The sequence below is a fragment of the Actinomycetospora lutea genome, assembly GCF_028737205.1.
GTDB classification, from domain to species: Bacteria; Actinomycetota; Actinomycetes; order Mycobacteriales; family Pseudonocardiaceae; genus Actinomycetospora; species Actinomycetospora lutea.
In genome coordinates this window covers 111,042-204,048 of record NZ_JAQZAL010000009.1, presented here as the reverse complement: position 1 = coordinate 204,048, position 93,007 = coordinate 111,042, and the positions used below count along the sequence as shown (strand labels likewise).

96 protein-coding genes and 3 pseudogenes (1 of these 99 running past the window's edge) are annotated in these 93,007 nt (G+C 74.4%); 45 read left to right on the top strand and 54 right to left on the bottom strand.

What is annotated here, in order from left to right; genetic code table 11:
• Positions 1–87 precede the first annotated feature (87 nt).
• Positions 88–1,038 carry a helix-turn-helix transcriptional regulator gene (locus PHK61_RS12540; RefSeq protein ID WP_274281308.1) on the bottom strand — a complete coding sequence of 317 codons (951 nt, stop codon included), beginning with the start codon at positions 1,036–1,038 and terminating at the stop codon, positions 88–90.
• A 150-nt stretch (positions 1,039–1,188) separates the two neighbouring features.
• Between PHK61_RS12540 and PHK61_RS12535 the strand changes: the two genes are divergently transcribed.
• The 5 genes from PHK61_RS12535 to PHK61_RS12515 all read left to right on the top strand — a co-directional run bounded on the left by PHK61_RS12535 (position 1,189) and on the right by PHK61_RS12515 (position 4,850).
• The gene (locus tag PHK61_RS12535) at positions 1,189–1,521 is read left to right on the top strand and encodes a DMT family transporter (protein WP_274281307.1); all 333 of its coding nucleotides are present in this window, start codon (positions 1,189–1,191) and stop codon (positions 1,519–1,521) included.
• Positions 1,518–2,087: a TetR/AcrR family transcriptional regulator gene (locus PHK61_RS12530; protein ID WP_274281306.1), complete on the top strand. Its 570-nt coding sequence runs from the start codon at positions 1,518–1,520 to the stop codon at positions 2,085–2,087. The genes PHK61_RS12535 and PHK61_RS12530 overlap by 4 nt, the downstream gene beginning before the upstream one ends.
• 94 nt (positions 2,088–2,181) lie before the next feature.
• Complete coding sequence (locus PHK61_RS12525) at positions 2,182–2,382, top strand: hypothetical protein (protein WP_274281305.1); 201 nt, start codon at positions 2,182–2,184, stop codon at positions 2,380–2,382.
• A gap of 130 nt (positions 2,383–2,512) precedes the next feature.
• Entirely contained in the window at positions 2,513–3,322 is an 810-nt protein-coding gene (locus PHK61_RS12520) for a hypothetical protein (protein ID WP_274281304.1), read from the top strand.
• A gap of 10 nt (positions 3,323–3,332) precedes the next feature.
• Positions 3,333–4,850 carry a CoA-acylating methylmalonate-semialdehyde dehydrogenase gene (locus PHK61_RS12515; RefSeq protein ID WP_420791387.1) on the top strand — a complete coding sequence of 506 codons (1,518 nt, stop codon included), beginning with the start codon at positions 3,333–3,335 and terminating at the stop codon, positions 4,848–4,850.
• Positions 4,851–4,856: 6 nt separating this feature from the next.
• On the opposite strand, the gene PHK61_RS12510 is transcribed toward PHK61_RS12515, so the two are convergent.
• From PHK61_RS12510 to PHK61_RS12490, 5 genes are read right to left on the bottom strand one after another with little or no spacing between them, the layout of a single operon-like run.
• Entirely contained in the window at positions 4,857–5,201 is a 345-nt protein-coding gene (locus PHK61_RS12510) for a hypothetical protein (RefSeq protein ID WP_274281303.1), read from the bottom strand.
• A 40-nt stretch (positions 5,202–5,241) separates the two neighbouring features.
• Positions 5,242–5,916 carry an MBL fold metallo-hydrolase gene (locus PHK61_RS12505; protein ID WP_274281302.1) on the bottom strand — a complete coding sequence of 225 codons (675 nt, stop codon included), beginning with the start codon at positions 5,914–5,916 and terminating at the stop codon, positions 5,242–5,244.
• A gap of 13 nt (positions 5,917–5,929) precedes the next feature.
• The gene (locus PHK61_RS12500) at positions 5,930–6,577 is read right to left on the bottom strand and encodes a Dph6-related ATP pyrophosphatase (RefSeq protein WP_274281301.1); all 648 of its coding nucleotides are present in this window, start codon (positions 6,575–6,577) and stop codon (positions 5,930–5,932) included.
• Positions 6,578–6,579: 2 nt separating this feature from the next.
• Positions 6,580–8,118, bottom strand: a complete 1,539-nt coding sequence (locus PHK61_RS12495) for a class I adenylate-forming enzyme family protein (RefSeq protein ID WP_274281300.1) — start codon at positions 8,116–8,118, stop codon at positions 6,580–6,582.
• A 5-nt stretch (positions 8,119–8,123) separates the two neighbouring features.
• Complete coding sequence (locus tag PHK61_RS12490; RefSeq protein WP_274281299.1) at positions 8,124–8,774, bottom strand: nitroreductase family protein; 651 nt, start codon at positions 8,772–8,774, stop codon at positions 8,124–8,126.
• Positions 8,775–8,911: 137 nt separating this feature from the next.
• Between PHK61_RS12490 and PHK61_RS12485 the strand changes: the two genes are divergently transcribed.
• Together PHK61_RS12485 and PHK61_RS12480 are read left to right on the top strand one after the other, a co-directional pair.
• Positions 8,912–10,783, top strand: coding sequence for a flavin-containing monooxygenase (locus PHK61_RS12485; RefSeq protein ID WP_274281298.1), 1,872 nt, complete (start codon positions 8,912–8,914; stop codon positions 10,781–10,783).
• A gap of 5 nt (positions 10,784–10,788) precedes the next feature.
• Entirely contained in the window at positions 10,789–11,385 is a 597-nt protein-coding gene (locus PHK61_RS12480; RefSeq protein WP_274281297.1) for a TetR/AcrR family transcriptional regulator, read from the top strand.
• A 4-nt stretch (positions 11,386–11,389) separates the two neighbouring features.
• On the opposite strand, the gene PHK61_RS12475 is transcribed toward PHK61_RS12480, so the two are convergent.
• The 8 genes from PHK61_RS12475 to PHK61_RS12440 all read right to left on the bottom strand — a co-directional run bounded on the left by PHK61_RS12475 (position 11,390) and on the right by PHK61_RS12440 (position 15,906).
• Positions 11,390–11,533, bottom strand: a complete 144-nt coding sequence (locus PHK61_RS12475; RefSeq protein ID WP_274281296.1) for a hypothetical protein — start codon at positions 11,531–11,533, stop codon at positions 11,390–11,392.
• Between the two features lie 18 nt (positions 11,534–11,551).
• Positions 11,552–12,001, bottom strand: a complete 450-nt coding sequence (locus PHK61_RS12470; RefSeq protein WP_274281295.1) for a hypothetical protein — start codon at positions 11,999–12,001, stop codon at positions 11,552–11,554.
• Positions 12,002–12,100: 99 nt separating this feature from the next.
• Positions 12,101–12,565 carry a DUF1707 SHOCT-like domain-containing protein gene (locus PHK61_RS12465; RefSeq protein ID WP_274281294.1) on the bottom strand — a complete coding sequence of 155 codons (465 nt, stop codon included), beginning with the start codon at positions 12,563–12,565 and terminating at the stop codon, positions 12,101–12,103.
• Between the two features lie 152 nt (positions 12,566–12,717).
• Entirely contained in the window at positions 12,718–13,536 is an 819-nt protein-coding gene (locus tag PHK61_RS12460) for an MOSC domain-containing protein (protein ID WP_274281293.1), read from the bottom strand.
• 69 nt (positions 13,537–13,605) lie between these two features.
• On the bottom strand, positions 13,606–14,337 hold the full coding sequence (locus PHK61_RS12455; protein ID WP_274281292.1) for a hypothetical protein: 732 nt from the start codon (positions 14,335–14,337) through the stop codon (positions 13,606–13,608).
• 127 nt (positions 14,338–14,464) lie between these two features.
• Positions 14,465–14,989: an SRPBCC domain-containing protein gene (locus PHK61_RS12450; RefSeq protein WP_274281291.1), complete on the bottom strand. Its 525-nt coding sequence runs from the start codon at positions 14,987–14,989 to the stop codon at positions 14,465–14,467.
• A complete protein-coding gene (locus PHK61_RS12445; RefSeq protein ID WP_274281290.1) occupies positions 14,967–15,353 on the bottom strand; it encodes an ArsR/SmtB family transcription factor in 387 nt (128 codons plus the stop codon). The genes PHK61_RS12450 and PHK61_RS12445 overlap by 23 nt, the downstream gene beginning before the upstream one ends.
• A gap of 37 nt (positions 15,354–15,390) precedes the next feature.
• On the bottom strand, positions 15,391–15,906 hold the full coding sequence (locus PHK61_RS12440) for an isochorismatase family protein (protein WP_274281289.1): 516 nt from the start codon (positions 15,904–15,906) through the stop codon (positions 15,391–15,393).
• A gap of 77 nt (positions 15,907–15,983) precedes the next feature.
• Between PHK61_RS12440 and PHK61_RS12435 the strand changes: the two genes are divergently transcribed.
• The 5 genes from PHK61_RS12435 to PHK61_RS12415 all read left to right on the top strand — a co-directional run bounded on the left by PHK61_RS12435 (position 15,984) and on the right by PHK61_RS12415 (position 20,930).
• On the top strand, positions 15,984–17,225 hold the full coding sequence (locus PHK61_RS12435) for an acyl-CoA dehydrogenase family protein (protein ID WP_274281288.1): 1,242 nt from the start codon (positions 15,984–15,986) through the stop codon (positions 17,223–17,225).
• A complete protein-coding gene (locus PHK61_RS12430) occupies positions 17,222–17,755 on the top strand; it encodes a nucleotidyl transferase family protein (RefSeq protein WP_274281287.1) in 534 nt (177 codons plus the stop codon). The genes PHK61_RS12435 and PHK61_RS12430 overlap by 4 nt, the downstream gene beginning before the upstream one ends.
• Positions 17,752–19,131: a BPG-independent phosphoglycerate mutase family protein gene (locus PHK61_RS12425; RefSeq protein WP_274281286.1), complete on the top strand. Its 1,380-nt coding sequence runs from the start codon at positions 17,752–17,754 to the stop codon at positions 19,129–19,131. Before PHK61_RS12430 ends, PHK61_RS12425 begins: the two co-directional genes overlap by 4 nt.
• A 149-nt stretch (positions 19,132–19,280) precedes the next feature.
• Entirely contained in the window at positions 19,281–19,724 is a 444-nt protein-coding gene (locus PHK61_RS12420; protein WP_274281285.1) for a CBS domain-containing protein, read from the top strand.
• Between the two features lie 39 nt (positions 19,725–19,763).
• A complete protein-coding gene (locus PHK61_RS12415; protein ID WP_274281284.1) occupies positions 19,764–20,930 on the top strand; it encodes an acyl-CoA dehydrogenase family protein in 1,167 nt (388 codons plus the stop codon).
• Positions 20,931–20,942: 12 nt separating this feature from the next.
• On the opposite strand, the pseudogene PHK61_RS12410 reads toward PHK61_RS12415, so the two are convergent.
• A pseudogene (locus PHK61_RS12410) lies at positions 20,943–21,607 on the bottom strand (enoyl-CoA hydratase-related protein).
• Between the two features lie 238 nt (positions 21,608–21,845).
• On the opposite strand from PHK61_RS12410, the gene PHK61_RS12405 reads away from it, so the two are divergent.
• Entirely contained in the window at positions 21,846–22,034 is a 189-nt protein-coding gene (locus PHK61_RS12405; RefSeq protein WP_274281283.1) for a helix-turn-helix domain-containing protein, read from the top strand.
• Positions 22,035–22,115: 81 nt separating this feature from the next.
• On the opposite strand, the gene PHK61_RS32030 is transcribed toward PHK61_RS12405, so the two are convergent.
• The 5 genes and pseudogenes from PHK61_RS32030 to PHK61_RS12385 all read right to left on the bottom strand — a co-directional run bounded on the left by PHK61_RS32030 (position 22,116) and on the right by PHK61_RS12385 (position 28,113).
• Positions 22,116–22,541, bottom strand: a complete 426-nt coding sequence (locus tag PHK61_RS32030) for an STAS domain-containing protein (protein ID WP_420791388.1) — start codon at positions 22,539–22,541, stop codon at positions 22,116–22,118.
• A gap of 19 nt (positions 22,542–22,560) precedes the next feature.
• Positions 22,561–24,063 (bottom strand): annotated as a pseudogene (locus PHK61_RS12400) (ATP-binding SpoIIE family protein phosphatase); the annotation flags it as partial.
• Positions 24,064–24,154: 91 nt separating this feature from the next.
• Positions 24,155–25,042: an MBL fold metallo-hydrolase gene (locus PHK61_RS12395; RefSeq protein WP_274281281.1), complete on the bottom strand. Its 888-nt coding sequence runs from the start codon at positions 25,040–25,042 to the stop codon at positions 24,155–24,157.
• Complete coding sequence (gene helR, locus PHK61_RS12390; protein WP_274281280.1) at positions 25,039–27,234, bottom strand: RNA polymerase recycling motor ATPase HelR; 2,196 nt, start codon at positions 27,232–27,234, stop codon at positions 25,039–25,041. Before helR ends, PHK61_RS12395 begins: the two co-directional genes overlap by 4 nt.
• A 228-nt stretch (positions 27,235–27,462) precedes the next feature.
• Positions 27,463–28,113, bottom strand: coding sequence for a GPP34 family phosphoprotein (locus PHK61_RS12385; protein ID WP_274281279.1), 651 nt, complete (start codon positions 28,111–28,113; stop codon positions 27,463–27,465).
• 68 nt (positions 28,114–28,181) lie between these two features.
• Between PHK61_RS12385 and PHK61_RS12380 the strand changes: the two are divergent.
• Positions 28,182–30,397: pseudogene (locus PHK61_RS12380) on the top strand (S9 family peptidase); the annotation flags it as partial.
• Positions 30,398–30,679: 282 nt separating this feature from the next.
• Here the strand turns inward: PHK61_RS12380 and PHK61_RS12375 are convergent.
• Positions 30,680–30,973: an indolepyruvate ferredoxin oxidoreductase subunit alpha gene (locus PHK61_RS12375; protein ID WP_337993956.1), complete on the bottom strand. Its 294-nt coding sequence runs from the start codon at positions 30,971–30,973 to the stop codon at positions 30,680–30,682.
• A gap of 101 nt (positions 30,974–31,074) precedes the next feature.
• Positions 31,075–31,521 (bottom strand): MarR family winged helix-turn-helix transcriptional regulator, encoded by a 447-nt coding sequence (locus PHK61_RS12370; RefSeq protein WP_274281278.1) that lies wholly within the window; start codon positions 31,519–31,521, stop codon positions 31,075–31,077.
• A 46-nt stretch (positions 31,522–31,567) separates the two neighbouring features.
• Here PHK61_RS12370 and PHK61_RS12365 point away from each other — a divergent pair, with 46 nt between their 5' ends.
• Positions 31,568–32,038 (top strand): cupin domain-containing protein, encoded by a 471-nt coding sequence (locus PHK61_RS12365; protein WP_274281277.1) that lies wholly within the window; start codon positions 31,568–31,570, stop codon positions 32,036–32,038.
• A 14-nt stretch (positions 32,039–32,052) separates the two neighbouring features.
• Here the strand turns inward: PHK61_RS12365 and PHK61_RS12360 are convergent, their stop codons facing one another.
• Positions 32,053–32,472 carry a cupin domain-containing protein gene (locus PHK61_RS12360; RefSeq protein WP_274281276.1) on the bottom strand — a complete coding sequence of 140 codons (420 nt, stop codon included), beginning with the start codon at positions 32,470–32,472 and terminating at the stop codon, positions 32,053–32,055.
• A gap of 175 nt (positions 32,473–32,647) precedes the next feature.
• Between PHK61_RS12360 and PHK61_RS12355 the strand changes: the two genes are divergently transcribed.
• The 3 genes from PHK61_RS12355 (at position 32,648) to PHK61_RS12345 (ending at position 36,332) form a co-directional block, all read left to right on the top strand.
• Entirely contained in the window at positions 32,648–33,823 is a 1,176-nt protein-coding gene (locus tag PHK61_RS12355) for a M24 family metallopeptidase (protein ID WP_274281275.1), read from the top strand.
• A 74-nt stretch (positions 33,824–33,897) separates the two neighbouring features.
• Positions 33,898–35,427: a S10 family peptidase gene (locus tag PHK61_RS12350; protein ID WP_274281274.1), complete on the top strand. Its 1,530-nt coding sequence runs from the start codon at positions 33,898–33,900 to the stop codon at positions 35,425–35,427.
• Between the two features lie 2 nt (positions 35,428–35,429).
• Entirely contained in the window at positions 35,430–36,332 is a 903-nt protein-coding gene (locus tag PHK61_RS12345; protein ID WP_337993955.1) for a DUF5996 family protein, read from the top strand.
• 4 nt (positions 36,333–36,336) lie between these two features.
• On the opposite strand, the gene PHK61_RS12340 is transcribed toward PHK61_RS12345, so the two are convergent.
• Positions 36,337–36,819, bottom strand: coding sequence for a VOC family protein (locus PHK61_RS12340; protein WP_274281272.1), 483 nt, complete (start codon positions 36,817–36,819; stop codon positions 36,337–36,339).
• A 49-nt stretch (positions 36,820–36,868) separates the two neighbouring features.
• On the opposite strand from PHK61_RS12340, the gene PHK61_RS12335 reads away from it, so the two are divergent.
• Positions 36,869–37,333, top strand: a complete 465-nt coding sequence (locus tag PHK61_RS12335) for a MarR family winged helix-turn-helix transcriptional regulator (protein ID WP_274281271.1) — start codon at positions 36,869–36,871, stop codon at positions 37,331–37,333.
• A gap of 289 nt (positions 37,334–37,622) precedes the next feature.
• Positions 37,623–39,116 (top strand): HNH endonuclease signature motif containing protein, encoded by a 1,494-nt coding sequence (locus PHK61_RS12330; RefSeq protein ID WP_274281270.1) that lies wholly within the window; start codon positions 37,623–37,625, stop codon positions 39,114–39,116.
• Here the strand turns inward: PHK61_RS12330 and PHK61_RS12325 are convergent, their stop codons facing one another.
• The 4 genes from PHK61_RS12325 to PHK61_RS12310 all read right to left on the bottom strand — a co-directional run bounded on the left by PHK61_RS12325 (position 39,117) and on the right by PHK61_RS12310 (position 43,549).
• Positions 39,117–39,605, bottom strand: a complete 489-nt coding sequence (locus tag PHK61_RS12325; RefSeq protein WP_274281269.1) for an SRPBCC family protein — start codon at positions 39,603–39,605, stop codon at positions 39,117–39,119.
• Positions 39,606–39,739: 134 nt separating this feature from the next.
• Entirely contained in the window at positions 39,740–40,801 is a 1,062-nt protein-coding gene (locus tag PHK61_RS12320) for an alcohol dehydrogenase catalytic domain-containing protein (protein WP_274281268.1), read from the bottom strand.
• A gap of 13 nt (positions 40,802–40,814) precedes the next feature.
• A complete protein-coding gene (locus PHK61_RS12315; protein ID WP_274281267.1) occupies positions 40,815–41,867 on the bottom strand; it encodes an alpha/beta fold hydrolase in 1,053 nt (350 codons plus the stop codon).
• Positions 41,867–43,549, bottom strand: coding sequence for a flavin-containing monooxygenase (locus PHK61_RS12310; protein WP_274281266.1), 1,683 nt, complete (start codon positions 43,547–43,549; stop codon positions 41,867–41,869). Before PHK61_RS12310 ends, PHK61_RS12315 begins: the two co-directional genes overlap by 1 nt.
• Positions 43,550–43,821: 272 nt before the next feature.
• On the opposite strand from PHK61_RS12310, the gene PHK61_RS12305 reads away from it, so the two are divergent.
• Positions 43,822–44,706: a helix-turn-helix transcriptional regulator gene (locus PHK61_RS12305; RefSeq protein WP_274281265.1), complete on the top strand. Its 885-nt coding sequence runs from the start codon at positions 43,822–43,824 to the stop codon at positions 44,704–44,706.
• Here the strand turns inward: PHK61_RS12305 and PHK61_RS12300 are convergent.
• Complete coding sequence (locus PHK61_RS12300; RefSeq protein ID WP_274281264.1) at positions 44,703–45,695, bottom strand: substrate-binding domain-containing protein; 993 nt, start codon at positions 45,693–45,695, stop codon at positions 44,703–44,705. The two genes, PHK61_RS12305 and PHK61_RS12300, sit on opposite strands and share 4 nt — an antisense overlap.
• A gap of 8 nt (positions 45,696–45,703) precedes the next feature.
• Complete coding sequence (locus PHK61_RS12295; protein WP_274281263.1) at positions 45,704–47,371, bottom strand: thiamine pyrophosphate-binding protein; 1,668 nt, start codon at positions 47,369–47,371, stop codon at positions 45,704–45,706.
• A gap of 66 nt (positions 47,372–47,437) precedes the next feature.
• Here PHK61_RS12295 and PHK61_RS12290 point away from each other — a divergent pair, with 66 nt between their 5' ends.
• The 7 genes from PHK61_RS12290 to phtC all read left to right on the top strand — a co-directional run bounded on the left by PHK61_RS12290 (position 47,438) and on the right by phtC (position 53,387).
• Complete coding sequence (locus PHK61_RS12290) at positions 47,438–48,802, top strand: SLC13 family permease (RefSeq protein ID WP_274281262.1); 1,365 nt, start codon at positions 47,438–47,440, stop codon at positions 48,800–48,802.
• Positions 48,803–48,840: 38 nt separating this feature from the next.
• Positions 48,841–49,626, top strand: a complete 786-nt coding sequence (locus PHK61_RS12285; protein ID WP_274281261.1) for an IclR family transcriptional regulator — start codon at positions 48,841–48,843, stop codon at positions 49,624–49,626.
• An 85-nt stretch (positions 49,627–49,711) separates the two neighbouring features.
• Positions 49,712–51,109, top strand: a complete 1,398-nt coding sequence (locus PHK61_RS12280) for a Rieske 2Fe-2S domain-containing protein (RefSeq protein WP_274281260.1) — start codon at positions 49,712–49,714, stop codon at positions 51,107–51,109.
• On the top strand, positions 51,106–51,672 hold the full coding sequence (locus PHK61_RS12275) for a 3-phenylpropionate/cinnamic acid dioxygenase subunit beta (RefSeq protein ID WP_274281259.1): 567 nt from the start codon (positions 51,106–51,108) through the stop codon (positions 51,670–51,672). Before PHK61_RS12280 ends, PHK61_RS12275 begins: the two co-directional genes overlap by 4 nt.
• On the top strand, positions 51,669–51,896 hold the full coding sequence (locus PHK61_RS12270; RefSeq protein ID WP_274281258.1) for a dihydrodiol dehydrogenase: 228 nt from the start codon (positions 51,669–51,671) through the stop codon (positions 51,894–51,896). The genes PHK61_RS12275 and PHK61_RS12270 overlap by 4 nt, the downstream gene beginning before the upstream one ends.
• Positions 51,889–52,668 carry a 3-(cis-5,6-dihydroxycyclohexa-1,3-dien-1-yl)propanoate dehydrogenase gene (gene hcaB, locus PHK61_RS12265; RefSeq protein WP_274281257.1) on the top strand — a complete coding sequence of 260 codons (780 nt, stop codon included), beginning with the start codon at positions 51,889–51,891 and terminating at the stop codon, positions 52,666–52,668. The genes PHK61_RS12270 and hcaB overlap by 8 nt, the downstream gene beginning before the upstream one ends.
• Positions 52,665–53,387 (top strand): 3,4-dihydroxyphthalate decarboxylase, encoded by a 723-nt coding sequence (gene phtC / locus PHK61_RS12260; protein ID WP_274281256.1) that lies wholly within the window; start codon positions 52,665–52,667, stop codon positions 53,385–53,387. The genes hcaB and phtC overlap by 4 nt, the downstream gene beginning before the upstream one ends.
• Here phtC and PHK61_RS12255 read toward each other — a convergent pair.
• Positions 53,354–54,118, bottom strand: coding sequence for a GntR family transcriptional regulator (locus tag PHK61_RS12255; RefSeq protein ID WP_274281255.1), 765 nt, complete (start codon positions 54,116–54,118; stop codon positions 53,354–53,356). The genes phtC and PHK61_RS12255 overlap by 34 nt on opposite strands.
• Before the next feature lie 92 nt (positions 54,119–54,210).
• Between PHK61_RS12255 and PHK61_RS12250 the strand changes: the two genes are divergently transcribed.
• The 6 genes from PHK61_RS12250 to PHK61_RS12225 are packed head-to-tail and all read left to right on the top strand — an operon-like array spanning position 54,211 to position 60,278.
• Complete coding sequence (locus PHK61_RS12250; protein WP_274281254.1) at positions 54,211–55,467, top strand: acyl-CoA dehydrogenase family protein; 1,257 nt, start codon at positions 54,211–54,213, stop codon at positions 55,465–55,467.
• 17 nt (positions 55,468–55,484) lie between these two features.
• Positions 55,485–56,372, top strand: a complete 888-nt coding sequence (locus PHK61_RS12245; protein WP_274281253.1) for a fumarylacetoacetate hydrolase family protein — start codon at positions 55,485–55,487, stop codon at positions 56,370–56,372.
• Complete coding sequence (locus tag PHK61_RS12240) at positions 56,369–57,385, top strand: alpha/beta fold hydrolase (protein WP_274281252.1); 1,017 nt, start codon at positions 56,369–56,371, stop codon at positions 57,383–57,385. Before PHK61_RS12245 ends, PHK61_RS12240 begins: the two co-directional genes overlap by 4 nt.
• Positions 57,382–57,987 carry a VOC family protein gene (locus PHK61_RS12235; RefSeq protein ID WP_274281251.1) on the top strand — a complete coding sequence of 202 codons (606 nt, stop codon included), beginning with the start codon at positions 57,382–57,384 and terminating at the stop codon, positions 57,985–57,987. The genes PHK61_RS12240 and PHK61_RS12235 overlap by 4 nt, the downstream gene beginning before the upstream one ends.
• Positions 57,988–57,991: 4 nt before the next feature.
• On the top strand, positions 57,992–59,527 hold the full coding sequence (locus PHK61_RS12230; RefSeq protein WP_274281250.1) for an FAD-dependent monooxygenase: 1,536 nt from the start codon (positions 57,992–57,994) through the stop codon (positions 59,525–59,527).
• 40 nt (positions 59,528–59,567) lie between these two features.
• Entirely contained in the window at positions 59,568–60,278 is a 711-nt protein-coding gene (locus PHK61_RS12225) for a dienelactone hydrolase family protein (RefSeq protein ID WP_274281249.1), read from the top strand.
• 32 nt (positions 60,279–60,310) lie between these two features.
• Here PHK61_RS12225 and PHK61_RS12220 read toward each other — a convergent pair whose 3' ends face one another.
• Positions 60,311–60,862, bottom strand: coding sequence for a Clp protease N-terminal domain-containing protein (locus tag PHK61_RS12220; RefSeq protein ID WP_274281248.1), 552 nt, complete (start codon positions 60,860–60,862; stop codon positions 60,311–60,313).
• 57 nt (positions 60,863–60,919) lie between these two features.
• Positions 60,920–62,026, bottom strand: coding sequence for a hypothetical protein (locus tag PHK61_RS12215; RefSeq protein WP_274281247.1), 1,107 nt, complete (start codon positions 62,024–62,026; stop codon positions 60,920–60,922).
• 173 nt (positions 62,027–62,199) lie between these two features.
• On the opposite strand from PHK61_RS12215, the gene PHK61_RS12210 reads away from it, so the two are divergent.
• Positions 62,200–63,033, top strand: a complete 834-nt coding sequence (locus PHK61_RS12210) for an SAM-dependent methyltransferase (RefSeq protein ID WP_274281246.1) — start codon at positions 62,200–62,202, stop codon at positions 63,031–63,033.
• A gap of 24 nt (positions 63,034–63,057) precedes the next feature.
• Here PHK61_RS12210 and PHK61_RS12205 read toward each other — a convergent pair whose 3' ends face one another.
• The 5 genes from PHK61_RS12205 to PHK61_RS12185 form a co-directional block, all read right to left on the bottom strand.
• Entirely contained in the window at positions 63,058–63,801 is a 744-nt protein-coding gene (locus PHK61_RS12205; protein ID WP_274281245.1) for a GAF and ANTAR domain-containing protein, read from the bottom strand.
• Between the two features lie 107 nt (positions 63,802–63,908).
• On the bottom strand, positions 63,909–64,679 hold the full coding sequence (locus tag PHK61_RS12200; RefSeq protein WP_274281244.1) for an ANTAR domain-containing protein: 771 nt from the start codon (positions 64,677–64,679) through the stop codon (positions 63,909–63,911).
• A gap of 203 nt (positions 64,680–64,882) precedes the next feature.
• Entirely contained in the window at positions 64,883–65,206 is a 324-nt protein-coding gene (locus tag PHK61_RS12195) for a putative quinol monooxygenase (protein WP_274281243.1), read from the bottom strand.
• A gap of 90 nt (positions 65,207–65,296) precedes the next feature.
• Positions 65,297–66,073: a class I SAM-dependent methyltransferase gene (locus PHK61_RS12190; RefSeq protein WP_274281242.1), complete on the bottom strand. Its 777-nt coding sequence runs from the start codon at positions 66,071–66,073 to the stop codon at positions 65,297–65,299.
• On the bottom strand, positions 66,070–67,137 hold the full coding sequence (locus tag PHK61_RS12185) for a methylenetetrahydrofolate reductase C-terminal domain-containing protein (protein ID WP_274281241.1): 1,068 nt from the start codon (positions 67,135–67,137) through the stop codon (positions 66,070–66,072). The genes PHK61_RS12190 and PHK61_RS12185 overlap by 4 nt, the downstream gene beginning before the upstream one ends.
• A 138-nt stretch (positions 67,138–67,275) precedes the next feature.
• On the opposite strand from PHK61_RS12185, the gene PHK61_RS12180 reads away from it, so the two are divergent.
• Genes PHK61_RS12180 through PHK61_RS12170 form a run of 3 tightly spaced genes read left to right on the top strand, consistent with a single transcriptional unit; the run spans position 67,276 to position 69,726 of the window.
• Positions 67,276–68,088 carry a sulfite exporter TauE/SafE family protein gene (locus tag PHK61_RS12180; protein WP_274281240.1) on the top strand — a complete coding sequence of 271 codons (813 nt, stop codon included), beginning with the start codon at positions 67,276–67,278 and terminating at the stop codon, positions 68,086–68,088.
• Positions 68,089–68,098: 10 nt separating this feature from the next.
• Complete coding sequence (locus PHK61_RS12175) at positions 68,099–68,863, top strand: SGNH/GDSL hydrolase family protein (RefSeq protein ID WP_274281239.1); 765 nt, start codon at positions 68,099–68,101, stop codon at positions 68,861–68,863.
• Positions 68,860–69,726, top strand: a complete 867-nt coding sequence (locus tag PHK61_RS12170) for a formylglycine-generating enzyme family protein (protein ID WP_274281238.1) — start codon at positions 68,860–68,862, stop codon at positions 69,724–69,726. Before PHK61_RS12175 ends, PHK61_RS12170 begins: the two co-directional genes overlap by 4 nt.
• 1 nt (position 69,727) lies before the next feature.
• Here the strand turns inward: PHK61_RS12170 and PHK61_RS12165 are convergent, their stop codons facing one another.
• Positions 69,728–72,082: an arylsulfatase gene (locus PHK61_RS12165; protein WP_274281314.1), complete on the bottom strand. Its 2,355-nt coding sequence runs from the start codon at positions 72,080–72,082 to the stop codon at positions 69,728–69,730.
• A 78-nt stretch (positions 72,083–72,160) separates the two neighbouring features.
• Between PHK61_RS12165 and PHK61_RS12160 the strand changes: the two genes are divergently transcribed.
• Both PHK61_RS12160 and PHK61_RS12155 read left to right on the top strand, forming a co-directional pair.
• Entirely contained in the window at positions 72,161–73,084 is a 924-nt protein-coding gene (locus PHK61_RS12160; protein WP_274281237.1) for a LysR family transcriptional regulator, read from the top strand.
• A gap of 291 nt (positions 73,085–73,375) precedes the next feature.
• Positions 73,376–74,659, top strand: a complete 1,284-nt coding sequence (locus PHK61_RS12155; protein WP_274281236.1) for an alpha-amylase family glycosyl hydrolase — start codon at positions 73,376–73,378, stop codon at positions 74,657–74,659.
• On the opposite strand, the gene PHK61_RS12150 is transcribed toward PHK61_RS12155, so the two are convergent.
• From PHK61_RS12150 to PHK61_RS12130, 5 genes are all read right to left on the bottom strand, one after another.
• Positions 74,649–75,617: a zinc-binding dehydrogenase gene (locus PHK61_RS12150; RefSeq protein ID WP_274281235.1), complete on the bottom strand. Its 969-nt coding sequence runs from the start codon at positions 75,615–75,617 to the stop codon at positions 74,649–74,651. The genes PHK61_RS12155 and PHK61_RS12150 overlap by 11 nt on opposite strands.
• Before the next feature lie 52 nt (positions 75,618–75,669).
• Positions 75,670–76,941 carry an MFS transporter gene (locus PHK61_RS12145; protein ID WP_274281234.1) on the bottom strand — a complete coding sequence of 424 codons (1,272 nt, stop codon included), beginning with the start codon at positions 76,939–76,941 and terminating at the stop codon, positions 75,670–75,672.
• A 59-nt stretch (positions 76,942–77,000) separates the two neighbouring features.
• Positions 77,001–77,666 carry a hypothetical protein gene (locus PHK61_RS12140; RefSeq protein ID WP_274281233.1) on the bottom strand — a complete coding sequence of 222 codons (666 nt, stop codon included), beginning with the start codon at positions 77,664–77,666 and terminating at the stop codon, positions 77,001–77,003.
• 101 nt (positions 77,667–77,767) lie between these two features.
• Positions 77,768–78,226 (bottom strand): GNAT family N-acetyltransferase, encoded by a 459-nt coding sequence (locus PHK61_RS12135; protein WP_274281232.1) that lies wholly within the window; start codon positions 78,224–78,226, stop codon positions 77,768–77,770.
• Between the two features lie 7 nt (positions 78,227–78,233).
• Positions 78,234–79,406: a uroporphyrinogen decarboxylase/cobalamine-independent methonine synthase family protein gene (locus PHK61_RS12130; protein ID WP_274281231.1), complete on the bottom strand. Its 1,173-nt coding sequence runs from the start codon at positions 79,404–79,406 to the stop codon at positions 78,234–78,236.
• Positions 79,407–79,540: 134 nt separating this feature from the next.
• Between PHK61_RS12130 and PHK61_RS12125 the strand changes: the two genes are divergently transcribed.
• Positions 79,541–79,813 carry a hypothetical protein gene (locus PHK61_RS12125; protein WP_274281230.1) on the top strand — a complete coding sequence of 91 codons (273 nt, stop codon included), beginning with the start codon at positions 79,541–79,543 and terminating at the stop codon, positions 79,811–79,813.
• 12 nt (positions 79,814–79,825) lie between these two features.
• Here PHK61_RS12125 and PHK61_RS12120 read toward each other — a convergent pair whose 3' ends face one another.
• From PHK61_RS12120 to PHK61_RS12110, 3 genes are all read right to left on the bottom strand, one after another.
• Positions 79,826–79,978 carry a CsbD family protein gene (locus tag PHK61_RS12120; protein WP_274281229.1) on the bottom strand — a complete coding sequence of 51 codons (153 nt, stop codon included), beginning with the start codon at positions 79,976–79,978 and terminating at the stop codon, positions 79,826–79,828.
• Positions 79,979–80,068: 90 nt separating this feature from the next.
• The gene (locus PHK61_RS12115; protein WP_274281228.1) at positions 80,069–80,935 is read right to left on the bottom strand and encodes an MBL fold metallo-hydrolase; all 867 of its coding nucleotides are present in this window, start codon (positions 80,933–80,935) and stop codon (positions 80,069–80,071) included.
• A gap of 132 nt (positions 80,936–81,067) precedes the next feature.
• A complete protein-coding gene (locus tag PHK61_RS12110) occupies positions 81,068–81,898 on the bottom strand; it encodes a bile acid:sodium symporter family protein (RefSeq protein WP_274281313.1) in 831 nt (276 codons plus the stop codon).
• 231 nt (positions 81,899–82,129) lie between these two features.
• Here PHK61_RS12110 and PHK61_RS12105 point away from each other — a divergent pair, with 231 nt between their 5' ends.
• Positions 82,130–82,969 carry a helix-turn-helix transcriptional regulator gene (locus PHK61_RS12105; protein WP_274281227.1) on the top strand — a complete coding sequence of 280 codons (840 nt, stop codon included), beginning with the start codon at positions 82,130–82,132 and terminating at the stop codon, positions 82,967–82,969.
• Positions 82,970–83,004: 35 nt separating this feature from the next.
• Entirely contained in the window at positions 83,005–84,051 is a 1,047-nt protein-coding gene (locus PHK61_RS12100; protein WP_274281226.1) for a DUF2332 domain-containing protein, read from the top strand.
• 54 nt (positions 84,052–84,105) lie between these two features.
• Here the strand turns inward: PHK61_RS12100 and PHK61_RS12095 are convergent, their stop codons facing one another.
• Together PHK61_RS12095 and PHK61_RS12090 are read right to left on the bottom strand one after the other, a co-directional pair.
• Positions 84,106–85,434 carry a glycosyltransferase family 4 protein gene (locus PHK61_RS12095; RefSeq protein ID WP_274281225.1) on the bottom strand — a complete coding sequence of 443 codons (1,329 nt, stop codon included), beginning with the start codon at positions 85,432–85,434 and terminating at the stop codon, positions 84,106–84,108.
• A gap of 112 nt (positions 85,435–85,546) precedes the next feature.
• Entirely contained in the window at positions 85,547–86,878 is a 1,332-nt protein-coding gene (locus PHK61_RS12090; RefSeq protein ID WP_420791386.1) for an MFS transporter, read from the bottom strand.
• Positions 86,879–87,091: 213 nt separating this feature from the next.
• On the opposite strand from PHK61_RS12090, the gene PHK61_RS12085 reads away from it, so the two are divergent.
• Complete coding sequence (locus PHK61_RS12085; protein ID WP_274281223.1) at positions 87,092–88,690, top strand: AMP-binding protein; 1,599 nt, start codon at positions 87,092–87,094, stop codon at positions 88,688–88,690.
• 32 nt (positions 88,691–88,722) lie between these two features.
• Here PHK61_RS12085 and PHK61_RS12080 read toward each other — a convergent pair whose 3' ends face one another.
• The 4 genes from PHK61_RS12080 to PHK61_RS12065 form a co-directional block, all read right to left on the bottom strand.
• Positions 88,723–89,184: a hypothetical protein gene (locus tag PHK61_RS12080; RefSeq protein WP_274281222.1), complete on the bottom strand. Its 462-nt coding sequence runs from the start codon at positions 89,182–89,184 to the stop codon at positions 88,723–88,725.
• Positions 89,185–89,226: 42 nt separating this feature from the next.
• Positions 89,227–90,420 (bottom strand): MFS transporter, encoded by a 1,194-nt coding sequence (locus tag PHK61_RS12075; protein WP_274281221.1) that lies wholly within the window; start codon positions 90,418–90,420, stop codon positions 89,227–89,229.
• An 81-nt stretch (positions 90,421–90,501) separates the two neighbouring features.
• Complete coding sequence (locus PHK61_RS12070) at positions 90,502–90,684, bottom strand: DUF7455 domain-containing protein (RefSeq protein ID WP_274281220.1); 183 nt, start codon at positions 90,682–90,684, stop codon at positions 90,502–90,504.
• A gap of 126 nt (positions 90,685–90,810) precedes the next feature.
• Positions 90,811–91,452, bottom strand: coding sequence for a ribonuclease H family protein (locus PHK61_RS12065; protein ID WP_274281312.1), 642 nt, complete (start codon positions 91,450–91,452; stop codon positions 90,811–90,813).
• Positions 91,453–91,593: 141 nt separating this feature from the next.
• Here PHK61_RS12065 and PHK61_RS12060 point away from each other — a divergent pair, with 141 nt between their 5' ends.
• Positions 91,594–92,580 (top strand): DUF389 domain-containing protein, encoded by a 987-nt coding sequence (locus PHK61_RS12060; protein ID WP_274281219.1) that lies wholly within the window; start codon positions 91,594–91,596, stop codon positions 92,578–92,580.
• A 19-nt stretch (positions 92,581–92,599) separates the two neighbouring features.
• Here PHK61_RS12060 and PHK61_RS12055 read toward each other — a convergent pair whose 3' ends face one another.
• A protein-coding gene (locus PHK61_RS12055; RefSeq protein ID WP_274281218.1) for a D-2-hydroxyacid dehydrogenase crosses the window boundary here: on the bottom strand, positions 92,600–93,007 show its 3' portion. It continues 558 nt past the right edge of the window; 408 of the gene's 966 nt are visible here — the last part of the coding sequence; its start codon lies beyond the right edge, outside the window — the gene reads right to left on this strand; the stop codon is at positions 92,600–92,602.

The following is a 93,007-nucleotide window of genomic DNA, read 5'->3' as shown; positions in this document are numbered from 1 at the left end:
GGCGTTCGGCACTGTGACGGTGCGGGCGGGGCGGGATGTTCCCCGGGGAGCAGGGGAATCTCTCCGCGAGCCGGCGACTACGCGGCGTCAGAGCCGCAGCGTCGCGCTCGGCGAGCGCCCGTAGTGCTCGCGGTAGATCACCGAGAAGCGGCCCGGGTGCCCGAAGCCCCAGCGCGCGGCGATCGCCTCGACGCGGTCGCCGCGCGTGGGGTCGCCGGCGAGCAGGTCGCGGTGGGCGCTCTCGAGGCGCACGCGGCGCAGGTACTCCAGCGGCGTGGTGTCGCGGTGGCGGCGGAACGCCAGCTGCAGCGACCGCGCGCCGATCCGGGCCGCGTCGGCGATCTCGGTCAGCCCGATGTCCTCGTGGGCGTGGGAGTCCATGAACTCCACCGCGCGGCGCACGGTCGCGGGCTCTGCCTGGCCGCCCTCGCGCGCGGTCGGGTCCGTCAGCAGCTCGAGGGCGGTGTTCGGGAACGTGGTGACCAGGGTCGTCGCGAGGTGCCGCAGGGTGTTGGCCCGGACCAGCGGCGCGTCCATCAGGACGTCCGAGGTCAGGATGTCGTCGTGCACGTGGGTGCACAGCCGGCACCAGTGGGCGGCGAGCGCGAGCGACACGGGCGCCGCCGAGGTGAACGCGACCGCCTCGGGCTCGAGCCCCGAGAGCTCGGCGGCGACCCGGACGACCTCGTCGTGGTCGAGCACCGCGGTCTGCACGGTGACGTCCTGCCAGCCCGTGCCGTACTCCGACCAGGTCGGGGTGAGCTTGAGCGTCCCGCCGACCACGCCCGAGCCGTCGTCGACGTGGTGGGGCCCGCCCGCGAGGCTCTGCACGACCACGAACGCGGCCGGGGGGTCGCAGTGCGCGCGCACGGGCCCGGAGTGGCGCAGCCGCCCGACCCCGAACAGGTCGGTCGCCGCCACCTCGGTCCAGAACGTGAACCCCGCCGGATCGACCCGCTGGGGCCGGAAGGCCGTGTACGTGTCCCGCAGGTACTGGTTCGCGGCCTCGGGGTCGTCGCTCGCCCACTGGTACCGCATGACCGGCTCCGGTCGGCTCCCGCCCGCCATTCTCACGCTCCCTATCCGATCGTGCGCGATCGATTATGTACGACCGGTCTCGATCGGGCGACGGTGACGTGTCCTGACGTAGAATCCTGGGCAGATGACCTGTTTTTCGGAAGGGCGGCCATGGCCTACGTGCTCCTCGCGCTGGCGATCGCGACCGAGGTGGTCGCGACCGTCTCGCTGAAGCTCTCCGAGGGCTTCACGCGGCTGGTGCCGTCGATCGTCGTGGTGGTCGGCTACCTCGCGGCGTTCGGGCTGCTCTCGCAGGCGCTGGCCCGCGGCCTCGGCATCAGCGTCGCCTACGGCATCTGGGCGGCCGCGGGCGTCGCGCTCGCCGCGATGGCGGGGGCGACGTTCCTCGGCGAGTCGCTGACGTGGGTGCAGGTCGGCGGCATCGCCCTGGTCATCGCCGGCGTGCTCGCCCTCGAGCTCGGCGCGCACAGCACGCCGGCATGAGCGGCCCGGGCGCCGCGGGGTCCGACGGGTCCGACGGGCGCCGCCGCAAGGGCGAGGAGCGCCGCCGGCTGCTGCGCGAGGCCACGATGCGCGTCATCGGCCGGGGCGGGGTGGCCGCGGTGACCCAGCGGGCCGTCGCCGCCGAGGCGGGGATGACGCCGAGCCTCGTCAGCTACCACTTCCCCACCGTCGACGGGCTGCTCTCGGCGACGCTCGCCGCGGTCAACGACGACTGGGTCGCCGCCCTGGCGCGCTGCGCCGGGCACGACGACCCCCTGCCGGCCCTCGCCGGGCTCGTCGCCGCCGGCGCGATCGACCCGACGCGCACCGTCGACGCCGAGTACGAGCTGTTCCTGCAGGCGGGCCGGCGCCCTGCGCTGCGCGACGAGTGGGTCCGCTGGACACGGGCGCTCGACGCCGTGCTCGCGCCCGTCGTCGCCGACCCCCGGCGCCGCGCGGCGGTGGCCGCCGCCGTCGACGGGCTCTTCCTGCGCTGCTGGTGCGACCCCGCCCCGTGGAGCGCCGCCGACGTCGAGGCGGTCCTGCGCGCGCTCGTGCCGGGCTGAAGATCTGCGGGTCTGGTGCGCCCCCGGGGCGCCCGCTACGGTCGGTGGTCACCGGTGGCCCGTCCGGGCGAGCCCGAACACCGCGGATGCGACGATGAAGAAGCTCGCCGAGCTCCTGGTCTGTTTCCTGCACCCCGTGGCCGTGGTGCTCGTGTGGCTCAACCTCGTGGTGCGCCCGGAGCTCAGCGGGACGGCGAAGATCGTGTGGGCGGTGCTGGCCCTGGTGCCGGTCGTGCCCTTCGTCTACGTGCTCACCGGTGGCGAGCTGTGGGAGGGCAAGAAGTCCACGGTGTGAGCGTCGCTCTCCGGATCACCCGGAGGTGTGGCGGGGGTGGGCCGGATCTCCTACGGTCGGGACGACCGCGGTCGAGAAGACTGCCGCGACGCCCCTCGATCGCCGATGACCTGTCCGTGCAGGAGCGTGCATGCTCGAGCGTTGCGGAACGCTGTCGGGCGCCCACCTCGCCGACGCCCTCGGGTTTCCGCCGCCGGACGACGCCGCCTGGGCCCGCGTCGTCGACGGCGGCGTCGAGAGCGTCGAGCTGAAGGTCCTGCTCACCCCGCAGCCCGGGTCGACGGTCCACCTGGCCGGGCGGCACGGGCGTGTCCGGACCCGCCGCCTGCACCTGGTCGACACGCCCGACCTCGGGCTCGCCCACCTCGGCGTGCACGTGCGCCTGCGCGACCGGGGCCGCGACCGCTGGGACCTGACGGTGCGCGTCCGCGGCGAGGACCCCGTGCCGGGCGGCATGCCGCCCGCCGGGTCGCGCATCGAGCTCGACATGCTGCCGGGCCTCGTCCACCGCAGCACCGAGGTGCGCACGGCGCTGGAGGGCGAGCGCGCGCTCGACGTCCGTGACGGCCGCGTGCCCGTGCAGAAGATCCTCACCGCGGACCAGGAGGAGCTGCTCCGGGGCGCGGCGGGCGAGCTCGCGAGCGACGAACTGGGCGTCTTCGGCCCGCTCGTGATCGAGCGCGCCTCCGTGCCGCGCCCGCGCTGCGGGATCGCCCACGCCCGCCACGAGCGCTTCCGGTTCCCCGGCGGCCGCGTGCTGGAGGAGTTCTCCGCGCGCTGCGCGCCCGCCGACGCGCGGCGCACCGCCGAGGCCGTGGCGGTCTTCCTCGCCGCGCACGGGCTCGCGCCGGCGCCGCCGCACCGCACGAAGACCACCATGTGGACCGAGCAGCTGCGCCGGGCCCGGCTGCGGTGGGCCGGGACGTCCCCGGGCGCCTAGCCTCCTGGGCGTGACGGGGATACTCCAGCACTGGGCCGGCGGCGCGGCCCTGAAGTCGACCACCGAGCGCTTCGGCGAGGTGACCGACCCGGCGACCGGGCAGGTCACCCGCCGGGTCGTGCTCGCGACCGAGGCGGACGTCGACGCCGTCGTGGGGGCGGCCCGCGAGGCGTTCCCCGGCTGGCGGGACACCTCGCTGGCCCGGCGCACCCAGATTCTCTTCGCGTTCCGTGAGCTGCTCAACGCCCGCGCGGAGGAGCTCGCGGAGATCATCACCGCCGAGCACGGCAAGGTGCTGTCCGACGCGGCCGGCGAGGTCGCCCGCGGGCAGGAGGTCGTGGAGTTCGCCTGCGGCATCTCGCACCTGCTCAAGGGTTCGGCCACCGAGAACGCCTCGACGGGCATCGACGTGTCCTCGATCCGCCAGCCCCTCGGGGTCGTCGGGATCATCAGCCCGTTCAACTTCCCGGCCATGGTGCCGATGTGGTTCTTCCCGATCGCGATCGCGGCAGGCAACACCGTGGTGCTCAAGCCCTCGGAGAAGGTCCCCTCGGCCGCGCAGTGGCTCGCCGAGCTGTGGCGCGAGGCCGGGCTGCCCGACGGGGTGTTCAACGTGCTGCACGGCGACAGGATCGCCGTGGACGGGCTGCTCACCCACCCCGAGGTCCGGAGCATCAGCTTCGTGGGCTCGACGCCGATCGCGCGGTACGTCTACGAGACCGGCACCGCGCACGGCAAGCGCGTGCAGGCCCTGGGCGGCGCGAAGAACCACGCCGTGGTGCTGCCCGACGCCGACCTCGACATGGCCGCCGACCAGGCGATCAACGCCGGGTTCGGGTCGGCGGGCGAGCGGTGCATGGCGATCTCGGCGGTCGTGGCGGTGGGGTCGGCCGGCGACCCGCTGGTGGAGAAGATCCGCGAGCGGGCCGAGGGCCTGCGCACCGGCGACGGGCGGCGTGGGGCGGACATGGGCCCGCTGGTCTCCCGCGCCGCCCAGGAACGCGTGTCGTCCTACGTCGACGCCGGCGCGGCCGCCGGGGCCACGCTGGTGGTGGACGGCCGCGGGGTGACCCCCGACGCCGATGGCGAGGGCTTCTTCGTCGGGCCGACGCTGTTCGACCACGTCACCACCGACATGTCGATCTACACCGACGAGATCTTCGGGCCGGTGCTCTCGGTGATCCGTGTGGACACCTACGAGCAGGCCGTGGCGCTGATCAACGCCAACCCCTACGGCAACGGCACCGCGATCTTCACCAACGACGGCGGCGCCGCGCGGCGCTTCCAGTACGAGGTGGAGGTCGGGATGATCGGCATCAACGTGCCGGTGCCCGTGCCCACCGCGTACTACAGCTTCGGCGGCTGGGGGAGCTCGCTGTTCGGCGACACCCATGCCCACGGCACCGAGGGCGTGCACTTCTTCACCCGCGGCAAGGTGGTCACCTCCCGGTGGATCGACCCCGCTCGACGCGGCCCGTCCGGCGTCGCCGGCGGCGAGCTCGACCTCGGGTTCCCCCGCAACGTCTGAGGGCGATCAGCGCGCCGCCGGGTGCCACCGCCGGACCGCTTCGTAGACCAGCACGCCGCCCGCCGCGACCGGGAGGTCGACCACGCCGAGCACCAGCAGCGCCGCCCCGCCGAGGTAGACCGGGGTGCGGTGGGGGAGCACGCGACGCACCACACCCGCGGCGTCCGACGCGACCGCCACGACGGAGTCGGTGACCCCGCGGGCGGGGACCGGCGGCGTGGGGCGCGCGACGCGCTCCGGCGGGCCGGTCGGGGGCACGCTCCCGTTGTCCTTGATCGGGGTGTCCGGGGCCGTCAGCGCGGTCGCGACCGGGTCCTCCCGGGGCTTCTTGTCCTTCTGGTCCTTCGCCATCGATCGACGCTACGCCGAACGAGGGCGACGGACAGCGGTCTCACGGCCCGACCGCCCGGGCCCATCGGTCCGCCGAGGCCACCGGCCGGCCGTGCAGGGCGACGACGAGGTCCGGGCGCAGGGCGGCCAGGCGGCGCCGGGACGCGACCGCGGCGCCGGGGTCGTCGTGCAGGCCCCGGGGCAGCGGGAGCCACCGCGGCGAGCGCGGGTCGCCCGACACGTTCACCGGGCCGTCGCCGACGATGAGCACCCGGTCCTCCGCCCGCCACAGGGCGAGGGTGCCGGGGCTGTGCCCGGGCACGCTGAGCACCGTGAACCCGGCGACGCGGTCGCCCTCGGCGAGGCGCCGGTCCACCCGCCGGCGCTCGCGGGCCAGCGGGGCGAGCACCGCGCGGCCGAGTCGCCCGGAGTGCGTGTCGAGCCGCCCGTCCTCGAACCGGCCCGCGTCGGCAGCGCCCATCGCCAGCGGCGCGCCGGTCTGCCGGCACAGCCAGGCGGACGCGCCGACGTGGTCGCCGTGCGCGTGGGTCACGGCGTGCTCGGCGACGTGGCGGCCCCGCAGCAGGACCGCGAGACGCCGCGCGGACCAGGGGAACCCCGCGTCGACGACGACGTCGCCGTCGGGGCCCTCGAGCAGCACGGTGTTCAGGAGCGCGGCGGGGGCGAGGGCGCCGAGGTGCACGCCGTCGGCGACCTCGGTGAAGCGGGCGGCCATGCACGGGAGCGTGTCAGAAGGTCGCCACGACGAACCCGTCGCGCTCGGCCGTGCCGGTGACCGGCGCGTCCACCGGGTGCGCGAACCCCGGCCCGTCGGTGACGAGCGTGTGGAACTCGCCGTTCTCCCCGCACGGGTCGACGCCCGCGGGGAGGTCGGCCAGCAGCGCGGCGTCCCACGCCCGGCCGACGAGCGAGGCGGAGACCCGGGAGGGGTCGACGCATACGACCGTCGCCCGCACCCCGGCGCCGAGCATCTCCCGCGCGAGCCGGTCCGTGGGCCGCTCCCACAGCGGGAAGCGCGCGGCGATCCCGGTGCCGGCCAGCACCTGCTCGCGGTAGGCCCGGATGTCGGCGAGGAACAGGTCGCCGTAGAGGACCTCGGTCGCCCCCAGGCGCCTCCACGCGGCGCGCACCCGCTCCTCGTACACGTCGTTCGGGCACGGCGAGGGCAGCGCCGCGGTCTCGAGCGGCAGGCCGAGCGCGGCGGCCTGGGCGTGCACGAGCGCGGCCGGGACGTGGCTCGCCACCACGAGCCCCTCGCCGTCGACCGTCGTGTGCAGCCCGGCCACCGGCACCGTCTCGCGGGCCACGGCCAGCGCGAACGCCCCGTCCTTGCCGCCCGACCAGCTCATCCAGGTCTGCCCCGCCGGCTCGGTCACGGTCAGGCCGGCGCCGCGTCCCGCAGCCGGCGCTTGAGGACCTTGCCCTGCGGGTCGACGGGGAGCTCGTCGACGAGGTGCACGGCCTTGGGCACCTTGTAGGTCGCCAGCACGGCCCTGCAGTGGGCCACCAGCTCGTCGCCGGTCAGCGCGTGGCCCGGCCGGACGACGACGAACACGGTCACGGCCTCCGACCAGTACGGGTCGGGCATGCCCACCACGGCGGCGCGCTCGACGGCCGGGTGGCCGTGGACGACGCGCTCGACCTCCTGCGACGACACGTTCATCCCGCCCGACTTGATCATGTCCTTGACGCGGTCGTGGAAGAACAGGTTGCCCTCGGCGTCGACGCGGACCATGTCGCCGGTGCGGACCCAGCCGCCCCGGAAGACCTGGTCCGTGCGCTCCGGGTCGTCGAGGTAGCCGAGCATCGCCGACGGCGTGCGGCAGATCAGCTCGCCGATCTCGGCGTCGCGGTCGTCGGCGTCCACGACGCGGATCTCGAGGTGGGTGACGGGCTTGCCGATCCACGTCGGGTCGCCGCCGGGGACGTCGTCGAGCGTGCGGAAGAAGCCGACCGTGCCGAGCTGCGACAGCTCCGACTGGCCCCAGTAGGTGCCCCACAGCACGTCGGGCGCGGCCGCGGACCAGGCGTCGACTACGTGCGGCGGGATCTGCCCGCCGTAGGTCATGCACCGCCGGACCTGCCCGACCGTCTCGGGCCCGAACGCACCCTGCGCGGCGAGGGCGATGTAGAAGGTCGGGGTCTGGGCGATCACCGTGACCCGCTCGCGGCCGATCACCTGCACCGCGGTGGCCGGATCGGCGGTCGCGGGCAGGACGAGCGTGGCGCCCATCAGCGTCAGGCTGGTCATCGACCCGAGCCCGGCGATGGTGTGGAACGGCATGACGAACAGCCAGGTGTCCGCCGGCCCGGTCTGCAGGCCCCACCCCCAGGCGGGCGCGGTGGACGCGAGGTAGTTGCGGTGGGGGATGAGCACGCCCTTGGGCGCGGCCTCGGTGCCCGAGGTGTAGACGATGAGGGCGACGTCGTTCTCGTCGAGCTCGACCTCCGGCTCGTCGGCGCGCTGCCCGGCCAGCAGCGCGTCGACCTCCGGGCCGTAGTGGAGCCGCGCGGCGCCCTCGGGGAGGACCGCGGCGAAGGCGTCGTCGACGAGCACGAGCCCGGCGCGGCTGTGGTCGAGCTGGTGGGCGACCTCCGCCTCGCGGTAGAGCGGGTTGATCCCCGTGAACGCGGCGCCGATCTTCAGGGCGCCGTAGTAGGCGGCGACCACGTCGACGCTGTTGCGCGCCATCGACGCGATCCGCCCGCCCCGACCGATGCCGCGCGCGGCGAACAGTGCCGCGAAGCGGTTGGCCCGCTCGTCGAGCGCGCCGTAGGTCGTCTCGGTGCGCGTGCCGTCTCCCGTGTAGGCGATGAACGCGACCTTGTGCGGCTGGGTGCGGGCGTGGCGGCGCAGCTGGTCGCCGATCGTGGCCCGGCCGAGCAGGGTCCGGTGGTGCGGGGCGAGGTCGGCCACGGGGCTCAGACCCCGGCGCCGGCGAAGTAGGGCGAGCCGTAGGTCTCGCCCGAGACGATGTCCTCGACCGGGGACCGCGTGAGCTTGCGCGGGAAGCCCTTGGCCGGGTAGCCGATCGCGACGTGCGCGGCGGTGAGCACGCCGTCGGGGAGCTCCAGCAGCTCGCGGACCTGCGGCTCGTGGTGGCACAGCAGGGTCGTCACCGCGGAGCCGACGCCCTGGTCGCGCAGCGCCAGGCAGAAGTTCTGGACCGTCGGGTAGATCGACGCCCCGCCGACGACGGAGAACCGGTCGAGCTCCAGGTCGGTCGGGTGCAGCCCGTCGATCTCGGCGCACACGACGACGATGGCCGGGGCCTGCGCCAGGTGCTCGGCGAAGTGGTCGGCGTCCTGCACGGTCTTCGGCAGCGCGCCGACGTTGACCGTGCCGTCGCCGATCGCGCCGAGGTAGGACTTCCACAGCGGCAGGTAGAGGTCGGCGAGGGCCTGCTTGCGGGCGGGGTCGCGCACGACGACCCAGCGCACCGGCTGGCGGTTGCCGCCCTGCGGACCGAAGCGTGCGGCGTCGAACGCCCGGTACAGCACGTCGTCCGGGACCGCGTCGTCCGTGAAGTACCGGCAGGTCCCCACCGTGCGCATCGCGTCGGTCAGCTCCATCGCCGCCACCTGCCTATCGATCGTTAGGTTTCTCGTCGGCGATCGTGGTGTGGGCCACTCGGGCTGTCAAGACGCGCCGTGATGGACGAGCGACAGGGTGGATCGTTAACCTAACCGCGGACAGGGAAGGGGATCGCATGTCGCTCGCCCGCGCGCTCGAGCACGCCAACCTGCCCGCGCTCGTGCCGGTGCTGGTGCAGCTCACCGGCGACCGGCGCTGGTTCGACGAGCCCTACCGACCCACCCGCAGCCGCGGCATGGAGAACAACGACGGCGGCGGCTTCCCCGACGAGGTCGCGGCCGAGATCCGGCAGGCCGTGCTCGACGCCGTCCTCGCTCACGAGGCGGGCGCCCCGGTCGCGATCCCGGCCCCGACCGGCGAGCTGCTCACCGAGCTGCTGACCCTCGCCAACGGCGAGCCGACGCCGCCGGAGTACGCCGACATGCTCGCCGAGGATCTCGGCTTCGTCCCGCAGCCGGCGCCGAGCGTGCCCGCCGGCGCCGACATCGACGTCGTGGTGATCGGCGCCGGGGTCTCCGGGATGCTCGCCGCGATCAAGCTGCGCGAGGCCGGCGTCGAGCACGTCGTGCTGGAGAAGAACACCGAGGTCGGCGGCGGCTGGTGGGAGAACACCTACCCGGGCGCCGGCGTCGACACCCCCAGCCACCTGTACTCGTTCTCGTTCGCCCCCCGCGACTGGAGCACCCACTTCGGCAAGCGCGACGAGGTCGAGCAGTACCTGCGCGAGGTCGCCGACGCCCACGACGTGCGCCGGGCGATCCGCTTCGGCACCGAGGTCGTCGCGGCCGAGTACGACGAGGGCGCCGCCGTGTGGCGCGTGCGCACGGCCGACGGCGAGGTCGTCACCGCGCGCGTCCTCATCAGCGCGACCGGGGCGCTCAACCGGCCCAGGATGCCCGCGATCCCGGGCCTCGAGAGCTTCGAGGGGCGCCTGTTCCACACCGCGCAGTGGCCCGAGGATCTCGACCTCGCCGGGCAGCGCGTGGCCGTCGTCGGCGCCGGGGCCAGCGCGATGCAGGTCGTGCCGGCCATCGCCGGCACCCCGGAGCGCGTCACCGTCTACCAGCGCTCGCCGCAGTGGATCGCCCCCAACGACGTCTACTTCGCGCCCATCGACGCCGCCGTGCACCACCTCATGGGACGGGTGCCGTTCTACCGCGCGTGGTACCGCGCGCGGCTGGCCTGGAACTTCAACGACCGGGTGCACCCGACGCTGCAGGTCGACCCGGAGTGGGAGCACCCGGCGCGCTCGGTGAACGCGGTGAACGACGCGCACCGCCGCGTGTTCACCCGCTACCTCTCCGCGGAGCTCGACGGGCGCCCCGACCTGGTCGCGAAGGCGCTGCCCGACTACCCGCCCTTCGGCAAGCGGATGCTGCTCGACAACGGGTGGTACCGCGCGCTGCGCCGCGACGACGTCGAGCTGGTCGCCGAGGGCGTCGCCGCGGTCACCCCCACCGGACTGCGCGGCGACGGCGGCACCGAGACCCCCGCCGACGTGATCGTCATGGCCACCGGCTTCCACACCCACCGCTACCTGTGGCCGATCGACATCCGCGGTCGCGACGGCGCGGGCCTCGCCGACGTGTGGGGTCCGGAGGACGCGCGCGCCCACCTCGGGATCACCGTGCCGGGCTTCCCGAACCTGTTCATCACCTGCGGGCCGGGCACCGTGCTCGGCCACGGCGGCAGCTACATCACGATCGCCGAGTGCCAGGTGCGCTACATCGTCGACCTGCTCGCGGCGATGGCCCGCGAGGACCTGCGGGCGGTGGAGGTGCGCCCCGAGGTCGAGCGCGAGTACACCCGCCGCCACGACGAGGCGCACGCCCGGATGCTCTGGACCCACCCCGGGATGACCAACTGGTACCGCAACGCCGCCGGGCGGGTCGTCTCGACGATGCCCTGGCGCATCGTCGACTACTGGCGCATGACCCACGAGGCGGACCTCGCCGACTACCTCGTCGAACCCCGCACGGAGCACTGAGCCGGGTGGAGGAACGGGTCGCGCGCCGCAAGAGCAGCGCGGAGCGGCGCACCGAGATCGTCAGCGCCGCGGCCGCGATCTTCGCGTCGCGCGGCTACGCGGCCGTGGGCATGCGCGACATCGCCGACGCCGTCGGCATCCGGGGCGCCAGCCTCTACCACCACTTCTCCTCCAAGGAGGAGATCCTCTACGCGATCTGCCTGACCGTCACCCAGGAGCCCGTCGAGCAGAACCTGCCGCTGCTCGACGCCCCCGGCACGCCGACCGAGCGCCTCACGACGCTCATCGGCGCCCACATCCGCCACCTGCTCCACCGGCGCGTCGAGTACGTCGTCGGGCAGCACGAGCGGCCCGCGCTCACCGGCGAGCACCGCGCCGACATCGACCAGTACCTGCACTACTACAACCGCCGGGTGCGCGACGTCCTGGTCGCGGGCATGCGCAGCGGCGAGTTCCGCGAGCTGGACCCGGGCCTCGCCGCCCTCGGCATCCTCGACATGCTCAACGGCGTCAGCGGCTGGATCCGCGGTGAAGCCGACGACGACGCGGACGACGTCGTCGCGAGCCACACCGCCCTGGTCCTCGGGGGCCTGCGCGCCTGACGGGTCAGGTCGGCGACGCCTCCTCCTCGTCGTAGGGCTCCGGGTCCTCATTCCGCCGGGCGACGGCCTCGTCGACGACGCCGGCGGCCTCCTCGACGTCGCGCTCGTCCTCCTGGTGGCCGGTGTCCGGCGTCTGCGGTCCTGTCATGCCCGCGGGCTACCCGTGTCAGCGCCGGCGCAGCACCAGCGCCGTCGTGATCAGCAGGACGACGGTGCCGATCGACTCCACGACGAGCGTCGTCGTCGCCAGCTCGTACTCGAGGCTCGACTCGATGCCGAACAGGCCGACGGTGAGGGCGAGGACGAGCGCGGCCAGGGTGCCGGCCAGGAACAGCAGCCCGAGCACCGTCGAGATCGCGAGCAGCTGCCCCCGGGTGACGACCACGGCGATCGCCAGCACCAGCCCGCCGAGCGCGTTGAGCAGGAACAGGTTGCCCAGCACCCCGCCGGTGCCGCCCCACACCACCAGGTAGAGGTGGATGCCGCCCATCGCCAGCAGCGCGACGGCGCTGAGCACCTGCCAGATCATCGTCGAGCGGCGGCGCTCGCCGCCGCGCGCGATCCGGACCGTCGGCGACTCGCCCTGACCGAGCGGGCCGCCCGCCGCGTGTGCCATGACCGCCACCCCGTCCCTGCCGTGCGTGTCCGAGCAGCGATGGTCCTCCTGTCACGGCGGTCAGGTCGAGAGCCGGGGACCCGTCGACCCCCTATTTCGTCACTTCTCGTCCCGCTCGTCACTCCCGTTGCGCCGGGAGCTCGCGAACAGCGCGCCGCCGAGGGGGATGAGCAGGAAGAACACCCAGGCGTTCGGGATCGGCACCGTGAAGAACAGGACCAGCGCGATGATCGGCAGCGCGCCGCTGATCGCCGGCCCGTACCGCGCCAGCGCGCCGGGCTCGCGACGGGTGGCGGGCGCGCGGTCGGGAGCCGCCGGCGCGGGCGTCTCGCCGGGCAGCGGCGGGTGGGGCCGGGGGAGGTCGGCGAAGAGCGGCACGAGGTCGTCGACGGTCCGGGCCTCGGCGGCGCGGGCGCTGCGCTCGCCGTACTCCTCGGCGTCGAGGCGGCCGGCCTCGAGGTGCGCGTCGAGGGCCTTCATCGCCGCGTCCCGGTCGGCGGTGCCGATGCGGGGTGCGGGCTGGTCGGGAGGCCGCCCGGGCTGCGGGGGGACCGGCTCGCTCATGGCGGTGAGCATGCCACCGACGGCGGGAGTGGATCCCTACCCGAACGACCCGTGCCGCCCGGTGTCGCGGTCGACCGCGTTGCGCTTGGCGGGGCGGTCCAGCCCGACGATCGTGACCGCGCCGCGGCGCTCGAGGACGACGCTGTCGCAGGTCATCCGGCGAGGGTGACCGTGTCGCCGACCCGCAGCGTGCCGCCGCTCGTCACCTGCGCGTACGCACCGGCGCACGGGAGCACGCCGAAGCCGGGGACCTCGACGCGGTTGGCGCGCATCGGCTCGCGGACCGCGTGCGGGGCGCGCGGCAGCGTGCCGTGCTCGAGGGTGGGGACCGAGCACCGCGGCGTCGGGAGCGACACCTCGAGGGTCACCGTCGTCCCGTCGGCGGCGGTGAGCGTCAGCTCGCGTCCCATCCAGGTGTTCTCCACCCAGGGCGGGGTGCCCTCCGGGGTCTCGATCACGACGTTCGGGCGGTACCGCCGGTACTCGGTGCCGATCGCGTCCAGCGTCGCAGTGGTGATCAGGTGCACCGGCGAGTGGTCGACGAACGACCCGCCCGTGGTGCCCTGGGCGATCTCGAGGGTGGGCGCGGCGACCTCGGCCTCGACGCCCTGGTCCAGCACGTCCTCGGGGTCGGGGCGCTCGACCTCCGCGCCCGCGGGCCGCTGGGGCGCGACCCGCACCGGGCGGCCGAGCTCGTCGGCGAGCGCGCCCGCCACCCACGGGTCGAGCGCGTCCCGGGTCCAGCCCGCGGGGGACGTGATCCGGATCTGCCCGTCCTCGGTCACCGCCGCGTACCGCAGCAGCTCGCGCCACCGCCGGGGGTGCTTGGCGGTGGCCACCGTGCCCGTCTCGTCGTCGAGGAGCGCCAGCGCCCGGTCGCCCTCGAGCCCGCCGGCGTCCACCCGGGAGCCCTCGAGGGGCTCGCCGAGCATGGACTTCACCGGGTACCGCCACAGCGCGGTGATCTGCATTCGCCGTCCCTGGTCGAGCGCCTCCCCGTACCCCGCGACCGTATCGGGCCGCGGGGCGTCGGGGGTTCGTCAGCCGCGCTGCGAGATGCCCGTCATGCACCACTGCCCGTCGGTCACGCCGAGCACGAGGTCGGCGGGCAGGTTCTGGGTCTGGCCCTGCGCGCTGAGCACGAGGTCGACGGGCGCGCGCGCCTGCGTGTCGAGCTCGAGCTGCGGCGGGCCCGCCGGCGCGGCCTGCTGGACCAGCGACAGCGCATCCGGCGGGAACGGGTTGGTCGGCGCCCCCTGCTGGTTGCGGCAGGACACGGCGTCGAGCTGCACCGGGTCCTTCGCGGCCAGTGCCGAGGTCGCCTGCTCGGCCACGCGGTCCGGCGAGCCGGGGTTGATCACCCACCCCGGCGCCAGGAACGCGGTCACCGCGAGCGCGACCACGGCGAGCGCGGCCACGGCCGTGGCGGCGAGGAGTGCCCGGGGACGGGCCGGGGCCTCGTCGTCCCGGTCGTCCCGGTCGTCCCGGTCGTCCCGGTCGTCCCGGTCGTCCTCGTCGTCGGTGTCGAGCGTGTCGTCGGTGCCGCCCGCGGCCACCGGCTCGGCGGTCGTCTCCCCGGAGGCCTCGGACGCCTCGGACGCCTCGGACGCCTCGGACGTCTCGGACGTCCCGGAAGCCTCGGGCGTCCCGTGGGCCTGCCCGTCCGCGTCGGTGCCCGTGTCGCGGACCGCCTCGGCCGACGGGTCGGTGCCCGCGTCCTGCTCGTCCGCGCGCTCGTCGGTCAGGGTCTCGCTGCGGCCGGTGTCGGCCATCGTCAGTCCTCTCGGCCGCTCCCGTGACCCACGCCGGGGACTCCGAGGGGCGCCGTGTCGGGTGCCGTGTCGCCCCGCACGGTGCCTCATCGCCGTGGTGCCGCCGGCACCCGGGGACCGGCGCCGATCAGGCGATGTCCGGCGCGTCCGCCTCCGCCGCCGCCGTGAGACGGCCGAGGATCTCCTCCCAGCCCCGGACGAACGCGCCGCCGGCGTAGCCGCCGGGGCGGGCGCAGTCCTCGCCGAGCTGGGCGTCGGACAGGGCCTCCCAGCCGCGGTGCTCCACGGCGACGCGGGTGAGCGCCGGGCCGAGCGCGGTGAACGTCAGCTCCACCTCGGTCGGGGCGGGCGTCATGTTCCAGGTCATCACCAGGCGAGCGGGCGGCTCCCAGGCGAGCAGATGTCCCCAGTCGCACTCGGTGCCGTCGTCCCACCGCTCGTAGACGCGGCCCTCGACGCGCGGCTCCACGTGCACCGTGCGCACGCGCTCCTTGCCCGCGGAGTACGGCTGCAGCGGCCACCACTGCCCGATGGTCGAGACGAACACGTCGAAGGTGTGCTCGCGGTCGCTGCGCACCGTCGTCGCCTGCCGGATCGGCGGGCGTCGTAGCGCAGTGACCGTGCCCGTCTCAGCCGGCCGCGTGCTGGTCATCGGTGATCCCCCTGTCTCCACCTTCGCGGCTGCCCTCGACCAGCCGCCGTGCGGTGTCCAGCGACGACGCCCACATGTCCTCGAGGAACGCCCGCAGGCCGTCGAGGCCCTCGGGGCGGGCGCGGTAGAGCCGTCGGGTGCCTTCGCGTCGCTCGGAGAGCAGGCCGGCGTCCTTGAGCACGGTGAGGTGCTGGCTGACGGCCGGGCGCGTGACGTCGAACGCCGAGGCGATCTCGCCGGCGGAGAGCTCGTCGTGGGCCACCAGGCGCAGGATGGAGCGGCGCCGCGGCTCGACGAGGGCGCGCAGCGTCACGGTCTCGGCGTCGTCCTCGGCCACCGCGCACCCCCTTTCGTCAGTACTCACGAACGTTAGCGGATCGGGACGAGGACGGCCAGGCGGGTCACTTGATCAGCTTCAGGACCTCGCGGAAGGCCGGGTCCTCGCTCGAGCCGAGCCACTCGAACACGACCATCTCGGTGGTGACGACGTCGACGCCGTGGGCGCGCATGCGCTCGAGCGCCCGGTCGCGGTTGGCCGTGCGGCGGCTGCCGACCGCGTCGGCGACGACGGCCACCTCGCGGCCCTGCGCGCGCAGGGCGAGCACGGTCTGCAGCACGCAGACGTGCGCCTCGCAGCCGAGGGCGACGATCGTTCCCGGACCGGGGTCGATCCCCGCCGCGAAGCCGGTCTTCGCGATCGCGGGCGCGGGCAGCAGGTCCGCGATGGCGCCGACGGTGCGGCCCAGGCCCTCGGGGTTCTGCTCGGTCGCCGCGACGCCGACGCCCAGGCGCGTCGCCGCCCGCACGAGCCGCCCCGCGTTCTCGACCACCTCGTCGGCGTCGGCGATCGCGGGCATGAGGCGTTCCTGGAGGTCGACGACGAGCAGGGTCGAGTCCGCGGTGGAGATCAGGGCCACGGCACCGACCGTAGGCCCTGTGCCCGGGTCTGGGCGTGGTTGACGGGACCTCGTCCGGCGCCGTAGGCCATGCGGGTGTGACCCCTGGACACACCGACCGCGTCGCCGACCACACCACCCGCTTCGCCGCCTTCCTGGACGCGGAGGTCGCGCCGCTCGAGGCCGAGCTCGCCGCGCGCGACGTCGGCACCGCGTTCAACCCGCGCCTCGACGAGGACGGCCGGATGCACGCCGCGGTCTGGGAGGCGCGCCGGGAGGTGCAGCGCCGCTCCGCGGCCGCCGGGCTCTACAACCCGCACGTCGCCGCCGCGGTCGGGGGCGGCGGGTTCACGCGCGCGGAGATGCAGCACGTCGAGGAGTTCGTCTACCGGCGCTCCGGGCTCGGGCTGGGGCTCGCGGCGCTCGGCTGGACCGAGGGCGCGAACCCGGCGATCGAGCACTGCTCGGAGAGCGCGCGCAAGGAGTGGCTCGAGCCGCTGATGGCCGGCGAGATCACCACGGCGTTCGCCAACACCGAGTCCGCCGTCGGCACCGACGTGCTCGCCATGGAGACCACGGCGCGCCGCGACGGCGACGACTGGATCCTCGACGGCACCAAGGCCTGGATCACCAACGCGCACTTCGCCGACGTCGTCCAGGTCGTGGCCGTCACCGAGCCCGGTGCCGGCTCCCGGTCGTTGTCGATGTTCCTCGTGGACGCGACCAGCCCGGGCTTCACGCGCGGGCGCGACATCCCGACGATGCTGAACGACGGGCTGACCGGCGAGCTGCACCTCGAGGGCGTCCGGGTGCCGGCGGGGAACCTCGTGGGCGAGGTCGGCGACGGGTTCGCGCTGGCCATGGCCTGGATCAACTGGCGCCGCCTGTGCCGCGGGGGGATGTGCGCGGGCTGGGGCACCTGGCTGCTCGAGCGGGCGCTCGACCGCGCGCAGCGCCGCACCTCGGGCGGAGCGCCGATCGCCGAGCTGCAGTCGGTGCAGCACATGCTGGCCGACATGGACGCCGACGTGTACGCGGCGCGCGCGGCGTCCCTGCAGGCCCAGACCGAGCTCGACGCGCTGCCCGGCGGGCCCTACGGCATGCCGCTGCACCCGGACGCGCCGCGGCTGACGAGCCTGGTGAAGGTGATCAACGACGAGGCGTTCTTCCGGGTCGCCGACCGTGCCGTACAGGTCCACGGCGGCACCGGCCTGCGCCTCGGCTCGCCCGAGGAGAAGCTCTTCCGGCTCGCCCGCAACCTCAAGATCCCGGCCGGCACGGTGGAGATCCAGCGGAACGCGATCGCCCGCGGCCTGCTGCGTCGCGGGGTGGGCCGGTGAGGCTGCGCCCCGTCACCCTGGCGGCCGTCACCGGACGCTTCCAGCCCGTGCACGACCAGCACCTCGAGCTGTTCGCGCTCGCCCTCGCCGAGCACGACCACCTCGTCGTCGCGGTCACCAACCCCGACACCGGCGCCCGCCACGTCGCGTCCACCTCGACGCACCGCCACACCGACGACGCCAACCCGTTCACCTACTTCGAGCGCACGAGGCTGCTCGTCGCGGCCCTGGCCGGGGCGGGGATGGCCGACCGCGCGACCGTCGTCCCCTTCGACCTCACCCGCCCCGAGGTGTGGCCGGAGTACGTCCCGCGCGGCGCCGTCCACTACGTGCGGGCGTACTCGGCGTGGGAGTCCGACAAGGCCGAGCGGCTCGCCGCCGGGGGCTACGCGGTGGTCGTCGTCGACGGCGACCCGGCCAGCAAGCTCGACGCCGGGACGATCCGCGCCGGGTTCCGCGACGGCACGTGGGCCGGGCTCGTGCCGCCGGCCACGGTGCCGGTGCTCTCGGCGCTCCTGGAGCGCCGGTGAGGGGGCCCGGCTACGGCGAGGGCCAGCCGCGGCTCGACGACGACCGGCTGCCGGTGGTGCTCGTGGTCCTCGACGGCCTGGGTGACCGCCCCGTCCCCGGGCTCGGCGACCGCACGCCGTCCGAGGCGGCGCACACGCCCGTGCTCGACGCGCTCGCCGCGCGGGGGTCCTCCGGCTGGCACCTGCCGTTCGGCTGGGGGCGCGCGCCGTCCTCGGAGCTCGCGCACTGGGCGATGTTCGGCTACGCCGACGTGCCGTTCCCGGGGCGCGCGGTGCTCGAGGCCCTGGGCGCGGGGATCGAGGTGCCGGCGGACGTCGCGGTCACGCACGCGGCGCTGCGCACGTCGTCGCTCGGGCCCGACGGGCGCGTGTGGATCACGGGGCGCACGGCGGGGTGGGACGGCGACGACGCGGCCGCGTTGCTCGAGGCCCTCGTGCCCGTGGCGGAGGCGCACGGGGCGCGGCTGGAGACGCTCGGGGGCCGGGGCGAGGCGCTGCTCGTCCTGCCCGACCACGCCGACGGGGCGGTGACCGACTCCGATCCGTTCTTCGAGGACCGTCACCCCTGGCTGCGGGTGCTGGCGTGCGAGGAGTCCGCGTCCGGTACCGCCGAGGCGCTGGAGTCGCTGCTGCTCGAGGCCCGTGCCGTGCTCGTCGAGCACCCCGTCAACGTCGCCCGCCGCGACGGCGACCGCCCGCCGCTGGACGTGCTGACCACCAAGTGGTCGGGCACGCGGGGCGCGGTCCCGCGGTTCGCCGAGCACGTCGGCGTGCCCGGCGCGGCCGTCACCAGCACCCGGCTCTACCGCGGTCTCGCCGCGCTGCTGGACATGCGCGCCCGGCACCTGCCGCCCCACCTCGACCCGCGCCGCGACCTCGGCACCGAGCTCGCCGACCGGCTCGCCGCCGCGCAGGAGCTCCTCGCCGGCGGCGCCGCGTTCGTCCACGTGCACACCAAGGCCACCGACGACGCCGGGCACACGAAGCAGCCGCGCGCGAAGCTCGAGGTGCTCGAGGCCGCCGACCCCGGCCTGGCCGGGCTGCACGAACTCGCCGGGCGCGCGATCGTCGCGGTCACCGGCGACCACGCCACGCCCTCGACCGGCGGCGTCCTGCACACCGGCGACCCCACCCCGCTCGTCGTCGCGGGCCCGACGGTGCGCCAGGACGCGGTGACGGCGTTCGGCGAGGGACCGGCGGCCGCCGGCTGGTACGGCGCGCTGCAGGCCCGCGAGCTGCTGCCGCTGCTGCTCGGGCACGCCAACCGCGCCGCGTTCCTGGGCCACCGCGCCACCACGCGGCCCACCGCGGCGCTGCCCGACGCCCCGGAGCCGATGGTCCTCCCGCCGGGGGCGCGGGGCCGTCGCCCGAGCTGACGGGACCGCGGGCCGGGCGTGCATCACGATCGGCGCCACGATCGCCGCCACGGCGGTGAGCCGGCGAATCCGTCCGTCTGCGACAAGCCCGCAGCCCGCGGGGATGAGACAGTCGGGGGGAGACCACGACGAGCTCGGGGAGGTCCGCCATGACCGTCCCGTCCGTCGCGCCCTGTCGCGGCGGGACGTGGCCGCCGGGGACGACGGTCGCCGACGCCATGCTGCGCCGGCCGAAGGTGTGCCCGCCGCAGACCACGGTCGCGCAGGCGTGGGACGTCTTCGCCGACGGGCACGTGCACGCGCTGCTCGTCGTCGCCCGCGGCGTGCTGCTCGCGGTGGTCGAGCGCGCCGACCTCGAGGGCGCGCCCCCCGACGCGCCGGCGGTGGAGCGCGGGCAGCTGCTCGGCCGGGTCGTCGGCCCGGACGCCGACCTGGACGCCACGTGGCGCGCGATGACCGGCCGGCGCCTCGCCGTCGTCGACCCGCGCGGGACCCTGCTCGGCCTGCTCTGCCTCAAGCGCAGCCGGCGGGGTTTCTGCTCGGCGGCCGACGTCGCGGCGCGGGAGGCGGAGCGCGCGCAGCAGGCGCGGTGATCGTCCCGGCGTCGGCGGCGCAGCCCGTAGCGTGACCTCGTGGACTTCCGCGAACCCGAGGACCACCGGCTCGTCCGCGAGGCCGTCCGCGACCTCTGCGCCCGCTTCGACGACGACTACTGGGCCGCATGCGAGCGCACCCACACGTTCCCCCGGGCGTTCTACGACGCCATGGCCGCGGGCGGCTGGGTCGGCGTCGCCATCCCGGAGCAGTACGGCGGGGGCGGGCAGGGCATCGCGGTCGCCGCGATCGTGCTCGAGGAGGTCGCCGCGTCGGGCGCGTGCATGAACGGCGCGAGCGCCATCCACATGTCGATCTTCGGGATGCATCCGGTCGTGCTGCACGGCAGCGAGGCGATGCGGCAGCGCTACCTGCCGCGGATCGCGACCGGCGACCTGCACGTCGCGTTCGGTGTCACCGAGCCCGACGCGGGGCTCGACACCACCGCGATCACGACGCGCGCGGTCCGCGACGGCGACGGCTACCGCGTGCACGGGCGCAAGGTGTGGACGTCCAAGGCGCTCGAGTCGGAGAAGGTGCTCCTGCTGGTGCGCACGACGCCGCTCCCCGAGGTCACGCGGCGCACCGAGGGCCTGAGCCTGCTCCTGGCCGACCTGCGCGACCCGGCGGTGACGATCACCCCGATCCCGAAGATGGGCCGCAACGCCGTCGCGTCGTGCGAGGTGTCCTACGACGGACTCGCGGTGTCGGGCGACGACCTCGTCGGCGAGGAGGGCCGCGGGTTCCGCTACCTGCTCGACGGCCTCAACGCCGAGCGCGTGCTCATCGCCGCGGAGGCGCTGGGCACCGGGCGGGCGGCGCTGCGCCGCGCGGTCGCGTACGCGCAGGAGCGCCGGGTGTTCGGGCGCAGCATCGGCGCCAACCAGGCGGTCGCGCACCCGCTGGCCGAGGCGCACGCGCGCCTGCACGCGGCGTCGCTCGTGGTCGCCGAGGCCGCGTGGCGGGTCGACCGCGGCGACCCGGCCGGCGAGGCCGCGAACACCGCGAAGTTCGTCGCTGCCGAGGCCGGGTTCTTCGCCGCCGACACCGCCGTGCAGACCCACGGCGGCTTCGGCTACGCCGAGGAGTTCCACGTGGAGCGCTACTTCCGGGAGGCGCGCCTGCAGCGCCTCGCGCCGCTGCCGCAGGCCATGGCGCTGAACTACCTGGCGCAGTCGGTGCTCGGGCTCGAGCGCTCGTACTGACCGGGCCGCGCGCTAGCGTCCCGGGAACACCGGCGGGCGCTTCGCGAAGAACGCGGCCACGCCCTCGACGCGGTCCTCGCTGTCGACGACCCGCGCGACCGCGGCGTCGGTGTCCGCCCAGCCCTGCGCGTCGGCGTCGTGCAGCGCGGCGTCGAGGGCGGCGAGCGTGGCCGTGACGGCGACGGGGGAGCGCGCGGCGACCCGCTCGGCGAGCTCGAGGGCGCGCTCCTGCGCCTCGCCGGGCTCGACGAGCTCGCTGACCAGCCCCAGCTCGTACGCCCGGGGCGCGTCGAGCGGGTCGCCGGTGAGCGCATCCGGCGCGCCACCATCGGCGGCAGTGCGCGCGGCCCGCGGAAGAGGGCCCCGCAGTTCGCGACCAGCCCGAGCCCGACCTCCGGCAGCCCGAACCGCGCGGTGCGCGACGCGACGACGACGTCGCACGCCAGCACGATCTCGAAGCCGCCGCCGAACGCGATGCCCTCGACCGCCGCGACCAGCGGCGTCGTGCGCTGCCGGGCGACGACCCCGTAGTTGCCGCCCCGCGGGGTCGGCGCGCCGGGACCCACCGCGATGTCGGTCCCCGCGCAGAACACCGTCGGCCCGCCGCCGAGCACGCCGCAGCGCAGCCCGGGGTCGTCGTCGAGGGTGCCCAGCGCGCGGTCGAGCGCGGTCGTCATCGGCAGGTCGACGGCGTTGCGCTTGTCGGTGCGGGTCATCGTCACCGACAGCACGTGGCCGTCGTGGCCGTGGCGCTCGGTCCGGACGCGCGCGGCGATCTCGTCCTCGGTGGGCGCCGGCTGCTCCGGCCACAGCTGTCCGGGTCGGGGGGAGGTCATGTCTCAATCCTGGACGGTTCGGCGCACCGGCGTCCGCGCGTGCCTACCGTCCCCCGCAACCGACGGAAGGAGATGCCAGGTGTCGAAGACGGTGGCGAACGATCGGGCGGCGCTCGCGGGGTACGTCGTCGAGCGCTACGCGGCGGGTGCGAGCCTCATGCGTCTCGCCGAGGACACCGGCCGCAGCTTCGGCCACGTCCGGCGCCTGCTCCTCGACGCGGGCGTCACCCTGCGTCCCCGCGGCGGGAGCCGTCCGCGGACGACCTGAGCACCATCATCGAGCGCGGCAGGAGCACCACGGCGACGACGAGCACCGCGGCCATGGCCGGGCGGGACCGAGCGCCCGGGGTCAGGTGTCGTCGAGCAGGTCGTCGAGGCCGGTGAGGGCGAGGACCCGTCCCGCGACGCTCATGCCCGCCGCGTGCAGGCGCAGGCCGGGGAGGTCGCGGCGCAGCTCGTGCACGGCCTGCACCGCCGAGCTCGAGAACACCGAGGCGCCGTCGAGGTCGACGGTCAGCTTGCGTGCCCCGCCGCGGGCGACCTCCAGCACCCGGTGACGGAAGCGCTCGACGGTGCCGGTGTCGATCGGGCCGGTCACCGCGAGCACGTCGCCGCGCGTCTCGGTGCTCAGGTCCTCGGGCACGCCGCGGGCGGCGGGCGTGCTGTCGTCGCCGAAGGCGCTGACGAGGACGTCGCGCCGCGCCGGCGTCGACAGCGTCACCGTGGTGCCGTCGGGCCCGGTGGCGACGTCGACCCGGTCGACGAGGCCGCGCATCATCATCAGCGCGCGCGCGGCCGCCCGCCTCCTCGGCGGCAGCGCGCCAGCTCCCGGTGTCGGCGACGGTGACGGTGACGCCTCCGCCGTCGTCGAGCCCGGCGGTGATCCGGACGCCGTCGCCGTCGGCGGGCGGATCGGGATAGGCGTGCTCGATCGCGTTGGTGGCGGCCTCCCCGGCGGCGTGGACCAGCGCCACCGTGTCGTCCTCGCCGACCCCGGCCGCGTCGAGCCAGGCGTCGAGCCCGCGACGCAGGGTGCGCAGGCCGCGGGGGTGCGCCGGGATGTCGAGCGTGAACGGCGCCGTCGGCTCCGCGGTGCGCTGGACCGCGAGCAGGGTCGCGTCGTCGGTGTGACCGCCGCCGGTCCAGCCCAGGCGCTCGACGGTGAGGGCGGCGATCCGGTCGACCTGCGCGGTCGGCACCGTCGTGTCGTCCTCGACGTGCTCGTGGCCGGCGGCGACCGCGGTGCGGGCGAGCGCCTCGAGCCCGTCGCCGAGCGGGTGCCCGGGCCGTTCGACCAGGCCGTCGGTGTAGAGGACGAGCACGTCGCCGGGGCCGAGCCGGTCGAGCGTCGGGGTCGGGACGGGCGCCCCGGTCCCCAGCGGCGCGCCGGGGGCGACGTCGATCCAGCGGGCGGTGCCCCCGGCGGTGACCACGAACGGCGGCGGGTGCGCGGCGGCGGCCAGCTCGAGCTCGCCGGTGCCCGGGTCGAGCACCGCGACGCAGACGGTGGCCGCGCGGGTGGCGCGCTCGCGGGCCGCGAAGCGGTCGAGCTCGGCGAGGGTCCCCGCCACGCCGCGGTCGGCCGCGAGCGCGTTGGCGCCGACCGCCCGCAACCGGCCCATGGCCGCCGACGCGGCCGCGCCGTGGCCGACGACGTCGCCGACCGCGACCGCCAGCCGCCCGTCGGCGAGCGGCACCGCGTCGAACCAGTCGCCGCCGGCCGCGAGCTCCTGGCCGGCGACGACGTAGCGCGCGGCGAGGCGGGCGCGGGGCAGCACCGGCAGGGCGGCGGGCAGCAGCGAGCGCTGCAGGGTGAGCACGATGTCCTGCGCCGCGTGGAGCCGGCGCTCCGACTCGGCGGCCGAGGTCTCGGCCACGCGCCGGCGCAGCACCTCGTCGGTGACCCGCCCGATGTGCACCGTCATGCCCCGCATCGAGCCGTCGGCGTGGTGGGTGGGGACGAACGTGTAGGAGTAGAAGTCCTCCTCGAGGCGGCCGTCGCCGTCGCGGTCGACGAGGATGCGCCGCTCGTCGCCGATCACCGGCTCCCCGCGGGCCCACACCTCGTCGAGGGTCTCGAACACCTGCTGGCCCTCGAGCTCCGGCGCGACCTCCCGGATCGGGCGCCCGACGATGTCGGGACGGAAGCCCATGCTGGCCCGCGCGGCGCGGTTGGCGGCGACGACGCGGTGCTCGGGCCCCTCGAACGCCCAGAGCACCGCCGGGATGTCCTCGAAGGCCGCGACGACGTCGGAGGGGATGCCCGCCGGCTGCTCGACGGGCCCGTCTGCGGCCATGCCCCCAGCCTCTCCCGTCCGCGCCGGTCCCACACGTGCGCGTCGACGGGCGGGCCGGTGGCGACCGTGGCCGGTGGCGACCGTGGCCGGGTCACCGGAACAGCGCGTACCCCGAGGCGTAGGGCAGGTCGACGAGCGTCGTGCCCGGCGCGGCCCGCGCGACGGCGGCGCGGATGGGCGCCGTGTCGATCGCCCGCGAGAAGCCGGGCAGCCAGTCGTCGTGGTGGCACGGCACGACCGTGCGCGCGCCGAGGGCCGCGGCCTGCTCGGCGACGAAGTCCGCGGTGCTGCCCTGCACCGGCTCGCCGTCGCGGTTGCCGCGTCCCGCGACGGCGAGGATCGCGACGTCCGGCGACTGCTGCCCCAGCACCCCGCTCCAGCAGCCGATGGTGTCCTGGAACAGCACGCTGCCCTCGGAGGTCTCGACGACGAACACCAGCGCGCCCCCGTCGCCGCGCTCGCCCTGGTCCGCGGCCTGCATGTGGGCGCGCACGTCGTCGCCCAGCGCGCCGAAGCCCGCCCAGAGGGCGCGCATCCGCTCGCTGCGCTCCTGCAGCGTCAGCCCCGTCTCGCCGAGGCAGACCTCGTCGGCGGGCGGCATCGGCTGCGACGACCACACGCACGAGTGCAGGCTGGGCAGCACCCGCACCGACGTGCTCGCGTCCAGGGCCACCCGCTCGCCGCCGCCCACCGCGAGCAGTTGCTCCTCGGGCACCCCGGCCGCGGCCAGCACGCGCACCGACTCGTAGGACCCGACGACCGTCGCCCCGGTCCGGACCGCGATGCGCTCGGCGCCCCAGAGGTGGTCGAAGTGGCTGTGCCCGACGAGGATCCAGTCGGCGGCGGTGACGTCGTCGACGCCGACACCGCTCTGCTCGGCGTCCGGGACCCGGTCCAGGTAGGCGTCGAGCCAGACGGTGAGGCCTTCCGCGGTGCGCAGGCGGAACGTCGCGCAGCCGTACCAGTCGAGGGTGCTCACGTCCCCACCCTGGCAGTCTCGGCGAGCCCGGTCAGCGCCGCCGGCAACGGGCCCGTGTGCAGGACGCCCAGCCGCTGGGTCGCACGGGTGAGGGCGACGTAGAGGTCGGCGGCACCCTGCGGGCCCGCGGCGAGGATGCGCTCCGGCTCGACCACCAGCACGGCGTCGAACTCGAGCCCCTTGGTCGCCGACGGCGCCACCGCCCCGGGGACCTCCGGGGGACCGATCACCACGCTCGTCCCCTCGACCGGCTCCTCGGCGAGCACGAACTCCTCGACGCCCGCGGACAGCCCCGCGGAATCCACCCGCCGCGCCCACGGCACGACACCGCTCGCGCGCACCGACTCCGGCGGTGTCACCCCCGGCGCGAACTCGGCGAGCAGGGCCGCGGCGACGGTCATGATCTCCGCCGGCGTGCGGTAGTTGAGCGTCAGCGACCGGTACACCCAGCGGTCGGCGACGTACCGGTCGAGCATCGCGCCCCACGACCTCGCGCCGGCGGGGGAGCGGCGCTGGGCGAGGTCGCCGACGACGGTGAACGCGCGGGCCGGGCAGCGGCGCATCAGCACCCGCCAGTCCATCGCCGACAGCTCCTGGGCCTCGTCGACGACCACGTGGCGGTAGGTCCAGTCGCGGTCGGCGGCGGCGCGCTCGGCGAGCTCGCGGGTGTCGGTCTCCTCGAACCGGTCCGCGATGCCCTCGGCCGCGATGAGGTCCTCGACCCGCACCCCGAGATCCTCGTCCAGCTCCTCGCGGTCCAGCGTCAGGATCTCCATGACGCCCGCCGCGTACTCGGTCGCGGCGGCCTGCTCGGCCGCGGCGGCCCGGTCCTCGGCCCGTGCCGCCGCCGGGTCGCGGCCGAGGAGGTCGACGAGCTCGTCGAGCAGCGGGACGTCCGACACCGTCCACGCGGCGCCGTCGGGGCGGAACAGCGCGGGGTCCGCGCCCGCGGCGCGCAGCCGCTGCGGGGACTCGTAGAGCCGCCCCAGCACGTCCTCGGGCGTGAGGACCGGCCACAGCGCGTCGAGCGCGGCCGCGAAACCCTCGTGCTCGGCGAGCTCGTCGAGGAGCTCCGTGCGCATCTGCTCCCACGCCGCGGTGTCGTCGCGCGTCAGCCAGCCCCGGCCGATGCGCCCGATCGCCCGCTCGGTGAGCACGTAGACCACGATCTCGCGGAACGTGGCGCGGGCCTCGTTGTGCGGCAGGCCGGTCGCCCGCGCCTCCTCGCGCGCCCACTGCGCGGTCGCGGCGTCGATGCGCACCCTGAGGTCCTGGAGCTCGATCTCCCGCGGCTCGTCGGGCAACCGCTGACGGTCCGCGATCGCGCCGGCGAGCACGTCGAGGATCGCGAGCGACCCCTTCGCCCGCGCCGCCACCGGGCCGTCCTCGGCGGTGACGTGCAGGCCGGGGACGAGGTCGCCCGGCGTCACGAACACGACGTCGGACTCGCCCAGCGAGGGCAGCACCTGGCCGATGTGGTCCCCGAACGCCGGGTTGGGCCCGACGACCAGGACGCCGTGGCGTTCGATGCGCTCGCGCTGGGTGTAGAGCAGGTACGCGACGCGGTGCAGCGCGACCACGGTCTTGCCGGTGCCGGGGCCGCCCTCGATGACCGTGACCCCCGGGTGCTCGAGCCGGATGATCTCGTCCTGCTCGGCCTGGATCGTGGCGACGATGTCGCGCATGCCCTCGCCGCGCGGTGCGTTCACCGCGGCCAGGAGCGCCGCGTCCGTGTCGGTGCCGTCGCCCTCTCCCGGACGGCCCAGCACTTCGTCGGTGAAATCGACCACCCGGCGCCCGCGGGTGTGGAACCGGCGACGACGACGCGTGTTCTCCGGATTCGCGCCGGTCGCGGTGTAGAATGGTCGAGCGGCCGGGGCCCGCCAATCCATCAGCAGCGGCTCGTGGTCGTTCTCCTCATCGAGGATCCCGATCCGTCCGATGTACGAGCGCTCGCCGGACAGGCCGTCCAGCCGGCCGAAGCAGAGCCCGTTGTCCGCGACGTCCAGGCGTCTCACCTGCGCAGCCGTGGCCCGCACCGTCACGTCGCGGTCCGTCGGCGACTCCTCGTTCCCCAGCGCCGCCCGGTACGCCTCCCGTGCCGCGCGGCGCTGCTCGTCGAGACGCGCGTACAGATCGGCGACGTAGCGCCGTTCGTCCTGCAATTCCCGGTCATGCCCCTGGTCCGACACAGGCCTCCTCGCGACGGCGACCGCAGAATGGTGCAGAACGGCCCGGGGCTTGTGGCAAGTCCCCCTCTCCGCTATACGTTGGATACGGCGGAGGGGACGTCCCGGCTCGCGATCTCGCGGAGGCGCCGGTGCAGACGCTGCGTCGCCGCCGGGCGGTGCTGGTGCGCCAGGTCCTCGCCCGTGGCGTAGGTGTGCTGCTGGTGCACGGCGGCTGACCGACCGCGCGGCTCAGGACGCGGCGGCCCGGCGCGCGGCGATCGCGTAGAGCGTGCCCTCGCGGAAGCCGGGCAGGCGCGCCTCGACGCGGTCGGCGACATCCTTGAACGCCGCGCGGTGGCGGTGCTGCTCGCGGATCCCGAACGCGACGCCGACCCCGCCGTCGGCGGCGAGCACCGCGAGCACGGCATCGGCGATCGCGACCTCGGCCGGGTCGTGCCCGCCCAGGACCGCGTCGCGCACCCGTTCGCGCAGCTCCGTCACCTGCGCGGGCCGGGTGACCGTCGTGCGCCGCACGGGGAACAGGCCCCACGCCCGGCGCCGCTCGGTCGTGATCGTCCCGTCGGCCTCGAGCCCGTCGAGCACCGCGTCCTCGGCGAGGTGGAAGTCCTCGTCGACCACGCCGAACCAGCGGCGTTCGCGGTCGGTGGGCACGGCGTCGAGGACGGCGGCGAGGAACGGGTCACCGCCCGCGTCCCCGGCGCCGGTCCGCTCGACCCGCCCGCGGCGTCCGGACGGGCGCAGCGCGCCGTGCAGGGCCAGGTCGGCGGCCGCGGCGGCGCGCAGGAGCGGGCCGCGGACGAGCACGCTCGCGACGTCGAGCCGGTGGCGGGCGGTCTCGGCGGAGAGCAGGAGCATCTGCTGGGGCAGCGGGAGGGTCATGTCGTCTCCCCACGGGCGGAGGTGCTGACGACGGCAGCCGACACCCTGACGCCAGGGCACGGTCAAGCATGTCCTGGATCACCCGGTCGGTGCTCTTGACCGTGCCGCGGCGGCCGGGTGTCCCGTCGGTCCCGACGACGCCGAGACCCCGAGGACGCACCGTGACCGAGCTGCACGACGCCGACTACGCCCGCGCGGAGCAGATGCTCGCCCCGTACCGAGCGCGCCGGGTGCCCGGCGCTGCGGTGGACCCGCAGTGGTTCGCCGGCGGCACGCGCTTCTGGTACCGGGTCGGCTCGCGCTTCGTGCTGGTCGACCCGGGCGAGGGCAGCCGCCGCGACGCGTTCGACCACGACCGCCTCGCCGCGGCGCTCTCGGTGGCCGCGGGCACGCCGTTGTCCGCCGACGACCTCCCGTTCCCCGCGATCGACCCCGAGGTCCCGCCGCGCGAGGGCGGCGAGCCCGACGCCGTGCGCTTTGCCGCGTTCGACGCCCTGTGGGAGTGGTCGGACCGCGCCGGGACGTGCGTGCGCGTCGACGAGCCCGAGGTCGGGCCGACCGAGGTCGTCTCGCCGGACGGGGCGTGGGTGGCGTTCCGCCGCGACCGCGACATCTGGGTCCGCTCCCGCGACGGCGAGCAGGAGTTCGCACTGACCGACGACGCCGAGCCCGACCACGGCTACGGCTTCCTGCCCGAGCCGCTGAACTCGGGGATGCTCATGCGGCGGTTCGGTCTCGAGCCGCTGATCGTGCACTGGTCCCCGGACTCCACCCGGCTGCTCGTGCCCCGCATCGACCAGCGCGACCTGCCCGAACAGGTGCTCGTGGAGTCGTCGCCCGTCGGCGGCGGCCGCCCGGTCGCGCACCGCATCCGCTACCGGTGCCCGGCGACGAGGCCCAGCCGACGCTGGCGTGGGTCGTGCTCGACGTGCCCTCGCGCACCGCGGTGGAGCAGCAGGCCGCGCCCGAGCCGCTCATGCACCCCGGCGCCCTCATGTCGGTCTGGTGGTCGTCCGGCGACACGGGCGACGCCGTCCACCTCGTGCACCGCTCGCGCGACGTCCGGACCCTCGAGCTGCGCCGTCTCGACCCGTCCACCGGGGAGATCACCACGCTGGTGAGCGAGCGCGGCGCGACCCGCGTCGACCCGACCCCGGTGCTCGGGGAGACGCCGATGGTCCACGTCCTCGCGACCGGCGAGGTCCTCTGGCGGTCGCAGCGCGACGGGTGGGGGCACCTGTACCGGTACGACGGCGACGAGGCCACGCAGGTCACCCGGGGGCAGTGGCTGGTGCGCCGGGTCCTGTGGGTCGACGAGGAGCGCCGGCAGGTGTGGTTCCTCGCCACCGGGCTCGTCGACGACCCTTACGTACGCCAGATCTGCCGGATCGGCCTCGACGGCACCGGGTTCACCCGCCTCACCGACGACGCGCTCGACCACGACGCGGTCAGCCCGCCCGAGGGCGGCCACCTCGTCGACCGGGCGTCCGACGTCGCCACCCCGCCGCGCGCGGTGGTGCGCGGCGGCGACGGGCAGGTCCTGGTGGAGCTCGAGGCGCCCGACGCGGACGCGCTGCGCGCACTCGGGTGGGAGCCGCCCGAGCGGTTCCGCGCCACCGCGGCCGACGGGAGGACCCCGATCCACGGGCTGCTCTGGAAGCCGCACGGGCTCGACCCCGAGCGGCGCTACCCGGTGATCGACTGCATCTACCCCGGCCCGCAGATCCACCGGTCGTCGCCGGGCTTCGACACCGTGATCCCGGGCGAGGCCGAGGCGTTCGCCGCGCTCGGGTTCGCCGTCGTCACCGTCGACGGGCGGGGCACGCCGGGCCGCAGCAAGGCCTTCCACGACGCGTCGTGGGGCGCGCTGGACGACGCCGGCGCGCTGGTCGATCACGTCGCCGCGATCCGCGAGCTCGCCCTGCGCCACCCGTGGATCGACACCGAACGGGTCGGGATCACCGGGCACTCCGGCGGCGGGTTCGCGACCGCGCGGGCCCTGGTCGCCCACCCGGAGCTCTACCGGGTCGGCGTCGCCTCGGCCGGCAACCACGACGTCGGCTGGTACGTCCCCATGTGGATCGAGTGGTACCACGGCACCGTCGACGACGAGGCGCGCCGGGCGCTGTCGACCCCGGAGCTCGCCGCGGACCTGCAGGGCAAGCTGCTGCTGATCCAGGGCGAGCTCGACGACAACGTGCTGCCGTTCCACACCCTGCGGCTGGTCGACGCGCTGATCGCGGCGGACAAGGACGTCGACATGCTCATCGTGCCCGGTGTCGAGCACTCGCTGTTCGGTCGCCGGCACTACACGACGCGCCGGACCTGGGACTGGTTCGTCCGCCCGCCACCTGCACGGCACCGAGCCGCCGTCCCACCGGCTCGCGCCGTTCCCGCTGCCGACGGCGGCGGGGACGACCGGTGGCTGACGGGGGCTGACGGGCGGGTTCAGCCGTCCTCGCGGGCCGTCGCGGGGCCAGCAGCCCGTCCTCGATCAGCCCCGTGCACCAGGTGGTGCCGGCCGAGGGCGACACCCTGCCCCGCGAGGGCCGCCTGCACGACCGTGTCAGCCCCGGCGCGGGAAGTCGCGGACCAGGGCGGTGTCGGCCGGCACGGCGCCCACGCCCCGGGCGCCGCCGGGGTACTCGCCGAGCGCCTCGTCGCGCCCCGGCAGCACGATCGTGAAGAACGCGGCGCCGTCGTCGACGAAGGCCTCGCTGCCCTCGGCGACGTGCCGGTCCTCGGTGATCGCCTCGACCGGGCACGCGGGCTCACAGGCGCCGCAGTCGATGCACTCGAACGGGTTGATGTAGAGCTTCCGGGCGCCCTCGTAGATGCAGTCGACGGGGCACTCCTCCATGCACGACTTGTCGGTGACGTCGATGCAGGGGTCGGCGATGACGAACGGCATGGCACGAAAATCTACAAAAGAACCTCGATGCGTGGCAAGACTGTAGAACGTCACGGGTCGGTCGCGCCGAGCCGTCCGATCGCCGTGAGGTCCTCGCGCAGGGCCCGGGCGCGCTCCGGGCCGACCAGGTCCGCGACCTGCTGCTCGAGCTCCGGGACGAGTCGCTGGGCGATCCGGACCACCTCGCGGCCGGCGGGTGTGAGCAGGACGAGTTTCGCCCGGCGGTCGTCGGGGTCGGGCTCGCGCGTGACGTAGCCGTGCTCCTCGAGGTGGCGCACGAGCTCGGCCATCCCCTGCTTGGTCATCTGGGCGCGGTCGGCGAGCGCGCTCACGGTCGTCCCGGTCTCGTCGAGGAACTCGAACACCGCGCTGTGCGCCGGTCGCACGGCCTCGTGGCCCTCCGCGGCGAGCCGGTGCAGCACGCGGTCGTTGAGGGCCTTGAACCCGTCCCGCATCAGCACGGCGAGGTTGACGGGGCGCTCGCGCCCGTCGGTCACGGGCCGGGGTCTTGACATTCGACAAGTCTCCTGTCTGACTCGGTATATGGACAAGCTACCTGTCGATATTGCCACCTGCGAGTGCCTGCGGCTGGGGACCGACGAGGTCGTCATCCTCGCGAGCGGCGAGCAGACCGGCGGCGCGCTGTTCGCCGTGCAGCTCCGCATGCCACCGGGCGGCGGCCCGCCGGTGATGCACCGCCACGAGCCGAGCGAGGTCTACTCGGTGATCTCGGGCGAGCTCACCTTCTACGTGGGTGACGACCCCGTCGAGCGCGTCGTCGCCGGGCTCGGTGACGTGGTCCCGCTCGCCGGGTGGACGCCGCACACCATCCGCAACGAGGCCGACGTCGACGCGGTCGCGTTCGGCGTCCACGCCCCGGCCGGGCCGATGGAGGCCTTCACGCGCGCGGCGCACGCCCTCACCGCCGACGGCGAGCCGCGCATGGAGGACGTCCTCGAGGTCGCCGCACGGCACGGCATCGAGCTGCTGGGTCCGGTGCCCGTGACGAGGTGAGTGCTGTGCGGCGATCAGGATTCCGCGGCGGCCTCCGCGGCGCGGCCCGTGCCGTACGGGCTCCAGTCGAACCCCTCGCCGGGCTCGCCCCACACGACGACGAACTCCGCGGGCTCCGGGCCGTCGTTGCGCACGCCGTGCTCGACGCCCGCGGGGGCGAGCAGCGCGTCGCCGGCCACCATCTCGACGCGTTCCGCGCCGAGCGTCATCGTCGCCCGGCCCGTGACGAGCAGGTAGAGCTCGTCCAGCGGGTGATCGGGGCCGTGGGCGTGGTTGCCCTCGGTCGCGCCGGGCGGGAACACCCAGCGGTGCACGGCGACCGGCAGCCGCGTCTGCGTGCGGAAGTACCACTGCGCCTGCACGGGCGCCTCGCCCTCGTGCAGGAGGTACGGGAAGCCGCCCTCGCCGGCGCGCTCGATGCTCGTCTCGCTCATGGGCCCAGCGTGCGGCGTCCGTCCTCGCCGTCTCTACCCCTCGGCGTCCGGTCCGCCTCCACCGGTCGCCACGGCCAGGACGGGACCCCGAGGGCTGATCGTGTACCCGGCGTACACGGTGGTGTGTCCGCGCCGTCGATGGACGTGACGGGTCGGCGGCCGCACGATGCGCGGCATGGCGGCGTTCACGGTCGATGTCCCCGCGCTGGGCGCCGAACGGCTCGCGCGCGCCCGGGCCTCGCTCGCCGACGCCGGGATCGCCGCGGCCGTGCTCTTCGACCCGGGCAACGTCCGCTACGTGACCTGCGACGGCCCCTTCCTCGTCGCCAACCTGCACTGCTCGTACCGCTGGGCGCTCGTGTTCGCCGAGTCCGCGCCGGTGCTCTGGGAGTCCGCCGAGGCGATGCACGTCGCGCGCGAGCGCTGGCCCCACGGGGACATCCGCCCCGCGCACGCCTTCACGTTCTTCGGCTCCGGGCCGAACAGCGCCGGCGACGCCACGGTGGCCATGGCCGCGGTGGACGACGAGCTGCGCTCCCGCGGGCTCGGCGACGCGCCGCTGGGCGTCGACCGCGCCGAGACCGTCGTGTTCCTCGCCCTCGCCGGTCTCGGTCGGCGCGTGGTCGACGCGGTGCCCGCGATCGAGTCGGCGCGCGCGGTGAAGTCGGCGACCGAGCTCGCGATCCACCGCGAGAACGCCCGGCTCACCGACCTCGCGGTCCGCGGGTTCCTCGAGCGCATGAAGCCCGGCATGACCGAGCTCGAGCTGTGGGCGGTCCTCGCGCAGGAGACCGTGTCGCAGGGTGCCCTGCACGCCGAGTCCCGCCTGCTCAGCTCCGGGCCGCGCACCAACCCGTGGATGCAGGAGGCGACCCACCGGGTCGTCGGCGACGGCGAGATGGTCGCCTTCGACACCGACCTCGTCGGCCCGTACGGGTACCTCACCGACATCTCGCGCAGCTACGTGTGCGGCGACGCGGAACCCACCCGCGAGATGCGCGAGGTCTACCGCGCCGCGCACGGGTTCGTGCACGAGGCGATCCCCGAGTTCCGCGCCGGGCGCAGCTTCCGCGAGCTCGGCGCGCTGCTCGGTCCGCGGCTGCCCGCCGAGTACCGGCAGCTGCGCTACCCCTTCATCGCCCACGGCTGCGGCGCCGCGGACGAGTACCCCGCGATCGTCGTCGACGGGCACCACGACGGCGAGCTGCTGCCCGGCATGGTGATCAGCGTCGAGGGCTACACCGGCCGCCCGGGCGGGACGGTCGGCGCAAAGTTCGAGGAGCAGATCATCGTCACCGACGGCGCGCCGGAGCTGATCTCGCACGCGCCGGTGGAGGACCGGTTGCTGTAGCTCTTGACCATGCCGTGGCGGCATGGCCTTCGATGACCGGGAGCACCCCGACGGACCCGGCACGAGGAGTGAGCATGAGCAGCGGCGACGCCGCCACGTCCGCACCGTCCGGCGCGGCACCGAGCAGCACCGGCACCACCCATGCGCCGCCCGAGGGCGCCTCGACCACCGGCACCTGGAACGGCGTCGAGTACGCGGCGACCGCGCGGTGGCTCGTGCTCCGCAAGGACGAGAAGCCCACCGCCGAGGTCTTCTCCGTCGCCTACGTCGTGGGCGACGGCGAGGAGCGGCCCGTGACCTTCGTGTTCAACGGCGGCCCGGGCGCGTCGTCGGCGTACCTGCACGTCGGCGCGCTCGGCCCGCAGCGCGTCGACGTTCCCGGCGACGGCACGATGCCCGCCCCGCCGCCGCGGCTCGTGACCAACGACGACTCCTGGCTCGCGTTCACCGACCTCGTGTTCGTCGACCCGGTCGGCACGGGGTTCAGCCGCATGATCGACAAGGACGGCGACGGCGAGGCGTCGAAGGACGCCGACCCGAACGCCTACTTCGGCACCGACCGCGACCTCGCGGCCATGGCCGAGTTCATCGGGCGGTGGCTCAGCGAGAACGGCCGGTGGAGCTCGCCGGTGTTCCTCGCGGGCGAGAGCTACGGCGGCTACCGGGTCGGACGGCTCACCCGGGTCCTGCAGGAGAGCGCGGGCATCGGCATCACCGGCTCGATCCTCATCTCGCCGGCGCTGGAGTTCGCGGGGCTCGCCGTCGGGGCGCTCGGCGGTGGCGACTACGACGTCGTCCCGTGGGTCGACGTGCTACCCACCATGGTCCTCGCCGCGCACCACCACGGGCGCTCGCGGGCGTCCACGCCGGAGACGCCGCTCGCCGAGGTCCGCCGCGCGGCCGAGGAGTTCGCGACCGGCGAGTACGCCGTGTTCCTCACCCGCGGTGCCTCGATGCCGGTCGAGGAGCGCGAGCGCGTCATGCAGCGCCTCGCGGACCTGCTCGGGCTGGCGCCGGCGTTCGTCACCCGCGTCGCGGGGCGGGTGCGGGTCGCCCAGTTCACCCGCGAGCTGCTGCGCGACGAGGGCCGGGTCGTCGGCCGGTACGACGCGACGGTGACCACCACCGACCCGTTCCCCGACCGCGACGTGTTCGCCGGCGGCGATCCCACGCTGACCGGCATCGGCCCGGTCTTCACCGCGGGGGTCAACCGCATCCTGCGCTCGGAGATCGGCGTCGACACCGACCGCGAGTACAAGCTGCTCAACGTCGAGGTGGTCTCGGCGTGGAAGAACGACGCCGCGGGCGTGTACCTGCAGCCGATCCCCGGCGCGACCGACGACTTCCGCTACGGGATGGCGCTGAACCCGCACACGCGGGCGTTCATCACCCACGGCCGCCACGACCTGCAGACGCCGTACTTCGCGACCGACCGCCTGTGCAACCTCATGCGCCTCGACCCGGGCACCGCCGAGCGCCTGACCGTGCACCACTTCGAGGGCGGGCACATGTTCTACGCCTGGACCGAGAGCCGCCGCGCGTTCACGGCGGCGATCGCCCGCTTCGTCGCCGAGGCGACCGGCGCCGACCGCGTACGTTCATGACCATGACCTCGGACGGTTCCTGGCCCTCGCTGCGCGTCGCCGACTGGGAGGACACGCGGGACACGCTGCACATGTGGACCCAGGTGATCGGCAAGCTCCGGCTGGCCGCGGCGCCGATGGTCAACCACTGGTGGCAGGTCCCGCTCTACGTCTCGCCGCGCGGGCTCACGACGTCCTCCGTGCCGTGGGGCCGGCGCCTGTTCGACGCCGAGTTCGACTTCGTCGAGCACCGCCTGCGCCTGCGGGTGAGCAGCGGCGAGGAGCGCACGGTGGCCCTCGAGCCCAAGCCCGTCGCCGCGTTCTGGGAGGAGACCCGGCGCGCCCTCGACGACCTCGGCCTCGACATCCCGATCCGCACGCGGCCCGTCGAGGTCGTGCGCGCGATCCCGTTCGAGGAGGACACCGAGCACGCGAGCTACGACGCCGACGCCGTGCACCGGTTCTGGGGCCAGCTCGTCGCCACCGACCGCGTGCTGTCGACCTTCCGGTCGCGGTTCGTCGGGAAGGTCAGCCCGGTGCACTTCTTCTGGGGCAGCTTCGACATGGCCGTCACCCGCTTCTCGGGCCGGACCGCCCCGGAGCACCCCGGTGGCGCGCCCAACTGCGGGGACTGGGTGATGGTCGAGGGCTACTCGCACGAGCTGTCCAGCGCCGGGTTCTGGCCGGGCGGCGGCGAGGAGGGCGCGTTCTACGCCTACGCCTACCCGGAGCCGGCGGGGTTCGCCCAGCACCCGGTGCGCCCGTCGGAGGCGTACTACTACGAGGCGGGCGGGCAGTTCCTGCTGCCCTACGAGGCCGTGCGCACCAGCGCCGACCCCGAGGGCACCCTCCTCGACTTCCTCCAGGACACCTACGAGGCGGCCGCCGACCGCGGCTCCTGGGACCGGGCGGCGCTGGAGCGGTAGGCCCTCAGAGCACCTGGTGGCCGTACATCTCGCCGAGCGGGTCGGCGATGAGCTCGATGCGCGCGCCGTCGGGGTCGCGGAAGTACACCGACACCCCGCTGTGCACCTCGTGCTCGACCCCGGCGGCCGCGAGGCGCTCGACGAGCTCCTGCCAGCGCGCGGGCTCCACGCTGATCGCCAGGTGGTGCAGCCCGCCCAGGACCTCGGCGTACGGGCCGACGTCGAGGCCCGGGAAGTCGAAGAAGGCGATGAGGTTGCCGTTGCCGATGTCGAAGAAGAAGTGCGACGACCCGGGGTAGTCGCGGTTCTCGATCAGCTCGGTGAGCGGGAACCCGAGGACGTCCTGGTAGAAGCGCACGGTCCGCTCGACGTCGCTCGACACCAGCGCCGTGTGGTGCAGCCCGCGCGCCGTCGACGCCGGCCGCTCGCCGAGGGGCTTGAGGTAGGTGTCGCGGATGCGGTCGCGGGTCTCGGTGATCGTTGACATGTCATCTACTGTGCTCGTCCTTGGGTGATGTGTCAACTATGATGGCGTCATGGCAGACCCCCGGTGGCTCGACGACCACCAGCAGCGCGCGTGGCGCGGTCACCTCGCCATGCAGGCGCGGCTGCACGCCCAGCTCAACCGGCGGCTCCAGGCCGACTCGGGGCTGTCGCTGGCCGACTTCGACGTGCTCGTGGCCCTGAGCGAGCGGGACGGCCCCCTGCGCGTCCAGGAGCTCGCCGACCACCTGCAGTGGGAGAAGAGCCGCCTGTCCCACCAGCTCTCGCGCATGGAGCGACGCGGCCTCGTCGAGCGCCAGGACTGCCCGGACGACGCCCGCGGCGCCCTCGTCGTCCTCGGCGCTGCGGGACGCACCGCGATCGAGCAGGCCGCACCCGCGCACGTCGAGGCGGTGCAGTCGCTCGTGTTCGACGGCCTCGACGCGGCACAGGTCGAGACCTGGGCGGAGATCGCCGACGCCGTGCTCGCGCGCGTCGACGACCGCCCCGCGGGCTGATCGTCGCGCGGAACGGGCCCGGGTCGGCGACCTCGGCGCCGGCGAGCCGGCGAGCCGGTGCTGCGAGTGCTGACCATCGCGGCCAGGGAGGCGAGGTCGGCATGCAGGCGGGACGAGGACCAGCTCGTTGTGCCGACGTGCTGCCGAGCTCCAGGTACGGGTCAGGCGCCACGGTCATGGGGCCGACGCCGGAGGGTGGGTGCACGCGTGTTCCTGCCGCGAGCGGTCTCTGAGACGGTCTCAGTTTCGCGGGTCGGGGTTGTCGGGGGTGTCGGCTAGATTCGAACACATGAGCGAACGCGGGGTCGGGGCGGTGGAGCGTGAGGCTCTCGACCGCGCTACGGCGTGCGTGATCGCCCAGCGTCGCGCCTACCACGCGCGACTGGAAGCCATCGCGACGTTGACCGACCTCGGCACGGCAGGGACCACCGGCTACCGCTCCACCGAGTCGCTGCTGGCCGATCGGGACAACCTCGACCCCGCCGAGGCGAAGCGTCTGGTGGCCGAGGCCGCGGATCTGTGCGCGCGGTCCTCGATTCTCGGTGAGCCGCTGCCCGCGCGGCTGCCCACCACCGGGGAGGCGCTGGCGGCGGGGGTGATCGACCCGGCCCACGTGAAGATCATCCGGGAGACGATGGCGTACCTGGACCGTCTCGACCGGGTCCCGCCCGACGAGTGGGTCGGGGTGGAGCGCACCCTCGCCGAGCACGCCCAGGCGCTGCCGCCGCGGCTGCTGCGCCGGCTCGCGAAGCGGCTGGTCGACCTCTACGATCCCGACGGCGCCGCCCCGCCCGACGGGCAGGACGACTTCGACGAGCTGCGGTTGCACCGCCGCCGTGACGGGTCGCTGGTGTTCACCGGGCGGCTCGGGGATCCGATGGACGCCGAGATGGTCCTCGAGGTGTTCGGGGTCCTCAGTGCGCCTGCTGGCTCCGAGGACGAGCGCGGGATGGTCAAGCGCAACGCCGATGCGTTCAAGGACCTCGTCCAGGACGCCCGCGGCCCCCGCGGTCTGGCCACCGACGTCCGCGCAGGACACGACGAGCCCGACCGCGATGGCGGCTCGCCGGCAGCGAACGCGCCGAGCGAAGGTGACGGCGCGACCGACGACGATGAGGCGAGCAGCCACGAGCCCCCCGATCACGCCGTCGACGGGTCGGCCGAGGTCGGCAACGAGGCCTCCCGCCACGACGGGGACGAGGCCGAGGACGAGGTCCACGGCGACGCGCCGTTGGCGCTGATCCCCGAGCCGCGCCGCCCCGCCCCCGAACGGGGCTGGACCGAGCGGCCCGGCCGCGCTCTGTTGACGGTCACGATCGATCACCGCTGGCTGTGCGCGGCGCTGGCCGGGCGGGGCGGCTACGGCACCCTCGATTCCGGGCTGGCGGTGGACGCGGCCACGGTGCGCCGGTGGGCCTGCGACGCCGACATCGTCCCCATGATCCTGAGCTCCCGGTCCGAGCCCCTCGACGTGGGTCGCGCCCAGCGCACCGCCCCCGACGCCATCCGCCGCGCCCTCAACACGCGTGACGGGGGCTGCGCGTTCCCCGGCTGCGACCGGGCCCCGCGGCGCTGCCAGGCCCACCACGTGCAGAGCTGGCTCGACCGCGGCGCCACCGCGGTGCACACCATGTGCCTGCTCTGCCGCTACCACCACCAGCTGATCCACCACGGCCACTGGACCATCCACATGATCGACGGCCGGCCCTGGTTCACCCCTCCCGGGTTCATCGACCCCGCACAGCGCCCCAGACCCGGCGGACGACCCCACGTCCCCCTCTGATCAACCTGCTTCGCGGACGTCCGTTCCCTGCTCGGCGAACGCCTTGAAGTCCTGCAGGTGCTGGCGCGACTGCTTGCGGAAGGCGCCGCGCATGACGGGCGCCATGAGTCGCATCGGCAGGCCCGTGAACCGGTACTCGTTCTCGCTCTCCCAGAGCGTCGTCTCCGGACCGGCTTCGGTCAGCCGGTCGCGCACGGCACTCCACATGCCCTCGGCGACGATCTCGCGGTCGAAGTGGACGACGCGGTCGCTCGGGATCCCGTGCAGGCTCGCCGGCTCCCGGCGCGTGATGGTCTCGGTGCACTCCATCTCCTGCTGCCCCATCCGCAGCACGACCCGGGACTGGGTGCCGACCTGCCCGTGCATCCCGTTCCGCGGCTCGTGCAGCACCAGGCCTCGTAGCCACTTCGGCAGGTGCGCGGAGTCGGCGAGCAGCTGGACCGCCCTCTCCCGCGGCAGGCCGAGCTCGATCGAGACGGTGTACCTCATGGCGGAGCGCTCCCGGTCTGCCGGCGAGAAGGGCACTCCGACGATATCAGCACGCACTTATAGACGGGTCGTGCTCCGGCAGGATCGTCAGGCCGACGCGCACGCCGACGACCCCGCCGGACACGGCACCGCGCTCAGAACGTGATCAGCGGCTTCACGATCCCGTCGCGCTTCTCGCTCATCATCGCGAAGCCCTCCTCGACCTGGTCGATCCCCATCCGGTGCGTGGTCATCGGGGTCGGGTCGACCTTGCCGTTGACCAGTAGGCGCATGAGGCGTTCCATCCGCAACCGGCCGCCCGGGCAGAGGTCGGTGACGATCTTCTTGCCGGCCATCCCGAGACCCCAGGCGTCGAGCGGCATCGTCACCGTCGGGCCCGACTCGCCGTGGTAGCCGACGTTGGACAGCGTGCCGCCGGGCCGGGTGGCGTAGAGCGCGCCCTCGAAGGTGACCTGGTTGCCCAGCGCCTCGACCGTCGAGTCCGCGCCGCCGTCGGTCAGCTCGACGATCTGCTCGGCGACGTTCCCCGACGCCGGGTCGAGGACGACGTCCGCGCCGAAGCGCCGTGACAGCTCCTGGCGGCCGGGGATGCCCTCGACCGTGATGACGAGCCCGGCGCCGCGCAGCTTCGCGCCGATGGTCGCGGACAGCCCGACCGCGCCCTGGGCGAAGATCGCGACCGTCCCACCGATGGGGATGTTCGCGTTCTCGGAGCCGATGAAGCCGGTCGAGAGCATGTCGCAGGCGTAGACCGCGACCTCGTCGGCGAGACCCTCCGGGATCGGCGCGAGGTTGTAGTCGGCGTCGTTCACGTGGAAGTACTCGGCCATGTTGCCGTCCTTCTGGACGGTGAACCGGTAGCCGCCGAGCGCGCCGCGGCACTGCGAGGTGTAGCCGGCCTGGCAGTTGTCGCACGTCCCGTCCGGGGTGACGGCGTTGACGGCCACGCGGTCGCCGACCCGCACCGACGTCACGCCCTCGCCGATCTCGTGCACGACGCCGACGCTCTCGTGCCCGAGGAGCCGGCCCTCGGGCACCGGCAGCAGGCCGGCGACGGTGTGCACGTCGGACGTGCAGATCAGCGAGGCCGTGGTCCGCACGACCGCGTCGCCCGGGCCCGCGTGCGGGATCGCCCGCTCGACGAGCCCGACCTTGCCCGAGCCCAGGAACGCCAGGGCCTTCATCGTGTCGCTCATGGTCGCGTCCTCCTCATACCGGGGTGTCCAGTAGTTCGCGCAGGTGGGTGTCGATCTGGGGCATGAACTCGGGGTTCACGGCGAAGAGCCCGAGGTGGCCCAGGACGTCGTCGACGACCCGTAGCTCGGAGCCCTTGATCAGGGCCTGCTCGGCGGCGCAGTCGCGCACCGGGAAGAACATGTCCTCGCTGATCGGCATGACGAACGTCTTCGCGGTGATCCGCCCGAGGGCCGCCGCGAGGTCGCCGCCGGTGTGCCGGGCGACGTCGCCGCGCTGCCACTTCCAGGCCATCGCGAGCAGGTCGTCGGGATCCATGGCGGTGAAGTAGGGCTGCAGGAACCCGGAGAGGAACGCGTCCATGTCCTCGAAGCCCAGCGCGGTGTAGACGCGCTGCTTCCAGAACTCCGTGGAGAAGCCCATCACGCCCCACATCCGGGCGTGGCGCTCGAGCCCCGCCACCACCTCGGCGTTCGACGCGTACTCGCCCCCGGCGAACCCGGGATCCGAGGTGATCGCCTCGATCAGGGTGCGCGCGAACAGGAAGTCGTGATCGGTGTTCTGCGCGGTGGCCGCGATCGGGGCGGCGCGGCGCACCTTGTCCGGGAACCGCACCGCCCACTCGTAGGTCTGCTGCGCGCCCATCGACCCGCTGACGACGAGCTCGAGGCGCTCGATCCCGAAGTGCTCGCGCAGCAGCCGCTCCTGCGCGACGACGTCGTCCCCGATGCGGACGTGGGGGAACGCCGACATCGCGATCCCCTCGTTGGCGCCCGCGGCGTTGTGCGGCGAGGTCGACAGCCCGTTGCCGATCTGGTCGACCACGACGATGAAGTACCGCGACGGGTCGAGCGCATGGCCCTCGCCGATGTACAGCTCGCGGAAGATCTGGTGGGTGCCCGAGTACCACGTCGGCACCAGGATCGGCGGGTTGCCGGGCGAGCCGAAGGTCGCCACCGCGAGCCGGCAGTCGGGGATCGCCCCGCCCTCCTCGAGATCCAGCCGCCCGACGCCGACCAGCTCGTACTCGCCGTGGAACTCGGGGGAGTAGTAGGGATTGTCGATCATCACGCCACCGCCCAGGTGTACACGTGCTCGCCGGGCGGCACGGCCTGCCTGTCGATGGCGAAGCCCTCCCAGCCGTTCTCGGCGATCCGGTCGCACTTGGCCCGGTACGGGCCGACGAAGTCGAGGTTCGGCAGGAACTGCCGCGGCTTGCCGGGGATGTTCGCGCCCATGTACCAGGTGTCCGCCGTCGGGAAGAGCGTCGCGTTCGCGATCTCCTGGTTGTAGGCGCACCAGCCGTCCTCGGCCTCCCTGGTCGGCTCGATCCGGGCGGCGCCCCGCGCGCGCAGGTCGTCGATGATCCGGCCGATGTAGTCGACGTGCTGCTCGATCGACACCGGCATGTTCGACAGCACCGACGGGCTCTGCGGGCCGGTCACCGTGAACAGGTTCGGGAAGCCGTGGCTCATCAGCCCGAGGTACGTGCGCGGGCCCTCCGCCCACTTCTCGCGGAGCAGCTGCCCGCCGCGACCGCGGAGGTCGATGCGGTGCAGCGGCCCGGTCATCGCGTCGAAGCCGGTGGCGAACACCAGGGCGTCGACCGTGTACTCGGTGCCGTCGGAGAGCCGCAGCCCGTGCTCGGTGATCGCCGCGATCGGGTTCGACTTCACGTCCACGAGGTGGACGTGGGGTTCGTTGAAGGTCTCGAAGTACCCCGAGTCCAGCGGGTTGCGCTTGCAGCCGAAGGGATGGCCCTTCGGGACGAGCAGCTCCGCGGTCGCGGGGTCGTGCACCTTCTCCCGGATCTTGCGGTCGAGGAACCCCCGCACCAGGTCGTTGGCCTCGGTGGAGAAGAAGATGTCGGCGTAGGAGCCCAGCCAGATGTGGAAGCCGCCGCGGTTCCAGAAGTCCTCGAGCAGCGCCTCGCGCTCCTCGTCGGAGGCGTCGGCCGCACCCTTCTCCTGCAGGTAGAGCTCGAAGCCGAAGTTCGAGTTCTGGATGCGCTCGCGGATGCCGGCCCAGTCCTTCAGACGCTCGGCCTTGACGTCCTCGTCGACCGGTCCGTTGTTGGCCGGGACGATGTAGTTCGCGGTCCGCTGGAATACCGTCAGCTCGGCGGCCTGCGCCGCGATCAGCGGCGTGGCCTGTACGGCGCTGGCGCCGGAGCCGATCATGCCGACCCGCCGGCCGCGGAAGTCCACGTCCTCGTGGGGCCACTCCCCGGTGTGGTAGATCGGGCCGGCGAAGGTGTCGATGCCCGCGAACTGCGGGGTATTCGACGCGGACAGCGCGCCCACCGCGGAGATCACGTAGGTGGCGACGACGGTCTCCCCGCCGTCGGTGGTCACCGTCCAGTGGGCGTGCTCGTCGTCCCAGGTCGCGGCGGTCACCCGCGTGCCGAAGGTGATGTCCTTCGCGAGGTCGAAGCGCTCGGCGACGTGCTCGAGGTAGCGGCGGATGTCGTGCGACTCCGGGTACCGCTCGCTCCACTCCCACGACTCCCAGAGGTCGCGGTCGAAGGTGAAGCCGTAGATGTAGGAGTCCGAGTCCGACCGCGCGCCCGGGTAGCGGTTCCAGTACCAGGTGCCCCCCACCCCGTCGCCGGCCTCGACCACGCGCGTGTGCAGGCCGAGCTCGTCGCGCAGCTTGTGCAGCATGTAGAGGCCCGAGAAGCCGGCGCCGATGATCACCGCGTCCACCGTGTCGGTGCCGCTCCCGGGTGGGCTCTCCGTGGTGGTGGACATCGGCGTCGCTCCTCGTCCCGCAGGGGTGGTGGGAGCACGGTGGGGCCGGCGGGCGGGCGCGGGCTTGGACGATCCGCCGCCGCGATGGGACGGGCTTGCGGTGCCGATCGCGCAGCACCGGCGTCGTCGCAGCTCAGACGGCCCGCGACGGGCGCGAGAAGGACGTTGGACGTGCGCAACCGGGCGTTGGACACCCTTGCTGTCCCCTGGTCCCGTGACCCGGGTCACGCTTACCGTGATGGGGCAGGCACGAACGGTGAGGGGTCGAGCAGATGACCGACGAGCTCATCGTCCCCGACCAACTGCCGACCTGGGTGCCGGGCGACCTCACCGTGTGCAGCCCGGACGACAGCTGGCGGGGCGTCTCGGTCCGTGGCTACCGCTACGAGGACTCGGACGTCGAGGTCCCCGCGATGCGCGACTTCATGGTCGTCGCCTATCGGCGGGGCGTCACCGACATGCGCCGCCGGATCGACAGCACCTGGCACCACGAGCAGCTGCGCCCCGGGGACGTGTCGCTGCTGACACGGGCGGCCGAGTCGCACTGGACGTGGGACACGCCGATCGAGGTCGTGCACGTCTACCTGACCCACGAGCAGCTCGCGGCGACCTGCCGCGAGATGTACGACCGCGAGGTCGAGGACGTCGAGCTGCACGACACCATCAAGGCCGACGACCCCGCCATCCACCGGACCGCGATGACCATCGCCCAGGAGGCGGCGCAGGGCGGCGTCGGCAGCGAGCTGCTGGTCGACGCGCTGACCACCCAGCTCTCGGTGACGATCCTGCGCCGGCACGCGAACATCCTGTTCCGCAGCCCCGACGCGCCCGAGTGCCTGAACTTCCGCCAGGAGCACCTCGTCCGCGACTACATCCAGACCCATCTCCACCAGCGGCTCACGCTCGACGACCTCGCGGCCTCCGTGGGCCTGTCCAAGTTCCACTTCGCGCGCCAGTTCCGCGGCTCGACCGGGACGACGCCCCACGAGTTCGTCCTGCGCCGGCGCCTCGACCGCGCGCGGCTGCTGCTGCAACGCACGAGCACGCCGCTGCCCGAGATCGCCCGGACCTGCGGGTTCGCCGACCAGAGCCACATGAACCGGGTCGTCAAGAAGCGCCTCGGCGCCACCCCGGGGACGATCCGCGCCCAGCGCTAGACCACGTGCGCCTCGTGCGTCGAGGGCACGAACAGCTCGTCGGGGGTGAGGCGTCGCGCCGTCAGCCCCTGCTCGTGCGCGTGGCGCAGGAACGTGGTGAGCACGTGCCGGTTGGGCTCGAGCCCGTAGGGCCAGAAGTCGTGCCCGAGCAGGGCGCGCACGCGGGCGATCTCGTCGTAGAGCCAGGGCAGCATCGTCGGGTTCGCCGCGACCTCGTCGAGCCGCTCCTCGGTGACGGCCTTGGCGCGGCAGAACGCGTCGGTCAGTGAGCGGGCGAGCCACGGGACGCGCTCGTGCACGTCGGCGCGCAGGACGATCACGTGCATGATCGGGAAGATGCCGGTGGCCGCGGCGTAGTTCTCCTCGGCGGCGCGGGGGTCGGCGAACAGGCGCGCGACGGCCGGGTTCCCCTCGCGCAGCGGGCGCGGCGTGCGGGGGGCGTAGAGCGCGTCGATCTCCCCGGTGACGAGCATGTCCGCGAGCGTGCGGTCCGGCGGGATCGGCGCGACGTCGATCTCCGGGGGCAGGGCGAGCGCCTGCTTCTCGACGCGGCCCGGGGCGTGCATGCCGCCGGTGCGGTAGCGCACCGAGGCCACGGGGACGTCGTGGTGGTCGGCGAGGATGCCGCGGATCCACACGCACGCCGTCAGCTGGTACTCGGGCACGCCGACGACGCGCCCGGCCAGGTCGGCGGGCTCGCGGATGCCGGCGCCGGTGTGCACGTAGATCCCGTGGTGGCGGAAGGCGCGCGAGGGGAAGACCGGGATCGCGACGAAGGGGCGGTCCCCGGCGGCGACGCGCGTCACGAAGGACGCCAGCGACATCTCGGCCGCGTCGAACTCGCCGTGGCGCAGCATGCGGAAGAACGTCTCCTCGACCGGGAGCCGCAGGTAGGTGAGGTCGACGCCGTCGACGGTGACCGTGCCGTCCTCGAGCGCGCGGGTGCGGTCGTAGTCCCAGCAGGCCAGCGTGACCGGGATGCGGGTCATCGCCGATCTCACCGCGACGCCGGCGGGACCAGGCCGGGCGGCAGCCCGTACATCGGGTCCTGGATGACGTCGATCACCGCGGGCAGGTCCTGGTCGAGGGCCGCGCGCAGCGCCGGGGCGAGCTCCTCGTCGCGCTCGACGCGGACCCCGAACCCGCCCAGCGACCGCGCGAACGCCGCGAGGTCGGCGTTGCCGTAGAAGACGCCGAGGTAGCGCTCCTCGTGGGCGAGGCGCTGGCGGTCGCGGGTGTTGCCGTAGGCGTTGTTGTTCATCACGACGTTGACGACCGGGATGCCCTCGCGCACGCAGGTCTCGAGGTCCTGGGCGACCATCCAGAAGCTGCCGTCGCCGCTGACGCACACCGCGCGGCGCGCGGGGTCGGCGAGCGTCAGGCCCATGGCGGCGGGCAGGCCCCACGCCATCGCCCCACCGGCGGAGCCGGAGAAGCGCCCGGGCCCGGGCAGGCGCAGGTAGCGGTGGGTCCACGGCCCGAAGCTCGGCGCGTCCTGGACGAGCCGGACGTCGTCGCGCTCGGCGAGGGGCTGCAGGGCCGCGACGGCCGCGCGGCTGCTCACCCCGCCGCGGGGGTCGTCGGCGTCGAGCACGGGGGAGTCGGGCGACGACGCCTCCTCGTACTCCACGCGCAGCCGTTTCCGCCGGTCGAGGCGCTCCGCCGGCGGCGCCGGCAGGGCCGCGGTCAGGGCGGTCGCGGCCGCCGCGGCGTCGGCGACCAGGCCGATCTCGGGCACGTACACGCGACCCAGCTCGACGGGGTCGACGTCGACGTGCACGAGGCGGACGTCCTCGGCGAGCAGCGTCCAGCGCCGGGTGCTGAACTCGGAGAACCGGCAGCCCAGCGCCACCACGACGTCGGCCTCCGCGGCGGCGCGCCAGGTGACGTCGTGGACCCCGTAGCCCAGCGACCCGAGGTACGCGGGGTGGTCGTGGGACACCGCGCCCTGGCGCAGCCAGGTGGTCACCAGCGGTGCGCCCGCCCGGTCGGCGAGCGCCGTCAGCACCCCGGGCGCCCCGGCGGCCCCGCCGCCGACGATCACGAGCGGACGGGCCGCCTCGGCGATCACCGCGGCCGCCGCGGCGACGCCCTCGGCGTCGGGTGCCGGCGGCCGGGCGCGCCACCGGCGGGCGGGAGCGACGCCCTCGACCGTGTCCTGCAGGACGTCGAGGGGCAGCGACACCACGACCGGCCCGGGCCGCCCGGTCACCGCGGTGCGGACCGCGCGCTGGAGCAGCTCGGGGATGCGGTCGGCGCGCCGGACCTCGACCGCCCACTTGCTCATCGGCCGGAAGGTGGCGACGACGTCGGCCTCCTCGAAGGCGCGGCGCTCGACGATCCGGTCGGCGACCTGCCCGACGAGCAGCAGCATCGGCACCGACTCGTCGTAGGCGTTCTGCACGGCGATGGCCGCGTTCGCCGCGCCCGGTCCCCGCGAGACCAGGCACGCGCCGAGCCCGCCCCCGCGCGACAGCCCGTCGGCGAGGAACCCCGCCACCTGCTCGTGGCGCGTCGCCAGGTAGCGGACGCGGTCGTGGCGGGCGATCGCGTCGATCACGTCCATGACCGTCGTGCCGGGCACGCCGGCGACGACGTCGACGCCCTCGGCGGCCAGGCAGGCGACGACCAGGTCGGCACCGGTGCTCCCTGTGACGGTTGACACGGGTCGAGCCTGCCAGACACTCTTCTCCACCGCAGAGAACCTTTCTGCTGGACGGGAGTGGTGATCGTGTCCATCCACGTCATCGGGGTCGTCGGCCTGGTGCTGGTCTTCGTGATCGGCACGCTGCGCCCGGTCAACATCGGCGTCCTCGCCCTCATCGCCACGTTCCTCGTCGGGACGCTGGTGGCCGGCGAGGGCGTCGACGACCTGCTGTCCGGCTTCCCTCCCGACCTGTTCGTGCTGCTCGTGGGCGTGACCTACCTGTTCGGGCTGGTCACGGTGAACGGCACGCTCGCCTGGCTGCTCGACCGCGCCTGCGGGCTGCTGGGCGACCGGCCGGCGCTGGTGCCCTGGCTGATCTTCCTGTTCGCGGCGATCCCGACCCTGGCCGGCGCGCTCGGTCCGGCGGGCGTGGCCATGCTCGCCCCGCTGTGCATGGGGCTGGGGGAGCGCTACGGCATCGACCGCCGGCTGTCCGCGCTGATGGTCATCCACGGCTCGTCGGCGGGGAACTTCTCGCCGCTCAACGGGCTCGCGGTGATCGTCAACCGGGCCGCCGGGGCCGCCGGGCTCGACGTCGCGCCGGCGCAGCTGTTCTTCGGCAACCTCGCCGCCAACCTGGTGCTCGGCGCCGTCGCCTACGTCCTGTTCGGCGGCCTGCGCCTGCGTCACGAGCGGGGCACGGTGCGGCCCGAGGGGCCGGTCGGGGAGACCGTGGCCGCCACGGGCTCGGGTCCCGGCGCCACCCCGGCCCCGCCGCGCCCCGACGGTGCCGTCGCGACGGCGACGGCCGGCTCCACCGGCACCCTCACCGACACCGTCGCTCCCCGCACCACCCTGCGCGTCGACCAGTGGATCTCGCTGGCCGTGGTCGTCGCGGTCGCGGTCGGCGCGCTGGTGTTCGGTGCCGAGATCGGGTTCCTCGCGCTGCTCGGCGCCGCGCTGCTGCACCTCGCGTTCCCGGAGCGGGTCAAGGGCGCCGACAAGCGCATCGTCTGGTCGGTCGTCCTGCTGATCTGCGGCGTCGTCACCTACGTCGAGGCGCTCGAGCGCTACGGCACGATCGACGCCGTCGGCCGCGGCATCTCCGGGCTCGGCGTGCCGCTGCTCGTCGCGTTCCTGCTCTGCCTGGTCGGCGCGGCGACGTCGGCGTTCGCGTCCAGTGCGGGGTTGCTCGGGGTGCTCATCCCGCTCGCGGCGCCGTTCCTGGTCAGCGGGGAGATCGGGGCGGCCGGGGTGATCGTCGCGCTCGCGATCTCGGCGACCGTCGTCGACTCGACGCCGTTCTCCTCGGTCGGCGCGCTGACCCTCGCCAACGCCCCGGAGGAGGGGCGGCCGCAGGTGTTCCGGACGCTCCTGGCGTGGGGGCTCACGCTCATCGTCGTGGCGCCGGTGCTCTGCTGGGTGGCGTTCATCCTGCCGGCGTCGTGACCGTCTTCTGCACAGCAGAGTGTCCGTAGGCTCGGCGCATGGACCGCGCCGCGCCGGCACCCGAGTACGGGTCGACGCCGCAGTACCCGATCGACTCGGTCGACAACGCCCTCAAGGTGCTGCTGCTGCTGGGCAGCCAGCCGCGGCTGCGGCTGACCGACGTCAGCCAGTACCTCGGGGTCGCCACCTCGACCGCCCACCGGCTGCTCGCGATGCTGCAGTACCGCGGGTTCGTGCGGCAGGACGCCGCGACGCGCAGCTACGTGCCCGGCCCGTCGCTCGACGACGTCGCGCTCGGCATCCTGCGCCGCCTCGACGTGCGCACCCAGGCGCGCCCGGTGCTGGAGAAGCTCAACGCGACGCTCGAGGAGACCGTGCACCTCGGGCGGCTCGAGGGCGACCACGTGCACTTCATCGACTCGCTCGAGAGCAGCCGGGCCCTGCGCGTCGGCGGGCGTCTGGGCCGGTCGGTGCCGGCGCACTGCACGTCGAACGGCAAGGCGATGCTGGCCACGCTCACCGACGACGAGGTGCGCGCGCTCTACCCCGACGAGGCGCTCGTGCAGATGACGCCGCACTCGATCGGCACGCGCACCGAGCTGCTCGAGCACCTCGAGGCGATCCGCCGCGCCGGCTACGCGACCAGCCAGGAGGAGAGCGAGGAGGGGGTCGGCTCGATCGCCGTCGCGCTCTCCGCCGCCCGCACACCCCGGCACGCCGTCAACGCGTCGGGGCCGGTGAGCCGGCTCGGGGAGCCGCGCTGGTCGGCGATGCTCGAGGCCGTGCGCGAGGCCGCGCGGGAGATCGACGCGCTGCTGCTCTGACGTGCACGGCTTGACGACCCCGCCGTCTGTCCCGCAACCTCTACACAGAGGAGAAGCTATCTGCTGAGCAGAAAAGGAGCTCCGCATGCGGGATCAGGGAGCCGTCCTCGAGGACGTGCGGCAGGGGATGATCCCCGCGCACATCTACAACGACGACGAGATCTTCGCCCTCGAGCGGGAGCGCGTCTTCGGGCGCTCGTGGCTGTTCCTCGCGCACGAGTCGGAGATCCCGCGCCCGGGCGACTACGTCGTGCGCCGGGTCGTCGACGACTCGTTCATCGTCAGCCGCGACGAGTCCGGCGTGGTGCGCGCGATGTTCAACATGTGCCTGCACCGCGGGATGCAGGTCTGCCGCGCCGAGATGGGCAACGCGTCGCACTTCCGCTGCCCGTACCACGGGTGGTCGTATAAGAACGACGGCCGCCTCGTCGGGCTGCCCTTCCACGGCGAGGCCTACGGCGGCGAGGAGGGGTTCCGCAAGAAGGGACAGGCCCTGCTGCCCGCCCCGTCGCTCGACACCTACAACGGGCTGATCTTCGTCAGCCTCGACCCCGCGGCGCCGCCGCTGCGCGAGTACCTGGGCGACTTCGCGTTCTACCTGGACTTCTACACGCAGCAGAGCCCCGAGGGCATCGAGCTCGTCGGGCCGCAGCGGTGGCGCGTGAAGGCCAACTGGAAGATCGGCGCGGAGAACTTCGCCGGCGACAGCTACCACACGCCGCACACGCACTCGAGCGTCGTGGAGATCGGGCTCTTCCGCGAGCCGAAGGCGTCGAAGCGCAAGGAGGGCGCGCTCTACTGGGCGGGCCGCGGCGGCGGGACCACCTACAAGCTCCCGCCCGGCACCCTCGACGAGCGCCTGCGCTACGTCGGCTACCCCGACGAGATGATCGCCCGGATGCGCGCGACGTGGAGCGACGCGCACCTGGCGATGGTCGGCGACGACGGCTTCATGGTCTCGGCGGCCTCGGTGTTCCCGAACCTCTCGCTGGTGCACAACTGGCCCAAGGTCGAGAACACCGACTCCGACGAGGTGGTCCCGTTCATCTCGCTGCGCCAGTGGCAGCCGGTCGCGGCCGACGAGACCGAGGTGCTCTCGTGGTTCGCGGTGGACCGGGGCGCCCCGGAACGGTTCAAGGAGCTCTCGTACAAGGCGTACCTGATGTGCTTCGGGTCGACCGGGATGTTCGAGCAGGACGACGTCGAGAACTGGGTGTCGATCACCTCGACGGCGGCGGGCTCGATGGCGCGGCGCCTGCGGCTCAACAGCCGGATGGGCCTGCTCGCCGACGACAAGCCCGTGTCGCCGCCGCTCGCGCACTTCTCCGGGCCGGGCGTCGCCCACGTCGGGTTCGGCGAGCACAACCAGCGCGCCATGCTCCGGGCCTGGGCCGACGCCCTCGAGGCGCCGCCACCGGCCGTCGGCACGGTCGATCTCGGCAGTGGCGACCTCGGGGGGCTCGAGCAGGGAACACGGCCGTGACCGCGCCGTCGCCCCGCACCGTCGCGCGCTGCCTGTCGTTCGGCGACCCCCGCCACCTGGAGGCGCACCAGTTCCTCGTCGACGAGGCCGCGCTGCTCGACACCCAGGACTACGACACCTGGATGTCCCTGCTCACCGCCGACGTCCGCTACCTGATGCCGGTGCGCGTCTCGACGGCGCGCGGCGCGGGGTTCGACACCGCGCCCGGCATGGCCCACTTCGACGAGGACCACTACTCGCTCTCCCGGCGCGTGGCCCGGTTCGCCACCGAGCACGCCTGGACCGAGGACCCGCCCTCGCGCCTGCGCCACCACGTCGGCAACGTGCGCACGTTCCCGCTGGACCACACCGAGGACGAGATCGTCGTCGAGTCCGCGGTGCTGCTCTTCCGCAGCCGCGGCGACGTCCGCGAGCCCTCGCTGATCTCGGCGGGACGCGAGGACGTGCTGCGCCGGGACCCCACGCGCGCCGCCCCGTCGGCGGGGCACTGGATGCTCGCGCGCCGCACGGTCAGCGTCGACGAGTCGGTGCTGCGCACCCAGAACCTGGCGATCTTCCTGTGAGCGGGGACGAGCCCATCGTGCTGGGCAACGAGTTCGCCGAGGTCCGCGTGCGCAAGGTCGAGACGCGCAACGGGGCGCGGCTGCTCATCGAGTCGCCGCGCTCCGGGCAGTGGGTGTCGCTGTGCCCCCTCGAGCTCGAGGCGCTGACATGGCAGTCCGACGACGTGTTCTCGGCGATGATCGGCAACCCGTACGGCCCGCTGGTCACCGACGCCGATGACTGACTGGCTCGCCGGGCGCCGCGCGCTCGTCGTGGGCGCGGGGTCGGGCATCGGGCGGGCCGTGGTCGACGCGTTCCACGCCGAGGGCGCGCGGGTCGCCGCCCTGGAGAAGGACGCCGACAAGGCGGCCGCGCTGCGGTCCGCCGCGGTCCCTGTCGTCACCGGCGACGCCACCACCCGCGCCGACAACGAGCGCGCGGTCGCCACGACGGTCGAGGCGTTCGGCGGGCTGGACCTGTTCGTCAGCTGCGTCGGGATCTTCGACTTCTACCGCGGGCTCGCCGACATCGACCCCGACGTGCTGGACGCCGCCTTCGACGAGGTGTTCGCCGTCAACGTCAAGAGCCACCTGCACGGCGTGCGCGCGGCGCTCGACCAGCTGCGCACCCACCGCGGCGCGGTCGTGCTCACCGCGTCGACCTCGTCGTTCTACCCGGGCCGCGGCGGGGTGCTGTACGTCGGCTCGAAGTTCGCCGTGCGCGGGCTGGTCACCGCGCTGGCCCACGAGCTCGCCCCCGAGGTGCGGGTGAACGCCGTCGCGCCGGGCGGCACGGTGCACACCGACCTGCGCGGCGCCGCGAGCCTGGGGCAGGCCGACCGGCGCCTCGCCGACACCCCCGACCGCGCCGCCGAGCTGGCCGCGCGCGTGCCGCTGCAGGTGGCGCTGACCGCGCAGGACCACGCGTGGAGCTACGTCGCGCTCGCCTCGGAGCGCTCGCGGGGGATCACCGGTGACGTCGTGCACCCCGACGGCGGGATCGGGGTCAAGGGATGAGCGATCTCGACGAGCGGCGCGCCCTCGTCGCCACCGCGTGCCGCGTGCTCGCCCACCGCGGGCTCGCGCCGGGGGTGCTCGGGCACGTCAGCCTGCGGGTGGGCGAGGACCGGGCCCTGGTCCGGTGCCGCGGCCCGCGGGAGCGGGGGCTGGCGTGGACCACGCCCGACGACGTGCGCACGGTGACCCTGGAGGGGGAGCTCCTCGACGGCGCCGACGAGGGCTACGCGGTCCCCAACGAGCTGCCGCTGCACACCGAGGTGCTGCGCGCGCGCCCCGACGTCGACGCCGTCGTGCACGCCCACCCGTCCGACACCGTCGCCGCCGACCTCGCGGGCCTCGTCCTGCGCCCGATCGTCGGCGCCTTCGACATTCCCGGCGCGCACCTGGCCGCCGGCGGGGTGCCGGTGTACCCGCGGGCGGTGCTCGTGCGGAACCGGGAGCTGGCGGGCGCGATGGTGGCGGCGCTGGGCGACCGGCCCGTCGTGCTCCTGCGGGGCCACGGCCTGACCGCGACCGGGCGCTCGGTCGAGCAGGCCGTGCTGCGCGCCCGCAGCGTCGACACCCTCGCCGCGATGACGCTCGCCGTCGCCCGCGCCGGCGGCATCCCCCGCGAGCTGCCGCCCGAGGACCTCGCCGAGCTCCCCGACCTCGGCGGCGGCTTCACCCTCGACACCGCCTGGCGTCACGAGGTGGCGAGCCTGCCCCCGGGCTCCTGATCGCGGCCGCTCCACCGCTGCCGGCGCGCGGCGTCGAGCGTGCGCATCTCGTGCAGCATCGTGGCGAGGTTGTTCTCGAGGTGCTCGCGCACGGCGTCGCGCACGCGCTGCGGGTCCCGGGAGCGCGCGGCGTCGACGAGCGCGTCGTGGACGTGCGCGCGGTGGGCCGCGAACGACTCGGGCGCCTCGACCGGGTCGAAGACCAGGCGCGTGTAGCGCTCGGAGGCGTCCCAGAGCGGGGCGAGCATCCGCCGGTCCCAGTCGCTCGCGGCCGGCTCGATCATCGCCGCGTGGAACGCGCGGTGCGGCGCCCAGAACGCCTCCTGGAGCACCTCGCCGAACGTCTCGCGCACCAGGGCGTCGAGGTGGGCGATCTCCTCGTCGGTGCGGTGCGGGGCCGACAGCGCGGCGAGCTCGGGCTCGACGGTGATGCGCAGCCGGTAGATCGCGCGCAGGTCGTCGGGGTCGAGCGGGGTGACGATCGCGCTGCGCGACGGGCTCAGCGTGATCAGCCCCTGGGCCTCGAGCTGGCGCAGCGCCTCGCGCACCGGCACGTGGCTGACCCCGAGCTGCTCGGTGAGCGCCGGAACCGTGAACGGGCGCCCCGGCGGCAGCTCGCCGGACAGGATCGACCGGCGGATCTCGTGCAGCACGAGGTCCACGGCCGACGCCTTGCGCGACGCGACCGAGCGCAGGCCACCGTCCACCGCCACCCCCTGCTGATCCGGCATGCGCGGCATCGTAGCGCGCGTTGACATCTTATAACTTAGCACCGTAGCGTCCGGCTCGTGGCCCAGGTCACGCTCACCCGGAGGTTCAACCCATGACCACGACGTCCGTGCCCCCGATGTCCGCACCCGCTCTGTCCACGTTCTCGCTCGACCGCCCCGGCACGTCCGACGCCGCCCGCGCCCTGCGCGCCGACCTGGTCGGCCGGGCGCGCGCGATCGTCCCGGAGCTGGCGCGTCACGCGACCCGCACCGAGGAGGACCGACGGGTCCCGGACGAGGTCATCGCGCTGATCGACGAGGCCGGCCTCTTCTCGATCATGAAGCCGCGGCGTCTCGGCGGCCTCGAGACCGACATCCGCACCAAGCTCGAGGTGTCCCGCGAGCTCGCCCGCGGCTGCGGCTCGACGGCGTGGGTGACGACGCTGATGAACGTCTGCTCGTTCTTCGCCGGGCTCTTCGGCGACCGCGCCCAGCGCGACCTGTGGGAGGACACGCCGGGCACCCGCATCGCCGGCGTGCTCGCCCCGTCGGCCGAGGCGACGAAGGTCGACGGCGGCTACCGCGTGACCGGGTCGTGGGGCTGGGCGTCGGGCTGCCTGCACGCGCAGTGGGCCGTGGTCGGCTTCCCGGTGCCCGACGAGCGCGGCGAGGTCGTCGACCAGGGCCTGGCGCTGGTGCCGATGAGCGAGCTCACGATCACCGACACGTGGTTCGTCGCCGGCATGCGCGGCACGGGCTCGAACACCCTGGTCGCGCGCGACGTGCTGATCCCGGAGCACCGGGTCGTCTCGGTCCCGGCCGCGATCGGCGGGCGCTACGCCACCGAGCACACCGACGAGGTGCTCTACCGCTCGGCGTTCGTCCCGGTCGCCGCGCTCGTCCTCGCCGGCCCGCAGCTCGGGCTCGCCCAGGCCGCGCTCGACCTCGTCATCGAGAAGGCGCCGAAGCGGTCGGTCTCCTACACCTTCTACGACGTCCAGACCGACGCCCCGACGTTCCAGCTCGCCGTGGCCAAGGCGGCCTCGCTCGTGGACGCGGCGCACCTGTTCGCCTACCGCGCCGCCGCCGACATCGACCAGGCGGCCGCCGACGGCGTGTACCCCGACTACGCGGCCCGGGCCCGGGTGCGGATGGACACCGGCGCGGCGATCGAGAACGCGCGCGAGGCGATCCGGACGCTCGTCTCGGCCCACGGCGCCGGGTCGTTCGCCGAGGCGAGCCCCCTGCAGCGGATCTGGCGCGACTCCGAGGTCGCCTCGCGCCACGCGGTCATCAGCCCGGCGATCTCCACCGAGGTCTACGGCCGGGCCCTGCTCGGCCTGACCGACGGCGTCACAGCGCTCGTCTAGAGAGAGGACGTACTCCCGTGCGCATCGTCAACCACGACGGGCGACTCACCCTGCTGGACCCGGCCCCGGACGATCACGGAGGCCCCGACGACCTGCGGGGCGTCGACGTCGGGCGCGCCAGCGGCGGCCGCTTCGCCGCCGACCCCCAGGCGGTCTACGACCGGTGGGCGGAGTTCCGCGACTGGGCCGCGACGGCGTCGCTCGCCGACGCGGCGCCGCTGGACCCGGACCGGCTCGGCGCGCTCACCCCGCGCCCGCCCCAGGTCTTCGCGATCGGCCTGAACTACCGCGACCACGCCGCCGAGTCGGGCATGGGGGTGCCGACCGAGCCCGTGGTCTTCACCAAGTACGCGTCGAGCTTCACCGGCCCGCGCGGCGCGATCCGGCTCTCGCCGGGGAACGTCGACTGGGAGGTCGAGCTGGTCGCCGTGATCGGCGAGGGCGGGCACGACATCCCGGCGGCCCGGGGCTGGGAGCACGTCGCCGGCCTGACGATCGGCCAGGACCTCTCCGACCGCACGACGCAGTTCGCGGCACCGCCCGCCCAGTTCGGGCTGGGCAAGTCCTACCCCGGCTTCAGCCCGGTCGGGCCGGCGCTCGTCACCGTCGACGAGCTGCGCGCCGCCGGCCACGACCCCGACGACCTCGAGCTCGGGTGCCTGGTCAACGGCGAGAGCGTCCAGAAGGGCCGCAGCGGGGCCATGGTGTTCGGCGTCGGGGAGATCGTCGCGCGCCTGTCGGCGATCGTGACGCTGCTGCCCGGCGACGTCGTGTTCACCGGCACGCCCGCCGGCATCGGCGCGGGCATGAGCCCGCCCCGCTTCCTCGGCGACGGCGACGAGCTCGTCAGCTGGTGCTCGGGGCTGGGACAGATGCAGCACCGTTTCGTGGGAGGTGCCTCGTGACCTACCTCGAGGCCACCGACCGCGAGGGCACCTTCGTGTCCCACGGGTTCGACGAGCACCTCGTCGACCTCGGCGAGATCCGGATGAACCACGCGACCGCCGGCGACCCCGCGGCGCCGCCGCTGCTGCTGATCCCCGGGCAGTCGGAGTCGTGGTGGGGCTACGAGGCGGCCATGCCGCTGCTCGCCGAGCACTTCTGGGTCCACGCCGTCGACCTGCGCGGACAGGGGCGCTCCACGTGGACGCCGGGCCGGTACACGATCGACACGTTCGGCGGCGACCTCGAGCGGTTCATCGACCTGGTGATCGGTCGCCCGACGCTGGTCAGCGGCATGTCGTCGGGCGGGGTGCTCTCGGCGTGGCTGTCGGCCTTCGCCAAGCCGGGGGTGATCCGGGGCGCCGTGTGGGAGGACCCGCCGGTGTTCGCCAGCCAGACGACGCCGGCCATCGGCCCGGGCATCCGGCAGGCCATCGGACCGGTGTTCACCGCGTGGAACACCTGGCTCGGCGACCAGTGGAAGGTCGGCGACCTCGAGGGGCTGATGCGCGCCCTGCCGACAGCGCTGCCGCCCGAGATCCTGCGCGCGATGGTGTCGATGATCCCGCCGCCCGCTCCGGACGCGTACCCGCCGCCGGGCCAGAACCTGCGCGAGTACGACCCGGAGTGGGGTCGCGCGTTCGTCTCCGGCGCCGCGACGGCGTCCTGCGACCACGAGACGATGCTGCGCCGGGTCCGTGTCCCGGTGCTGTTCACCCACCACTTCCGGACCGTCGACGAGCAGACCGGCCGCCTGATCGGCGCGTCCACCGACGCGCAGGCCCGCCGCGCCTGCGAGCTGGTCGCCGAGGCCGGGCAGCGGGTCGACTACCGCTCGTTCCCGGACATGCCGCACTCCATGCACGAGCACGCCCCGAAGCAGTACGTCGAGACCGTCCTGGACTGGGTCGCGACGCAGGTCACGGGTCCAGCTCCGCTGCGCTCCGTGTCCCCCGACCGAGAGGACCCCCGATGAACGAGCACAAGCAGTCCCCGATCATCCCGCCGAAGCTGCACCACGCGACGTTCCTGACCCTCAAGCTGGACGAGATGGTCCGCTGGTACGGGCTGGTGTGCGGGCTCTACCCGGTGCACTACGCCGAGACCGCGGCCTGGCTGACCAACGACGCGGCCAACCACCGCATCGCGCTCATCGCCCACCCCGCGGTGCACAAGCCGGTCAACAAGCCGACCAGCGCGGGCCTGCACCACACGGCGTTCGAGTACGACTCGTTCGGCCAGTGGCTGGACAACTACGAGCGGCTGCGCGACCACGGGATCACGCCGTTCATGTGCCTCGACCACGGCATCACGATGTCGATGTACTACGCCGACCCCGAGGGCAACGGCGTGGAGATCCAGTTCGACGCGTTCGGCGACTGGGCGGTGTCCAAGGAGTGGATCTGGGCGTCGCGGGAGTTCGCCGAGAACCCCATCGGCGAGTGGTTCGACCCCGACCAGCTCGTCGAGGCCCGCGCCCAGGGCGTCTCCCCGGAGGAGATCCACGAGGGTGCCCGGGCCGGGAAGTACAAGCCGGAGAACCCGCCTGCCGATCTCCTGCTGCCCGAGGTCTACTGAGCCCGTGCTCCCGGATCGCTGCGAGGTCCTCGTCGCCGGTGGCGGGCCGGTCGGGCTCGCCACCGCCGTCGAGCTCGGCCGGCGCGGCGTCGACTGCGTCGTCGTCGAGCCGCGGACGGCGGTCTCGCACAGCCGCCCGCGCTGCAAGACCGTCAACGTCCGCACGATGGAGCACCTGCGCCGGTGGGGGATCGCCGACCGGCTGCGGGAGCGGGCACCGCTGCCGGTGGCGTGGTCGCAGGACGTGGTGTTCTGCACCTCGCTGTCCGGCCACGAGCTCTCCCGCTTCCACGGGGTGCTCGGCCTCGCACCGGAGGCGGGGCGCTGCGCCGAGCCCGGGCAGCAGGCGCCGCAGTACGTGCTCGAGGAGCTCCTGCGCGAGGTCGTCGGCGAGCTCGCGCCGGCCACCCTCGCCACCGGCCACCGGGTCGTCGCGCTCGACCAGGACGAGCACGAGGTGCGGGTCGAGGTCGCCGACGAGGCGGGGGCCACCCGGACGGTCGTCGCCGACTTCGTCGTCGGGTGCGACGGGCCGCGCAGCGTGGTGCGCGCGCGGATCGGCGCCGACTACGCCGGGGAGCACGCGCTGCGCCCGAACTTCGGGATGGTCGTGCGCGCCCCCGACCTGTGGCGCCACGTGCGCCACGGCCCCGCGGTGCAGTACTGGACGGTGAACCCGGTCGCCCCGACGCTGATGGGCCCGCTCGACCGCGACGGCACGTGGTGGGTCATCGCCTTCGGCGTCGAGCGCGAGGCCGGGCACGCGCGGGCCCGCGAGGTCGTCGACGCGGTGGCGGGGGTCCCGGTCGAGGCCGAGGTGCTCTCCACCGACCCGTGGACCGCTCGCATGCAGCTCGTCGACACCGCGCGGCGCGGGCGGGTGTTCCTGGCCGGCGACGCGGCGCACCTCAACCCGCCCTTCGGCGGGCACGGGCTCAACACCGGCGTCGGCGACGCGGTCGACTTCGGTTGGAAGCTCGCCGCGGTCCTGCGCGGCTGGGGCGGCCCCGGGCTGCTCGCGAGCTACGAGGCCGAACGCCGCCCCGTGCAGGAACGGGTGATCCGCGCGGCCGAGGAGAACATGAAGACGCTGTCCACCGACCTGCTCGACGACGACCTCGACCGCGACGACGCCGCCGGCGAGCGCGCCCGCGCCGCGGCGCACGAGCGCATCCAGGACACCAAGGCGGCCGAGTTCCACGCGCTCGACCTCGTCCTGGACGTCGTCCACGACCGCTCGCCGGTGGTCGCCGGCGGCGCGGGCGAGCGCCTGCCCCACGCCGTCCTCGCGCCCGGGCACTCGCTCTACGACGACCTGGGCCCGGAGCTCACGCTGCTGGTGCACCGCGATCCGTATTCCGCGGCGGACGCGTTCGCCGCCGCCGCCCGGGACCGGGGCGTCGACCTCCGCGTGCTCGACCGCCCCGGCGCCGGGCCCGGCGACCTGGTGCTCGTGCGCCCCGACCAGCACGTCGCGTGGCGCGGCGAGGCCCGGCCGGGTGCGGCGGCGGAGATCATCGCGCGGGCCTGCGGCGGCTGACGCGCTGTCGTCGGGAGCACGGCTCGGACATCATGACCCCGTGACCCGCTACGAGTCCGTGTCGGCCCCCGACGGCGGCGAGTTCGACGCCTACCTCGCGCTGCCCGCCTCCGGCAGCGGTCCCGGCATCCTCGTCTTCCAGGAGATCTTCGGGATCAACGACAACATCCGGGGGATCGGCGACCGGCTGGCCGGCGAGGGCTACGTCGCGCTCGCCCCCGACATGTTCTGGCGGCTGGAGCGCCGCTTCGAGCGCAAGGACGAGTCGGACATCGAGGCGTGCATGGCGATGGTGCAGCGCCTCGACTTCGGGGCCGCGGTCGGCGACATCACCGCCTCGTTCGCGCACCTGCGGGCGATGCCGGAGTGCACCGGGAAGGTCGGGGCGATCGGGTTCTGCCTCGGCGGGACCCTGACGTTCCTCTGCGCCACGAGCGCGCGCGTGGACGGTGCCGGGATCGACGCGGCCGTGCCCTACTACGGCTCGGGCATCCACGACATGCTCGACCGCGCCGGCGACCTGCGGTGCCCGACGCTCTTCCACTACGGCGACCACGACCCGTTCATCTCCACCGAGCAGATCGCGGCGGTCGAGGCCGCGGTCGCGGGCCGGCCGGACGTCACGGTCGCGCACCACGACGCCGGGCACGCCTTCTCCAACTGGGACGCGCCGTCGATGTACGACGCCGCGGCCGCGGAGGCGGCGTGGGCGCAGACCCTCGCGTTCCTGGGCCGGCACCTGCGCGGGTGAGACCCCACCGCCGCCGACCCCGCCGCACGGGATCAGCGGGGCCGCGGGTCGTCGGGGTCGGCCAGCCGCGCGACGAGCCAGTCGCGGCGGGGCTCGACCTCGAGGCGGGCGAGCACCGACCGGGCCGCGTCCGCCCCCTCACCCGCCACCAGCAGCGCGAGCAGGCGTCGTCGCAGGACGCTGCGCGCCCGGGGGTCGGTGCTGAGGTCGGGGCGCACCCAGTCGGCGAACAGCGCCTCGCCGGCCGCGCCGTCCCGCACCGCCGCGAGGGCCCGGCCCGCGCCGTCGCTCAGGTACATCTGCGCGGTCGTGGGGAGCAGGCCCGGCCGCGCGCCGATGCCCGCGCGCACGGGCGGCCCGAGGTGGCGCTGCACGGTGCGGAAGTCGATCCCGGCGTCGTGCGCCAGCCGCCGGGCGACCGGGTCGAGCAGGCTCGCCAGCAGCAGGTGCTCGGTGCCGATGCGCGACGAGCCGAGACGCTCGGCCTCCTGCAGCGCGCCCAGGCCGCGGGCCCACGCCACGAGGTCGGGATCCGCCGGCGCGCCGCCCTCGACGGGCGCCTCGTCACCCACTCCCGAGAGCACGCGGCCAGCCTGCCAGCCCCCGGCCGCCGGGGGTACGTCCCGGACGGCACGTCGTGATCACGGGGGCCGCGACGCGGCTCCGGGCCCGGTCGCCGTCTCCGACCCTGTCTCGGTGCGTGTCTCGGTCTCGGTCGCTGTCTCGGAGAGGGACACGGACGTCCCGGCCGCGGTCTCCGTCGCGGACGCGGTCTCCGACACCGACACGGACACCGCGGGGGAGGGACGGGGCCGGGAGACGATGATCTGCGCGATCCCGACGGCGAGCACGGCGATGGTCAGCAGCCGCTCGACGGGCGGCAGCGGGCGGTACCAGCCGTAGACCTGGGTGGCGAGGGCGACCAGCTGGGCGCCCAGCGGCAGCACGATCGCGGGGAACCCGGTGATCTCCCGCGACGGGCGTGCCCCCGCGGGGGGCTTCATGGCGCCGACCGCGAACGCGAGCGCGCCCGCGCTCCAGAGGAAGTCGTAGGGACCGTCGTGGGACACGACGTCGGCGGCCGTCAGGGCGTAGGCGGAGTCGGCGACGGTCAGGCACAGGAGCCCGAGACCGACCCAGGGCCAGCTGCCCACCAGCCGCCAGGAGATCAGCGGCAGGGTGCCGAGCAGCCCGCCGAACAGCAGCACGTCGCCGAGCGGGTACGCGACGGTGATGAACTGGCCGAGGGGGTCGATCGGCGCCGCCGCGGCCACCGGGACGATCACCAGCAGGACGCCCGGCGTCGCGACGATGAGCACCAGGACGAAGCCGTCGAGCCAGCGGTGCCACGGGACGTCGATCACCCGGGCCCGCACCATGAACACCAGCCCGGCCATGAACATCGGATAGGTCGCGAGGTAGAGCGGGTCGGTGGGGTTCGGGGTGGGGACGTCGCCGCCGCCGGAGTAGAGAACGCTCCAGGTGATCTCGGCGGCGCCGAACACGAGCAGCGCGGCGGTGAAGCAGTACCAGGCCCGCCGCGCCGGGCCGCCGGCCGGACGCAGGCGGGCGCCCCGGAGGCACACCCCGGCGGCGGCGAGGATCAGCGCCGAGTGCAGCCAGTCGTCGACGATCGGCAGGTCGGAGGAGTGGGGACCGCTCGTCCGGATCTGGTGGGTCGCCTCCACCGCCAGGCCGAGGAACAGGACGACGGCGAGGACGTGGCGCGGCGACCGGACAGCCCTCACGGCCCGCCCCCCTGACCCTCGGCGCATCGGTACCGGTCTGCTTCTACCGGTCCGGGGCCCCCGAGGCCATGGGTGGCTGCCGCCGTGCTCGGGCGAGGCCGCGGAGTCGATCACCGCGCCCGCTATCGTGGGACCAGCCGGGTGAACCACGACGTGTGATGAGGGATCGAAGGATGGCCGTCTCGAGGACCGGTGACGGTCGCGCCCCCGCGAACGTGGACACGAGCGTGGCGAGCATCGCCCGGGTCTACGACTACGCGCTGGGCGGCAAGGACCACTACGAGGCCGACCGGCAGACCATCGAGCAGGTGCGCCGGGTCGCGCCCGAGGTCCCGCTCCTGGCCGTCGACAACCGCGCGTTCCTCGTCCGCGCGCTGCGCTTCCTCGCGACGCAGACCGACGTCACCCAGTTCCTCGACCTCGGGTCCGGCCTCCCGACCGCGGAGAACACCCATCAGGTGGTGCAGCGGCTCCGGCCGGAGTCCCGCGTCGTCTACGTCGACAACGACCCCTCGGTGGTCGCGCACGGTCGGGCGCTGCTCGAGGACAACGAGTTCACGATGTTCAGCCCGGCGGACATCTTCGACCCGCGCAGCGTCCTCGAGGACCCGTCGATCCGCAGCTTCCTCGACTTCGAGCAGCCGGTCGCGCTGATCCAGAACGGCACACTGCACCACCACGACGACCCGTCCCGCTCGCCGCAGAGCATCATGCAGGCCTACGTCGACGCCCTCGCCCCGGGCTCGTTCGTCGTGCTCGCGCACTTCTTCGACCCCGAGGACGGCGACAGCCCCCTCGCCCGCCGCATGGAGGACGTGTTCGTGCACAGCCCCATGGGCAGCGGGGTGTTCCGGACGCGCGCCGAGGTCCAGGCGATGTTCCCCGGACTCGAGATGGTCGAGCCGGGCCTCGTGATCTGCGCGAGCTGGTGGCCGGACGGGCCGCTGCTCAAGCCGCTGGCCCCCGTGCAGCGCTGCATCGTCGGTGGCGTCGGGCGCAAGCCCTGAGGTCTCGCGCGAGAGCTGCGGGAGCTACTGACGGCGCGGGCGGGGGCCCGAGTCCGCGCGCCGCGCGCGCGCCTCGCCGATCAGCCAGGTGGCGACCTCGACGAGCTTGACGTTCGTCTCCTGCGACGACTCGACCAGCATCTGGAACGCCTCGTCGTCGTCGACGGTGAAGCGTTCCATGAGGATGCCCTTGGCCTGCCCGATGACGTCGCGGCTCGCGAGCGCGCGGCCGAGGTCGGCGGCGTGGTCGGCCCCGTGGAGCAGCGTCGCCGCCTGCACCCCGAACAGGCCGGCGGTCAGCTCGGCCGACGCGTCGAAGACGTCCGGCTCGTGGCTGTAGAGGTTCAGCGCCGAGCGCCGGCGCCCGTGCAGGGACAGCTGCACCGACAGCATCGCCCGGAAGCCCGCCTGCACGCACCGCGGGGAGAACGCGGGCCAGCGCCGCCCGTCCGGCCCGGCCAGGTCCTGCGCGGTGACGATGCCCGCGGCGGGCGGCTCGTCGGCGGCGGTGATGCACGGGCCCTCGCCGAGCTCCGACTGGAGCTGGTCGAGCTCGTAGACCACCGGGGTCGTCGCGTGGCTCGAGCGCACCGTGCCCTGCTCGGTCCGGGAGATGCCGCCGCCGTCGATCCCGGGGATCGTGTCCACCGCGGCCTGCACCAGCTTGCTGACCGTCGTCTCCAGGTCGCGGATGCTCCGGTTCTCGGTGAGCTGCTCGGCGGCGGAGCGCAGCGACTTGACCAGTCGCTCGTGGTCGGGGTCGTGCATGACCGCGTCCTCGGGGTCGGCAGGTCGACCGGGCCGTCGCCGACCCCGGTCGCGGGCGGGCCGTGGTGTCGGCCTCTCGCCGACGGTACAACCTCTGCGCGGCGTGTCTACCCGAGCGGTCGTGTCGACGTTCGCGGGGTGTCCGTCGGCAACCACCGTCGCTCGGTCTCGTCGACGAGCCAGCGGGCGACGTCGTTCAGCTTCATGTTCGTGTCCTGCGAGGACCGGACGAGCATCGCGAAGGCCTCGGCGCCGTCGACGGCGAAGCGCTCCATGAGGATGCCCTTCGCCTGGCCGATGACGTCCCGGCTCTCGAGCGCGACGCCGAGGTCGTGGACGTGGTCGGCGCCGTAGAGCAGCGCGGCGGCCTGGCCGGCGAAGAGACCCGCGGTGACGACGGCGGAGGCGTCGAACGCATCGGCCGCGGCGGCGTACAGGTTGAGCGCGGCGCGGGTCCCGTCCTTCGGGCCCGAGAGCGACACCGAGAGCACGGACCGGAAGCCGGCCTGGACCGCCCGGGGCGCGAAGTGCGGCCACCGCTGCGCGTCGTCCCCGCCGAGGTCGCGGGCGAGCATGACGCCGTTCTCCGGCGGCCGGTCGGCGGCCTCGAGGCACGGACCCTCGCCGAGTCGGCTCTGCAGCAGGTCGAGCTCGTCGATGGCGGCGGTGGTGGCGTGGCTCGTCCGGACGTCGCGGTCCGACGTCCGCGAGATGCCGCCGCCGACGGCCGCCGGCACGAGGTCCACGGCGCACACGACCAGCTGCGCGAGCAGGGTCGGCCGGTCACGGATGCTGCGGCGGGTGATCAGGTCGCGCGAGGCCGCGCGCAGCGCCACGAGCAGGTCGTTCTCCCGGACGTGCAGGCCGTGCGAGGTCATGGGCAGCGCCCTTCGCGGGATCCGACGCCGACGGCCGAGCACGAGGGCCGACCAGGAGGGCGTCTGTTTGACCCGTTCTGAGCGTACAAGGTGCTCGCGATCCGTCTCAACGCGGAGGTCGCGTCCCCTCGGCGTGCCGCGCGGCCGTCACCGGCTCCGGCGTCGCGCGGCCGTACGCGCCACCGGGGTGGCGGGTACGTGGGTCAGCGCGGCTGGATCTCGCCCATCGGGCCGAAGCCGTCGTGCGGCGTGTCGATGTAGAGGATCTGCGGCTGGGCCGAGACGAGGTCGGGGGCGCGGTCGAAGAAGTTCTTGACGTACGGCTGCGCCACGTGGGTCGCACCGGCGTCGGCGTCCCGGAAGCCCTCGATGCAGACGAACTCGTTCTCGTCGGTCAGGCTGCGCGAGAACTTGAAGAACAGGCAGCCCTCCTCGGCGTTGACGTCCTTCGCGTAGGAGTCGGCGAGCGCCAGCCAGTCGTCCATCTTCTCGGGACGGATGGGCATCACGATGTTGATCAGGATCATCCGGGGCTCCTTCGACGGCGTCGGCGCCCGTCATCGTCGTGAGGACGGGCGCCGCCGGTCAAGATCGGTTCGCCACGTGCAGAAACCCCGTCACCGCGCGGTGGCGTGCAGCAGCACCGTCACCACGTCGCCGCGCTCCATCACCCGGCCCAGGACCTCCTCCTGGGCGTGGGCCTGCTGCCACTGCGGGTGGTCGCCGTGGTCGCGGCGCACCACCGCGTCGACGGCGTCCGCCCGGGCGACCCAGTCCTCCGGCGCGCCGGGCAGTTCGGCCCCGTCGACCTGGTCGTCGATGGTGAAGCCGGTCGCCTCGAGGTCGGCGCGCAGCGAGGCGCGGGTCGGGAAGTCGTTGCCCTCCGGGCTCTCGGTGAGCTCGCGGTCGGCCACGAGCACCAGGAGACCGAGACGCCCGCCCGGTCGCAGGACGCGGTGCAGCTCGGTGAGCACGTCGCGCTTGTCCGGCGTCGTGCACAGCACCCCGAGCAGCCAGGCGGCGGCCACGGACCGGTCGGGCAGGGGGAGGTCCTGCGACCAGGCGGCCACGCTGGGCAGGTCGAACAGGCGCCGGGCCGCCGCCGCGGCGTGGGTCATCGGCTCGGCGAGCAGCGCGGTGCCGCGCCAGCGGTCGTGGAGGTAGCCGGTCAGCCAGGCGGCGGGCCCGCCGAGGCCCGCGCCCGCGTCGAGGAACGGGTCGTCGCCCTCGAGGCCGAGGCCCTCCGCGAGCCAGGCCAGCTCGGGCGGCGACCCGCTGCCGCGGCACGCGGCGGGGATGGCGTGCGCCTGCCCGAGCTCGCCGATCGCCTGCTCGGTCCACGCGGCGACCGTGTCGAACTCGGCCTCCATCGGCGTCGTGCCGGTCTCGCTCACCGTGTCACCTTCCGGATGCGCCGGGCGATCTCGGCCTGCACCTCGGCGGCCTCGACGTGACCGGCCGAGGAGGCCCGCCCGGACAGGTTGACCCCGACGACGCCGGGCACCGCGAGCAGCGCCTCGGCCTCCTCGACGGCGGCGTCGATGCCGGCCGCGACCGGGTCGGGGGAGTCGAGGACGGCGGCGACCCGCACGGGGTCCATCGCCAGCCCCGGGAACGCGAGCAGCGACTCGGCGGCGGGCTCGTCGGTGAACACCGCCACCGCGCCGAGGACGGGCAGGTCGGCGCCGTGGGCGCGGGCGTCGCGCAGGAAGTCGTCGAGCTCGCCGGGCGCGGCGACGTGGTTGGACACCGCCAGCGAGGCACCGGCGCGCTGCTTCTCGACGAGCACCCGCCTCCTGGCCTCCCGCGGCGGCGCCGACGGGGTGATCGCCACCGTCGCGGCGAGCCCGGAGGTCGCGGCGAGGTGGACGAGGCGGGTCGCGTCGAGGTCGAAGACCTGCGTGACGCCGGGCCGCACGTCGGGGCCGCGGATGTCGCCGGTGACGCAGAGGACCCCCTCCACGCCGAGCGCGGCGAGGCCGGCGAGCTCCTGCTCGAGCACCACGCGGTTGCGGTCGCGGCACGTCAGGGTCATCCACGGGTGCGCGCCGACCGACAGCAGCTCCGCCGCGACGAACGTCGGGGGGAAGGTCGGCTGGTGGTGGATGTCGCCGGAGAGGACGGCGTCCGACACCGGGGCGACGATCTGCGCGGCCGTCCGCAGGGCCGCGAGGTCGAAGGACGGCACGCTGAGGTCGGTGAGCACCACCGGGGCCTCGCGGGAGCGGAGGAGCAGGCCCGCGGGCGTGGTCGCCGCGCGGACCCCGACCGCCGGGCCGGGCCACGGGGGCACCCGGGCCGGGTCGAGATCGTCGGCCCAGGGGCAGGGGATCGTCGCGTCGAGCTCGCACGCGCCGTCGTGGCGCACCCCGCCGCAGGGCCCGAAGACCATGCGCTTGGGGCAGCCGGCGAGGGCGACGGGGGCGGCGGCCGCGGTGGTGGAGCCGTCGTCGTTCACCGGGCCGCGATGCCCGCTCCGGGGCGCCCGTCAAACAGGCGCTGATCTCGGACATGGTGGTCGAGCGGGAGCCGGAGATGCCGGGGTTCGTCGACGCCGAGCGGCTGCACGGCACCGGGTAGGGCAGATTCCTTCCCCGTGGCGTCACGGGAACGGGGCTCGACGACGGGGATCGCGACCATCGGTGCGGCCGGCGGCGTCGTCGGCGGCCTGATCGGCGGGGGCGCCGGGGTGCTCTACGTCCCGGCGCTGGACCGCTTCACCGGGATGACCCGGGCGCGGGTGCACGGCACGTCCACGATCGCGCAGATCGGCCTGTGCGTGGCCGGGGTCGCCGCCTACGCCGTCGGGGGCGGGGCGATCGACCTGCGCGCCGGGATCCCGATGATGATCGGCGGGACGCTCGGCGGGTTCCTCGGGCCGTGGGTGCTCGCCCGCACGCGGGAGACCGTGCTGCGGGTGCTGCTCATCGCGATCCTGGTGCTCACCGCGCTCAAGTTCGGGATCGACGCCGCCGGCGCGCCGCTGTTGACCCAGGCGCTGGTGTCGCCGGGCCTGCTCGCCGACCCGTGGTTCTTCCTGCCGACCGCCGTCCTCGTCGGGGTGGTGATCGGGGCGTGGTCGGGGGCCATGGGTCTCGGGGGCGGGCTGCTCGCCGTCCCGGCGATGGTCCTGCTGTTCGGGGTGGAGCTGCACGTCGCGGCCGGGACGTCGCTGCTGATGTTCATCCCCAACTCGATCGTCGGCTCGTGGGTGCACGTCCGCCAGGGCACCGCGTCCGCGCGGTGGGGCTGGCTGCTCGGGCTGGCCTCGGTGCCGGGCGTGATCGCCGGCGCCCTGCTCGGGCTCGCCCTCGACACCGAGGTGCTCGGCCTCGTGTTCGGCACGTTCGCGCTGCTCATGGCGGTGCGGGAGATCGTCGCGCTGGCCCGCCGCCGCCGGGGCACGTAGAAACGGTCCCGTGCACTACGCGGCGATCGGCGACAGCTTCACCGAGGGCGTGGGCGACGAGCTCCCCGACGGGTCCCCCCGCGGCTGGGCCGACCTCGTGGCGGCCGGCCTGGCGCGGACGCGGGGCGAGCCGATCGGGTACGCCAACCTGGCCGTACGCGGCCGCCTGCTCGCGCCGATCGTCACCGAGCAGCTCGACGCGGCGCTGTCGCTCGACCCGCTCCCGACGCTGCTGACCCTCAACGGGGGCGGCAACGACATGCTGCGCCGCCGCATCGAGGTCGCCGACCTGGTCGCGCTCACCGAGCGGGCCGTGCGGCGCTGCCGCGACGCCGGGGTGCGGGTCGTGCTCATCTCCGGGGCCGACCCGTCCGCACGCCTCCCGCTCGGCGGTGTCGTGCGGCGCCGCGGCGAGGTGCTCACCGCGGGCATCGCCGAGCTCGCCGACCGGTACGGCACCGACGTCGTCGACGTGTTCCACGACGCCGAGATCCGGCGCCCCGGGTACTGGTCGCCCGACCGGCTGCACCTCGGCCCCGCGGGCCATCGCCGCGCCGCCGGGCTGATCCTCGCGGCGATGGGGGAGGGCCCGGTGCCCGAGGTCGCGGACGGCGGCGACCCGGCGCGCACCCCGCGCGGCGAGCTGCGCTACTACCGGGAGCACGTGGTCCCGTGGGTGGGCCGGCGCCTGCGGGGCCACTCGTCGGGCGACGGCCGGGACGGCAAGCACGGCGCGTGGGTGCCCGTGCCCGTGCCCGAGCGGACGGGGGTGTGACGCCCGCGCGCGGCCAGGTGGTGATCCCCGGCGGGACCTTCGCGATGGGCGACCACCTCGGCGACGGCGACCCGGCCGACGGCGAGCGCCCCGTGCACCGGGTGAGCGTGTCGACGTTCGCCGTGGACGCCACCGCGGTGACCAACGCGTCGTTCGCGCGCTACGTCAAGGACACCGGGTTCGTCACCGACGCCGAGCGCTGGGGGTCGTCGGGGGTGTTCCACCTGGCGTTCACCGGCGACCGCGCCGACGTCCTGACCAGCGTCGAGGGCGCTCCCTGGTGGCTGTCCGTGCGGGGGGCGTGCTGGCGGCGGCCCGAGGGCCCCGGGTCGTCGATCGGCGACCGGGCCAACCACCCCGTCGTGCACGTCTCCTGGAACGACGCCGTCGCGTACTGCGCCTGGGCCGGCAAGCGCCTGCCGACCGAGGCGGAGTGGGAGTACGCCGCCCGCGGCGGGCTCGAGGGCGCGCGGTTCCCGTGGGGCGACGAGCTCGGGCGCACGTGGCGCCTCAACATCTGGCAGGGCCGCTTCCCGACCCACAACACCCGCGAGGACGGCCACCTCACCACGGCGCCGGTGAAGACCTACCGGCCCAACGGGTACGGGCTCTGGCAGACCGTCGGCAACGTCTGGGAGTGGTGCGCCGACCGCTTCGCCGCCGACTGGTACGCCCGGTCCCCGGAGCAGGACCCGGCCGGTCCGGACGACGGCGACGCGCGCGTCATGCGCGGCGGCTCCTACCTGTGCCACGACTCCTACTGCAACCGCTACCGGGTCGCGGCGCGCACCTCGAACACCCCGGAGTCGAGCTCGGGGAACCTGGGCTTCCGGTGCGCCGGGCCGGCCGGGGACCCGGTCTGACTCAGTGTGAGGCCATGACCCGGCGCCGCAGCCCCTCGGCGTCCTGCGCGGGGGACGTGGCCGTGAGGTCGACCCGCACGGTGTGCACGCGGCCGGTGAAGGCGTTGTCGCCCGCGCCGTAGTCGTCGGACACCGGGGTGCCGAGGTCGACCCCGACGTCGAAGGTCTCGTCGAAGGAGAAGTAGTACGGGATCGTCTCGTCGACCCGCACCGCCCCGACCTCGAGCCCGTCGACGCGCAGGGTCGCCACGCCGCCCCGGCCGACGGCGCCGGCCTCGTCGTCCTCGTAGGCGAAGTCCATCCGCACCTCGTGGCGTCCCGCGCCCATGGCGTGCTCGGCGCGGACCGTGTGCCGGCGCTTGCCGAAGAAGTTGTAGACGTAGCAGGCGCGCCCGCCCAGCACGTAGAGCGCCCAGCCGCCGAACCGCCCGCCCTGGGCCACGAGCACGCCCTCGCCGCCCGAGCCGGGCGCCTCGATGTCCGCGACCACCGCGTGCGAGCGGTTCTTGACGTTCGGGGTGGTCTCCTCGATGAGGCGGCGCGTCGAGCCCCGGTAGGTCACCGACCGGCGGTCGCCGACGAGGTCGAGCCGGCCCGCGAGCTGCGGGTTCTCCCGCTCGGTGACCCGGTCGTCGAGCGGGAACACCTGGTACTTCGCGGCTTCGGTGAGGAACAGGTCGCGCAGCCGGGCGAGCACCTCGGGGTGATCGGCGGCGACGTCGTGGGCCTGGCTCGGGTCGGCGGTGGTGTCGTAGAGCTCCCAGACGTCCTCGCGGAACGCGCCGTGCCGCGTCGGCACCATCTCCCACGGGATGCCGTGACGGGTCACCGCCGTCCAGCCCTCGTGGTAGATGCCGCGGTTGCCGCACATCTCGAAGTACTGCGTGCGCCGGCGGTCCGGGGCCTGCGGGTCGAGGAACGAGTAGCGCATGCTCGTGCCCTCGACGGGCTGCTGGGCGACGCCGTCGACGCTGGTCGGCTGGGGGATGCCCGCGCAGTCGAGGATCGTGGGCAGGACGTCGACGACGTGGTGGAACTGGTGGCGCAGCCCGCCGCCGTCCTCGATGGCGCGCGGCCAGTGCACGACGAGCCCGTCGCGGGTGCCGCCGAAGTGGGAGGCGACCTGCTTGGTCCACTGGTACGGCGTGTTCATGGCGAGCGCCCAGCCCACCGGGGCGATGGGGTAGCTCGCCGGCCCGCCGATCTCGTCGAGGTGGCCGATCATGTCGGCGGGGTCGTCGACGAGGCCGTGCCCGAGGCGGTGCTCGACGTGCGTGCCCTCGATGCCGCCCTCGCCCGACGCGCCGTTGTCGCCGAGCAGGTAGAGGAACAGCGTGTTGTCCAGCTCGCCGAGCTCCTCCAGCTCGGCCACGAAGCGCCCGAGCTGGGCGTCGGCGTGCTCGGTGAACCCCGCGAACGTCTCCATGAAGCGCGCCCCGAGACGGCGCCGGTCGTCGTCGAGGTCGTCCCAGTGCGGCACGCCGTCCGGCCACGGCGAGAGCTCGGTGTGCCCGGGCACCACCCCCAGGGCCTTCTGCTGCGCGAGCGTCTTCTCGCGCAGGCGGTCCCAGCCGTCGTCGAACTCGCCGCGGTAGCGCTCGCGCCACTCCGGGGTGACGTGCAGCGGGGCGTGCGAGGCGCCGAAGGCGAGGTAGGTGAAGAACGGGCGGTCGGGGGTCATCGTGCGCTGGGTGTGCACCCAGTCGACGGCGCGGTCCACCAGGTCCTCGGAGAGGTGGTAGCCCTCCTCGGGCAGCCGGGTCGGCTCGACGGGCGTCGTGCCCTCGTAGAGCAGCGGGTACCAGTGGTTCATCTCGCAGGCCATGAAGCCGTAGAAGTGGTCGAACCCCTCGCCGGTCGGCCACCGGTCGAACGGGCCGACGGGGCTGATCTCGGCCGGCGGGGTCTGGTGCCACTTGCCGAACGCGGCGGTGCTGTAGCCGTTGCCCTGCAGTGTCCGGGCCAGTGTCGCCGCGCTGCGCGGGCGGAAGCCGGTGTAGCCGGGCGCCGAGGTCGCCATCTCGGTGGTGGCGCCCATGCCGACGGAGTGGTGGTTGCGGCCGGTCATCAGCGACTGGCGGGTCGGCGAGCACAGCGCGGTGACGTGGAACCGGGTGTAGCGCAGGCCGTCGGCGGCCAGGCGTTCGGCGGTGGGCATCCGGCAGGGGCCCCCGAAGGCGCTGGAGCTGCCGAAGCCGAGGTCGTCGAGCACCACGAGGACGACGTTCGGGGCACCGTCGGGGGCGGCCGTCGGGCGCACCGGCTCGAACGCGCCCTGCTGCTCGTCGACGCCCAGCGCCGTCACCACGTCCTGCCGCACGGTGGGCTCGGGCAGGACACGACGATCGTTCGGCATGCTCACGGGACCAGCTTCGGTGCGCCGATCATTCGTGTCCACTGGACGTTCGCGCACGGAGGTGTTCAGCTCGGCCGCATGGAGCTGTCGCTGCGCCGCCTGCGGACCCTGCGCGAGGTCGCCCGCCGGGGCGGGGTCAACGCCGCCGCCGCGTCGCTGCACTACTCGCCGTCGGCGGTGTCGCAGCAGCTCGAGGCCCTGAGCGCCGAGGTCGGGGCCGGGGTCGTCGAGCGCCGGGGGCGGGGCGTGCGGCTGACCCCGGTCGGGCGCGTGCTCATCGAGCACGCCGACATCCTGCTCGCCGCGGAGCAGCGGGCCTGTGCGGCGGTCGAGGAGGCACGTCACACCCTCACGGCGCGCCTCGAGCTCGGCGTGTTCGCCGCGGCGGCCGCCTCGCTGCTGCCGGCCGTCATCACCGACCTCGACACCCACCACCCGGGCATCACCCTCGACAGCGTCGAGATCGACACCGACGACGCGGTCACCGACCTGCGCCACGGCCAGCTCGACCTCGCGCTCCTGCTCGACTACCCCGACGCCCCCGAGCCCTGGGCCGGCGACCTCGCGGTCGTCCCGCTCGGCCTCGACCGCATCCACCTCGCCGCCCCCGCCGACAGCGCCCACGAGCCCGGGGTCGACCTCGGCGAGCTCGCCCACGAGAACTGGATCATCTCGGGGCCGCGGACCTACTACGGCCGCGCGGTGCGCACCGCCTGCCGCCGCGCGGGGTTCGATCCCGTGGTGCGCCACCACGTCGACGGCCTCGCGACCGCCCTGTCCATGGTCGCCGCGGGCCTGGGCGTCACGCTGGCCAGCGACCTCGGGCGCGTGTTCGCCCCGCCCGACGGCGTGCGGATCGTCCCGTTCGAGCAGCCGCTGCGCCGCACGGTCGTCGTCGCCCACCTCCCGCACGCCGACGACCGCCCGACCGTCCGCGCGGTGATCGACGCCCTGACCCGCGCCGCCACCGCGCAAGGCCTCGGCCCGGTCGACGCGGCCTGAGGCCCGCGACGAGATGCCGGTGTACGAGCGATGCGGCATCGCTGGCATGTGACGCCAGGATCGCCACATGCTCGCTCGCGCGACACGCCGGGTCGGGGTCGGGCGCGCGTGTCCCCGGAGATCAGGAGCGGCTCAGTCACCTCGGTGGGCCCGATGCGGTGCACCAGGTCGCCCGTGATCTCCGGCATGCCGACCGATCACGGCTGGGGCGCGACGTACGTGCCACCAGCGCGCCACGCCGGCGCAGGTCGGGGTCGATCATGTCGCGACGAACCTGCATGCTGCTCCCCCATGAGTGCGACGTGGATCGACCACGCGATCTGGTGGCAGGTCTACCCCCTGGGCTTCGTCGGCGCCGAGCGCGAGGCGCTCCCGCCCGACAGCGCCCCGGTCCACCGCCTCGGGCAGCTCGAGCACTGGCTCGACTACCTGCTCGAGCTCGGCTGCTCCGGGCTCGCGCTCGGTCCGGTGTTCGCCGCGGGCAGCCACGGCTACGACACCACCGACTTCCTGCGCATCGACCCGCGCCTGGGCGACGAGCAGGACTTCGACGCCCTGGTGGGCGCCTGCCGCGACCGGGGCATCCGCGTGCTGCTCGACGGCGTGTTCAACCACGTCGGCCGCGATTTCCCGATGTTCCGCCTCGCCGAGCAGGGCGATCCCGAGGCGCGCCGCTGGTTCCGCTGGGGCGACGACGGGCCCGCGTCCTTCGAGGGCCACGACCTGCTCGTCGCCCTGGACCATGCCGAGCCCGCGGTGCAGGACCACGTCGGCGCGGTGATGCGGCACTGGTTGGACCGCGGCGCCGACGGGTGGCGGCTGGACGCGGCCTACCAGGTGCCGCACGCGTTCTGGCGCGCCGTCCTGCCCGGTGTGCGGGCCGAGCACCCCGACGCGTGGTTCGTCGGCGAGGTGATCCACGGCGACTACGCCGCGTTCGTCATCGAGGCCGGCCTCGACTCGGTGACCCAGTACGAGCTCTGGAAGGCCGTCTGGAGCGCGCTCAACGACCGCAACTTCTACGAGCTCGCCCACGCGGTGGAGCGTCACTCGGCGATGCTCGACACGTTCGCCCCGCTCACCTTCCTCGGCAACCACGACGTCACGCGCATCGCGAGCCGCCTCGAGCGCGACGACCACCTCGGGCACGCGCTCGCGGTGCTCCTGGGCGTCGGTGGCGTCCCGTCGATCTACGCCGGCGACGAGCAGGCGTTCACCGGTGTGAAGGAGGAGCACGAGTTCGGCGACGACGCCGTCCGGCCCCCGTTCCCCGACGACCCCACCGGGCTCGCCACGTTCGGCGCCCCGGTGCGCGAGCTGCACCAGCGCCTCATCGGGGTCCGGCGCCGCCACCCCTGGCTCACCCACGCCCGCACGGGCGTCGAGCACCTGTCCAACACGACGCTCGCCCTGCGCAGCACCGGTCCCGACGCCTCGGTGCTCGTCCTGCTCTCCACCGACGACGCACCGCAGCGGCTCCCGGACCTGCCGCACGGCAAGACGCTCGCCGAGTCCGAGGCCACCGACGACCCGCTGCTCCTGCCGCCGCACGGATGGCGGCTCCTCACGGGATGAGCGCGATCTTCCCGGTGACGGCGCGCTCGGCGAACAGCCCGAGCACCGTGCCGGCCTCGTCGAGCGGGCGGCGGGCGGGCTCCGGCGGGTGCAGCTCGCCCCCGTCGACCCGCGCCAGCAGGGTCCCGACGAGCGCGGTCGCCGCGGCCGGCGCGGTGCGCGCCCAGTCGCCCCAGTCGACGCCGACCACGGTGTGGTTGCCGATCAGCACCCGGTTGGCGGGCAGGCGGGGGATCGTGCCGGCGGTGAACCCGAGCACCGCGTAGCGCCCGTAGGGCCGCAGGGCGCGCAGGGCCGACTCGGCGGCCTCGCCGCCCACCGGGTCGATCACGACGTCGGCGCCGCCGTCGGTGTGCGCGCGGATCGTGTCCCTGAGCGCGTCGTAGCCGATCGCGTCCTCGGCGCCGGCGGCCAGAGCGGCGCCGCGCTTCTCGTCGCTCGACGCCACCGCCAGCACCCGCGCACCGAGGCCCCGGGTGACGTCGACCGCCGCCAGCCCGATCCCGCCGCCCGCGCCCAGCACCACGACGCGCTCACCCGCGGTGATCGGCAGGCGGTGGGTGGTGGCGAACAGCAGGGTGCTGTAGTTCTCGAGCGCGGTCGCCGCGACCGCGGCGTCGACGTCCTCGGACAGCGGCGCGATCTCCTCGGCGGGCACCACCACGTGCGAGGCGTACGCGCCGAAGCCCATCATCAGCGCCGCCACTCGGCACCCCCGCGCCCGGCCGTCGACGCCCTCCCCGACGGCGACCACGCGCCCGGCCACCGCGGTCCCGGGCGTGAAGGGCAGCTCGGGGCGCAGCTGGTAGCCGCCGCGCACGATGAGCGCGTCGACGAAGCTCGCGCCGGCGGCCTCGACGGCGACGACGACCTGACCCGGCCCGGGAGCGGGATCCGGCTCGTCGACGACCTCGAGGTTGTCGGTCGGGCCGAACTCCCGGCACAGCACGCGGCGCACGATGGCACCGTGCCAGGAAGATCGGCCCGATGACACCCCGGACACGGCCGGTCTACGTGGTCGTCTGAGGAGTCCTCCGGGACGTCTCCTCGGGGGTCTCCTCGCGCGGCGCGGCCACCGGCTCCGGCGGGGCGTCCGCGAGCTCCTTCATCAGCCCCCGCCGGACCTTCGGCTGCTGCGACAGCGCCACCGCGACGATCGTGAGCAGCACCCACATCACCACGCTGCTGAGGACGACGAAGATCGCGGGCAGGATGATGACGCCGGAGCGCTCCGCCCACTGCTGCGCGGCGAACACGCGGACGATCAGCATGAGGTTCACGGCGTAGCCGAGGACGTAGGACACCGCGAAGACCACCGCGAACTGCTTGAGCGTGCCGTCGCGGCGGCGGTGCCAGATCGGCTCGTCGCGGATCGGCACGATCACCGAGGCGATGTTGCCGACGCCGAGCCACAGCAGGATGAACGAGATCATCAGCGCGCAGGCCCGCAGGAACGCCTCCCAGCTCCCGGCGCGCCAGGACAGCAGCGCGCTGATGAGGAACCCGATCGGCGCGACCAGGCAGACCAGGGCCAGGTTCTTGGTCACCAGGAGGTGCCAGAGGCGGGCGCCGCTCTCCAGGGCCGCGCGCACGCGCATGCCGTCGAAGCTCATCGCGTTGAGGCAGACCGCGCCGCCCATGACGACCGAGACGGCCCACAGCCCGAGGTAGGGCAGGTACTGCGCCTTGGTGTCCCACTGGAACAGGCGGATCACGCCGAGGTAGAGCAGCCCGAGCGCCAGGCTGACCGCGAGGCTCGTGAGCAGCGTGCGCGGCTTGCGCGTGATCATGTAGCCGATCTCGCCGCGCAGGCCGTGGGCGAGCGCGGGGCCGTGCCGCCCGACCGCGGTGCGCCCCGAGAGCACGGCCTGGCCGTCGACCGACGCCGCCGCGGGCCCGTCCTCGCCGGCGTCGAGGCGCGCGAGTCGGGCGTCGAGCACGGCCAGGTGGGCCTCGACGAGCGCGAGCCGGGCCACGGTGACGGCGGCCGCCGCGTCCGCCTCGGCGCGGGCGGCGTCGGCGTGGGTCACCGGGCCCTCCGCCGGGGCGGGGACGTCGACGGTCTCCTCGATCAGCGCCGAGCGCACCCGCAACCGCCGCTCGTCGCTCCCGGACCCGAGGGGCTCCCGGCGCTCCGCCGCCCGCTGGTCGTCGAGGACGCCCCGGACGTGACGTCGCAGGGCCTCGACGTCCGCCCGCTCCTTCCACTTCGACGCGAGCGCTTCGCGCTCGGCCGCACCGGCGCGCTCGACGAGTTCGGTGAGGTCATCGACGGCGGACACGCTGTGGACCCTCACGAGTCGGGTGCCGCGCGCCATCATCCGCCGCGGGTGAAGTGCCCTCAGGGGCCCGGCGCGTCCCGGAGCTCCTCGCCGACCCGGCGCAGGTGGCGCTCGCCGGCGACGACCCGGCGCCGGGCGAACGGGCCCGGGCAGAACGGCTCGCCGTCGCGGAGCAACTGGCCCGCGCGCTCCGCGAGCCACGCCGGCTCGAGGATCTCCAGCGACCCGGCCGACGCCTCGCCCCACACCAGCCCGAGACGCTCCGCCGACGCCGTGGCCAGGCGGTCGCGGTGGTCGGGGAAGAGGTCGGAGTCGGCGCGGGCCGCCAGGAGGTCGATGTCGATCGGGGCCCGGCGCCCGTCGGCGAGGGCGACGGCGGTGCCGCCCACGTAGACGTGCAGGTGCGGACGCACCCCGTTGACGCGGGGGACGCGCTCCTCCACGACGTGCGCGAGGGCGAGACGCGCCGGCTCGGGGCCGTCGGGGCCGTGGACGAAGCCGACCGTCGCCTGCACCGCCCGCGCGGTCACCGACGCCTCGTGGTCGTGGATCTTGCGCAGGGCCGCCACGGGTGCGGCGTGGCCGGTCGACTCGAGCATCGTCATGTAGATCGCGAGCGACAGCGGCACCGGCACCACGAGGTCGATGGCGTCGTCGGGCGGAAAACCCGTGACCAGGTCGAACAACCGGTCGGGACGCACCGGCGTCTCGGACGTCGACACCATCCTGACCACCCCCGACCGTGACGGCCATCACGGTATCGGGGCCCCGGCGATTCAGCAGGCCGAACGGTTGCCCACGGCCGACGTGGCGAGCAGCTCGCCCCCTAGAGCTCCTTCTCACCGAAGAACGCGGCGATGTGGTTGCCGTTGTACGGCGGGATGGACCGGTAGCCGGCGGCGGCGAACAGCGCCCGGCTGTGCCGCTGCTCGGCCCCCGCGTCGAGGCGGACGCGGGCGTAGCCCAGCTCGCGGGCGGCGTCCTCGAGCGCGGTGAGCAGCGCGCGGCCCACACCCCGGGACCGCGCGGGCGGGACGACGTACATCCGCTTGATCTCCGCCACCTGCTCCCCGAGCGGCCGCAGCCCACCGACCGCGACGGGCACCCCGTCGTCGTAGCCCACCAGGAACCGGCCGCGCGGCGGCGCCAGCTCGTCCGGGGTGGTCACCGACCCCGGGCGCGCGGAGCGCCCGGGGTACTGGGCGTCGAGCAGCGCGTTGAGGTCGGCGAGCAGCTCCCGGCCCGGCGGGGCGTCGGCCCGCTCGGCGCGGAACTCCAGGGTCACCGGCGGCTCAGGACACCCCGAGCCGTTCGGCCGCCATCCGCGTCCCGGCGACCCGGTTGGTGATCTTCTGGAAGGCCACCTCGCGGGCGTAGTCCGGCGAGCCGTGGTTGGGCTTCTCGTCGATCGAGAAGGGGGAGAAGCCGCAGTCGTCGGTGGAGCCGATCTGCTGGCGGTCGATGAAGTCGGCGGCGCGGACGAGCCGGTCGGCGACCTCCTCGGCGCTCTCCACGCGGGGGTTGCCGGGGTTGATCACCCCGAGGTACGCCATCTGCCTCACGCCGTCGGCGTCCGTGCGCAGGTGCTCGCCGATCGACTCGTAGACCGGGTCCTTCTCCCGCTCGCTGGCGAGCTGGATGAGGAAGTAGCCGGCGTTGATCTTGAACATCTCCGGCAGCAGGTTGTTGTAGGGCACATCGGCGGAGTGCACCGAGTCGCGGTCGCCGCCGGGGCAGGTGTGGATGCCGATCTTCGTGCGCTCCTCGGGGGAGAACCGGGCCATCACGCCGTTGATGAGCTCGATGAAGTGGGGCAGCAGGCCCGCGCCGGTCCACGGGTTGCGCGGATCCTCGCGGGTGGCCAGACGGCCCTCGGTGAAGTCGACCGACACCCGGGCGGCGCCCGCGTCGAAGGCGAGGCGGATGTCCTTCTCGCACTCGTCGATGAGCTTCGCCTCGAAGTCCTCGCGGCTGTAGCCCTCCACCGGGTCGCGCAGCGGGTAGAGCAGGGCGAGCATCGACGGCGCGATGACCGCCTGCTTCATCGGCGTCCGCGTCTTGCCGATCGACTTCTTCAGCGAGTCGGCGGCGTAGTTGACGTACTCGAAGGGGCCCTTGACGAGCTTCGGCAGCTGGCGGCCGTGCCCGTCGGCGAAGATCGCGAAGAACTGCCCGCCGGGGCCGAGCGAGGGCGCGAGGCCGGTGCCGGCGAGGGTGTCGGTGATCGGGTAGGTCGCGAACGACGACCACCGCTGCTCGCCGTCGGAGATGATCGGTGCACCGGTCGCCTCGTAGCGGGCGAGGGTGTCGTCGACGGCGGCCTCCTGCTCCGCCTCGAGGGCTGCCTTGTCGATCTTGCCCTCGTCGTACGCGGCGTACGCCTCCTGGAGTTTCGCGGGCCGCGGCATCGAACCGACCGGCTCGGTCGGGATGCCGGTACTCGTACGGGGGTCGTAGTCGACCATGGCGAATGCTCCAGTTCCTCGGTGATCGGGGGAGCCTGTCGCCGACGCTATGATGTGGCCCAGATCACGTCAACGGTGCACATCATCCTCCGCGGGTGGGGACGCGGGCCCGGGACCACGGCTAGGACCGACGCGTGTGCCTGTTCATCCTGCTGCTGATCCTCGGGCCCCGCGCCGTCATCGTCGTCTGGTGGCTGCTCGCTCCCCTGACCTGGAGCGTCGCCTTCGGCGGCACGCTGCTCCTGCCGATCCTCGGCTTCCTGATCCTGCCGTGGACGACCTTGATGTACGTGCTCGTGGTGCCCGGCGGGGTCGTCGGGCTCGACTTCCTCTGGCTCGCGCTGGCGCTGTTCGCCGACATCGCGAGCCACGCCGGCGGCAACGTCTACCGTCGCCGCCGGGCGTGACCCGCGGGCGGGTCACTTCCCGCTGCGCTGCTTGACCTCACCGGCGGCCATGTCCTTCTTGCCGCTGTACTCGAGCTTCTTGTTGCCCGTGGCCTGCCCGGTGACCTCCTTCGCCTTCCCCTTCACCTGCTGCGTCCGGTTCTTGGCGGTCTTGTCGGCACTCATGTGATCGAGATGCCCCGGTCGTGCGCAACCAGTCGTCCGCAACCGGTAAAGAGGCCGGTTGCGCGGCGAAGTGACTCCGTCCGGACGTGCTCAGGACGCCGGGCGCCGCGACGTGTCCCACCCCGCGACGTGCACCTCCGCGACCTCGTTCGGCCCGACCTTCCAGCTGGGGTGGCGGTCGAAGAGCAGCGTGTCGTGGCCCGGCACGATCCGGTCGAGGTCACCGCCGAGGTGCCGGTGGATGTCGCCGTAGGTCATCAGCATCGAGTACGTGTTGCCGTTGGTGTACCCGCTCGGCCACATCTCCTCGACGTTCGAGTACCACATGACCGCGTCCCCGGCGACGACGTAGCGACCGCCGGAGGTATCCACGGAGATCCACTGCGTGCCGAAGGTGTGGCCGTCCTTCGACAGGTGGCCGCGGATGCCGGGGGCGAGCTCCTCGTCGTCGCCGACGAACAGCAGGCGGTGGTCGCGGGCGAGCTCGCCGAAGACGCGGGCGTCGTCGCGGTCGAACGACGAGGTGATCCAGCTCTCCTCGCCCAGCGGGGTGTACAGGTCGGGCAGCGCCAGGGCCTGGAGCCAGCCCTGGTACTCGTCCCACTGCACGTAGACCTGGGCGTTCGGGAACGCCCCGACGTTGTTGGCGTGGTCGAAGTGCATGTGGGTCAGGAAGATCTTCTCGATCTGCGCCGGGCGCACCCCGACCTTGTCCAGCACGGTCTCCGGCGCTTCCCAGTCGTAGAACCCGAAGCGGTGGATCCACTTGTCGGCGTGGAACCCGGCGTCGACGAGGTAGTGGTGGACCGTGCCGTCGGCGTCCTGCCCGCTGACCAGCACGTAGATCATCGGCGACGCCGAGACGCCCTCGCCGCTGTGGATGGGGACCCCGCCGAAGAACTCGCGGGGCAGGTCGACGTGGGAGAAGCAGAGCGGGCGGATCGAGTAGTCGGGCATGCGGCGGCCTCCACCGGTGCGGACGCCCCCCGTCCCGGGCCCGATCGCAGCGCGACCCGCGGGGACGGTCCAGGGCGGCGTCCGGCGGTGCTGGACACCGGAGTCGCCGCGGGACCCGGGCCGTTCCCCGGCTCAGGCGGTGACGGTCGGCTCCCGCGTCGGCGCCCGGCGCGAGAGCAGGAAGCCCACCCCCGCCGCGAGCGGGAACATGAGCACGCCGTAGACCGCCGCCGGCACCGCGAGACGCTCGTCGCCGAGCACCGTGAGCGCCACGGCGATCGCCAGCGTGCTGTTGTGGATGCCGATCTCGAAGGCCGACGCGACCGACTGCCGGTATCCGACCCGGAAGAGGCGGGGCACGAGGAAGCCCGCCCCCAGGCTGAGCAGACAGAACAGCGTGGTGACGAGGCCGACGTCGGCGAGGTAGCTGCCCAGGTCCTCCCGCTCGGCGAGCAGCGCTCCGGCGATCACGAGGACGAGGACCACCGCCGACAGGATGCGCACGGGGCGCTCGGCACGCGCCGCGACCGCCGGCGACAGGCGCCGGACCAGCATCCCGAGCACGACCGGCACCAGGACGATCGCGAACACCTGCAGGATCTTGTCGAACTGCAGCCCGACCGACGAGCCGAGCGGCGGCGCGAACCAGCCGACGGCGAGGTTGACCACCACCGGCAGCGTCACCACCGCGATCACCGAGTTGACCGCCGTGAGGGTGATGTTCAGGGCGACGTCGCCGCGGAAGAGGTGGCTGAACAGGTTGGCCGTCGTGCCGCCCGGCGAGGCCGCCAGCAGCATCATGCCGACCGCGAGCACCGGGTCGAGACCGGAGCCCACGACCAGGGCGAAGCACACCGCCGGCAGCAGCAGGATCTGCGTCGCGAGCGCGACCCCGACGGCGCGCGGCTCCCGGGCGATCCGCGCGAAGTCGCCGACGGTCAGCGAGAGCCCGAGCCCGAACATCACCACGGCCAGCGCCAGGGGCAGGCCGACCGGTGGTCAGCGCGGTGTCCATCGGCACTCCCGGGGCGTCGGTGGCGGGCGCGCCCATGGTCGGACAGGCGGGACGTTCCGGACAAGGCTCGCAGCTGCTGCTGCGCGGGCGGGCGGCCACGCACGGGGGGATCGACGGACCGTGGTTGCGGCGCCGGACAGGCGGTACGAACGAGGCACCCATCCAGAGAGGACCGCACCGTGATCGATCGGGCCGGGCTGGCGGAGTTCCTGCGGCGTCGCCGCGAGTCGCTGCAGCCCGAGGACGTCGGCCTCCCGCGCGGGCAGCGGCGCCGGACCACCGGGCTGCGGCGCGAGGAGGTGGCCGCGCTGTGCCACATGTCGACCGACTACTACGCGCGCCTCGAGCGCGAGCGCGGGCCGCAGCCCTCGGAGCAGATGATCGCCGCGATCGCGCAGGGCCTGCACCTCGCGCTCGACGAGCGCGACCACCTGTTCCGGCTCGCCGGCCAGCACCCGCCCGCGCGGGGCGCCGCGAGCGAGCACGTCAGCCCGGGCATGCTGCGCATCCTCGACCGCCTCGACGACACGCCCGCCGAGATCGTCACCGAGCTCGGCGAGACGCTGCGCCAGACCCCGCTCGGCGTCGCGCTCACCGGCGACCTCACGAGCTACACGGGGCCGTGGCGCAGCATCGGGTACCGGTGGTTCGCCGACCCGGCCACGCGGTCGCTCTACGCGCCCGAGGACCACGCGTTCCTCTCGCGCATGTGGGCCTCGGGGCTGCGCGAGGTCATCGGACGGCGCGGCCGCGCGTCGCGCGCGGGACACCTCGCCGACCTCCTGCTCGCCGACAACGAGGAGTTCCGGGCCGTGTGGGACGAGCACGAGGTCGGCATCCGCCCGCACGACGTCAAGCGCTTCGTCCACCCCGAGCTCGGGCGGCTGGACCTCACCTGCCAGTCGCTGCTCGACCCGCAGCAGGCGCAGTCGCTGCTGGTCTACACGGCGGTCCCGGGCAGCGAGAGCCACGAGAAGCTGCAGCTGCTGTCGGTGATCGGCGCGCAGGCGATGCCCTGAGACCTGGTCGGGACGAGTGCTGGTACGACTGACCCGTGGGCAGGACGCTGGCGCAGCGGTACCGGCACGCCGGTGAGGTCGAGGCCGCCGGGTTCCTCCACCAGCGCGTCGCGCTGGCCCTGAGCGAGTCCGACGAGGCGCTGCGCGCGCTCGGGACGCTGCCCGCACGCCGGCGATCGCCGGACCGGGTCCTCGCCGCGCTGCACGACCTCGCCCTCGCCGGCCGCGCCCCGGCCCTCGCGGCCGCCTACGCCGCCGGCGATCACGACGCCGCCGCGCGGGCCGCCGTCGCCACGCTGCGGGAGATGCCCGAGGCGGTCGCCGACGGCGCGGCCACCACGCCGCGCCCCGGCGAGACCGGCCGCGCCCCCGTCCTCCTCCCCGCGATCGCCGAGGCCACGCAGCGCGTCGGCGCGGCCGCCGTCGGGCTCGTCGACGTCGGGTGCTCGGCCGGGTTCGACCTCGTCGTCGACCGGGTCGGCGTCACCTACGACGGCGGGCCGACGCTGGGCGACCCGTCGTCACCGGTGCAGCGGTCGGCGTCGGTGGTGGGGGAGCGACCCCTGCCCGCGCGGGCGCTGCCCCCGGTCGTCGCCCGCATCGGGGTCGACGACGACCCGGTCGACGTCACCGACACCGACCAGGCCCGACGGCTGCGGGCCGCCGTGCCCCCGGACCACCACGAGCGGGCGGCCGCGCTCGACGCCGAGATCACCCTGGCGGGAGCGACCGGGAAGGTCCTGCTCCGCGGCGACCCCGTCGACCTGCTCCCGGACGCCCTCGCGCACGTGCCGGCGGACGCGCTGCCCGTCGTCACCACGACCTGGACCCTGTCGGCCCTCCCGCTCGAGCGCCGCCTGCGCTTCCTGCAGCGCCTCGACGCCGCGGCGACCGACCGGCCGGTGGCCTGGGTGTCGGCGGAGGGCGTCGGGGTCGCGCCGGCGGTCCCGACCCTGGGCGACCGCCCCGCCTCCGGGCACAGCATCCTCGGTCTGGTGGTCCTCGAGCACCGGGTAATGCGCGCCGAGGCCCTCGGCCGCTGCTGGTCGCGGGGCCGCATGCTGTCCTGGCTCGCGGGCTAGAGCCGCTCGGTCCGTCTCGCGTCCGCTCGCGCCGGCGCCGTGACCGGCGCGTGCTCACGTCCCCGGGAGCCGCCCCATCGACCCCCGCCGGACCGCCGCCAGGTAGACGTCGGCGACCTGGCCCGCGAGGACGTCGGGGTCGTCGGCGCGCGCGACCGCGACGTCGGCGCGGCAGCGTCCCACGGCGAGGGTGTCCGCCGCGGCGGGGGAGCGGACGACGACCGAGCGGTGGCTGCGGATCGCCCACCACCGCAGGCGGAGCAGGTGCTCCTCGCGTCCGGACCCCGACCGGTCGGCGGGCACCGGGTCGGGCAGCCACGACGCGAGGGCCACCACCGGACGCGTCGTCCAGCGCGGCACCGCCAGCGGGCCCGGCGAGGCGGTGAGCTCCTCCACGACCACGTCGGCGCGGGTGTGGCGGGCCGCGACGACCGCGGCCGCGATGTAGGACAGCAGCCGCCCGGACCGCGTCCAGCTCCGGCGCACGGGGTGGGTCCAGCGCACCATGCCCGCGCCGTGCTGCTCGATCCGGTCGTGGACGCCGGGGGACCGCGGGCTCAGCACCGTGATCTCGTGCCCGGCGGCGGCGAGGCGGCGGTGGAGCTCGGCCGCGCCGTCCGGGTCGGCGCCGGCGAGGTGCAGGACCCGCAGGGTCGGGCCCCACGGGCCGGGGCGGGCCGGTGCCGGCGGGTCCACCTCGATCGTCGCGTACGGGTCGTCCGACGCGCGTGGAGCGGGGTCGGCGCTCGGCGCCACCACGGGGTCGACGGCCAGCGCGGCGCGCGGCGTGCCGGCGCGGACGTGCCCGACGAGCAGCGGCAGCCCGGTCAGGACGACCGCGACGACGCCGACCGCGACCAGCCACGCCGGGACCGACGCCCGCGCCACGGCGAGCACGAGCAGGGCGATCCCCGCGGCGATCAGGGGCCCGCGCACCCTGCGCGGGGTCGGCGCGCCCGCGAGCGACCGGTGCCGCCACCGCACGAGGACGCCGAGCAGCCCGGCGCCGGCGAGCGCGCCGCCCGCCGCCCCGATCACCAGCCCGGTCGATCCGGTGGGCGCCAGCTCGCCGCCGATCGCGAGGCCCTGGCCGAGCAGGACACCGGCGCCCAGGAGGCCGATCACGGGCGCGACGCGGGCCCCCAGGGCGAGCAGGCGCCAGACGCCCACCGCGGTGAGACCCACGCCGGCGAGCACCACCGCGCTCCCCGCGATGACCAGCTGCGACGACGACGCCGCCGGGACGGCCGGCGCGACGAGCGCCGGCGGCACGGTCCCCACCACCACGACGACGGGCAGCAGGACCCGCAGCGCCGCGTCCGGCCGAGCCCGCGGGCGGGCACCGATCCCCACCGAGGTCCCCACCGAGGTCCCCACCGGCATGCTGTCCTCCCCGCGACGGTCCACCCGGTCGGTGAGCGAGCGTCCCTCGGTCACGCGCAGTACAGGGCAGCGGTCCGGTGAGTCCAACGAGACGGACCCCGAAGGGTGTCGGTCAGGCCGCCGCGACCGCCTCCTCGGTCCGCCGCGACGAGGTCCGGTAGGGGTCGGGGGAGAACAGCGCCGCGACGATCGTGATCAGCACCATCGCCGACATGTAGACCGCGATCCAGCCCCAGCCGCCGGTCGCGTCGAGCAGCGCGGTGGCGATCACCGGGGCGAGCCCGCCGGCGAACACGCTGGCGCCCTGCGCGCCGATCGACGCCCCGCTGTAGCGCACCTCGGGCTCGAAGAGCTCGGAGAACCACGCGGGCTGCGGCGCGTAGACCGCGGAGTTGCCGACGTTCACCGCGATGACGGTGGCGAGGATGATCCAGGGCAGCGACCGCGTGTCGAGCGCCCAGAAGTAGGGCCAGCTCATGAGCAGCAGCACCAGCGAGCCCCAGAGCACGACCGGGCGTCGCCCGAAGCGGTCGGCGGCCCAGCCGTAGAACGGGATGCTGAGCAGGCCGAGCGCCGACGACACGATCACCGCGAGCAGCAGGTCGCTGCGGGCCAGCCCGAGCACCACGGTGCCGTAGGTCAGCACGAACGTGGTGTGGATGTAGAACGTGCTGTTCTCGGCGAACCGCAGGCCCGCGGCGCGCAGCACGTTGAGCGGCTGGCGGCGCAGCACCGCGACGATCGGCTGCCGCTCGATCTTCCCGGCCGACTTGGCCTGCTCGAAGACCGGCGACTCGGCCACCCGCAGCCGGATCACGATCCCGACGGCGACCAGCACGATCGAGGCCAGGAACGGCACCCGCCAGCCCCAGGCCAGGAACGCCTCGTCGGACATCAGCGCCGACATGATCAGCAGCGAGAGGTTCGCGGTGAGCATGCCGGCCGGCACCCCGGTCTGCGGGAAGCTCCCGAAGAAGCCGCGGCGCTGCGGCGGCGCGTACTCCACCGCCATCACCGCGGCGGCGCCCCACTCGCCGCCGAGGCCGATGCCCTGCACGATCCGGAGCAGCACCAGCAGGATCGGGGCGGCGATGCCGATCGTCGCGTAGGTCGGCATCAGCCCGACGAGGAAGGTGCCGCCGCCCATCAGCACCACCGACAGGACCAGCATCGACTTGCGGCCGATCCGGTCGCCGAAGTGCGCGAAGATCACCCCACCGAACGGTCGGGCAACGAAGCCGACGCCGAACGTCGACAGGGCGAGCAGCGTGCCGGTGAGCGGGTTCGCGGTCGGGAAGAAGAGCTTCCCGAACACCAGCGCGGCCGCGGCCCCGTAGACGAAGAAGTCGAACCACTCGATGGAGGTGCCGATCAACGTCGCGCCCGCCACGCGGCGGGTCTCCTTCGCCGTCGGGACCTGCGGTGCACTCGGAGCAGGATGCATGGGTGGACCCCTGCCTTTCCGCCATGCGGAATCGGTCGCCGTGTGTGACCGACACCATACGGAGCGCTTCGCCAAATCACCAGAAGGTGCGTGGCCCGGCCGATCGAGGGCACCCGGCGCCACCGCGCGGAGCTACCGACGCCGCGCGCCTCCCCCTACCGTGAGGACGGTCACATCGCCGTGGAAGCCTCGGGGGGCGTCATGGAACCGCCGATGTTGCGTCCGGCCGCGAGCTACGACGAGCTCTGGCGTCAGGTCGACTTCGCCACGCTGGCCATCCCCGAGCGCTTCAACCTCGGGGTGGCGTGCGCCGACCGGCAGGACCCGCAGGCGCGCGCGCTCACGATCGTCGAGGCGGACCGCAGCGCGCACGACCACACGTTCGGCGAGGTCACGACGTCGTCGAACCGGCTCGCGAACGCGCTGACGGCGCTGGGCGTCGGGCGGGGTGACGTCGTCGGGCTCGTCAGCCCGGCCTCGTTCGAGACCGGCGTGGGCTTCGTCGCGATGTTCCGCATGGGCGCGATCGCGCTGCCCCTGTCCTCGCTGTTCGGGCCCGACGCGCTGCGCTACCGGCTGCGCAACGCCGGCGCGACGGCCGTGGTGACGGCGGCCGCGAACGCCGACCGGGTGCGCGAGGCGCTCGACGACGGCGGCGAGCCGGTCCCGTTGCTGGTCATCGGGGGCGAGGGGCCGGAGTCCTACGAGGACGCGCTCGCCGCGGCGTCGCCGGAGTTCACGCCGGTGGACACCGCGGCCGAGGACCCGGCGTTCCTCATCTACACCTCGGGCACGACCGGCGACCCGAAGGGCGCGCTGCACGCCCACCGGATCGTCTTCGGGCACCTGCCGGCCTTCGAGGCGGTCTACGAGTTCTTCCCGCAGGCGCACGACGTGATCTGGTCGCCGGCCGACTGGGCCTGGATCGCCGGGATCATGGACATCCTCGTGCCGGCCTGGTTCCACGGCCTGCCCGTGGTGGTCGACCGCGAGCCGGCGTTCACCGCCGAGCGGGCGGTGTGGCTGATGCGCGAGTTCGGGCTGACGCTGACCCTGCTGCCGGCCACCGCGCTGCGGATGATCCGCGCGTCGGGGATCGAGGGCGGCGGGTTCGCGTTCCGCGCCATCTGCTCGGGCGGCGAGGCCCTGGGCGCGGACCTGCTCAAGTGGAGCGAGGAGTTCTTCGGCGCGACGGTGAACGAAGGCTACGGGCAGACCGAGCTCAACGCCTGCATCGGCAACTGCGCCTCGGTCTACCCGGTCCGCCCGGGCTCGCTGGGCAAGGGCCTGCCCGGGTTCACGCCCGTCGTGCTGGACGACGACGGCGAGCCGGTGATCGACACCGTCGGCGAGCTCGCCCTCGACCGCCGCACCCCCTCGACGATGCTCGAGTACTGGCGCAACCCGGAGGCGACCGCCGCGAAGTACCGGGGCACCTGGCTGCTCACCGGCGACCTCGCCCGGCAGGACGCCGACGGCTACGTGTGGTTCGAGTCCCGCAAGGACGACGTCATCATCTCCGCCGGCTACCGGATCGGACCCGGCGAGATCGAGCAGAGCCTCGGCGGGCACGAGGCCGTCGCGATGGCCGCGGTGGTCGGGGTGCCCGACGAGCGGCGAGGGCAGGTGCCCAAGGCGTTCGTCGTGCTGCGCCCGGGCGTCACCGCGTCCGAGGAGCTGGCCGACGAGCTGCGCGCGCACGTCCGGTCGCGCCTGGCCGCCCACGAGGTGCCGGCGGCCATCGAGTTCCTCGACGAGCTGCCCCGCACCACCACCGGCAAGATCCTGCGCAGGGCGCTGCGGGAGGACTGAGGGAGGACCGAGGGAGGACTGAGGGGGGAGGACTAGGCGGTCACGCCGCGCAGGCCCACCGCGCCGCGCAGGCCGACGCACCCGACGCACCCCACGCAGTCGACACAGTCCACGCAGCCGACGCAGGCCACGCAGCGCGTGCAGTCGACGCAGGCGAGCGTGGCCAGGCACAGCCGCAGGCGCGCGCCGAGCACGGTCAGCACGCTGCCGACGACGGCGACGCTGCCGGCCGTGCCCGCGCTGCCGGCGACCGCGACGCTGCCCGCGGTGGCCGCGCTCCCGGCGACCGCGACGCTGCCCGCGGTCGCGGCACTGCCGGCGACCGCGACGCTGCCGGCGGTCCCGGCGCTGCGGGCGACGCCGACGCTGCCGACGGTCGCCACGCTGCCGGCCACCGCGACGCTGCGCGAGGTGTCGACGCTGCCGGCGACGGCGACGCTGTCCTCCGTGCCGGTGCTCGCGACCGTGCTCCCGGCGTCCTGCTCCTCGACCATGGTCAGAGGCTGCCCGGGTCCCCGGGCGCCGTCCAGGGGCGCTCAGCCGCGGCGCATCCGCAGCACCGCCCCGAGCGCGCCGACCGCCACCATCACGACGACGACCCCGCACAGGCCGACCGCGACCGGCGCGAGGCCCCAGACCTCGACCGCCACGCCGGCGAGGAGGTTCGCCACCGCGGCCGCCAGGTAGCAGTACAGGTAGATCGCGGCGAGGGTCCCGGCGTGCGTGCCCTCCGGGCTGCGGTCGAGCAGGATCCGCATGGCCCCGGCGAACGCGACCCCGAACCCGGCGCCGGCCACCACCGCGGCGACGAGGTACGCGGCGAAGCTGCCCACCGCGATCGCCGCGATGTAGCCGCCGATCCCCACGACCAGCCCGACCGCCCCGCCGGCGAGGGCCCGCATCGCGGTCGTCCGGTTCGCGGCGAGCCCGGCCACGGGCCCGACGAGGTGGTACACGGCGACCGCGAGCGCGCCGCTGAACAGGCCGTCGCCGTCGAGCACGGACACCGTCAGCGACGGGGCCAGCGCCTGGGTGAAGCCGCCGAGGACGTAGGTGCCGGCCACGAGCAGGCAGACCGCGGGGAACACCCGGCGGGCCGTCGACGGGACGCGGACCACCGGGCGCAGCGACCGCAGCGCACCCGGGCGGCCGGCGACGGTCTCGGGCAGGAACACCACCGCCACCGCGGCGGCCGTGAGCACCGCGGCGGTCACGACGAAGGCGAGGACGGGCGCATGCGCCGGCGCGAGCTGGACCGCGATCCCCGAGGTCAGCGCGCCGAGCGCGATACCGCCGGGCGGCGCGCCGCTGGTCACCGCGCCCGCGAGCCCCGGCCGCGCGGGCGGGACCAGGTCCACGACGAACGCACCCAGCGCGCTGAGCGCGAGCCCCACCGAGAGCCCCTGCACCGCCCGCCCGACGAGCAGCGGCGCCGCCGAGTCCACGGTCGCGAGGACCAGGCTCCCCGCCGCGCCCGCCAGCAGCGCCGGCACGGCCATCCAGCGGCGGCCGAGGTGGTCGGAGAGGCCGCCGCAGCAGAGCAGGGCGGCGAGCAGCGGGAGGATGTAGATCGCGAACGCGCCGGTGAGCACGACCGTCGAGAGGCCGTAGGTCTGCTGGTAGACGACGTAGAGCGGGGCGGGCACGCCGGCCGCGGCGCACGCGGCCACGAACGCGAAGGACGCCGTGGTGAAGGTGGTGGCCGAGCGGCGGGTGCTGGGGCGCAGCACCGGCTCAGACCGTCCCGCCACGCCGCATCACGCCCTCAGGGTAGTTCGCCCGGGACAATGAACGGGAGGGCGCCGGTCACCTCACGGCAGGGGCACCATCTGCGCGCCGGCCGCGGCCAGGTGCTCCTCGTGGGCCCGGCCGTGGTGGCCGCAGAACGCGAGCTCGCCACCGCCGGGGAGGATCGCGAGCGACAGGGCGCGCACCCCGCAGCGGTCGCAGTCGATCCGCGTGGCCTGCTGCGGTGCGATGACGGTGGTGGTCATGGTGCTCGCCTCCTCCGGGGGACTCTCGGGTGTGGACACGAGAGTGCTCGGACGGCGCGGTGGCGGGCAGGGTGCGCGCCCCCGGACGGCGGGGGTCAACCCGAGGATCGCTCGTGGGCGCCGCGGCTAGGTCGCGGCGACGGCCTTCGACTGCTCGACGGCGAGCCGGTCGACGAGGTCGTTCATCTCGTCGCCCGAGTGGCCCTTGGTCCACCGGAAGGACACGTCGCCGCGGTCGTTGACCAGGGTGATCAGCGGCTCCCAGAGGTCCCGGCTGACCACGGGCTTCTTCGCGCTGGTCGTCCAGCCCCGCGCGATCCAGCCCTTCCACCACCCGTCGCGGAAGCAGTTCACGACGTAGGTCGAGTCGCTGACGACGACGAGCGGGCCGTCGAGGGCGCGCACGGCCTCGAGGGCGGCGCGGATCTCCATGCGCTGGTTGGTGGTGCCGGCCTCGCCGCCGCTGTCCTGCCGTCCGTCGCGGGTGGCCCAGGCCCAGCCGCCGGGGCCGGGGTTGCCGGAGCACGCGCCGTCGGTCCAGACCTCGAGCGCGCCGTCGGCGGCGGGCATGTCCGGGCGCGCGGGCGTGGCCCTGGCCCCGGCCTTCGTGGCCTTCGTGGCCGTCGTGGCCTTCTTCGGGGCCGTGGCCGCGCCGGCCGACCCGGCGCACGTCGCGTGCGCCCAGCGCTCGCCGGCGCGCGCGATCTCCTCGCCGGGGGAGACGGGGGAGGCGCAGACCCCGCACGTGGTGGCGTACTTCGCGGTCATCGGCACCCGGCCAGGCTAGCCAGCGGGCCGCGCGGCCCTCGGCACCGCGGGGGCGGCCCAGGCGCGACGCCACCGGTCCCCGCGTCCGCTCACCTCGTGCGGGTGAGCCGGACGGGGGTGGGTGTTCCTAGCGTCGGGGCCATGCCGCTGGGGCCGGTGACGGAGGACGACCTGGACCGCGTCACCGGCAAGCTCTTCCTCACCGACCGCTCCGGGCTGTCGGCCTTCTGGGTGCTGCTCACGCTGGCCGCGGTGATCGCGAGCGCCGGGGTCGTGGCCGACTCCACCGCCACCGTCATCGGCGCGATGATCGTCGCCCCGCTGATGACCCCGATCCTGGGCACCGCGCTGGCGCTGGTGCTGGCCGACCGGCGGATGGTGCTCCTGAGCGTCGCCCTCGTCCTCGGCGGCGCGGTCGTGGTGGTGGTGATCGGGTTCCTCTCGGGACTGCTGAGCCCGGTCCCCGAGGTCGCGGCGACCAACTCGCAGGTCGCCTCGCGGGTGGCGCCGAAGGTGGTGGACCTCGTCTCGGCGCTGGCCACCGGCGCGGTCGGCGCGTTCGCCCTCGTGCGGTCCGACGTGTCGGACACGCTGCCCGGGGTGGCGATCGCGATCTCGCTGGTGCCGCCGCTGGCGGTCGTGGGGCTCACGCTGGAGTCCGGGGCGCCCGACCAGGCCGCCGGGGCGCTGCTGCTCTTCGTCACCAACGTCGCCGCGATCATCGCCACCGGGACGGCGGTCCTCCTCGGCTACCGGGTGCGGGCCGGCGCCGTCGCGGCCGGTCGGCCGGTCGGCCGGTTCCGTCCCGCCACGGTGATCGTCGTCGGGGCGCTGCTCGTGGCGGTCGCGGTCCCGCTCGGCGTCGGGAGCTACCAGACCTTCCAGGGGCAGCGGGTGATCGCCGCCGCGCAGCCGGCGGTGGCGCAGTGGGCCGGGGCGCGCTCGTGGCAGGTCGTCGACCTGACCTGGAGCCAGGGGGTGCTGCAGGTGGTCGCGGCCGGCCCGCCCCCGGCCGCCGACGCTGCCGCACTGCGCAGCGCCCTCGACGGCGCCGGTCTCGCCGACGTCCCCGTGCGGCTGCAGGAGGTGCTCGGGGGCACGCGGGAACTGCCGGCGACGGCGCCCTGACCGGCCCCGCCCGGGCCATCTAGGACGTCGCCACGTAGCCGGCCTGCTTGTCGACGACGTTCTCCAGCGGCGCGCCCGCCTCGTAGCGCGCGAGGAGGTCGAGGAACTGTCGGCACAGGTCGTCCTCGAAGCCGCGGTAGTCGCCGGAGACGTGCGGGGTGACGATCACGCCGGGCAGCGTCCACAGCGCGCTGTCGCGGGGGAGCGGCTCCTCGGCGAACACGTCGAGCGCGGCGCCGGCGATCCGCCCGGTCCGCAGCGCCTCCACGAGCTCGGGCTCGACGACCGTGCTGCCGCGCCCGACGTTCACGAACCGGGCCGTGGACCGCATGGCGGCGAACTCCGCGGCGCCGAAGTAGCCCTCGGTGTCGGGGGTGTCGGGCAGGACCGCGACGACCCAGTCGGCCTGCCCGACCAGCGCGAACCG

Bases quoted from the DNA above. Each gene is read 5' to 3' on its own strand.
- PHK61_RS12540 (WP_274281308.1), bottom strand. From the start codon at position 1,038: ATGCGGTACCAGTGGGCGAGCGACGACCCCGAGGCCGCGAACCAGTAC.
- PHK61_RS12535 (WP_274281307.1), top strand. From the start codon at position 1,189: ATGGCCTACGTGCTCCTCGCGCTGGCGATCGCGACCGAGGTGGTCGCG.
- PHK61_RS12530 (WP_274281306.1), top strand. From the start codon at position 1,518: ATGAGCGGCCCGGGCGCCGCGGGGTCCGACGGGTCCGACGGGCGCCGC.
- PHK61_RS12525 (WP_274281305.1), top strand. From the start codon at position 2,182: ATGAAGAAGCTCGCCGAGCTCCTGGTCTGTTTCCTGCACCCCGTGGCC.
- PHK61_RS12520 (WP_274281304.1), top strand. From the start codon at position 2,513: ATGCTCGAGCGTTGCGGAACGCTGTCGGGCGCCCACCTCGCCGACGCC.
- PHK61_RS12510 (WP_274281303.1), bottom strand. From the start codon at position 5,201: ATGGCGAAGGACCAGAAGGACAAGAAGCCCCGGGAGGACCCGGTCGCG.
- PHK61_RS12505 (WP_274281302.1), bottom strand. From the start codon at position 5,916: ATGGCCGCCCGCTTCACCGAGGTCGCCGACGGCGTGCACCTCGGCGCC.
- PHK61_RS12490 (WP_274281299.1), bottom strand. From the start codon at position 8,774: ATGGAGCTGACCGACGCGATGCGCACGGTGGGGACCTGCCGGTACTTC.
- PHK61_RS12485 (WP_274281298.1), top strand. From the start codon at position 8,912: ATGTCGCTCGCCCGCGCGCTCGAGCACGCCAACCTGCCCGCGCTCGTG.
- PHK61_RS12475 (WP_274281296.1), bottom strand. From the start codon at position 11,533: ATGACAGGACCGCAGACGCCGGACACCGGCCACCAGGAGGACGAGCGC.
- PHK61_RS12470 (WP_274281295.1), bottom strand. From the start codon at position 12,001: ATGGCACACGCGGCGGGCGGCCCGCTCGGTCAGGGCGAGTCGCCGACG.
- PHK61_RS12465 (WP_274281294.1), bottom strand. From the start codon at position 12,565: ATGAGCGAGCCGGTCCCCCCGCAGCCCGGGCGGCCTCCCGACCAGCCC.
- PHK61_RS12460 (WP_274281293.1), bottom strand. From the start codon at position 13,536: ATGCAGATCACCGCGCTGTGGCGGTACCCGGTGAAGTCCATGCTCGGC.
- PHK61_RS12455 (WP_274281292.1), bottom strand. From the start codon at position 14,337: ATGGCCGACACCGGCCGCAGCGAGACCCTGACCGACGAGCGCGCGGAC.
- PHK61_RS12450 (WP_274281291.1), bottom strand. From the start codon at position 14,989: ATGACCAGCACGCGGCCGGCTGAGACGGGCACGGTCACTGCGCTACGA.
- PHK61_RS12420 (WP_274281285.1), top strand. From the start codon at position 19,281: ATGACCGTCCCGTCCGTCGCGCCCTGTCGCGGCGGGACGTGGCCGCCG.
- PHK61_RS32030 (WP_420791388.1), bottom strand. From the start codon at position 22,541: ATGCGCGGCCTCGTCGACCGGGTCGACGTCGCCACCGGGCCCGACGGC.
- PHK61_RS12385 (WP_274281279.1), bottom strand. From the start codon at position 28,113: ATGACCCTCCCGCTGCCCCAGCAGATGCTCCTGCTCTCCGCCGAGACC.
- PHK61_RS12375 (WP_337993956.1), bottom strand. From the start codon at position 30,973: ATGGAGGAGTGCCCCGTCGACTGCATCTACGAGGGCGCCCGGAAGCTC.
- PHK61_RS12365 (WP_274281277.1), top strand. From the start codon at position 31,568: ATGGACAAGCTACCTGTCGATATTGCCACCTGCGAGTGCCTGCGGCTG.
- PHK61_RS12360 (WP_274281276.1), bottom strand. From the start codon at position 32,472: ATGAGCGAGACGAGCATCGAGCGCGCCGGCGAGGGCGGCTTCCCGTAC.
- PHK61_RS12355 (WP_274281275.1), top strand. From the start codon at position 32,648: ATGGCGGCGTTCACGGTCGATGTCCCCGCGCTGGGCGCCGAACGGCTC.
- PHK61_RS12350 (WP_274281274.1), top strand. From the start codon at position 33,898: ATGAGCAGCGGCGACGCCGCCACGTCCGCACCGTCCGGCGCGGCACCG.
- PHK61_RS12345 (WP_337993955.1), top strand. From the start codon at position 35,430: ATGACCTCGGACGGTTCCTGGCCCTCGCTGCGCGTCGCCGACTGGGAG.
- PHK61_RS12340 (WP_274281272.1), bottom strand. From the start codon at position 36,819: ATGTCAACGATCACCGAGACCCGCGACCGCATCCGCGACACCTACCTC.
- PHK61_RS12335 (WP_274281271.1), top strand. From the start codon at position 36,869: ATGGCAGACCCCCGGTGGCTCGACGACCACCAGCAGCGCGCGTGGCGC.
- PHK61_RS12330 (WP_274281270.1), top strand. From the start codon at position 37,623: ATGAGCGAACGCGGGGTCGGGGCGGTGGAGCGTGAGGCTCTCGACCGC.
- PHK61_RS12325 (WP_274281269.1), bottom strand. From the start codon at position 39,605: ATGAGGTACACCGTCTCGATCGAGCTCGGCCTGCCGCGGGAGAGGGCG.
- PHK61_RS12320 (WP_274281268.1), bottom strand. From the start codon at position 40,801: ATGAGCGACACGATGAAGGCCCTGGCGTTCCTGGGCTCGGGCAAGGTC.
- PHK61_RS12315 (WP_274281267.1), bottom strand. From the start codon at position 41,867: ATGATCGACAATCCCTACTACTCCCCCGAGTTCCACGGCGAGTACGAG.
- PHK61_RS12310 (WP_274281266.1), bottom strand. From the start codon at position 43,549: ATGTCCACCACCACGGAGAGCCCACCCGGGAGCGGCACCGACACGGTG.
- PHK61_RS12305 (WP_274281265.1), top strand. From the start codon at position 43,822: ATGACCGACGAGCTCATCGTCCCCGACCAACTGCCGACCTGGGTGCCG.
- PHK61_RS12300 (WP_274281264.1), bottom strand. From the start codon at position 45,695: ATGACCCGCATCCCGGTCACGCTGGCCTGCTGGGACTACGACCGCACC.
- PHK61_RS12285 (WP_274281261.1), top strand. From the start codon at position 48,841: ATGGACCGCGCCGCGCCGGCACCCGAGTACGGGTCGACGCCGCAGTAC.
- PHK61_RS12280 (WP_274281260.1), top strand. From the start codon at position 49,712: ATGCGGGATCAGGGAGCCGTCCTCGAGGACGTGCGGCAGGGGATGATC.
- hcaB (WP_274281257.1), top strand. From the start codon at position 51,889: ATGACTGACTGGCTCGCCGGGCGCCGCGCGCTCGTCGTGGGCGCGGGG.
- phtC (WP_274281256.1), top strand. From the start codon at position 52,665: ATGAGCGATCTCGACGAGCGGCGCGCCCTCGTCGCCACCGCGTGCCGC.
- PHK61_RS12255 (WP_274281255.1), bottom strand. From the start codon at position 54,118: ATGCCGGATCAGCAGGGGGTGGCGGTGGACGGTGGCCTGCGCTCGGTC.
- PHK61_RS12250 (WP_274281254.1), top strand. From the start codon at position 54,211: ATGACCACGACGTCCGTGCCCCCGATGTCCGCACCCGCTCTGTCCACG.
- PHK61_RS12235 (WP_274281251.1), top strand. From the start codon at position 57,382: ATGAACGAGCACAAGCAGTCCCCGATCATCCCGCCGAAGCTGCACCAC.
- PHK61_RS12210 (WP_274281246.1), top strand. From the start codon at position 62,200: ATGGCCGTCTCGAGGACCGGTGACGGTCGCGCCCCCGCGAACGTGGAC.
- PHK61_RS12205 (WP_274281245.1), bottom strand. From the start codon at position 63,801: ATGCACGACCCCGACCACGAGCGACTGGTCAAGTCGCTGCGCTCCGCC.
- PHK61_RS12200 (WP_274281244.1), bottom strand. From the start codon at position 64,679: ATGACCTCGCACGGCCTGCACGTCCGGGAGAACGACCTGCTCGTGGCG.
- PHK61_RS12195 (WP_274281243.1), bottom strand. From the start codon at position 65,206: ATGATCCTGATCAACATCGTGATGCCCATCCGTCCCGAGAAGATGGAC.
- PHK61_RS12165 (WP_274281314.1), bottom strand. From the start codon at position 72,082: ATGCCGAACGATCGTCGTGTCCTGCCCGAGCCCACCGTGCGGCAGGAC.
- PHK61_RS12160 (WP_274281237.1), top strand. From the start codon at position 72,161: ATGGAGCTGTCGCTGCGCCGCCTGCGGACCCTGCGCGAGGTCGCCCGC.
- PHK61_RS12155 (WP_274281236.1), top strand. From the start codon at position 73,376: ATGAGTGCGACGTGGATCGACCACGCGATCTGGTGGCAGGTCTACCCC.
- PHK61_RS12140 (WP_274281233.1), bottom strand. From the start codon at position 77,666: ATGGTGTCGACGTCCGAGACGCCGGTGCGTCCCGACCGGTTGTTCGAC.
- PHK61_RS12130 (WP_274281231.1), bottom strand. From the start codon at position 79,406: ATGGTCGACTACGACCCCCGTACGAGTACCGGCATCCCGACCGAGCCG.
- PHK61_RS12120 (WP_274281229.1), bottom strand. From the start codon at position 79,978: ATGAGTGCCGACAAGACCGCCAAGAACCGGACGCAGCAGGTGAAGGGG.
- PHK61_RS12115 (WP_274281228.1), bottom strand. From the start codon at position 80,935: ATGCCCGACTACTCGATCCGCCCGCTCTGCTTCTCCCACGTCGACCTG.
- PHK61_RS12110 (WP_274281313.1), bottom strand. From the start codon at position 81,898: ATGTTCGGGCTCGGGCTCTCGCTGACCGTCGGCGACTTCGCGCGGATC.
- PHK61_RS12095 (WP_274281225.1), bottom strand. From the start codon at position 85,434: ATGCCGGTGGGGACCTCGGTGGGGACCTCGGTGGGGATCGGTGCCCGC.
- PHK61_RS12090 (WP_420791386.1), bottom strand. From the start codon at position 86,878: ATGCATCCTGCTCCGAGTGCACCGCAGGTCCCGACGGCGAAGGAGACC.
- PHK61_RS12085 (WP_274281223.1), top strand. From the start codon at position 87,092: ATGTTGCGTCCGGCCGCGAGCTACGACGAGCTCTGGCGTCAGGTCGAC.
- PHK61_RS12080 (WP_274281222.1), bottom strand. From the start codon at position 89,184: ATGGTCGAGGAGCAGGACGCCGGGAGCACGGTCGCGAGCACCGGCACG.
- PHK61_RS12070 (WP_274281220.1), bottom strand. From the start codon at position 90,684: ATGACCACCACCGTCATCGCACCGCAGCAGGCCACGCGGATCGACTGC.
- PHK61_RS12065 (WP_274281312.1), bottom strand. From the start codon at position 91,452: ATGACCGCGAAGTACGCCACCACGTGCGGGGTCTGCGCCTCCCCCGTC.
- PHK61_RS12060 (WP_274281219.1), top strand. From the start codon at position 91,594: ATGCCGCTGGGGCCGGTGACGGAGGACGACCTGGACCGCGTCACCGGC.